General features: G+C 64.5%; 111 protein-coding genes, 1 tRNA gene and 1 other RNA gene (2 of these 113 running past the window's edge). 51 read left to right on the plus strand and 62 right to left on the minus strand.

The features are described 5' to 3' along the window. The 3 genes from G9Q80_RS07675 to G9Q80_RS07685 all read left to right on the plus strand — a co-directional run. On the plus strand, positions 1 to 2,128 hold the 3' portion of the coding sequence (locus G9Q80_RS07675) for a penicillin-binding protein 1A (protein WP_088713838.1). 401 nt of this gene lie to the left of the window's left edge; the window shows 2,128 of its 2,529 coding nt (coding positions 402-2,529); its start codon lies off the left edge, out of view; its stop codon occupies positions 2,126 to 2,128. Between the two features lie 134 nt (positions 2,129 to 2,262). Continuing rightward, positions 2,263 to 3,387: a peptide chain release factor 2 gene (gene prfB / locus G9Q80_RS07680; protein WP_043138724.1), complete on the plus strand. Its 1,125-nt coding sequence runs from the start codon at positions 2,263 to 2,265 to the stop codon at positions 3,385 to 3,387. A gap of 238 nt (positions 3,388 to 3,625) precedes the next feature. Then, on the plus strand, positions 3,626 to 4,429 hold the full coding sequence (locus G9Q80_RS07685; protein ID WP_088668534.1) for a DUF2189 domain-containing protein: 804 nt from the start codon (positions 3,626 to 3,628) through the stop codon (positions 4,427 to 4,429). A gap of 42 nt (positions 4,430 to 4,471) precedes the next feature. Here the strand turns inward: G9Q80_RS07685 and G9Q80_RS07690 are convergent, their stop codons facing one another. The 3 genes from G9Q80_RS07690 to G9Q80_RS07700 all read right to left on the minus strand — a co-directional run bounded on the left by G9Q80_RS07690 (position 4,472) and on the right by G9Q80_RS07700 (position 6,721). Then, positions 4,472 to 4,684 (minus strand): hypothetical protein, encoded by a 213-nt coding sequence (locus G9Q80_RS07690; RefSeq protein WP_172429916.1) that lies wholly within the window; start codon positions 4,682 to 4,684, stop codon positions 4,472 to 4,474. Continuing rightward, positions 4,681 to 5,841: an aromatic ring-hydroxylating oxygenase subunit alpha gene (locus tag G9Q80_RS07695; RefSeq protein WP_088713837.1), complete on the minus strand. Its 1,161-nt coding sequence runs from the start codon at positions 5,839 to 5,841 to the stop codon at positions 4,681 to 4,683. The genes G9Q80_RS07690 and G9Q80_RS07695 overlap by 4 nt, the downstream gene beginning before the upstream one ends. Positions 5,842 to 5,959: 118 nt before the next feature. Then, complete coding sequence (locus tag G9Q80_RS07700) at positions 5,960 to 6,721, minus strand: helix-turn-helix domain-containing protein (protein WP_043139126.1); 762 nt, start codon at positions 6,719 to 6,721, stop codon at positions 5,960 to 5,962. A gap of 286 nt (positions 6,722 to 7,007) precedes the next feature. Here G9Q80_RS07700 and G9Q80_RS07705 point away from each other — a divergent pair, with 286 nt between their 5' ends. Next, entirely contained in the window at positions 7,008 to 7,328 is a 321-nt protein-coding gene (locus G9Q80_RS07705; protein WP_069086674.1) for a hypothetical protein, read from the plus strand. A gap of 48 nt (positions 7,329 to 7,376) precedes the next feature. On the opposite strand, the gene ilvN is transcribed toward G9Q80_RS07705, so the two are convergent. After that, positions 7,377 to 7,937 carry an acetolactate synthase small subunit gene (ilvN, locus tag G9Q80_RS07710; protein WP_043138735.1) on the minus strand — a complete coding sequence of 187 codons (561 nt, stop codon included), beginning with the start codon at positions 7,935 to 7,937 and terminating at the stop codon, positions 7,377 to 7,379. 192 nt (positions 7,938 to 8,129) lie between these two features. Here ilvN and G9Q80_RS07715 point away from each other — a divergent pair, with 192 nt between their 5' ends. Next, complete coding sequence (locus G9Q80_RS07715; RefSeq protein ID WP_168246439.1) at positions 8,130 to 10,169, plus strand: hybrid sensor histidine kinase/response regulator; 2,040 nt, start codon at positions 8,130 to 8,132, stop codon at positions 10,167 to 10,169. Between the two features lie 12 nt (positions 10,170 to 10,181). On the opposite strand, the gene G9Q80_RS07720 is transcribed toward G9Q80_RS07715, so the two are convergent. Together G9Q80_RS07720 and G9Q80_RS07725 are read right to left on the minus strand one after the other, a co-directional pair. Next, the gene (locus tag G9Q80_RS07720) at positions 10,182 to 11,162 is read right to left on the minus strand and encodes an acyltransferase family protein (protein ID WP_088668531.1); all 981 of its coding nucleotides are present in this window, start codon (positions 11,160 to 11,162) and stop codon (positions 10,182 to 10,184) included. A 205-nt stretch (positions 11,163 to 11,367) separates the two neighbouring features. After that, positions 11,368 to 13,122, minus strand: a complete 1,755-nt coding sequence (locus tag G9Q80_RS07725; protein WP_043138742.1) for an acetolactate synthase 3 large subunit — start codon at positions 13,120 to 13,122, stop codon at positions 11,368 to 11,370. A 481-nt stretch (positions 13,123 to 13,603) separates the two neighbouring features. Between G9Q80_RS07725 and G9Q80_RS07730 the strand changes: the two genes are divergently transcribed. Continuing rightward, positions 13,604 to 13,813: a hypothetical protein gene (locus G9Q80_RS07730; RefSeq protein ID WP_043138747.1), complete on the plus strand. Its 210-nt coding sequence runs from the start codon at positions 13,604 to 13,606 to the stop codon at positions 13,811 to 13,813. Between the two features lie 18 nt (positions 13,814 to 13,831). Here G9Q80_RS07730 and G9Q80_RS07735 read toward each other — a convergent pair whose 3' ends face one another. Both G9Q80_RS07735 and G9Q80_RS07740 read right to left on the minus strand, forming a co-directional pair. Continuing rightward, positions 13,832 to 14,476: a response regulator transcription factor gene (locus G9Q80_RS07735; RefSeq protein ID WP_043138750.1), complete on the minus strand. Its 645-nt coding sequence runs from the start codon at positions 14,474 to 14,476 to the stop codon at positions 13,832 to 13,834. Beyond that, positions 14,473 to 15,882, minus strand: a complete 1,410-nt coding sequence (locus G9Q80_RS07740) for a cache domain-containing protein (protein ID WP_043138751.1) — start codon at positions 15,880 to 15,882, stop codon at positions 14,473 to 14,475. The genes G9Q80_RS07735 and G9Q80_RS07740 overlap by 4 nt, the downstream gene beginning before the upstream one ends. A gap of 241 nt (positions 15,883 to 16,123) precedes the next feature. On the opposite strand from G9Q80_RS07740, the gene G9Q80_RS07745 reads away from it, so the two are divergent. The 3 genes from G9Q80_RS07745 (at position 16,124) to G9Q80_RS07755 (ending at position 20,681) form a co-directional block, all read left to right on the plus strand. After that, complete coding sequence (locus tag G9Q80_RS07745; protein WP_043138754.1) at positions 16,124 to 17,206, plus strand: TRAP transporter substrate-binding protein; 1,083 nt, start codon at positions 16,124 to 16,126, stop codon at positions 17,204 to 17,206. 155 nt (positions 17,207 to 17,361) lie between these two features. Then, positions 17,362 to 18,315, plus strand: coding sequence for a TRAP transporter small permease subunit (locus tag G9Q80_RS07750; RefSeq protein WP_074620682.1), 954 nt, complete (start codon positions 17,362 to 17,364; stop codon positions 18,313 to 18,315). 11 nt (positions 18,316 to 18,326) lie between these two features. Continuing rightward, the gene (locus tag G9Q80_RS07755) at positions 18,327 to 20,681 is read left to right on the plus strand and encodes a TRAP transporter large permease subunit (RefSeq protein WP_088713835.1); all 2,355 of its coding nucleotides are present in this window, start codon (positions 18,327 to 18,329) and stop codon (positions 20,679 to 20,681) included. A 97-nt stretch (positions 20,682 to 20,778) separates the two neighbouring features. Here the strand turns inward: G9Q80_RS07755 and G9Q80_RS07760 are convergent, their stop codons facing one another. The 5 genes from G9Q80_RS07760 to G9Q80_RS07780 all read right to left on the minus strand — a co-directional run bounded on the left by G9Q80_RS07760 (position 20,779) and on the right by G9Q80_RS07780 (position 23,788). After that, a complete protein-coding gene (locus G9Q80_RS07760) occupies positions 20,779 to 21,012 on the minus strand; it encodes a hypothetical protein (RefSeq protein ID WP_088713834.1) in 234 nt (77 codons plus the stop codon). A 168-nt stretch (positions 21,013 to 21,180) separates the two neighbouring features. Further along, a complete protein-coding gene (locus G9Q80_RS07765; protein ID WP_088668530.1) occupies positions 21,181 to 21,993 on the minus strand; it encodes an arginyltransferase in 813 nt (270 codons plus the stop codon). Between the two features lie 163 nt (positions 21,994 to 22,156). Next, entirely contained in the window at positions 22,157 to 22,600 is a 444-nt protein-coding gene (locus G9Q80_RS07770; RefSeq protein ID WP_232788120.1) for an RDD family protein, read from the minus strand. 57 nt (positions 22,601 to 22,657) lie between these two features. Continuing rightward, on the minus strand, positions 22,658 to 23,095 hold the full coding sequence (locus tag G9Q80_RS07775) for a DUF2852 domain-containing protein (protein ID WP_043138764.1): 438 nt from the start codon (positions 23,093 to 23,095) through the stop codon (positions 22,658 to 22,660). Positions 23,096 to 23,320: 225 nt separating this feature from the next. Continuing rightward, positions 23,321 to 23,788 carry a YbaK/EbsC family protein gene (locus G9Q80_RS07780; RefSeq protein ID WP_043138766.1) on the minus strand — a complete coding sequence of 156 codons (468 nt, stop codon included), beginning with the start codon at positions 23,786 to 23,788 and terminating at the stop codon, positions 23,321 to 23,323. A 97-nt stretch (positions 23,789 to 23,885) separates the two neighbouring features. Between G9Q80_RS07780 and G9Q80_RS07785 the strand changes: the two genes are divergently transcribed. Beyond that, positions 23,886 to 26,663: a [protein-PII] uridylyltransferase family protein gene (locus G9Q80_RS07785; RefSeq protein WP_088713833.1), complete on the plus strand. Its 2,778-nt coding sequence runs from the start codon at positions 23,886 to 23,888 to the stop codon at positions 26,661 to 26,663. Continuing rightward, entirely contained in the window at positions 26,660 to 26,941 is a 282-nt protein-coding gene (locus tag G9Q80_RS07790) for a hypothetical protein (RefSeq protein ID WP_088713832.1), read from the plus strand. Before G9Q80_RS07785 ends, G9Q80_RS07790 begins: the two co-directional genes overlap by 4 nt. A gap of 7 nt (positions 26,942 to 26,948) precedes the next feature. On the opposite strand, the gene G9Q80_RS07795 is transcribed toward G9Q80_RS07790, so the two are convergent. Both G9Q80_RS07795 and edd read right to left on the minus strand, forming a co-directional pair. Then, on the minus strand, positions 26,949 to 27,593 hold the full coding sequence (locus G9Q80_RS07795) for a bifunctional 4-hydroxy-2-oxoglutarate aldolase/2-dehydro-3-deoxy-phosphogluconate aldolase (RefSeq protein ID WP_088713831.1): 645 nt from the start codon (positions 27,591 to 27,593) through the stop codon (positions 26,949 to 26,951). A gap of 56 nt (positions 27,594 to 27,649) precedes the next feature. Beyond that, a complete protein-coding gene (edd, locus tag G9Q80_RS07800; protein ID WP_088713830.1) occupies positions 27,650 to 29,455 on the minus strand; it encodes a phosphogluconate dehydratase in 1,806 nt (601 codons plus the stop codon). Between the two features lie 162 nt (positions 29,456 to 29,617). On the opposite strand from edd, the gene G9Q80_RS07805 reads away from it, so the two are divergent. The 3 genes from G9Q80_RS07805 (at position 29,618) to G9Q80_RS07815 (ending at position 32,520) form a co-directional block, all read left to right on the plus strand. After that, positions 29,618 to 30,826: an RSP_2647 family RNA methyltransferase gene (locus G9Q80_RS07805; protein WP_088713829.1), complete on the plus strand. Its 1,209-nt coding sequence runs from the start codon at positions 29,618 to 29,620 to the stop codon at positions 30,824 to 30,826. Then, on the plus strand, positions 30,823 to 31,365 hold the full coding sequence (locus tag G9Q80_RS07810; protein ID WP_088713828.1) for an RSP_2648 family PIN domain-containing protein: 543 nt from the start codon (positions 30,823 to 30,825) through the stop codon (positions 31,363 to 31,365). Before G9Q80_RS07805 ends, G9Q80_RS07810 begins: the two co-directional genes overlap by 4 nt. Positions 31,366 to 31,443: 78 nt before the next feature. After that, complete coding sequence (locus tag G9Q80_RS07815) at positions 31,444 to 32,520, plus strand: ABC transporter ATP-binding protein (protein ID WP_232788119.1); 1,077 nt, start codon at positions 31,444 to 31,446, stop codon at positions 32,518 to 32,520. Positions 32,521 to 32,549: 29 nt separating this feature from the next. Here the strand turns inward: G9Q80_RS07815 and G9Q80_RS07820 are convergent, their stop codons facing one another. From G9Q80_RS07820 to G9Q80_RS07870, 11 genes are all read right to left on the minus strand, one after another. Continuing rightward, positions 32,550 to 32,777 carry a ribbon-helix-helix domain-containing protein gene (locus G9Q80_RS07820; protein WP_088713826.1) on the minus strand — a complete coding sequence of 76 codons (228 nt, stop codon included), beginning with the start codon at positions 32,775 to 32,777 and terminating at the stop codon, positions 32,550 to 32,552. Further along, positions 32,774 to 32,947 carry a DUF4169 family protein gene (locus G9Q80_RS07825; RefSeq protein ID WP_043138788.1) on the minus strand — a complete coding sequence of 58 codons (174 nt, stop codon included), beginning with the start codon at positions 32,945 to 32,947 and terminating at the stop codon, positions 32,774 to 32,776. Before G9Q80_RS07825 ends, G9Q80_RS07820 begins: the two co-directional genes overlap by 4 nt. A 72-nt stretch (positions 32,948 to 33,019) precedes the next feature. Continuing rightward, entirely contained in the window at positions 33,020 to 33,622 is a 603-nt protein-coding gene (locus G9Q80_RS07830; RefSeq protein WP_088713825.1) for a protein-methionine-sulfoxide reductase heme-binding subunit MsrQ, read from the minus strand. Positions 33,623 to 33,799: 177 nt separating this feature from the next. Further along, positions 33,800 to 35,194, minus strand: coding sequence for a class II fumarate hydratase (gene fumC, locus G9Q80_RS07835; RefSeq protein WP_088713824.1), 1,395 nt, complete (start codon positions 35,192 to 35,194; stop codon positions 33,800 to 33,802). Between the two features lie 156 nt (positions 35,195 to 35,350). Continuing rightward, positions 35,351 to 35,821 carry an SspB family protein gene (locus tag G9Q80_RS07840; protein WP_043138791.1) on the minus strand — a complete coding sequence of 157 codons (471 nt, stop codon included), beginning with the start codon at positions 35,819 to 35,821 and terminating at the stop codon, positions 35,351 to 35,353. A gap of 64 nt (positions 35,822 to 35,885) precedes the next feature. Further along, positions 35,886 to 37,130, minus strand: a complete 1,245-nt coding sequence (chrA, locus tag G9Q80_RS07845) for a chromate efflux transporter (protein WP_074620603.1) — start codon at positions 37,128 to 37,130, stop codon at positions 35,886 to 35,888. 73 nt (positions 37,131 to 37,203) lie between these two features. Beyond that, on the minus strand, positions 37,204 to 37,392 hold the full coding sequence (locus G9Q80_RS07850; RefSeq protein WP_088713823.1) for a hypothetical protein: 189 nt from the start codon (positions 37,390 to 37,392) through the stop codon (positions 37,204 to 37,206). A gap of 346 nt (positions 37,393 to 37,738) precedes the next feature. Further along, positions 37,739 to 38,088, minus strand: a transfer-messenger RNA (tmRNA) gene (ssrA, locus tag G9Q80_RS07855). 64 nt (positions 38,089 to 38,152) lie between these two features. Further along, the gene (locus tag G9Q80_RS07860; RefSeq protein WP_088713821.1) at positions 38,153 to 40,768 is read right to left on the minus strand and encodes an AAA family ATPase; all 2,616 of its coding nucleotides are present in this window, start codon (positions 40,766 to 40,768) and stop codon (positions 38,153 to 38,155) included. Further along, positions 40,765 to 41,898, minus strand: a complete 1,134-nt coding sequence (locus tag G9Q80_RS07865) for a metallophosphoesterase family protein (protein ID WP_088713820.1) — start codon at positions 41,896 to 41,898, stop codon at positions 40,765 to 40,767. The genes G9Q80_RS07860 and G9Q80_RS07865 overlap by 4 nt, the downstream gene beginning before the upstream one ends. Positions 41,899 to 41,951: 53 nt before the next feature. Then, complete coding sequence (locus tag G9Q80_RS07870; protein WP_074620598.1) at positions 41,952 to 42,338, minus strand: RidA family protein; 387 nt, start codon at positions 42,336 to 42,338, stop codon at positions 41,952 to 41,954. Between the two features lie 236 nt (positions 42,339 to 42,574). Between G9Q80_RS07870 and G9Q80_RS07875 the strand changes: the two genes are divergently transcribed. The 9 genes from G9Q80_RS07875 (at position 42,575) to G9Q80_RS07915 (ending at position 50,898) form a co-directional block, all read left to right on the plus strand. Further along, positions 42,575 to 43,564: an ABC transporter substrate-binding protein gene (locus G9Q80_RS07875; protein WP_088713819.1), complete on the plus strand. Its 990-nt coding sequence runs from the start codon at positions 42,575 to 42,577 to the stop codon at positions 43,562 to 43,564. A gap of 47 nt (positions 43,565 to 43,611) precedes the next feature. Continuing rightward, a complete protein-coding gene (locus G9Q80_RS07880; RefSeq protein ID WP_232788118.1) occupies positions 43,612 to 44,412 on the plus strand; it encodes an ABC transporter ATP-binding protein in 801 nt (266 codons plus the stop codon). Next, a complete protein-coding gene (locus tag G9Q80_RS07885; RefSeq protein WP_043138805.1) occupies positions 44,409 to 45,260 on the plus strand; it encodes an ABC transporter permease in 852 nt (283 codons plus the stop codon). Before G9Q80_RS07880 ends, G9Q80_RS07885 begins: the two co-directional genes overlap by 4 nt. Then, positions 45,260 to 46,516 (plus strand): cytosine deaminase, encoded by a 1,257-nt coding sequence (locus G9Q80_RS07890; RefSeq protein ID WP_088713817.1) that lies wholly within the window; start codon positions 45,260 to 45,262, stop codon positions 46,514 to 46,516. Before G9Q80_RS07885 ends, G9Q80_RS07890 begins: the two co-directional genes overlap by 1 nt. Further along, positions 46,513 to 47,910, plus strand: coding sequence for an FAD-binding oxidoreductase (locus G9Q80_RS07895; protein ID WP_088713816.1), 1,398 nt, complete (start codon positions 46,513 to 46,515; stop codon positions 47,908 to 47,910). The genes G9Q80_RS07890 and G9Q80_RS07895 overlap by 4 nt, the downstream gene beginning before the upstream one ends. Before the next feature lie 99 nt (positions 47,911 to 48,009). Beyond that, entirely contained in the window at positions 48,010 to 48,588 is a 579-nt protein-coding gene (locus G9Q80_RS07900; protein ID WP_069208859.1) for an NAD(P)H-dependent oxidoreductase, read from the plus strand. A 1-nt stretch (position 48,589) separates the two neighbouring features. Continuing rightward, positions 48,590 to 49,186: an NAD(P)H-dependent oxidoreductase gene (locus tag G9Q80_RS07905; RefSeq protein WP_088713815.1), complete on the plus strand. Its 597-nt coding sequence runs from the start codon at positions 48,590 to 48,592 to the stop codon at positions 49,184 to 49,186. Continuing rightward, positions 49,183 to 50,112 carry an isopenicillin N synthase family dioxygenase gene (locus tag G9Q80_RS07910; protein ID WP_232788117.1) on the plus strand — a complete coding sequence of 310 codons (930 nt, stop codon included), beginning with the start codon at positions 49,183 to 49,185 and terminating at the stop codon, positions 50,110 to 50,112. The genes G9Q80_RS07905 and G9Q80_RS07910 overlap by 4 nt, the downstream gene beginning before the upstream one ends. Before the next feature lie 3 nt (positions 50,113 to 50,115). Further along, a complete protein-coding gene (locus G9Q80_RS07915) occupies positions 50,116 to 50,898 on the plus strand; it encodes a creatininase family protein (protein ID WP_269799288.1) in 783 nt (260 codons plus the stop codon). Positions 50,899 to 50,941: 43 nt separating this feature from the next. Here G9Q80_RS07915 and G9Q80_RS07920 read toward each other — a convergent pair whose 3' ends face one another. From G9Q80_RS07920 to G9Q80_RS07940, 5 genes are all read right to left on the minus strand, one after another. Then, on the minus strand, positions 50,942 to 51,778 hold the full coding sequence (locus G9Q80_RS07920) for an amidohydrolase family protein (protein WP_088713814.1): 837 nt from the start codon (positions 51,776 to 51,778) through the stop codon (positions 50,942 to 50,944). An 11-nt stretch (positions 51,779 to 51,789) separates the two neighbouring features. Continuing rightward, positions 51,790 to 52,869: a Gfo/Idh/MocA family protein gene (locus tag G9Q80_RS07925; RefSeq protein ID WP_088713813.1), complete on the minus strand. Its 1,080-nt coding sequence runs from the start codon at positions 52,867 to 52,869 to the stop codon at positions 51,790 to 51,792. Between the two features lie 84 nt (positions 52,870 to 52,953). Beyond that, positions 52,954 to 53,946, minus strand: coding sequence for a sugar-binding protein (locus tag G9Q80_RS07930; protein WP_043138820.1), 993 nt, complete (start codon positions 53,944 to 53,946; stop codon positions 52,954 to 52,956). Between the two features lie 36 nt (positions 53,947 to 53,982). After that, positions 53,983 to 55,038 carry an ABC transporter permease gene (locus tag G9Q80_RS07935; protein WP_083242172.1) on the minus strand — a complete coding sequence of 352 codons (1,056 nt, stop codon included), beginning with the start codon at positions 55,036 to 55,038 and terminating at the stop codon, positions 53,983 to 53,985. Then, positions 55,035 to 55,775 (minus strand): ATP-binding cassette domain-containing protein, encoded by a 741-nt coding sequence (locus tag G9Q80_RS07940; RefSeq protein WP_088713812.1) that lies wholly within the window; start codon positions 55,773 to 55,775, stop codon positions 55,035 to 55,037. The genes G9Q80_RS07935 and G9Q80_RS07940 overlap by 4 nt, the downstream gene beginning before the upstream one ends. Before the next feature lie 259 nt (positions 55,776 to 56,034). Here G9Q80_RS07940 and G9Q80_RS07945 point away from each other — a divergent pair, with 259 nt between their 5' ends. The 3 genes from G9Q80_RS07945 (at position 56,035) to G9Q80_RS07955 (ending at position 60,677) form a co-directional block, all read left to right on the plus strand. Then, entirely contained in the window at positions 56,035 to 57,081 is a 1,047-nt protein-coding gene (locus G9Q80_RS07945) for a LacI family DNA-binding transcriptional regulator (RefSeq protein ID WP_088713811.1), read from the plus strand. Positions 57,082 to 57,302: 221 nt separating this feature from the next. Next, complete coding sequence (locus G9Q80_RS07950; RefSeq protein ID WP_168246440.1) at positions 57,303 to 60,380, plus strand: DUF4214 domain-containing protein; 3,078 nt, start codon at positions 57,303 to 57,305, stop codon at positions 60,378 to 60,380. 135 nt (positions 60,381 to 60,515) lie between these two features. After that, positions 60,516 to 60,677, plus strand: a complete 162-nt coding sequence (locus G9Q80_RS07955) for a hypothetical protein (RefSeq protein ID WP_157903759.1) — start codon at positions 60,516 to 60,518, stop codon at positions 60,675 to 60,677. Here G9Q80_RS07955 and G9Q80_RS28405 read toward each other — a convergent pair. The 3 genes from G9Q80_RS28405 to G9Q80_RS07970 all read right to left on the minus strand — a co-directional run bounded on the left by G9Q80_RS28405 (position 60,674) and on the right by G9Q80_RS07970 (position 62,363). Beyond that, complete coding sequence (locus G9Q80_RS28405; RefSeq protein WP_088713809.1) at positions 60,674 to 61,417, minus strand: methyl-accepting chemotaxis protein; 744 nt, start codon at positions 61,415 to 61,417, stop codon at positions 60,674 to 60,676. The genes G9Q80_RS07955 and G9Q80_RS28405 overlap by 4 nt on opposite strands. A 5-nt stretch (positions 61,418 to 61,422) precedes the next feature. Next, complete coding sequence (locus tag G9Q80_RS07965; RefSeq protein WP_088713808.1) at positions 61,423 to 61,602, minus strand: hypothetical protein; 180 nt, start codon at positions 61,600 to 61,602, stop codon at positions 61,423 to 61,425. Positions 61,603 to 61,973: 371 nt separating this feature from the next. Further along, the gene (locus G9Q80_RS07970; protein WP_088713807.1) at positions 61,974 to 62,363 is read right to left on the minus strand and encodes a winged helix-turn-helix transcriptional regulator; all 390 of its coding nucleotides are present in this window, start codon (positions 62,361 to 62,363) and stop codon (positions 61,974 to 61,976) included. Between the two features lie 110 nt (positions 62,364 to 62,473). On the opposite strand from G9Q80_RS07970, the gene G9Q80_RS07975 reads away from it, so the two are divergent. Next, positions 62,474 to 63,331: an SDR family oxidoreductase gene (locus G9Q80_RS07975; RefSeq protein ID WP_088713806.1), complete on the plus strand. Its 858-nt coding sequence runs from the start codon at positions 62,474 to 62,476 to the stop codon at positions 63,329 to 63,331. 46 nt (positions 63,332 to 63,377) lie between these two features. Here G9Q80_RS07975 and G9Q80_RS07980 read toward each other — a convergent pair whose 3' ends face one another. Then, the gene (locus G9Q80_RS07980) at positions 63,378 to 64,274 is read right to left on the minus strand and encodes a LysR family transcriptional regulator (protein WP_088668505.1); all 897 of its coding nucleotides are present in this window, start codon (positions 64,272 to 64,274) and stop codon (positions 63,378 to 63,380) included. Between the two features lie 145 nt (positions 64,275 to 64,419). On the opposite strand from G9Q80_RS07980, the gene G9Q80_RS07985 reads away from it, so the two are divergent. From G9Q80_RS07985 to G9Q80_RS08000, 4 genes are all read left to right on the plus strand, one after another. Then, positions 64,420 to 64,836 carry a DoxX family protein gene (locus G9Q80_RS07985; protein ID WP_069208294.1) on the plus strand — a complete coding sequence of 139 codons (417 nt, stop codon included), beginning with the start codon at positions 64,420 to 64,422 and terminating at the stop codon, positions 64,834 to 64,836. Positions 64,837 to 64,867: 31 nt separating this feature from the next. After that, on the plus strand, positions 64,868 to 65,470 hold the full coding sequence (locus G9Q80_RS07990; protein ID WP_088713805.1) for a hypothetical protein: 603 nt from the start codon (positions 64,868 to 64,870) through the stop codon (positions 65,468 to 65,470). Between the two features lie 69 nt (positions 65,471 to 65,539). Further along, the gene (gene ygiD / locus G9Q80_RS07995; RefSeq protein WP_088713804.1) at positions 65,540 to 66,382 is read left to right on the plus strand and encodes a 4,5-DOPA-extradiol-dioxygenase; all 843 of its coding nucleotides are present in this window, start codon (positions 65,540 to 65,542) and stop codon (positions 66,380 to 66,382) included. Continuing rightward, on the plus strand, positions 66,382 to 67,338 hold the full coding sequence (locus G9Q80_RS08000; RefSeq protein ID WP_088713803.1) for a glutathione S-transferase family protein: 957 nt from the start codon (positions 66,382 to 66,384) through the stop codon (positions 67,336 to 67,338). Before ygiD ends, G9Q80_RS08000 begins: the two co-directional genes overlap by 1 nt. A 148-nt stretch (positions 67,339 to 67,486) precedes the next feature. Here G9Q80_RS08000 and G9Q80_RS08005 read toward each other — a convergent pair. Next, positions 67,487 to 67,561: transfer RNA gene (locus G9Q80_RS08005), tRNA-Asn, on the minus strand. A gap of 80 nt (positions 67,562 to 67,641) precedes the next feature. Next, a complete protein-coding gene (locus G9Q80_RS08010; protein WP_088713802.1) occupies positions 67,642 to 68,556 on the minus strand; it encodes an MBL fold metallo-hydrolase in 915 nt (304 codons plus the stop codon). A gap of 55 nt (positions 68,557 to 68,611) precedes the next feature. Here G9Q80_RS08010 and G9Q80_RS08015 point away from each other — a divergent pair, with 55 nt between their 5' ends. Beyond that, positions 68,612 to 69,901 (plus strand): ATP-binding protein, encoded by a 1,290-nt coding sequence (locus G9Q80_RS08015; protein WP_088713801.1) that lies wholly within the window; start codon positions 68,612 to 68,614, stop codon positions 69,899 to 69,901. Between the two features lie 139 nt (positions 69,902 to 70,040). Further along, entirely contained in the window at positions 70,041 to 70,319 is a 279-nt protein-coding gene (locus tag G9Q80_RS08020; RefSeq protein ID WP_088668498.1) for a hypothetical protein, read from the plus strand. A gap of 70 nt (positions 70,320 to 70,389) precedes the next feature. Here the strand turns inward: G9Q80_RS08020 and G9Q80_RS08025 are convergent, their stop codons facing one another. Further along, complete coding sequence (locus G9Q80_RS08025; protein ID WP_069208312.1) at positions 70,390 to 70,503, minus strand: entericidin EcnA/B family protein; 114 nt, start codon at positions 70,501 to 70,503, stop codon at positions 70,390 to 70,392. A gap of 45 nt (positions 70,504 to 70,548) precedes the next feature. Continuing rightward, a complete protein-coding gene (locus tag G9Q80_RS08030) occupies positions 70,549 to 72,372 on the minus strand; it encodes an extracellular solute-binding protein (RefSeq protein ID WP_088713800.1) in 1,824 nt (607 codons plus the stop codon). Between the two features lie 384 nt (positions 72,373 to 72,756). Here G9Q80_RS08030 and G9Q80_RS08035 point away from each other — a divergent pair, with 384 nt between their 5' ends. Together G9Q80_RS08035 and G9Q80_RS08040 are read left to right on the plus strand one after the other, a co-directional pair. Then, positions 72,757 to 73,530, plus strand: a complete 774-nt coding sequence (locus tag G9Q80_RS08035; RefSeq protein WP_043138881.1) for a 3-hydroxybutyrate dehydrogenase — start codon at positions 72,757 to 72,759, stop codon at positions 73,528 to 73,530. Between the two features lie 95 nt (positions 73,531 to 73,625). Then, complete coding sequence (locus G9Q80_RS08040) at positions 73,626 to 74,666, plus strand: patatin-like phospholipase family protein (protein WP_088713799.1); 1,041 nt, start codon at positions 73,626 to 73,628, stop codon at positions 74,664 to 74,666. Between the two features lie 7 nt (positions 74,667 to 74,673). Here the strand turns inward: G9Q80_RS08040 and G9Q80_RS08045 are convergent, their stop codons facing one another. The 4 genes from G9Q80_RS08045 to G9Q80_RS08060 form a co-directional block, all read right to left on the minus strand. Further along, positions 74,674 to 75,453: a DUF502 domain-containing protein gene (locus G9Q80_RS08045; RefSeq protein WP_043138886.1), complete on the minus strand. Its 780-nt coding sequence runs from the start codon at positions 75,451 to 75,453 to the stop codon at positions 74,674 to 74,676. Between the two features lie 77 nt (positions 75,454 to 75,530). Then, entirely contained in the window at positions 75,531 to 76,445 is a 915-nt protein-coding gene (locus tag G9Q80_RS08050) for a pseudouridine-5'-phosphate glycosidase (RefSeq protein ID WP_088713798.1), read from the minus strand. A 2-nt stretch (positions 76,446 to 76,447) separates the two neighbouring features. Next, positions 76,448 to 77,338, minus strand: a complete 891-nt coding sequence (locus tag G9Q80_RS08055; protein ID WP_088713797.1) for a PfkB family carbohydrate kinase — start codon at positions 77,336 to 77,338, stop codon at positions 76,448 to 76,450. A 50-nt stretch (positions 77,339 to 77,388) separates the two neighbouring features. Next, positions 77,389 to 78,279 carry a LysR substrate-binding domain-containing protein gene (locus tag G9Q80_RS08060; RefSeq protein WP_416045611.1) on the minus strand — a complete coding sequence of 297 codons (891 nt, stop codon included), beginning with the start codon at positions 78,277 to 78,279 and terminating at the stop codon, positions 77,389 to 77,391. A 90-nt stretch (positions 78,280 to 78,369) separates the two neighbouring features. On the opposite strand from G9Q80_RS08060, the gene G9Q80_RS08065 reads away from it, so the two are divergent. Further along, positions 78,370 to 79,596, plus strand: a complete 1,227-nt coding sequence (locus G9Q80_RS08065; RefSeq protein WP_373286045.1) for an acyl-CoA dehydrogenase — start codon at positions 78,370 to 78,372, stop codon at positions 79,594 to 79,596. A 156-nt stretch (positions 79,597 to 79,752) separates the two neighbouring features. Here the strand turns inward: G9Q80_RS08065 and G9Q80_RS08070 are convergent, their stop codons facing one another. After that, the gene (locus G9Q80_RS08070; RefSeq protein WP_210426167.1) at positions 79,753 to 80,949 is read right to left on the minus strand and encodes a hypothetical protein; all 1,197 of its coding nucleotides are present in this window, start codon (positions 80,947 to 80,949) and stop codon (positions 79,753 to 79,755) included. Positions 80,950 to 81,350: 401 nt separating this feature from the next. Between G9Q80_RS08070 and aroQ the strand changes: the two genes are divergently transcribed. Further along, positions 81,351 to 81,791 (plus strand): type II 3-dehydroquinate dehydratase, encoded by a 441-nt coding sequence (gene aroQ, locus G9Q80_RS08075; protein ID WP_069208320.1) that lies wholly within the window; start codon positions 81,351 to 81,353, stop codon positions 81,789 to 81,791. After that, positions 81,791 to 82,555: a helix-turn-helix transcriptional regulator gene (locus tag G9Q80_RS08080; protein ID WP_088713794.1), complete on the plus strand. Its 765-nt coding sequence runs from the start codon at positions 81,791 to 81,793 to the stop codon at positions 82,553 to 82,555. The genes aroQ and G9Q80_RS08080 overlap by 1 nt, the downstream gene beginning before the upstream one ends. 523 nt (positions 82,556 to 83,078) lie before the next feature. On the opposite strand, the gene tsf is transcribed toward G9Q80_RS08080, so the two are convergent. The 11 genes from tsf to G9Q80_RS08135 form a co-directional block, all read right to left on the minus strand. Then, positions 83,079 to 83,954, minus strand: coding sequence for a translation elongation factor Ts (gene tsf / locus G9Q80_RS08085; RefSeq protein ID WP_043138904.1), 876 nt, complete (start codon positions 83,952 to 83,954; stop codon positions 83,079 to 83,081). Between the two features lie 127 nt (positions 83,955 to 84,081). After that, positions 84,082 to 84,858, minus strand: coding sequence for a 30S ribosomal protein S2 (gene rpsB, locus G9Q80_RS08090; protein WP_043138907.1), 777 nt, complete (start codon positions 84,856 to 84,858; stop codon positions 84,082 to 84,084). A gap of 184 nt (positions 84,859 to 85,042) precedes the next feature. Further along, entirely contained in the window at positions 85,043 to 85,615 is a 573-nt protein-coding gene (locus tag G9Q80_RS08095) for a hypothetical protein (protein WP_133066348.1), read from the minus strand. 108 nt (positions 85,616 to 85,723) lie between these two features. Then, entirely contained in the window at positions 85,724 to 86,413 is a 690-nt protein-coding gene (gene phoB / locus G9Q80_RS08100; RefSeq protein WP_043138909.1) for a phosphate regulon transcriptional regulator PhoB, read from the minus strand. Positions 86,414 to 86,417: 4 nt separating this feature from the next. After that, positions 86,418 to 87,158, minus strand: coding sequence for a phosphate signaling complex protein PhoU (phoU, locus tag G9Q80_RS08105; RefSeq protein ID WP_043138912.1), 741 nt, complete (start codon positions 87,156 to 87,158; stop codon positions 86,418 to 86,420). Beyond that, positions 87,158 to 87,955, minus strand: coding sequence for a phosphate ABC transporter ATP-binding protein PstB (gene pstB / locus G9Q80_RS08110; protein WP_043138914.1), 798 nt, complete (start codon positions 87,953 to 87,955; stop codon positions 87,158 to 87,160). Before pstB ends, phoU begins: the two co-directional genes overlap by 1 nt. A 30-nt stretch (positions 87,956 to 87,985) precedes the next feature. Further along, positions 87,986 to 89,317, minus strand: coding sequence for a phosphate ABC transporter permease PstA (gene pstA / locus G9Q80_RS08115; protein ID WP_043138917.1), 1,332 nt, complete (start codon positions 89,315 to 89,317; stop codon positions 87,986 to 87,988). Further along, positions 89,317 to 90,780 (minus strand): phosphate ABC transporter permease subunit PstC, encoded by a 1,464-nt coding sequence (gene pstC, locus G9Q80_RS08120; RefSeq protein ID WP_043138919.1) that lies wholly within the window; start codon positions 90,778 to 90,780, stop codon positions 89,317 to 89,319. The genes pstA and pstC overlap by 1 nt, the downstream gene beginning before the upstream one ends. A gap of 106 nt (positions 90,781 to 90,886) precedes the next feature. Beyond that, complete coding sequence (locus G9Q80_RS08125) at positions 90,887 to 91,927, minus strand: substrate-binding domain-containing protein (protein WP_043138922.1); 1,041 nt, start codon at positions 91,925 to 91,927, stop codon at positions 90,887 to 90,889. A 302-nt stretch (positions 91,928 to 92,229) separates the two neighbouring features. Then, entirely contained in the window at positions 92,230 to 93,270 is a 1,041-nt protein-coding gene (locus G9Q80_RS08130; RefSeq protein ID WP_043138923.1) for an ATP-binding protein, read from the minus strand. Then, complete coding sequence (locus tag G9Q80_RS08135; protein WP_074620563.1) at positions 93,270 to 94,448, minus strand: trans-sulfuration enzyme family protein; 1,179 nt, start codon at positions 94,446 to 94,448, stop codon at positions 93,270 to 93,272. The genes G9Q80_RS08130 and G9Q80_RS08135 overlap by 1 nt, the downstream gene beginning before the upstream one ends. A 217-nt stretch (positions 94,449 to 94,665) precedes the next feature. Here G9Q80_RS08135 and G9Q80_RS08140 point away from each other — a divergent pair, with 217 nt between their 5' ends. Further along, complete coding sequence (locus tag G9Q80_RS08140; protein ID WP_069208325.1) at positions 94,666 to 95,157, plus strand: hypothetical protein; 492 nt, start codon at positions 94,666 to 94,668, stop codon at positions 95,155 to 95,157. A 7-nt stretch (positions 95,158 to 95,164) separates the two neighbouring features. On the opposite strand, the gene G9Q80_RS08145 is transcribed toward G9Q80_RS08140, so the two are convergent. From G9Q80_RS08145 to G9Q80_RS08155, 3 genes are read right to left on the minus strand one after another with little or no spacing between them, the layout of a single operon-like run. Next, positions 95,165 to 95,686: a gamma carbonic anhydrase family protein gene (locus G9Q80_RS08145; RefSeq protein WP_088713792.1), complete on the minus strand. Its 522-nt coding sequence runs from the start codon at positions 95,684 to 95,686 to the stop codon at positions 95,165 to 95,167. Further along, positions 95,683 to 96,333, minus strand: a complete 651-nt coding sequence (gene gmk, locus G9Q80_RS08150) for a guanylate kinase (RefSeq protein ID WP_416045616.1) — start codon at positions 96,331 to 96,333, stop codon at positions 95,683 to 95,685. The genes G9Q80_RS08145 and gmk overlap by 4 nt, the downstream gene beginning before the upstream one ends. Positions 96,334 to 96,341: 8 nt before the next feature. After that, on the minus strand, positions 96,342 to 97,232 hold the full coding sequence (locus G9Q80_RS08155) for a YicC/YloC family endoribonuclease (RefSeq protein ID WP_088713791.1): 891 nt from the start codon (positions 97,230 to 97,232) through the stop codon (positions 96,342 to 96,344). A 240-nt stretch (positions 97,233 to 97,472) separates the two neighbouring features. On the opposite strand from G9Q80_RS08155, the gene G9Q80_RS08160 reads away from it, so the two are divergent. Beyond that, positions 97,473 to 98,138 carry a PAS domain-containing protein gene (locus G9Q80_RS08160; RefSeq protein ID WP_232788115.1) on the plus strand — a complete coding sequence of 222 codons (666 nt, stop codon included), beginning with the start codon at positions 97,473 to 97,475 and terminating at the stop codon, positions 98,136 to 98,138. A gap of 106 nt (positions 98,139 to 98,244) precedes the next feature. On the opposite strand, the gene G9Q80_RS08165 is transcribed toward G9Q80_RS08160, so the two are convergent. After that, a complete protein-coding gene (locus tag G9Q80_RS08165) occupies positions 98,245 to 99,615 on the minus strand; it encodes a class II 3-deoxy-7-phosphoheptulonate synthase (protein WP_069208327.1) in 1,371 nt (456 codons plus the stop codon). A 177-nt stretch (positions 99,616 to 99,792) separates the two neighbouring features. Here G9Q80_RS08165 and G9Q80_RS08170 point away from each other — a divergent pair, with 177 nt between their 5' ends. Further along, the gene (locus tag G9Q80_RS08170; RefSeq protein WP_043138938.1) at positions 99,793 to 100,803 is read left to right on the plus strand and encodes a GlxA family transcriptional regulator; all 1,011 of its coding nucleotides are present in this window, start codon (positions 99,793 to 99,795) and stop codon (positions 100,801 to 100,803) included. Then, complete coding sequence (locus G9Q80_RS08175) at positions 100,800 to 101,294, plus strand: GNAT family N-acetyltransferase (RefSeq protein WP_069208329.1); 495 nt, start codon at positions 100,800 to 100,802, stop codon at positions 101,292 to 101,294. The genes G9Q80_RS08170 and G9Q80_RS08175 overlap by 4 nt, the downstream gene beginning before the upstream one ends. Positions 101,295 to 101,300: 6 nt before the next feature. On the opposite strand, the gene G9Q80_RS08180 is transcribed toward G9Q80_RS08175, so the two are convergent. Beyond that, positions 101,301 to 102,176 (minus strand): bifunctional helix-turn-helix transcriptional regulator/GNAT family N-acetyltransferase, encoded by an 876-nt coding sequence (locus G9Q80_RS08180; protein WP_088713788.1) that lies wholly within the window; start codon positions 102,174 to 102,176, stop codon positions 101,301 to 101,303. Between the two features lie 111 nt (positions 102,177 to 102,287). Then, positions 102,288 to 103,400 carry a PQQ-dependent sugar dehydrogenase gene (locus G9Q80_RS08185; RefSeq protein WP_088713787.1) on the minus strand — a complete coding sequence of 371 codons (1,113 nt, stop codon included), beginning with the start codon at positions 103,398 to 103,400 and terminating at the stop codon, positions 102,288 to 102,290. Between the two features lie 179 nt (positions 103,401 to 103,579). Between G9Q80_RS08185 and G9Q80_RS08190 the strand changes: the two genes are divergently transcribed. The 9 genes from G9Q80_RS08190 (at position 103,580) to G9Q80_RS08230 (ending at position 110,359) form a co-directional block, all read left to right on the plus strand. Then, on the plus strand, positions 103,580 to 104,764 hold the full coding sequence (locus G9Q80_RS08190) for an ABC transporter substrate-binding protein (RefSeq protein ID WP_043138944.1): 1,185 nt from the start codon (positions 103,580 to 103,582) through the stop codon (positions 104,762 to 104,764). A 96-nt stretch (positions 104,765 to 104,860) separates the two neighbouring features. Beyond that, positions 104,861 to 105,646, plus strand: coding sequence for an ABC transporter ATP-binding protein (locus G9Q80_RS08195; RefSeq protein ID WP_043138946.1), 786 nt, complete (start codon positions 104,861 to 104,863; stop codon positions 105,644 to 105,646). Next, a complete protein-coding gene (locus G9Q80_RS08200) occupies positions 105,643 to 106,470 on the plus strand; it encodes an ABC transporter ATP-binding protein (RefSeq protein ID WP_074620559.1) in 828 nt (275 codons plus the stop codon). Before G9Q80_RS08195 ends, G9Q80_RS08200 begins: the two co-directional genes overlap by 4 nt. Positions 106,471 to 106,474: 4 nt before the next feature. Then, positions 106,475 to 106,846 carry a hypothetical protein gene (locus G9Q80_RS08205; protein ID WP_088713786.1) on the plus strand — a complete coding sequence of 124 codons (372 nt, stop codon included), beginning with the start codon at positions 106,475 to 106,477 and terminating at the stop codon, positions 106,844 to 106,846. Next, complete coding sequence (locus G9Q80_RS08210; protein WP_088713785.1) at positions 106,846 to 107,229, plus strand: hypothetical protein; 384 nt, start codon at positions 106,846 to 106,848, stop codon at positions 107,227 to 107,229. Before G9Q80_RS08205 ends, G9Q80_RS08210 begins: the two co-directional genes overlap by 1 nt. Further along, positions 107,226 to 107,576, plus strand: a complete 351-nt coding sequence (locus G9Q80_RS08215) for a hypothetical protein (protein ID WP_074620556.1) — start codon at positions 107,226 to 107,228, stop codon at positions 107,574 to 107,576. The genes G9Q80_RS08210 and G9Q80_RS08215 overlap by 4 nt, the downstream gene beginning before the upstream one ends. A gap of 76 nt (positions 107,577 to 107,652) precedes the next feature. Continuing rightward, complete coding sequence (locus G9Q80_RS08220) at positions 107,653 to 108,663, plus strand: branched-chain amino acid ABC transporter permease (protein WP_043138956.1); 1,011 nt, start codon at positions 107,653 to 107,655, stop codon at positions 108,661 to 108,663. Continuing rightward, positions 108,660 to 109,952 (plus strand): branched-chain amino acid ABC transporter permease, encoded by a 1,293-nt coding sequence (locus G9Q80_RS08225; RefSeq protein ID WP_210426168.1) that lies wholly within the window; start codon positions 108,660 to 108,662, stop codon positions 109,950 to 109,952. The genes G9Q80_RS08220 and G9Q80_RS08225 overlap by 4 nt, the downstream gene beginning before the upstream one ends. 173 nt (positions 109,953 to 110,125) lie before the next feature. After that, complete coding sequence (locus G9Q80_RS08230) at positions 110,126 to 110,359, plus strand: hypothetical protein (protein WP_043138962.1); 234 nt, start codon at positions 110,126 to 110,128, stop codon at positions 110,357 to 110,359. Positions 110,360 to 110,365: 6 nt separating this feature from the next. Here G9Q80_RS08230 and G9Q80_RS08235 read toward each other — a convergent pair whose 3' ends face one another. Continuing rightward, positions 110,366 to 110,653 carry the end of a helix-turn-helix domain-containing protein gene (locus G9Q80_RS08235; RefSeq protein WP_043138964.1) on the minus strand. The gene runs 333 nt beyond the window's last position, so the window shows 288 of its 621 coding nt (coding positions 334-621); the start codon falls outside the window, past its right edge; it ends in the stop codon at positions 110,366 to 110,368.

The raw sequence follows: 110,653 nt of genomic DNA on the forward strand, positions 1-110,653 counted from the left end.
GTCGGGCGACCGTCGCGTTGAACGCAAGATCAAGGAGATCATCTTGGCCAGCCGCGTCGAAGGCGCGCTGGACAAGGAAAAGATCCTTGAACTGTACCTGAACGAGATCTTTCTGGGCCAGAACGCCTACGGCGTCACCGCCGCCGCACAGGTCTATTTCAACAAGACCCTGTCGGAACTCGCCCCGCATGAGGCGGCGACGCTCGCCTCGTTGCCCAAGGCGCCGTCGGATTACCATCCGGTGCGCCGCAAGGAGCGTCTCCGCGAACGGCGCGATTTCGTGCTGAAGGAAATGTTCGAGAACGGGTATATCGACGAGGCCACTTATGAGGCCGAGGTCGCGATGCCGCTGAAATCCGTTCAGAACGGTGATTTCGAACCTTACCAGCGGTCGCTGCCACCCCGTGACTATTTCACCGACGAGATCCGCCGCCAGTTGAGCCGCGACTTTGGCGAGGAACAGTTCTTTTCCGGCGGGTATTCCGTTCGCGCGACGCTGGACCCCGAGATGCAGGGGAAGGCAGCCCAGGCGCTGCGCAGCGCGCTGGAACAATACGACCGTTCGCGCGGTGCATGGCGCGGCACCGGCAAGACGATTCCGGCCGATACCCTGGGCGACGAGGCAAAGTGGCGCGAAGCCCTGGCAGACCTGCGCGTGGCCCGTGACATCGAGCTGGAACACCCCTGGCACGTGGCGGTGGTGCGCGAGGTGCGCGACAATTCTCTGCTCCTTGGGATCGAGGACGTGGCTCTGGACGATCCACGCGGCATGACCGTGCCCCGATCCGACACCGACTGGTTCAAGGGCAGTCTTTTCGACAATTTCGAACCCGGCGACGTGATCCATGTCCGCCAGATGACCCAGGACAGCGACGGCGCCTTTATTCGCTGGAGCCTGCGGCAGGTGCCCGAAGTGCAGGGCGGTTTCATGGCGATGGACGCCCACACGGGCCGCGTCATCGCCATGCAGGGCGGGTTCTCGTACCAGAACTCGGTCTTCAACCGGGCAACGCAGGCGATGCGCCAGCCGGGGTCGAGCTTCAAGCCCTTCGTCTATGCCTCGGCGCTGGATTCGGGCTATTCGCCCGCGACCATCGTTGTCGACGCCCCGATCGAGGTGGACACCGGTGCCGGCGTCTGGCGCCCCAAGAACGCCTCTCACCAGTATTACGGCCCGACACCGCTGCGCACCGGGATCGAACGGTCGCGGAACCTGATGACGATCCGCCTCGCGCAGGAAGTGGGCATGGACATCGTCGCCAGCTATGCCGAGAAATTCGGGGTCTACGACCGCATGGGCCTGTCCATCGCGAACTCGCTGGGCGCGGATGAGACGACCCTGTTCCGCATGGTCGCCGCCTACGCGATGTTCGCCAACGGCGGCGAGCGGGTCGAACCGACGCTGGTCGACCGGGTTCAGGACCGCTACGGCACCACCGTCTATTCGCATGAATCCGTCTTTGGCAACAAACGGGTCTGCGTCGATTGCGACAATCCTGACCTGCCGGAGGGACAGGCGCCGCGTATCGCCGACGAGCGTGAAAGGGTGATGAACGCCGTCACCGCCTATCAGCTGACCTCGATGATGCGCGGCGTCGTCGAGCGCGGCACCGCCGCGCGTACCGTCAACCTCAGCGTGCCGACCGCGGGCAAGACCGGCACCACGAACGACGCCAAGGATGTCTGGTTCGTCGGCTTCACCTCGAATATCGTGGCGGGCTGCTACATCGGCTACGACACGCCGCGGTCCCTGGGCCGCGGGGCCTCGGGGGGCGGCATGTGTGGCCCGGTGTTCAACGAATTCATGAAGGAAGCTGTCAAGAAATACGGGGGCGGCAACTTCAAGGTTCCCGAGGAATGCCAGTTCATCAAGATCGACCGTTTCTCTGGCGCGCGCCTGCCGGACGATGCCAGCGGCCCCAACGTCGTTTCCGAGTGCTTCCGCCTCGGCGAAGAGCCCATCTTCGGCGTGATGTTCGACGGCGGCTTTGCGATCTCGGGCACCTTTGACGTGATCCAGCCGGACGGATCGACCGTCGCGCAGGAGGTCACGACCTCGACCGGCGACAAGGCCATCGTGGGACCAAAGGCGGGCTTTGGCACGCTCAGCTCTGGCGGGCTGTACTGACATACTCGTCCGCGAGGACGGGCAGGGCGGGGCACCGGGCTCAATCGGTCCGCCCTGCTGTTCCCCGGCTTGCCCGTCCGCCTGCCCCTTGCTATCACGCATCACCCGAGAGGACCGAGACAGGACCATAAGACATGCGCGCAGAGACCCAGAACCACGTGGAAAAGATCGAGAAATCGCTCGACCTGCTGGCCCAGCGCATGGACTGGGGCACGGCCCAGCACCGGCTGGAGGAATTCAACGCTCGGGTCGAGGACCCGAACCTCTGGGATGACCCGGCGGCGGCGCAGAAACTGATGCGCGAACGTCAGCAGCTGGTCGACGCGATGGAAACCTACACGGCCATGAAACAGGATCTCGCCGACCAGATCGAATTGATCGAACTGGGCGAGATGGAGGACGACCAGGAGGTTGTCTCCGAGGCCGAGGCGGCGATTGCCGCGCTGGTCGACAAGGCCGCCAAGAAGGAACTCGAGGCGCTCTTGAACGGCGAGACGGACGGCAACGATGCCTTCCTGGAAATCAAGGCGGGTGCCGGCGGCACAGAGGCCTGCGACTGGGCACAGATGCTGGCCCGGATGTACGTCCGCTGGGCCGAAAAGCGCGGTTTCGAGGTCGACCTGCAGGAAGAGCAGGCCGGCGCCGAGGCGGGGATCAAGTCCGCCACCTACCAGATCAAGGGGCCGAACGCCTATGGCTGGCTGAAGTCCGAGAGCGGCACGCACCGGCTGGTCCGGATCTCGCCCTTTGGCAAGGGCACGCGCGAGACGTCGTTCGCCGCCGTGGGCGCCTATCCGGTGATCGACGACAATATCGAGATCGAAGTGAACCCGGCCGACATCCGCATCGACACCTTCCGGTCGTCGGGCGCCGGTGGTCAGCACGTCAACACCACCGACTCGGCGGTGCGGATCACGCACGCGCCCACGGGGATTGTCGTGACCTCGTCGGAAAAGTCGCAGCACCAGAACCGGGACATCGCCATGAAGGCGCTGAAATCGCGGCTCTACCAGCTGGAACTGGACAAGCGGAACGCCGAGGTCAACGCCCTGCACGAGGCCAAGGGGGATGCGGGCTGGGGCAACCAGATCCGGTCCTACGTGTTGCAGCCCTACCAGATGGTCAAGGACCTGCGCACCAACTACGAGACCGCCGACACCTCTGGCGTTCTGGACGGGGATCTTGACCCCTTCATGGCGGCGACCCTGGCGATGAACGTGGCAGGCAAGAGCCGCGCGGACGCCCAGGCCGAGGATTGATCCTCGGCGGTGGGAGGGGGCGCTGCCCCCGCGCCTTCGGCGCCCCCCGAGGTATTTTTCAAACCAAAGAAGCCGGGCCGCGCGCCTGGCACGGCGAGGGCGCAGCGCTGGAGTGTGGGGTCGTCCAATCGTCCGCCTGCGCGTGTGCCAATGGCGTCGGCGCCAAACCTGTTCTTGCCTGCGCGGGTCATATCTCCTTTACTGAATGCCGGAGGAAAGGCTCGGTAGGAGGAAAGCGATGCCCGATACCCCCAAGCCCGGTGTTCCGGATCTAGGCCCCGTCGACGCGGCAATGCTGCGCGAGGCGCTGCGGCGCGGGTGGAGCGACCTGCGTCGCGCGCCGGGCTTTGCCCTGCTCTTTGCCTCTGTCTACGTCCTGGGTGGCTGGTTCATGGCCTGGATCACCTGGATCACCGGGCAAAGCTATTGGCTGGTCTTCGCGGCCATCGGCTTTCCCCTGATTGCGCCCTTTGCGGCGGTAGGCTTTTACGATGTCAGCCGCAGGATCGAGCAGGACCGTCCCCTGGACTGGATGCAGATCCTGAGCGTGGTGAAACGTTCTGGCGGCGGGCAGTTGCCCTGGCTGGGGGCGGTGGTGCTGGTGATCTTCCTGTTCTGGTTCTTCCTTGCGCACATGATCTTTGCGCTGTTCCTTGGCCTGTCCACGATGACCAATGTCTCCAGCTCGCTGGACATCTATTTCACCGCCAACGGGCTGACGATGCTTGCGGTCGGCACCGGGGTCGGCGCGGTTTTTTCGGTTGTGCTCTACATGATCTCGGTGCTGTCGCTGCCCATGCTGCTGGACCGGGACATCGATTTCGTGACCGGGATGATCACCTCTTTCAGCTACGTCCAGAAGCACCCGGTGCCGATGTTCGCCTGGGCCGTCTTCGTGGCAGCGGTCACCTTGGTATCGATGCTGCCCGGGTTCCTGGGGCTGTTCGTCTCGCTGCCGCTGCTGGGGCATGCCACCTGGCACCTGTACGACATGATTGCCTATGGCACCCGGCACGAGGCCGAGGCGCATGCGGTGGCCTAATGGTGGCTGAGAGGCGCCTGGCAGCCCCTCTCAGCCATGTTGTCAGGCCTCGCGCCCCTCGGCCTTGAGACGCGCATGCAGGGCCGTGGCGCGCGTGTCACCCAGCTCCAGCGCAAAGACATAGGCATGGGTCAGGTAGAAACAGGCGGCATCCAGGTCGTTCACCGTCTCTGCCGCCTGCGCGTACAGGCCCACCAGCGCAGGGCGATCATCCGCCGCATGCGCTGCGAGCAGCATATCGTCCAGCGCCATCATTCGGCCGCGTCCGACAGGCTGCGGTGGGTCTGTATCTTGGCGGCGACCCAATCATGGAAACAGTGGGTGGGGCTGTCCATCGCCGGCGAGAACCGGCCGCCGTCAAAGCCCGAGGCGTAGCGCCCGCGCTGCATGCCCTCGACGACAAAGATGTCTTCCTCGAACACCGTCTTCCACAGCTGCGTGTTCCGCTGCCGCAGCCCGCTGTCGGTCTTGGGCTGGGAATAATAGAGATGGATGTTCTCGACCGTCTTGGCCGGCCCCTCTGGCAGGAGGACGATGGCAAAGGCGTGGTCGCGGTGCACGCCCAAGAGGACGTTGGGATAAACCGCGATGTATTCGGCGGCGGTGTCCCACTTGTCGCTGATCCCCTCGAAATCGGGGAAGGGTTCTCCGTTCTCGTTTGTGACCTGCCGGTAGACCAGCGTGCCCTGGCCGGAATAGGCGCCGGGCTGTTCGATGTTGTAGTGGTCTTCGAGCCTCGAATAGGAGTTCAGGCCGGGGTGGACCCAGGGCAGGTGGTAGCTCTCGCAGTAGTTCTCGACCGCAAGTTTCCAGTTGGTCTGGACTTCCAGCGTGATCGTGCTGTCGGCGCCGCCGTGATAGACCGGCTGTTCGAACTCCGCCCAGCGGGTCATGACGTCGCTCATCGCCTCTTCGAAGGCCGGCGCATCCCCCGTGACGTTGATCCAGACCACGTCGCGCCAGATGTGGCTGCGGACCTCGATCAGGCCAAGCGTCGCGCGGTCGATCGCCTCGTGAGTGTTGTGACCGGGGCCACCCACGTGCGGCGTGCTGACGAGGCGGCCATCGGAGCCGTAGCACCATGAGTGATAGGGGCAGCGGATCGCGCCCTCGATCTTGCGGGCTTCCTCGACCAGGATCATTCCGCGGTGGCGGCAGATGTTCTGGAACACGCGCACGGCGCCGTCGCGGCCCCGCAGCAGCAGGAGCGGCATGCCGAGGAAGGTGATCGGCTTTGCATCGCCGTTCTCCGGCACGTCCGCAGCCACGGCCAGTCCGGCCCACTGGGAAAAGAGCAGCGCGTCGCGCTCTTCGGCGAAGACGACCGGGTCGATGTAATGCGCATTCGGCAGGCCATTGGCCTGGGCGACGGGACGGCGGACGCTGTCAAGATCGGTCGGGGCAATGGTCATCGGGAAAGGCCTTCTGCTGACGTGGATTGGACTCCGCGTTAGTTGCAGAATGCGCTCTTGTCCCGAACAAACCCGACACGGATTGTATCAAAGCGACCTTGGATGGCGCCGGTGGGTTCTAGACGAAGGGTTCGCCGGGTTTCAGCAGGTTGCGCTGGTAGGTCAGCAAGTCGGATTCAAGGCAGAAGCCCGAGCTGCGCGCCGCGGGCAGGACATCCTTCATCCTGCTGCCGAGGTACTCGTAGACCAGGCGTTCAACCCGCCTTCCGGCGACGTTCTCGCGGACCGTGCGGGTCACGTAGCCGGCCCAGAAGTTGTTCTCGAAGGACGGGATGCGCGCAAGGTAGTTGAAGGAGGAGGTGATCGAGCCATGCCGGCTGACCAGGGCGGCAATGCCGTCTTCCTGGGGGATCACCGCGCCGCGGAATTCTCGTGTGGCGGGATCGGTGGGCAGACCCTGCTGGCGCATCGCATCCTTGGCTTCGAACCCCTTGAGAAAGGTGCCCTGGCGATTGCGGAACACGTAGATCAGGCCGCGCACGAACATGTTCTCGTCCAGGAAACTGCGCCGCGCGAAGCGATAGAACCCGCTGGGAAAGTCCTCTTCCCCGACAGGCCGGGTGGCACCGCCCAGGAAATCCGAGATCGCGGGGTTGTTGAAGATGCTGGCATTGCCGCCGCTGATGTCGCTGACGGGTTCCAGAAGGATGCGCGCGTCGACGTTGAAATAGGTACAGATCCTATGCAGCACGTCCGGCCGCGGGAAACTCTCGCCGGCCAGGTAGCGGTTGTACTGGGTCCGGTTGATCCCCAGCTCGCGGCAAAGGGCCGAAATCGATGGCGCGCGTTGTGACAGCTGTCTCAGGTTGGCGCCAAGCATGCTGCGGAGTTCGGACGGCGTCGGGCCTCGCTTGGTCGAATTTGTGGCAATTCTTTCCGCCATGTTGTCGCGATCCTGTCCCGTAGTGCCTTTGAAGTGCAGCATTTTTGCCTTTTGACCCGAACCTGTGGCGGCTCTTGATGCGAAGTAGCGTCAGTGTTGATGCTCATTGGCGCCAAAAGTGACGTCTTGCGCCACAAAAATCAAGGAGGCGACACGGAAAATAATCTGTCGGGTTGGAAAGGATTCCTTCACCCTGAACAGGCGACCATCAGTGGGTGTACTAATGCAAGATCAGATGTTTGGCGTTGTATTGTGGGCGGATGCCAGTGACAGCAAGGCTGTGATCTGGTGCGAGGACCACGGCAATCTCGCCTATTACACGGCAGCGGAGCAGAACCTGCACGACTGTTTGGACCTCGATGCAGGGGACCTGATCCAGTTCGACCTGCGTGAAGAGCGGGACGTTCGCAGGGCGCGCAACCTGCGTCGGGTCGATGCGGGCTTTGCCCCGGCCATCGTCCATGAACTGAAAACCCGCGGCCCGGCCAAAACCGCGCCCACGGGCAATGTTGTCAGCTTTCCGGAGGCGCGTCGCGCCAGCTGAAACGGCGGGCCGGGATCCAGCGGATCCAGGCCACGCTTCTGTGAACCTTCAGGCCCCGCGTGCCAGCGCAGCCACACCGGTTCTCGCGACCTCGGTCAGGCCCAGCGGGCGCATGAGGTCGGCAAAGGCGTCGATCTTGTCGGGCGTACCCGTCAGCTGAAAGACAAAGCTTTCCAGCGTCGAGTCGACGACATTGGCACGAAAGATGTCCGCCAGCCGCAGCGCCTCGACGCGTTTGTCCCCCGATCCCGCAACCTTCAGCAGGGCCAGTTCGCGCTCGACGGATTTGCCTTCTACCGTCAGGTCGTGCACGTCGCGCACGGACACGATGCGCCCCAGCTGTGCCTTTATCTGTTCGATCACTTGCGGAGTGCCGCTGGTGACGATGGTGATCCGGCTCAGGTGACCTTCATGGTCGACCTCTGCCACGGTCAGGCTGTCGATGTTGTAGCCACGCCCCGAGAACAGCCCGATCACGCGCGCCAGCACGCCCGGCTCGTTCTCTACAAGCACGGCGACGGTATGCGTCTCCTGCACGTCCGAGAAATTCGGGCGGAGGTTGTAGGCGGAGTGCTTGCTCGAGCCTTTCTTGATCTTGAGTGCTGACATCTCTGGGCCTTTCTGAGGAGTGCCGGCCCGCCGGGCGACGGGCCGCGGAAGGTTTAGCCAAGATCGAGGGCTTTGACCAGAAGAGAGCGGCGCAAAAGGCCGTTCCCACGGCATTTAATGGCCTGTCAATCGTTTCGCGCTACGCCGGTTCCGCCGCGCCCCGGGCGCGTTGCCCACTGGAAAGCCGCCTTGATGCCCGCCACGGACTCCGACACGGAAAAAGACGCCCGGATCTGGTCGGACGTGATCCACCTGATGCCGGCATGGACGTGGCAGGCGGATGCCGATTTCCGGCTGCGCTACGTGAACATCCGCCATTCGGGCCTGCGCATGACTGCTGACGAATTGATTGGCCTGCGTATCCTGTCGCCAGAGGGGCAGGGTCAGGACCAGGCCGGAATCGAGCGGTTGATGCAGGTGATGCGCGCGGGCCAGGAAATCCGCAGCCTCAGCTACGAACGCGTGCTGGTCAACGGCAGCCGGGCGGTCCTGATGGACAGTGCCGTGCCGCTGCACGACGCCGACGGGCGGTTCGCCGGCTATCACGGCATCACGCTCAACATCAGCGATGTGCTGCGCAAGGCCGAGGTTGCCGATTCCCTGATCGCAGGTCTGAACCGCCGCACCGCCGCGCTGGAACAGAGCCTTGTCGCCAAGGCCGCCGAGCTGACCGAAACAAATCGCCTGCTGACGGAAATCGTCGAGGGCATGGGCGAGGGGCTGCTTGTCACCAGCGGCACAAGGATCGATGATCCGGAAAACCGCATCCTGCGGGTCAACGCCGCGTACCTGCGCCTGCATGGGCTGGGCAACGGCGACGTTCCCGTGGGCATGCGGTTTCGCGATCACATCGACCAGCTGATCGGCTGGAACAAGGCGACCGGGGACGAACAGTTTCACGTCGAAGTGCAGGAGATGCTGAGCGCAGGGGAAAAGGTGATGCTGCGCATCCCGGATTCGGGGCGCAGTTTCTACCTGCAGGCCACGCCGCGCCCCTCGGGCGGGCATGTACTGGTCCACACCGACATCACCGACCTGCGCAACCAGAACGCCGCCTTGCGGGCGGCGCGGGATGCGGCGGATGTGGCGAACAAGGCCAAGTCCAGCTTTCTCGCCAACATGAGCCACGAGATCCGGACCCCGATGAATGGCATCGTCGGCATGGCGGACCTGCTCACCGAAACCGATCTCAGTGCCGAGCAGGCCGACTATGTCGCCACGATACGCAGTGCCGCGCTGGCCCTGACCTCGCTGATTTCGGACATCCTCGATTTCTCCAAGGTCGAGGCCGGCCGCCTGGAAATCGAACAGGCGCCATTTGCCCCGGCGTCGCTGGTCGAGGAGGTGCGGCACCTGTTGGTGCCATTGGCCGGGCAAAAGGGGCTGGGCCTGCGCTGCACCGTGGATGCGGATGTTCCCGGGGTCGTGGCTGGTGATGCGTTGCGCATCCGCCAGGTGCTGATGAACCTGATGGGCAATGCAATCAAGTTCACGGTCGCGGGCGAGGTGTCCCTGCACCTGTCACGGGTGGCGCCCTCGGGTGGCAATTTGCGCTTTGCGGTTGCCGACACGGGCATCGGCATCCCGGCGGATCGGCTGTCCGCGATATTCGACCCGTTCGAGCAGGTCCACCAGGGGCGCGACCGCGCCTTTGAGGGGACCGGGCTGGGGCTGACCATCTCCAAACGGTTGATCGACGCGATGGGCGGAGAAATTTCCGCCCGGTCCGATCCGGGGGTCGGGTCGGTCTTTGTTGTGGATCTACCCTTGCCTGCGGTTGCGTCGGGCAAACCGCTGTCGGAACCCCTGGTCCTGGCTCAGATGCGGCTGGACGGCATTCGCGTCCTCGTGGCCGAGGATAACCGCACCAATCAGGCAGTCGCTCAGAAGCTGCTGGAACGGCGGGGCGCCGCGGTCACGCTTGTCGACGATGGCCGCGCCGCGGTCGAGCTTTTTCATCCCGACCGTTTCGATCTTGTCCTCATGGATCTTTCGATGCCGGTGATGAACGGGCTGGATGCCACCCGCATGATCCGCGAGACCGCCCGGCTGCGGGGGTGGCCTCACCGGCCAATCATCGCGCTGACCGGCAACGCCTTCGAGAAGGACCGCGAAGAGGCCCGGGCGGTCGGCATGGATGGGTTCCTCTGCAAGCCTGTGCGCAGCTCGACCCTGATGCAGGCCATCGCCACGCAGCTGGAGGGCGGGGACGGGACAAGGGTTGCCGGCTGACGTCGATGACCCTCAGAACCCGAGGAGCCGTGGGGACGCAATGCGGCGCAAGGCATAATACAGCAGGACAGGGCCGATCAGACCGGCCAGGGTGCCCATCACCAGGTGCACCGTGGCATCGGTGGTGAACTTGAACAGGACGATCCGCGTGGCAGCCGTGAACAGCGTGTGTGCCAGGTAGATCGGCATTGAGAGTTGCCCCAACCGTTCCAGCACGCGGCCCAGACGCCCGCCATCGCCCTGCGGGGCATTCATCAAGACGACGAAACAGAGCGAAAGGAGCGCCGCGACAACCTGAAAGCCCAGCACGGTTTCGGGCAGGGCAAAGCTGACCAGTTGCACCACGACGAAAACCGTCATTGCCTTCAGCGCCACCGGCAGACCCGAGGGCAGAGGCGGTTGTCGTGCCAGCCAGATGCCCAGCAGAAAGATCCCCAGGTGCAGCGCGGCGTTCACCGTCAGCGGCCCCAGCGGCAAACCGGGAAGCGAGACCAGCCCGCCGGCACCCAGTGCGAGAACCAGCCAGAGCCAGGCCGGGCGCGGTGACTTTCCCGGCACCGCGACAAGCAGACCGAGCACCTGGATCAGGAACAGCGCCCAGAGGAACCACAGGTGATCGCGCGGCGGCAGGGGCCAAACCAGCAGGCCGGACAACCCCTCCGGATTGTTCGCCGCGCCACCGGCGAGAAAACGAAAACCGGCAAAGACATAGGTCCACAAGAGCAGGGGCCAGAGCAGGCGGATCGCCTTGTCCTTCATGCCCCGGACCAGCGGACGGCGGCGGGCCGAGGCCTCGAAGGTGACGCCGGACAGCAGAAAGAACAGGGGCATGTGGAAGTTGTAGATCACCGTCTCGACGGTGCGGAACAGCGTGCCCGGGGCCAGCACCCCCGCCGCTTGCGCGCCGAGCCAGGCATGGCCGAAAACCACGAGGATGATGCCCGCGCCCTTGGCCCGGTCCAGCCAGTGCAAGCGGCCTGCTGGGTCGCTCATCCTGTCACCTCCGCGCGGTATGAAGATCGGTTCGATGCCATGCTGGTCCGGTTATGCCGGGATGGTGGCGAAAATGCGCCGGGATAGCGGTCCGTCATGGATTTCAACAAGACGATGTCTCCGGCGCAACCGTAAGGCGGGCGGGCAAAGAAAAGCGCGCCGGCCCCGAGGCCGACGCGCTCCTGTTGGTTCAGCGTATACCGGATCAGACCAGCACGGCACCCTTGCCGGCGATGGCATTGGTGGCCTTGGCGTCGCCCAGCAGCATCTTGTTGTGCGGCTCGCCCGAGGGGATCATCGGGAAGCAGTTCTCATGCTTCTCGACAAGGCAATCCATGATCACCGGCCCGTCATACTCGATCATTTCCATGATCGCGTCGTCAAGGTCGGCGGGATCCTGGCAGTGAATGCCCTTGGCGCCAAAGGCTTCGGCCAGCTTGACGAAATCGGGCAGCGCCTCGCTCCAGGAATGGGAATAGCGTTCACCGTGCAGGAGTTGCTGCCACTGGCGCACCATGCCCAGGCGTTCATTGTTCAGGATGAACTGCTTGACCGGCAGGCGGTACTGAACCGCGGTGCCCATCTCCTGCATGTTCATCAACCAGGACGCCTCGCCCGCGACGTTGATCACCAGCGCATCGGGATGCGCCACCTGAACACCGACAGAGGCCGGGAAGCCGTAGCCCATCGTGCCCAGGCCGCCGGAGGTCATCCAGCGGTTGGGGTCCTCGAAGCCAAGGTACTGCGCGGCCCACATCTGGTGCTGACCGACCTCGGTGCAGATGTAGCGGTCATGGCCCTTGGTCAGCGCCTCCAGCCGGGCCAGCGCGTGCTGCGGCTTGATCGTGTTTTCCGAGGGCTTGAACTTGAGACAGTCGACCTTGCGCCATTCCTCGATCTGCGACCACCATTTCGACAGCGCCTCGCGGTTGACCTTGCGTCCGCGCGATTTCCAGACCTTCAGCACGTCTTCAAGGACATGGCCCACGTCACCGATGATCGGGATGTCGGTCTTGATCACCTTGTTGATCGACGAGGGGTCGATGTCGATATGCGCCTTGTGCGAATTCGGGCTGAAGGCGTCGATACGTCCGGTGATCCGGTCGTCGAACCGCGCGCCCACGTTGATCATCAGGTCGCAGCCATGCATCGCCAGGTTGGCCTCGTAGAGACCGTGCATCCCCAGCATCCCCAGCCAGTGACGGCCAGAGGCCGGGTAGGCGCCGAGGCCCATCAGCGTCGAGGTGATTGGAAAGCCGGTGGCATCCACCAGTTCCCGCAACAGCTGGCTGGCCGCGGGCCCCGAGTTGATGACGCCACCGCCAGTATAAAACACCGGGCGCTCGGCCATCTCGATCGCCTCGACCAGCGCCTCGATCATCTCCATGTCACCCTTGACCTGCGGCTGGTAGTGGCTGACCGAGGTTTTCGGGATCGGCTGGTACTGCGCGCTGGCGAACTGCACGTCCTTGGGAATGTCGATCAGCACCGGACCGGGGCGGCCCGAGGTGGCGACGTGAAAGGCCTCGTGGATGGTCGACGACAGCCGCGCGGTGTCCTTCACCAGCCAGTTGTGCTTGGTGCAGGGGCGGGTGATGCCGACGGTATCGGCCTCCTGGAAGGCGTCCGAGCCGATCATGAAGGTCGGCACCTGGCCCGTCAGGACGACGATCGGGATCGAATCCATCAAGGCATCGGTGAGCCCGGTGACGGCATTGGTCGCCCCGGGGCCGGAGGTGACGAGAACGACACCGGGCTTGCCGGTCGCGCGGGCATAACCTTCCGCGGCGTGGACCGCGCCCTGTTCGTGGCGAACAAGGATGTGTTGAATGTCGTTCTGCTGAAAGACCTCATCATAGATGGGTAGTACAGCGCCGCCGGGATAGCCGAATACCGTGTCCACACCCTGGTCCTTGAGGGCCTGAACCACCATTTTCGCTCCGGTCATCTGACGTGTCATCGCATTGTTCTCCGTTCACGACACTGTACGTTTGCGCACAAAAAAGCCCCCGAGGGTCAGGTCGGGGGCGCATGGGGTCCTGGAAGGGTTCCGGATTACCGGCCCATGCGCCTTGTTCCTACAATTACCACTAGCGTGGACATGCCCGAGGCTCCTTTGCATCGCGCGGGGACACTATGGCGCGAGGCAAGAGGCGTCAACCGTTGAAGTGGAAGAAAGCAAATTTCATTCCGGGCGGCATCGGCTTTGCGAAAATTGCCCGAAACGGAAAAGCGCACAAATGGCGGTCCATGCAAAAATGCTGTGCGGATATGCGCAAATCGGGAATTGTCGCCGGGATGAGACCTCTGGCAAACCCGAACGCATCGGTTCAGCGGTCCTGCTGAAGGAAATGCAACAATCGCGCGCGGCAACGTGAGTTGTGCGAAGCCGGGTCATCGGCGATGCTGGTGGCGCATCAGGAGGAGACGAGGGTCTCGACATGAAAAAGAACATTTTTTACCGCGATTTCACGATCTGCAAAGCCGTGGCGCTTGTGGTGCTGATGGGCCTTGCGGCGGCGCTAGGCGGCGTGCCCTCCAACCGCGTTGCGGAAACCCGGCCTGAGCTGTCGGAGGCACGGATCATTCCGGCGATGGTCTACCAGTTCTGGGACGAATGCGACCGCGAAAAGGTTGGCGTCGACCTCTGACCCGAAGGGGTGGCGCGTTCAGAGGTTCGCGCCAGTTCCCTGCAAGACCCCGTGTTCCAGTGCATAACGCATCAGAGCCGCGGTGCTGCTGACACCCAGCTTGCGCCGGATGTTCTTGCGGTGGGTTTCAACCGTACGCACGGAAATATCCAGCGCGCCCGCCACTTCCTTGTTCGATTTGCCCTGCGCCAGTTGCAGCAGCACCATCTGTTCGCGGTTGGTCAGCTGTTCGCGTTCCTGCCCGCGCGGCGCCAGCGCACCTTCGGCCCCGGGGCAGAGATATTTCTCTCCAACCATCACGACGTCTATGGCGCGCTTGATCTCTTCGGTCGGCACGTCCTTGAGGACATAGCCGCGCGCACCGTGGCTGAGCGCGGTCGAGATGTATTCGGGCGAGTCATGCATGGAGAGGATCAGGATGCGCGTCGCCGGGCGACGTTCCAGGATCATCTCGGTTGCCGACAGCCCGCCGAGGCCCGGCATGTTGAGATCCATCAGGATGACATCCGGAGAGAGGCTGTCCAGACGGTCGATCATGGTCTGACCATCCGAAAGCGTGGCGATCACGTCGACATCGTCGTAGCTTTCCAGGATCGCCTCGATCCCTTCGGCGACCATCGGGTGATCATCGACAACAACGACACGGGTGGGGGCAGGGGTCATGCGCGGGCTTTCGGTTGCGGGTCGGCGCTTTCTTCGGGCGGCAGCAGGTGGGTCAGCGGCACCTGTGCCTCGATAACCGTGCCGTCGCGGGACGACAAGACGCGCAGCGTTCCGTTCAGCTGGTCCATGCGTTCCTGCATGTTGCGAAGCCCGATCCCGCGCGCGGCGCCGGGCGTGTCGCGCATTCCGGTCCCGTTGTCGGCGACGCGCAGGGTGGCCCCGGCGCGATGGCCCCGAATGTCGATACTCACATGGCTGGCGCCGGAATGGCGTTCGATGTTCGTCAGCGCCTCCTGCGCGATGCGGAACAGGGCGATCTTGGCCTCCTGGTCCAGCCGGTTACGGAAGACAACGGTGGTGAACTCTGTCTCGATGCCGGTGCGCTGACGGAATTCCTCGGCCAGCGCCTTGATGGCCGGGCCAAGGCCCAGGTCGTCCAGCACGCCGGGCCGCAGGTCGCGGCTGATCCGGCGCACTTCGTTGATCGCCTGACCCAGGTGGTCGGCCCCCTTGGCGAGGGTTTCTTCGGCGCGGGGATCGCCGGACATGACCCTTCGCCGGGCGATGTCGAGCGCATATTTCACCCCGACGAGGATCTGGCTGATGCCGTCGTGCAATTCGCGCGCCACGCGCCCGCGTTCCTCTTCCTGCGCGTCCAATACCCTTTGGGTCAGCTGTTTCAGCTTGGCATCCGCCAGCCGCCTTTCGCGGAGGTTCAGCACCAGGCCCGAGACAAAGACCAGCAACAGTGCCCCCAGCGTGATCGCTCCGATATAGATGAAGTTGCGCTGCACGCGCGCCTCGACCTCGGCCCGCGAGGCGGCGACGCTGCCCAGCACGTCGTCGATAAAGACGCCCGTGCCCACAGCCCAACGCCAGTCCTGCAGGCCCAGCACATAAGTCACCATGCGGCCTTCCTCGCCGGTCGAGGGCTTGGGCCAGAGGTGATCGACATAGCCCGCCCCCTGGCGGGCCGTCTCGATGAATTCCTGAACGACAAAGGTGCCCTCGCTGTCGGTCAGGTTCCACTGGTTCGTGTTGATCAGGTCGGTCTGCCGGGGCGAGACGAGGTTCTGACCGTCGTAGTCGTAGACAAAGAAGAAGCCCTCTTCGCCATAGATCATTGCGGCCAGGATCTGCAGCACCTGTGTCTTGGCGATTTCGTCGTCCGGCGCGGCAGACCCGTAGACAAAGTAGAAGCCGTTGCGCGCCTGGGTGACGTAGTTGCGCAATTCCCGCTTCTTGGCGGCCAGCAACTGCGTCTCCAGTCCGTGGATCTCGCGTTCGGCCAGGCTGCGGGCCTGCTGGGCGACCAGCAGCGCAATGGCCGAGACCGCCAGCACCAGCGGCAGGCTGGCCAGCAGAAAGAGTTTTTGCCCGTAGGTAAGGCGGAAGCGCGCGAACATGACCTTAAGAAACCACAAGCGCGGGGCAATGGGAAAGCCCCGGTCACGCCTCCGGGGCAAAACCCGAGGAAAGGGCGGTCCGGAACCTGCCCGCATTCCGCAAGGGCAAGCCGTTTTTCCGGCCTCTCTCCGTAGCACTGGGTATTCCCAACTCCAGAATCAGACCCTAGGGTGCCCGCACTCAAACCGATCCGCGCGAGGTGGGGAGCCCCGTGCAGAAACAAAATCTGGGAGGATTTCAATGGATCGTCGTTCTTTCCTTCGCAACTCGACCCTCGGTGCCGGCGCTGCTGCCGCCTCGACGCTGGCCGCCCCGGCCTACGCACAGGGCAAGCGCACCCTGACAATGGTCACCACCTGGAGCCGTGGCCTGGCTGGTGTGCATGACGCCGCCGAGCGTGTTGCGACCATCATCACCGAGATGACCGACGGCCAGCTGACCGTCGACCTCAAGGCTGCAGGCGAACTGGTCGGCGCGTTCGAGGTCTTCGACGCCGTGACCGCCGGTCAGGCCGACATGTACCACGGTGCGGACTACTACTTTGTCGGTCAGCACCCGGGCTATGCCTTCTTCACCGCCGTGCCCTTCGGCCTGACCGCTCAGGAACAGGTGAACTGGTACTACTTCGACGGCGGCATGGAGCTGCACGACGAGCTGGGCCAGATCTTTGGCCTCAAGTCCTTCCTCGGCGGCAACACCGGCGCGCAGTCCGGCGGCTGGTTCCGCAACGAAATCACCGGGCCCGAGGACTTCAACGGCCTCAAGTTCCGGATGCCGGGCCTCGGCGGCCAGGCCCTGGGCAAGCTGGGCGCATCGGTCCAGAACATCCCCGGCGGCGAAGTCTACCAGGCGCTGTCCTCCGGCGCGATCGACGGCACCGAGTGGATCGGCCCCTGGGCGGACGAAAAGGCCGGTTTCCAGGAAATCACCAAGATCTACTACACCGCCGGTTTCCACGAGCCGGGCGCAAGCCTTTCGGTCGCCACCAACCGCGACGTCTTTGACAGCCTGTCGCCGGCGCACCAGAAGATCGTCGAGATCGCCTCTGCCGAAGCGCACCAGTGGAACCTGGGACAGTTCCTGTCCGCCAACGGTGCAGCCCTGCAGCGTCTGCAGTCCTCGGGCGTGACCATCCGCGAATTCCCCGACAGCGTCTGGGACGCCTTCGGCAAGGCCTCGGCGGAGGTCCACGCGGAGAACATGGGCGACGACCTGTACAAGCGCATCCACGACAGCGCGATGGCCTCGATGAAGTCGTCCTCGGCCTGGATCAAGACATCCTCGGGCACCTACGTCGCACAGCGCGACCGCGTGCTGGGCTGATCCCGCACCGATCACTGGAAAGGCCCTTGCAGCGCGGGGGCCTTTTCGGCATTGGCGGGCGGCGTTTTCGCCAACCCCGCCGTTGTGCCGCGCGGAACTGGCGTGGCGCCTGGTGATACCGGCCAGGGTGCCGGACCGATATTTTGGGGGACATGATGGAAGCAGAGGCCGCGACGGGCTCGTTCTTCGGCGCCATCGGCGGGTTCCTGGTCTGGGTGGTGGAAAACATCGCCCTGGCCTTTTGGAACCTTGGTTATGCGTTATCGCATCCGATGGCCTGGCTGGACTGGCTGAGCTGGGAGAACACGACCGAAGACAAGGAAGCGGTGATGCGCTTCGTCTACTACGGCGCCTCGGTCGAGTTCTTCTTTGTGGTTTTCACCTTCTTCCTGGCGATCTTCCTGGCCGGGCTCTACAGCAACCGGTTCCTCTGGGGCACCGTGCGGGTGCTGGAGGGCATGGCCAATACCGTCGGGCGCTTCTTTGCCTGGGCGGGCCTGATCATGGTGTTGCAGCAGGTGATGATCGTCTTCATGCAACGGATCTTTGCCCGGCCCGACATCTCGATCGGCTTCGGCATCCCGGTGCAGTTCGATGTGTCCTGGTTTGCCGAAGAGCTGAAGCTTTACAACGCGATGGTTGTCGCGCTGTGCCTGACCTACACCTTCGTGCAGGGCGGGCATGTCCGCGTCGATCTGGTCTATTCGGCGGTCAGCCACCGGGTCAAGCGGATGATCGACATGTTCGGCTCGCTTTTCTTCATGATCCCGGTCGCGACGCTGATCTGGATGTATGCCTGGTTCTTCATGTGGCGACACCTGATCGTGCCCAAACCCTCGGCCTCGGACGGGCTGGACCGTCTGCTGCTCAAGGCGCGCGCGGTGCGCTGGAACATCGAGACCATCGGTTTCAGCCCCAACGGCTTCAACGCCTACTTCCTGTTCAAGATCCTGGTCTCGGTCATGCTGGCGCTGATCTTCATCCAGGCCTGGGCCTTCTTCTACCGCTCGTTCCTCGAGTGGAAGGAGGGCGAGGAATCGGCGGGAAAATACCTCGACCAAGACCAGCTTGAAGCGGGCGAAGAGCCCTACGACCACGCGGAATTCTGAGAGGCAGGCGCATGTTGTTTGGATTGGATGGCGTCGAGATCGGCCTGATCATCGTCTTTCTGACGCTCTTTTCGGCGATCCTGTCGGGCTTTCCGGTGGCCTTTGCCATCGGCGGCGCGGGGATCATTTCCTTCGGGATCATCGCGGCCCTCGATAGCGCGGGTCTGCTGATACACCAGGCCATCGACACCGGGTCGGAAGCCTACAATGCCCTGCTTGCCAGCGGGGCCAACGAGAAGGCGATCTCGATCTTCCGATACCCGGAATTGCCAAGGGTCGAGGTTCCGGTGTTCCCGCAGGGGTGGGAAACCGCGATGGACCGCAACGTCTCGTTCATCGTCAACCGGATCAACGAACGGGTGATCGCAGGTCAGTCGATCGAGACGCTGCTGGCGGTCTTGATGTTCGTCCTGATGGGCATCGTGCTGGAACGCTCGAAGATCGCCAACGACCTACTGACCACGATGGCACGCGTCTTTGGCCCGTTGCCGGGCGGTCTGGCCGTCAGCATCGTCGTCGTCGGCGCCTTCCTGGCCGCCTCGACCGGGATCGTCGGCGCCACCGTGGTGACGATGGGCCTGCTGGCCCTGCCCACCATGCTGCGCAACAACTATGCGCCGGAACTGGCGACCGGGGTCATCGCGGCCTCCGGGACGCTGGGGCAGATCATCCCTCCCTCCATCGTGATCGTTCTCCTGGGCACGCTGGCGGGGGATCTCTATTCCGCGGCACAGGAAGACCGGGCACAACTGGCCGGCTGTTCCGACGCGCTGACCTTCCTTGGCGAACCGGCGGTGGTATCGGTCGGTACGCTGTTCCAGGCGGCCCTGCTGCCGGGCATCCTGCTGGCGCTGCTCTATGCGCTCTATGCCTTTGGCTACGCGATGCTGAACCCCTCCAAGGCGCCGGCGGTCACGTTGGACGGCGGCGAGGGCGAACCGGTCACCCGGGGTGAGGCCTTTACCTGGTATCTCGGTGTGCCCATCGCGCTCATCGCGGGCACGATCCTGCTGGCAGAGGTCGGCATGGTCGGCAGCCAGTCGGTCAAGGTCGACAGCTTCTCGGAAACCGGTGACGCCGCCTCGCTGCGCACCAATGTCTCGGAGCAGTGCAAGGCCTCGATGATCGACCTGCATGGTCAGGCGGCGTGGGACAGGGCGGTGGCCGAACAGGCCGAGATCGACGCCCAGGGCGGTGCTCAGCAAAGCACCCGTCTGAGCGACGATCGCATCGCCGAGCTGCAGGCCGAAAAGATCGCCAACGCGGCACCCATCGGCACCGGGATCGCGACTTTGGCGGTGATCTTTGGCCTGATCCTGGCCGTGGCGCGGGGCGTTTCGCCCTCGTCGAACCCGCTGCCACTGCAGATCGGGGCGGTGGGGATCATCCTGGGCCTGGTGGTGGACATCCTGCTGATCGGACCGACGAGTTCGGCGATGCTGACCGTCGTGCTGATGGTCCTGCCCTGGGCCATCACGATCTACGGCTGCGTCTACGCGATGAAGCTCTTGTCCAGGAACGAGCTGTTGCGCGTGGTCTTCCCGCCGCTGGTCCTGATCGTGGCGGTGCTGGGTTCGATCCTTGGCGGCATCACCAACCCGACGCCCGCCGCGGCGCTGGGGGCGGCAGGGGCCATCATGCTGGCCGCCTATCGCAAGCTGTCGGAAGAAGATCGCAGCCCGCGCATCATCATCTGGTCGACCCTCGCGGTGATCCTGATGATCCTGACCGGCGTCAACTTCGACCTGCGGATCAACGTCGAAGAGGTCAGTGGCGCGACCTGGCTTGCCTTCCTCTTTGCCTATGCCTGCTGGCTCTATGCCTTCTTCGGGCTGCTGTTCAGCTGCTGGGTGCTGTTCCGGTCCGGGGTTCTGACACCGGCGGTGCGTGAGACGGCCAAGGTGACGTCGATGGTCTTTACCATCCTCGTGGCCTCGCAGCTGCTGAACCTGGTGGTCATCTCCTTTGGGGGAGAGGAATACATCCAGGACTTCCTGCGCAGCTACGACGATCCGCGCACGGCCTTCATCATCGTGATGATCATCCTGTTCATCCTGGGCTTCGTGCTCGACTTCCTCGAGATCATCTACATCGTGATCCCGATCGTCGGGCCGGTGATCTACGGCGCGCATTTCGATCCGAAATGGGTGACGATCATGATCGCGGTGAACCTGCAGACCTCCTTCCTGACACCGCCGTTCGGCTTCGCGCTGTTCTACCTGCGCGGGGTCGCCCCCAAGGAGGTTACGACCGGCCATATCTATCGCGGGGTAATCCCCTTCGTGCTGATCCAGGTAGTCGGTCTGGCGATCCTGGCGCTGTTCCCGGGGATCGTGACCATCGTGCCGGCCATCCTGGGACACTGATCCGGGACACGGGCGCGAGAAATGCCGAAAACACAAAGAGCGGGCCGATTGGCCCGCCCTTTTGCTGTCCGAACGAATCCAAGGATGCGGCGCCGGTCTAGGCGTCGTCTTCCGAGATCATGGAGCCGATCTTGGCCAGCCGCTTTTCCAGGTCGGCTGCCAGGATGAAGGCCGAAGAAGCCGCCGTTGCCGCCGCATCGCGGGCCAGCGAATAGCCCAGGTGTTCCAGCAGCGGGACGGCCACCTCGCGGACGACGTCTATTCGGGTTTCCAGGTCGCAGGATTCCAGCGCGTTCAGGAGAGTGCGCAGCTGATCGTGGTGAGATGGCATCCGATCGGTCCTCTTGCGGCTTGTCCCGGTATGGGTTTTTACCGCTTGGTCAAATTTGAGGGGATGCACGCATTGATAGGTTAGCGCAACCAAGAATTGCGTCTATTGCCGACATTTCTTGTCCACCAGCGAAGCGGGCGGATCAGTTCACAAACCCTTGACCAGCTCTCAGCCGCGCGTGTCGGGGAAAGAGATGTTCGCGACCTGCTCGGCGATGGGATCGGTCGACAGCGGATGCGTATCCGAGGAGAAATCGCTGGCGTTCTCGAGCCGTTCCCAGACCCCGCGCCGGTAGATCTCCAGCGCGTCGAACTCGGCCTTGTAACCCATCTTGTCGCTGCCCGGCACCCAGTAGCCCAGGTAGACGTAGGGCAGCCCCGCCTCGCGCGCGATCTCGATATGATCGAGGATCATCCATTTTCCCAGCGACCGGCGTGCCATGTCCGGTTCGTAGAAGGAATAGACCATCGACAGACCGTCATCGAGCATATCGGTCAGGCAGGTCGCCACCAGCTTGTCGCTCTCGGGGTCGAAATACTCGATCACGCGGCTGCGGATCGGTGTTTCCTCGATCATGGCCGCGAACTCGAACACGTCCATGTCGGCCATGCCGCCATCGGCATGGCGCGCATCCAGGTAGCGGCGGAACAGGTCGTATTGCTCCTCCGTCGCCCAGGGGCTGGTGGCGCGGCGTTCGAGACCCGCGTTGCGCTTGATGACCTTGCGCTGGTTGCGCGTGGGCTCAAAGCGTGTGACGTCGATCCGTGCGGACAGGCAGGCCGCGCAATCGGCGCACGATGGCCGGTACAGGACGTTCTGTGACCGGCGGAAACCCTGCTTGGACAGGGAGTCATTCAGTTTTTGCGCGGCATCTCCTTGCAGGGCAGTAAACAGCTTCCGTTCCATCCTGTCCGCAAGGTACGGGCAAGGCTGGGGAGCAGTGACGTAGAACTGCGGTGCAAGCGGAAGCGAGTGACGCATCGAGCGGATACCTTCGTCAAATTTAACGAAACGGTAACAACGATCCCGCCGCGCGCCAAGCCTTTCGACACGGCAAGCCCCCGCAACGGCGGGGCCTTTCCGAATTCTTGGTAAACAGCGCTCATGGCGGGATAAATCCCGCGCCAGGGGCGCTTCTGTTGCCTCAGGCGCGACGGTTCAGGGCGACGGTGCCCAATACCATGTCGTGCAGGCCCTGGCCCCGCTCGCTGACGAACATCAGCACGATTGAGGCGATCTGCAGAATCACCGTGGTTGCGATCAACGTATAGCCCAGCGTGTGCAGGAAGGCCTCTCCGCCGTCAAAGCGTTCGCCCCAGGCATTGCGGAATTCGATGTTCATCAGCCGCATTCCGGGGGTAGAGGATTTTCCGGCGATGCTCATCCATCGATAGAGAAACCCGATCACCAGGAACATCAGCGGCAACATGAACAGGCCGACGATGGAAAAGACGGCGATGGGCAGGGTAATCAGAGAAATCAGCACGGTGTCCACCACCCAAGCCAAGCCGCGCTTGATTGTCACGCCATCGTAAAAGGCCGCCTGGCGGTCAGGGTCGGGCAGGTGGGACATGGTGTCGGAATACATCGTTGGCTCCAGCGAGGTAAAGGGCAGGGCGCCCCCGAAGCAGGGGCGCCCGGTCGATCAGGCGTTTTCGGATTCGTCGGCCTCGGCCTTGGCCCGGCGCTCGCGGTCGTCCATGAACTGGTCGAACTCGGACTTGTCCTTGGCTTCGCGGAGGCGTTCCAGGAACTGTTCAAAAGCCTCCTGTTCCGCTTCGAGGCGGCGCAGCGTATCGGCCTTGTAGGCGTCGAAGGCGCTGTTGCCCGAGGGTTTCATCGCGGCCCAGGCGGCCTTGCGGCCCTCATGGTGACGCGAGGCGGTGCGGCAGGACTTGCTGAACATGCGTTTGCTCCAGATCATGTAGGCGAGAAGGGCAAGGCCGACGGGCCAGAAGAAGATGAAGCCCAGGACCATTGCCGCGATCCATGCGCCTTTCCCCTTGTGATCCAGCCATGCCTCGGCCCGTGCGAACCAGCCGGCATTGGCGGGCAGGTGGCTCGTATAAGCGGCGGTGGTCATGTCTCTCTCCGTTTGTTCGTTATGTGAATGCCTTTCACATTACATCAGATCGGAGTTTGGTCCGGGGCTTTCAAGGGGCGATGTGAATGTTTTTTACATTATCCATAATCACAATTCATATCAGATACTTATTATGAAAATCGGCGGCCACCTGAATGCCCCCTGACCGTCTTCCCGACGGAAGTTTCCCGCACAAACGACGCAAGGCCGCGGTTCCGGCGCCGGTCAAAGCGTGAAATCGGCCTCGACTGCCCCGGTCAGGCGCGGCAGCTCTCGGGGATCCATTGCAACGACATGCCGGGGCGTTCCGGCGGCGGCCCAGACGTCTTCGAATTCCAGCAGCCGGGGATCAATCCAGGCGCGGATCGGATTCAGGTGACCGACCGGGGACACGCCGCCAATGGCAAAGCCGGTCTGGGCGCGGATCAGCGTGGCATCCGCCTTGCCCAGAGGTTCACCCGCCAGGGCCGTGGCCTTCTCGGCGCAGACCTTGTTGCCACCGGCGGTCAGGAAGAGCACCGCCTCGCCGCTGTCCTCGGCGCGAAAGATGATCGACTTGGCGATCTGGTCGAGGTGGCAGCCGACGCTGTCGGCGGCTTCCTGCGCGGTGCGCGCCTGGCCGACCTCGCGGATTTCATGGGCCAGCCCCGCATCCTCGAGCGCCTTGCGGACACGTTTCAAACTCTTGCTCATCACCCTGGTCCCTGCTGCTTCGGGGCGCAGACTGGGACAGGGGCGGAGCGGCTGCAAGGGAGTTGCGCTCGGTCGCGTTTGGTGGCCATCTGCCGCCATGACGCTGGAACGACGCATGACCCGCACGCCGCGTGCCTTCGAACCCGACCGGGGCACCGAGGCATTGGAAGACTGTCCCTGGGCCACGGGGGCAATGGCCGAACTCATCAAAGGTACGGGCGGATCAAGCCCCTATCTGCGGGGTCTCATCGGCAAGGAGGCGGGCTGGCTGGAAGGCGCGGTCATGGACCCGGAAGGCGCGGTAAGGGCCTTGTACGCCGACCTCGACGAAGTGACACCGGCCCAGATCGGCGTGGCATTGCGGCAGGCCAAGCGACGGATGGCGCTGCTGATCGCGCTGTGCGACCTGTCCGGCGCCTGGGAACTGGAACAGGTCACGGGGACACTCAGCGAGTTCGCGGACCTGTCGGTCTCGCTGGCGCTGCGTGCGGCGATCACGCCCGAGATCACGCGCGGCAAGCTGCCCGGCAAGACCGAGGATGACATCGCCACGGCGGGTGGCATGGTTGCGCTGGCGATGGGCAAGATGGGCGCCGGAGAGCTGAACTACTCCTCGGACATCGACCTGATCTGCCTTTTCGACGAACAGCAGTACGACCCGGACGACTACCACGAGGCGCGCGCCAGCCTTGTGCGGGCGACGCGCAGGATGGCCGCAACGCTGAACGACCTCACAGGCGAAGGCTATGTCTTTCGCACCGATCTGCGGCTGCGCCCCGATCCGGCGGTGACGCCGGTCTGCATGGCGATGGAGGCGGCGGAACGCTATTACGAAAGCGTCGGGCGCACCTGGGAGCGGGCCGCCTATATCAAGGCGCGCCCCTCGGCCGGTGATATGGATGCCGGCGCGCGGTTCCTGGAGGTGCTGACCCCTTTCGTCTGGCGCAAGCACCTGGATTTCGCGGCCATCCAGGACGCGCATGACATGCGCCTGCGCATCCGCGAGCACAAGGGCCTGGGCGGCGGCATCAGCCTTCCCGGCCATAACATGAAACTGGGGCGCGGCGGCATCCGCGAGATCGAGTTCTTTACCCAGACCCGGCAGCTGATCGCCGGCGGGCGCGACCCGGAGTTGCGCGCGCGTGGCACGGTCGAGGGGTTGGGACGTTTGGCGGACAAGGGCTGGATTCCGGGCGACGTCGCCAGGGTGCTGAGCGGGCATTACCGGGCCCACCGTGAAGTCGAACACCGCATCCAGATGATCGGGGATGCGCAGACCCACGACTTGCCGAAATCCCCCGAGGGGATGGAACGGCTGGCCTGCCTGATGGGGCGCGACCTTGCAGAGGTCAAGCGCGAACTGACCGATCGCCTGACCGAGGTCCACGACCTGACCGAGGGGTTCTTTGCCCCCGGCAGCGGCAAGGACCAGGAGGTGCCCGAGGTCTTTGCCGACAGCCCGGTGCCGGGGCGCTGGCTCAACTATCCTTGCCTGCGGTCGCAGCGGGCGGTCACCATCTTTGAACGCCTGCGCCCCGAGATCCTGCGTCGGCTGGGCCAGACCGACCGCCCCGAAGAGGCACTGAAGGCCTTTGACAGTTTCCTGGCTGGGTTGCCCGCCGGGGTGCAGCTGTTCTCGCTCTTCGAGGCCAATCACCAGTTGATCGACCTGCTTGTGGACATCGTCGGGACCTCGCCGGACCTGGCGCGCTACCTGTCGCGCAATGCCAGTGTTTTCGACGCGGTGATCGCGGGTGATTTCTTCAGCGACTGGCCGGGCCCGGATGCGTTGCGGGCGGCGCTGGTTGCGAAACTGCAAGAGGCCGGGGATTACGAGCGCAAGCTGGACGCCGCCCGCCGCTGGGCCAAGGACTGGCATTTCCGCATCGGCGTGCACCTCTTGCGCGGACTGATGGGGCCGGAAGAAGCGGGCAAGGCCTATGCGGACCTGGCGGGCGCCTCGCTGGCCGCCGTCTGGCCAGAGGTCCAGAAGATGTTCGCCGAAAAACACGGCACCCCGCCGGGGCGGGGCGCGGTTGTGCTGGGCATGGGCTCGCTGGGGGCGCGGCGCCAGCACGCGCGCTCCGACCTCGACGTGATCGTGATCTACGATGCCGAGGGCGTCGAGGCCTCGGAGGGCCGCAAGCCGCTGGCCAGCCGCACCTATTACGCCCGGCTGACGCAGGCGCTGATCACCGCGATGACCGCGGCCATGTCCGAGGGCAAGCTCTACGAGATCGACATGCGGCTGCGGCCCTCGGGCAACCAGGGGCCGGTGGCAACCTCCTGGGCCTCGTTCCAGAGCTACCAGCGCGAAGAGGCCTGGGTCTGGGAACACCTGGCGCTGACACGGGCACGGGTGGTCGCGGGGCCGGTGGAACTGGCCGAGGACGTCGAGGCGCTGCGCAAGGAGGTCATCGGCAAGGCCCGAGACGTGCAGGAGGTTCGGCGCGGCGTGGCCGAGATGCGGGCGCGGATCGCCGCGGCCAAGGGGCCGGGCGGACCGCTGGATGCCAAGATCGGCCCGGGGCGCCTGCAGGACATCGAGTTGTTCGCGCAGCTTTGCGCGCTCGAGGCGGGGCGCCCGGTGCGCGAGGCGCCCCGCGCGCTGCGGCTGGCCAAGTGGCTGGACGAGGCGGATCGCGCCGCTTTGATCGCCGCCTACGAGCTGTTCTGGTCCTTGCAGATCGGGGCAAGACTGGTCAGCGAAGAGGCGATCGACCCGGAGAAACTGGGCCTTGGCGGCTGCACCTTCCTGTTGCGCCTGGCAGAGGCCCCGGACATGGAGAGCATGCGGGCGGACCTCGAGAGACAGGCGGGCCGCGCGGCAGAAATCATCGGCAAAGTGCTGCCGGAACCGGAGAACGAGACATGAGCAAGGGTGATGCAAGCGACCCCAAGGGCCTGATGGTGGAAGCCTACGCGATGGAGGGGCTGACGGCAGAAGAATGCCGGTCGATCTTCCTGGACTGGGCGTTGTCGGCGCCGGATGGGGCCGACATGCAGGTGCTGATCGGCGGCATCTTGGCGCGTTACGGTGAACACGCCGACCACCCGATGACACAGGTACTGCGCGAGGGCCTTGAACAGGCGCAAAAGCCGCGACGCCGGGGCGGCTGGAAGTCACGGCCCCGCCCGTCGGGCGAGGCCTGAGCGGGGTTCAAACGCGGGGCAGGGCAGCCGCTTTGCGGGCCAGGTCCTCGATCCGGGCCCAGTCGCCCTTGGCCACCGCGTCCTTGGGGGCGACCCAGCTGCCACCGACGCAGAGCGTGTTGGACAGGGCCAGGTAGTCGGGCGCATTGGCCGGGCTGACGCCACCCGTGGGGCAGAACCGCACCTGCGGGATCGGCGCGCCGATGGATTTCAGCGCGGGCACGCCGCCATTGGCCTCGGCCGGAAAGAACTTTTGCACGGAATAGCCGCGTTCCAGCAGGCGCATCGCCTCGGACGAGGTGGCGGCGCCGGGAAGCAGCGGCAGGTCGGCGTCCTCGCAGGCCTGCAGCAGCCGGTCTGTCGCGCCGGGCGAGACACCGAATTTCGCACCGGCCTCCTTGGCGGCCGCCACGTCCTGCGGCGTCAGCAGGGTGCCCGCGCCGACGATCCCGCCCTCGACCTTTGCCATTTCGCGGATTGCGTCCAGCGCCACGGGCGTGCGCAGCGTCACCTCCAGCACCGGCAGACCACCGGCGACCAGCGCCTCGGCCAGGGGGCGGGCGGTTGCCACGTCATCGACCACCAGAACGGGGATCACGGGGGCAAGACGGCAGAGCGCCTCGTTGCTCTGGCTGGCGTCCTGGGGGGTCATGGGCATAGCTCCCTTGGGTCGTTGGGATTGGGGATTTTACAAAGATGGCGCCGCGGTCACACCACCACGGCGGCGCCATTGGAGGCAAGGCCGACGTTCTGGCGGAAGGCCTCGAACAGCTCGCGCCCGACACCGTGGCCATTGCCGGTCAGGTCCGCCTGCACCGGCTCGCGGCTGTCGAAATCCTCGGCCAGCGTCTCGATCGTGCCCTTGATGGCGTCCACGCGCACCACGTCGCCGTCACGCAGCCGCGCCAGCGGGCCACCGTTGGCCGCCTCGGGCGAGACATGGATCGCGGCGGGCACCTTGCCGGAGGCGCCGGACATGCGGCCATCGGTGACCAGAGCCACCTTCAAGCCCCGGTCCTGCAGCACCGCCAGCGTCGGCGTCAGCCCGTGCAGTTCCGGCATGCCGTTGGAGGACGGCCCCTGGAAGCGGACGACGACGACCGTGTCCGAGGTGAACTCACCGGCCTTGAAGGCGGTCTTGACGCTTTCCTGGTCGTGGAAGATGCGGCAGGGCGCCTCGATCACATGGCGTTCGGGCGCGACGGCAGAAACCTTGATCATGCCGTGGCCGAGGTTGCCATACAGTTGCTTCAACCCGCCGGTGGCCTGGAAGGGATCGCGCGCGGGACGCAGGATCTTGTCATTCTGGGTGTCGCGCGGGCCGTCGCGATACGAGATCGCGCCGTTTTCAAGGACCGGCTCGCGGGTGTAGAGCGACAGCCCGTCGCCCGCCACGGTCTTGACGTCGTCGTGCAGCAGGCCCGCGTCCAGCAGGTCGCCGATCATGTATTGCAGCCCGCCCGCCGCGTGGAAATGGTTCACGTCGGCAAGGCCGTTGGGATAGACCTTGGCCATCAGCGGCGTGACGGAACTGATCTCGTCGAAATCCTCCAGTTCCAGCGCGACGCCCGCGGCGCGCGCCATCGCAGGCAGGTGCAGGACAAGGTTTGTCGACCCGCCCGTCGCCATAAGCCCGACGATCCCGTTCACAAAGGCCTTGGCGTCCAGCACGTCACAGACGGGCCGGTAGGCATTGCCCAGGTTCGTGATCGACAGCGCATGTTTCGCGGCCTCGACGGTCAGCGCCTCGCGCAGCGGGGTGCCCGGGTTGATGAAACTGGTTCCCGGCAGGTGCAACCCCATGAACTCCATCAGCATTTGGTTGGAGTTCGCGGTGCCATAGAAGGTGCAGGTGCCCGGCCCGTGGTACGAGGCCATCTCGGCCTCCATCAGCTTGTCGCGGCCCACTTCGCCGGTGGCGAACTGCTGGCGCACCTTGGCCTTTTCGTCGTTGGGCAAGCCGCTGGTCATCGGACCGGCGGGAATGAACAGACCGGGGATATAGCCGAAGGTCGCGGCGGCGATCACCAGCCCCGGCACGATCTTGTCGCAGACCCCAAGGTAGACGGCCGCGTCAAAGGTGTTGTGGCTGAGCGCCACACCCGTCGCCAGCGCGATCACGTCGCGAGAGAACAGAGACAGCTCCATGCCGACCTGGCCCTGGGTGACGCCGTCGCACATGGCGGGCACGCCACCCGCGACCTGCGCGGTGCCGCCGGCCTCGCGTGCGGCGGCGCGGATCACCTGCGGATAGGTCTCGAACGGCTGGTGGGCCGAAAGCATGTCGTTATAGGCGGTCACGATCCCCAGGTTGGGCGCGCGCCCCTCGGCCAGCGTGTTCTTGTCGCCGGTCATGGCGGCATAGGCATGGGCCTGGTTGCCGCAGGTCAGATGCGCCCGGCGCGGGCCCTCGTCGGCGGCGCGGCGCATCCGGTCAAGATAAGTGCTGCGCATCTGCTCGGAACGGGCTTCGATACGGGCGGTGACACGCGCGATGGTGGCATCAAGCGGCATTCGGGTCTCCCTCCGGGGATCGTCTCTGGCTTGGCTATGCGCCTCACATACGACAGTTAGCGCTAACGGTAAAGGCCGGATCGTCCGCCGACCACGACGGATCGGGCATTTGCCTGCACGGCGGCGCTTTCCCGGGCACGCAAATACAGTTAAGCGAAGCGCATGACGGATTCCAAGACCATACCCGACCGCCCGGTTCTGCGGCTGAAACCCAAGGCCAATGCGCGCGCCATTCGACGTGGTGCGCCCTGGGTCTTTGACAACGAGCTGGTCATGGACCGGCGCAGCAAGGCACTTGCGCCGGGCAGCATCGCGACGCTGGAGGACGGCGAACGCAAGCCTCTGGCCACGGTCGCGGTCAACCCCGGCTCGCGTATCGTGGCGCGGGTGCTGGACCGCGACGCGACGGTGGTTGTCGATCGCGACTGGCTGGCCGCGCGGCTGCGCAAGGCGCTGTCGCTACGCGAAGCGGCCTATGACGCGCCGTTCTACCGGCTGGTCCATGCCGAGGGCGACGGGCTGCCCGGCCTGGTGATCGACCGCTTCGGCGACACCTGCGTGATGCAGCCCAACGCGGCCTGGGCCGAGGCGCATCTTGAGATACTCACCGACGCGCTGGTCGAGGTGACCGGCGTGACCAACGTGCTGAAGAACGCCGCCGGACGAGGCCGCACGCTGGAAGGGCTGGATGACGTCGACGCGGTCCTGCGCGGTGCTGCGCCAGAGGCGCCTGTGCCGGTGGAGATGAACGGCGCCACCTACATGGCCGACCTGACCGGCGGGCAGAAAACCGGCCTGTTCTATGATCAGCGCGAGAACCACGGGTTCGCGGCCCGGCTGGCGCGGGGGCATACGGTTCTGGATGTCTTTTCCCATGTCGGCGGGTTTGCCCTGGCGGCACTGGCAGGCGGCGCCACCAGCGCGCTTGCGGTCGACGGATCGGCGCCCGCGCTGACCCTGGCCGAAGAGGGCGCGCGGCGCATGGGGGCCTCTGACCGCTTCGCGACCCGGCAAGGCGATGCCTTCGACACGCTCGAGGCGCTGGCCGGCGAAGATACACGGTTTGACTTGGTGATCTGCGATCCGCCGGCCTTTGCCCCGAACAAGCCCGCGCTGGAAAAGGGCCTGCGCGCCTATGAGCGCGTGGCCCGCCTGGCCGCGCCTCTGGTGGCGGAAGACGGCTACCTGGTGCTCTGTTCCTGTTCGCATGCGGCGGATCTGAACGCCTTTACCGGCGCCTGCCTGCGGGGCATCGGCCGGTCCGGACGCCGCGCGCAGCTGCTGCACACGGGCTTTGCCGGGCCGGACCATCCATTGCTGCCGCAACTGGCGGAATCCGGCTATCTCAAGGCGCTGGTTTTCCGCCTGTGAAGGTCCTGCTGGACACCTGCGTTCTATATCCGACGGTGATGCGCGAGGTCCTGCTGGGCGCCGCGCGCGCCGGTCTCTACACGCCGCTCTGGTCCGAACGCATCCTCGAGGAATGGGCCCGTGCTGCGCGAAAGCTGGGCCCGGAGGGAGAGGCGCAGGCGCGGGCAGAGATCGCCCTTGTCCGTGCCGCATGGCCCAGGGCCGAGGTGACTTACCCGCCGTCGCTGGAAAAGCGCCTATGGCTGCCAGACGCCAATGACACGCATGTTCTGGCCGCCGCCATCGCGGGACATGCGGATGTCATCGTCACCATGAATGCCAGCGATTTTCCCCGCAACGTCCTCGCCGAAGAGGGGCTGAGCCGGGCCGATCCGGATGGTTTCCTACTGGGGTTTCACCAGGCTCAACCGGAGATCATGGCGCATGTCGGCGAAACCGTCCGGGCCGAGGCGGAACGGCTCTCGGGCGAGGCATGGACCATGCGGGCCTTGATGAAAAAGGCGCGGTTGCCGCGCCTGGGCAAGGCCCTGGGCTGCTGACCTTGCGGGGCGGGGCCGCGCGCTTTATCTGTCTGTGAAAACCCGATGCTTTCCGTCGGAGACGACAAAGGACACCCCGTGCAGGCACCCCGACTGGAGATCCGCGACATCATCCGCCGCTACGACGGCAAACCGGTGGTGAACAACGTTTCGCTGACGATTCAACCGGGCAAGGTGACCTGCCTGCTGGGTCCTTCCGGCTGCGGCAAGTCGACGACCTTGCGGATCATCGCCGGGGTCGAGATGCAGGATTCCGGTTCGATCTACATCGACGGCAACCTGATTTGCGACACGGTCGTCCGGGTGCCGCCGGAACGTCGCTCCGTCGGGTTGATGTTCCAGGATTTCGCGCTTTTCCCGCACCTTAGCGTGGGCGAGAACGTGGCCTTCGGGCTCAAAACCTCGGCCTCTGAAAAACGCGCGCGGGCCAAGGAATACCTCGAACGGGTCGGTCTGGCCGGCTACATCGACGACTACCCGCACCAATTGTCGGGCGGGGAACAACAGCGTGTGGCCCTGGCCCGCGCATTGGCACCCAAACCGCGGCTGATGCTGATGGATGAGCCGTTTTCGGGCCTCGACAACCGGCTGCGCGATGGCATCCGGGACGAGACGCTGGAACTGCTCAAGGAAGAAGGGACCTCGGTCCTCTTGGTCACGCATGAACCCGAAGAGGCGATGCGCATGGCCGACGAAATCGCGCTGATGCGGCAGGGGCATATAGTCCAGCAGGGTGCGCCCTACAATATCTACAATGCCCCGGCCGATCGCGAGGCGGTGGCATTTTTCAGCGATATCAACACGATCCGAGGTGAAGTCAAAGGCGCCCTTGTGGCCACGCCCTTTGGCCAGTTCCTGGCGCCCGGCTATGCCGATGGCAGCCGTGTCGATATCGTCTTTCGTCCCCAGCACGTCGGCATCGACTTCGACCGCGCAGGCAAGGGGCCCAGCCCTTCGGCCAAGACCGGCGCCCCGGCGCGCGGCGTGGTGCAGCGGGCGCGGTTCATGGGGTCGGAAAGCCTGGTGGAATTTCGCATGGACCACGATGGCGAAAAGCTGCGCGCCACGGTGCCCAATGTCTTCTTGCCGAAACCTGGCACACCCATGTGGCTGAGCATCCGCCGGGATCGTTGCTTTGTCTTTCCGGCATCCTGATTTATTCACAGGAGCTTGTGGATAAAACCTCAGGCATCGCGTGAGGCAAGCGCCCTTTGCAGGATATACACCCGGATCGAGGACGCGAGCCCGACGTCCGGATCCCTGTCGACATCAATATTGGCCGCCAAGGCATTGATCGTAAGCCCGTCTTCACGGGCGATGCGGCGAAACTCCCGCCAGAATTCCTCTTCCAGGGACACCGATGTTCGGTGCCCCTTGAGAGTCAGGGAATGCTTGACCGGCCGGCCGCTCATTCCTTTTCATGCCCGTCCAGATCGCGTTCGGCCTTGGCCCGCCGGGCCTCGGCCAGGTCCTTTTCCGACTTGCTCACCCCGTGGCGCGCGGCATTCCGATCGCCTGCGCGTCGCTTGTCGTCGCGCGCCTTCTGCTTCTTGAAGCGGTTGAGATTGACCAGTTTGGACATGACCTGCGCTCCGCCGACACATGTGCGTATTGTACAAAACCTACGCGGTTTCCGACGTTTTGTACAAGCCGCTCAGGCGCCGCTGGTCCGCATCGGACGCGGGCGCAGATACCAGTACCAGACGCGGTAGACCTCGAGCGCGACCAGCGGCCCGAAATGCACCAGCGCGGCCGCCGGGTGTCCCCAGTCATGCAGCGCCGCCCAATGCACCAGCGTCAGCGCGGCGGCGGGATAGGTCCAGCGTTGCAAGTGCTTCCAGCGCGGCCCCATGATCCGGACGAAATAGTCCATCGAGGTCACGGCCAGCGGCACGAAGATCGCAAAGGCCAGCCAACCGGTCCAGATGTATAGCCGGGGCAACTCGTCCACGATCCGTTCCAGCGTGGCCTTGTCGACCAGGTAGAACACCGTATGCGCCAGCGCGTAGGCAAAGGCCGCCACGCCGAAATAGCGGCGGTTCTTCCTGAGCCAACGCGGCCCGCGCCACCCCTTGAAGAGCAGCATCAGGGGCGTCGCCAGCATCGCAATGATCAGGAACCGCGCGGCGAATTCGCCGGTGGGATGCACGAGGATATGGGCAATGCGCGGGTTGGTCGACGTTGCGAGATCATAGGCCATGCCAAGACCGGGCAGGGACAGGGCCAGCCAAAGCCAATAGGGAGAAAAACGGGACATCGGGCCCTCCTTTCAATCGGGACAGGACTGATACGCCGCAGTGCGGCATTCCCGTCGCTCAAAAGGACCGCAACACGAAGAAAGGGCGCCTGACACTTGGCCCGGCGCCCCTGTTTCTTCTTGGTGGAAATACCCCGGGGAGCGCGAGGGGCTGGCCCCTCGCACCTGCCGTCGACATCAGGCCTTGGGGCCGATCATCTGCTCGGGCCGCACCACGGCGTCAAATGTGGCTTCGTCGACAAAGCCCAGCGCGATGGCCTCTTCCTTCAGCGTCGTGCCGTTCTTGTGCGCGGTCTTGGCAACCTTGGTGGCATTGTCATAGCCGATGGTCGGCGCCAGTGCCGTGACCAGCATCAGCGATTCCTTCATCAGCTTGTCGATGCGCGGCTCGTTCGCCTGGATGCCCATGAGCATCCGCTCGGTGAAGGAATCCGCCGCATCGCCCAAAAGCTGAATCGACTGCAGCAGGTTGTAGCTCATCATCGGGTTGTAGACGTTCAGCTCGAAATGGCCTTGCGACCCGGCGAACTTGATCGCGGCGTCGTTCCCCATGACGTGGGCGGCGACCTGGGTCAGCGCCTCGGCCTGGGTCGGGTTGACCTTGCCCGGCATGATCGACGAACCCGGCTCGTTTTCCGGCAGGATCAGCTCGCCGAGGCCGGACCGCGGGCCGGAGCCGAGGAACCGGATGTCGTTGGCGATCTTGTAGCAGCTGCCCGCAATTGTCGCCAAGGCGCCCGAGAGGAAGACCATCGCGTCATGCGCGGCCAGCGCCTCGAACTTGTTGGGGGCTGTGACGAAGGGCAGGCCGGTGATCTCTGCCATGTGGCTGGCGACGGCCTCCCCCCAGCCGGGGACAGTGTTCAGCCCGGTGCCGACCGCGGTGCCGCCCTGGGCGAGTTCATAGATGCCGGGCATCGCCGCCTCGACCCGTTTCAGGCCCTGGCGGATCTGGTGCGCGTAGCCCGAAAACTCCTGGCCCAGCGTCAGCGGTGTCGCATCCTGGGTGTGGGTGCGACCGATCTTGATGATGTCCTTGAATTCCTCGGCCTTCTGCTCCAGCCCCTCGGCCAGTTTCGTCAGGCCGGGGATCAGCACGTCACGCACGCTCATCGCGGTGGCGATATGCATGGCGGTGGGGAAGGTGTCGTTGGACGACTGGCCCATGTTGCAGTGATCGTTCGGGTGCACCGGGTCCTTGGTGCCGATGGTGCCGCCCAGGATCTCGATCGCGCGGTTGGCGATCACCTCGTTCGAGTTCATGTTCGACTGGGTGCCGGATCCGGTCTGCCAGACCACCAGCGGGAAGTTGTCGTCGAACTTGCCCTCGATGACCTCTCTGGCGGCCTGGATGATGGCATCGGCCAGTTTCGCATCCAGCTTGCCGGTGGCCTTGTTCTGCATCGCGCAGGCCTGCTTGATCACGCCCAGCGCGCGCACGATGGCCACGGGCTGCTTTTCCCAGCCGATGGGAAAATTCATGATCGAACGCTGGGTCTGTGCGCCCCAGTACTTGTCTGCGGGAACTTCGAGCGGGCCGAAGCTGTCGGATTCGGTGCGGGTCGCGGTCATGGACATGCCTCCTTGATGGGGTTGTCTTCCTCTTACCCCAGAAGCGGCGAAAGACAAGGCGGCATACCACGGGATACCGTTAACATGCGTCAGAATGCCGGTGCCACCTGACCCGTCAGGGCGCGGCACCGGGAAATCGTCAGGCTGTTCCGGGGATCACTTCCGAAAACGATCGAGGCTGACCACCTCCGCGTCGTGGTGTTCCTCTTTCGGCTCGCCACCGGGGCCGTCGTCATCGGGGGGCGTCGGATCGTCGTCGCCGTCTTCGTCGTCGTCCTGGCTTTCAAAGCGCAGGCCGAATTCGACCGAGGGGTCGACGAAGGTCTTGATCGCGTCATAGGGGATGTACAGTCGTTCGGGCGCATCGCCGAAGTTCAGCGTGACCGCGAATCCGTCATCGCCCACGTCCAGCCCGTCGTACCAGTGCTGCATCACCACGGTCATTTCCTCGGGATAACGGTCGGCCAGCCAGTCGGCCAGCTCGGCATCCGGGTGACCGGTGTCGAAGGTGATGAAGAAATGATGATCCCCGGGCAGTCCGTTTTCCTGAACATCCTCGAGAACCTGCTGAATCAACCCGCGCATGGCGCGGTGCATGAGTTTGCCGTAATCGATGCCTTCGGACATTTGGGGACCTTTCTGAGCGTGCCCTCACCATATTGTTTTTGACGTGGAGGAAAAGGGGCGATTGTCACACATTCACAAGCGCCCATCCCAGCGCCGCCGACAGGGCGAGTGTGACAGGAACACCGCGTTTTGCCCAGACAAGCAGCACCGTGGCAAGGGCTGTCAACGGCAGAACCTCCCAGCGGAGCGTGTCGGGCCGGGGCAGATCCAGCGTCACGGGTCCCAGGGCAACCGGCGTGAGCGTGGCAAAGACGACGTGCAGCGCGAACCAGAGGGAAAGGTTCAGGATCACGCCCACCACGGCGGCGGTGATGGCCGCCAGGGCGGATTGCAGCCGGGGCCTGGCCAGCAGGTTCTCGATGTAGGGGGCGCCCGCGAAGATCCAGAGGAAGCAGGGCACAAAGGTCATCCAGAGCGTCAGCCCCCCCGCCGCCAGTGCCAGCCAGGGTCCACCCTGCGCGTGGCCGGTCAGCTGGCCCACGAATTGCGTCACCAGGATCAGCGGGCCGGGCGTGGTCTCGGCCAGGCCCAGGGCGTCGACCATCTGGGTGGCGTCCAGCCAGGCGCGGGTCTCGACCACTTCCTGCGCCATGTAGGCCAGCACCGCGTAGGCGCCGCCAAAGGTGACGACCGCAAGCTTGGCAAAGAACAGTGCGAGGTCGAACAGCAGATCCTGCCCGGTCAGCCAGAGGACCGGCAGGGGCATGAGCCAGAGCGCGGCCCAGAGAGCGATCGTGGCAGGGCGGGTCTTGCGCGTTGCCGGTTCGGGCGGCGTTTCGACCGGCGCCGAGGCCCGGAAGGCACCCCAGAGCGCGGCCAGCGCGATGATCAGCGGAAAGGGCAGGCCAAGCAGGAAGATCGCAAGAAAGGACAGCGTCGCCACCAGGTAATCCGCAGTTCCCTTGAGCGCCTTTTGCGACAGCCGCACCAGCGCCTGCGCCACGATCACGACGACGCAGGCCTTGACGCCCAAAAGCAGCGCTTCCGTCTCGGGGCGCGCGCCGTATTGCGCATAAAGCAGCGCCAGCAGGGCGATCACAACGGCGCCGGGCAGTACGAATAGCCCGCCCGCGATCAGCCCGCCGGGAATGCCGCGCAGGCGCCAGCCGGCGTAGGTGGCCAGCTGCATCGCCTCCGGTCCGGGCAGCAACATGCAGAAACTCAAGGAGCGCAGGAATTGCTGTTCCGTCAGCCAGGGCCGCTCCTCGACCAGTTCGCGGTGCATCAGGGCGATCTGGGCGGCCGGGCCGCCAAAGGACAGGACCCCGATACGGCCAAAGACTTGGATCAACGTGGAATAGGCGGTCATGACCTCGGGGCCTAGCAGCGATGGACGACGCCGGTGTGACAGGTCGGCGCCTGGGGTCAAGCCCGCAGGGCCATCAGCAGCTGGCGATCCAGTATTCCACGTCCGGCCCGCGCAGGACCCGCACCGCCTCGACCCTCTCGAAAAAGTCGCCCTGGTCGCTGATGCCGTAGTCGCCCTTGACCCGCTTGCGCCCGCCGACCGTCTCGTAGAAGACATATAGCTTGGCATTGTCGCGGTGGCGCAGGCGTTTGCCCTCGCTCACCGGTTAACTGCGACTGTTCGGCTCCGTCTCCCACCAGACATTCTTGATCCACCTTGCTCGGTTTCGGCGTAGAGGATGAGACCGCTTTGGAAGACAAGCGGCTTGCCGTCATCGGTGACGAGGCCGCTTGCGCCGAACGGAACATGTTTGCGGGGAAATGGCGCCAGTCGCCGTCGACGGTCTTCGACTCGCCGTTTAGGGACATCCTGGCGTCACACTCGGTGCTGACGCGCAGTTTCGTGAGGCCGTCGGCAACTTGCTGAGCCCGCAGCGGGGCTGCGATGGCCCCAAGGACGAGAGAGAGAGACCGATGGCCAGTGCGAGCGGGACAGGAGTGGTCGGGGAAAGTGCAGGCTTCTGTTGCCAGGTGCCTGCGAACCCCGCCTTACGCGGCTAGGCGCAAGGGCTTAGATTTCGGTCTTTCGGACTGCTTACGCAGCCAGAGCAACCGGAGCACGATTGTTGTTGGCAATTGTACTTTGTGAACCGATAACGGTGGTATCTCACCGGGACAAAGCTACATCTTTACGCGTTCGTCGATCCTGTTTCGGCCCCATGATCCCCCAACAAAGGATATATGGTGGAGCCGCCGGGTACCGCCCCCGGGTCCGATCCGTTTATTACATGCGCGTTTATGCCCATAGTCCCCGAGGGGACAGAACGAATATAGGGATGCCCGATCCGCTTGCAAAGGGGGATTCGTCGGTGGCCGGGGGTGTTACGCCGAATTCTTGAAAAGATCTCGGCCCGGGGACTGCCCCTATTGCTCCAGCAGGCTGTCGGGCGCCGGATCCATCGCGCGGATCTGCAATTGCTGCCCCCCGAGGTCGCGGAAGGCGCGCTGGCGGCAGGTCAGGACGAGGATCTGCACGTCCGAGGCCTGGCGGTGCAGCGCGTCGAACATGCGTTCGATCCGGTCATCGTCGGTAAAGACCAGCGCGTCGTCCAGGATCACCGGCGCCGCGCGCCCGTCCCGGGCCAGAAGCCGGGCAAAGGCCAGCCGGACCAGCAGGGCCAACTGTTCCTGGGTGCCGCCGGAGAGAATGTCGATCGGTTCTTCGGTGCCGTTGCGGATCAGGTGCCGGGGCAACAGCTCGGTATCGTCCCAATCCAGTTGCGCCTCTGGCCAGAGGAGGTGAAGAAGTGGCCGCAAGGCATTGGCAACCGGTGTGAAATAGCGGTCCCGCGCGGCGATGCGCGCGGTTTCCAGCGCGGTTTCCAGGCGGCGCAGCACCGCCACGTCCCGGGTGATCCGGCCAAGGTCGGCCTGCGCCGTTTCCAGGTCCTGTGCCAGATCGGCCAGCCGTTCCTCGACCGCCCCCTCGGCGCTGCGGCGCACGCGTTCGTCCAGGCGGGCAAGATCGAGGTTCAGCCGTGCGATGGCCTCTTGTGCCGAGGTCTCGGCCGATTGCGCACGCGACAACGCGGCCCGCGTGCTTTCGATGTCGGGGGCCTCGGTGGCGGCCTTGGCGCGGGCCTCCTCGGCCTGCGCAAGGTGTTCCAGCGCGGCGCTGTGCTCTGCCTCGGGTGTTTCGGGCGCCTGCGCCAGGGCGGTTTCGGCCCGGGTCAGGCGGTCAGCGGCGGCCTGTGCGCCGGCAAGGGAGCGGGCGGTCTCGGTGCGCGCGGCTTCAAGCTGATCGCGCGCGGTTTCGGCCCGGATCTCGGCCTCTTGGCGGGCGGTTTCGGCCTGGCGCAGTGCGGTCTCTGCCACCTCCGGGCTCGGCGGCTGGGGCGCATCTTCTGGCAGCGGGGCGGGCAGGGCGGCCAACCGCTGGCGCAGCGCCTCGACACCATCGGGGGCAAGGGCGCGCAGGGTGGCGGTGATCTCGGACAGGCGGCGCTCTGCCTCGCTTCGCGCACGGGCGGCCTGGCGGGCGGCGTCGATGTCGGGCAGGTCAAGCTTGCGCAGGGCCGCGGACAAAGCCTCACCAGCACTGTCCACCGCCGTCTCGTCGCCGGTATCGCCGGGGGTGACGGTCAGCGTTCCGAGGCCGGGCAGGCCCAGCGCGGTGACCTGCAAAAGGGGCAGCGCCCTGTCACCGGGCAGTGGCTGGCCATCCAGGGTGATCGCGCCCTCACGCCCTGCCGCGTAGGAGATTTCCAGCCGCGCGGCACTGGCGGCCTGCAGGGCGCGGGCCTGGTCCAGCGCACGGGCGAGTCTTTCCAGCCGGTCGATAGCCTTGGCATCGGGGCCGTGGCTGGCTGCGCGGCGGGCGGTTTCGGCCTGCTGACGGAGATCCTCGGCCTCGGCGATGCGCTGGGTCAGTTCCTTGCGTTGATGTTCGGCCTCGTGGGCCTGCCGGGCGTGTTGCGCGGCGCGCAGATCTGTTTCGGCCGCGGCCAGGCGGTCGCGGGCGGCTTTCAGGATGTCTCGGGCCTGCACTGCCGCGCGCTCGGCCTCGGCCTGCGCTGTTTCCGCCTCTGCCTTCAGTGCTCCTGCGGCTTGCCTGGCCTGCGCCGCCTCGTCGCGTTCGGCCAGCGCGGCGGCACGCGCCTTGCGGCGGCTGTCCAGCGCGTCGAGCCGCAGGCGCGCGGTCTCGGCGGCCCGGGTGAGCGTATCGAGCTGCGCCGCGTGGCGTTCGGCATTGGCCTGCGCCTCTTGCGCCTCGGCCAGCCGGGACTTGCGGCGCGCGGCGGCCTCCGGCTCGGTCAGCTCTGCCAGTTCGCTGCGGGCGCGGGCCCGGGCTGTGAGATCGTGGCGTAGCTCGGCCACCAGCTGATCCAGCCTGTCATGTTCGGCCTGCAGCTCTTCGACCCTGTCGTGCGCCGCCTTCCAGGGGCCGGTCTTCAATGGCCGTCCGGTGGCGGTGGCATAGCGGCCCAGTTCCTCGCGGCAGCGTTTCAGCGCGGCGTCCATGCGCGCGCCGCCGGTCATGGTGTCGACCTCTCCGGCGATCGAGGACAGCAGGTCGCGCCGTGCCTCGCGCGCCGTGTCCTGCGCCTTTTTCCCGCTCTCATCAAAGCCGGTCAGCCCCTGCCGCACCCAGAGCAACCCGGCAGGCCCGCCTGCATCGGCAGCGGCCAGTTGCGCGATCCAGGCCTCGGCGGCATCGGCCTGGGCGATCAGGCGCCCGTCCTGCCAGACATGGGCACGGGGTTTCGACAGCCAGCGCTTGGCCAGGGTGAATCTCCCCTCGGGCGTCTCGATCTCGGCCAGCACCTCGGGCGCGCCCTTGGCATGGGGTTGAAGCGCCTTGATTTCCTTGCCACTGCCGCCGTGAGCGGTGAAGAACAGCGCCTGCAACCCGTCGAAGAGTGTCGACTTGCCCTGTTCGTTCGGGGCGCTGAGCACGTTCAACCCATCGGCCAGCCCCTCGATCTGGACGGGCGCGGTGAAGCGGCGCAGGTTCTGGACGGCGATACGGCGAAGTTTCACGCGGGCTGCTCCGTCACATAGGCGTAAAGCCGGGCCAGCGCCTCGGCGGCGATGCCGCGATCCTCGGCGGAGAGGTCGGGGTTCTCGGCCTCGGTCTTGAGCGTCTCGGCGGCCTGGCGCAGGGCGCCCGCGTGGTCGATCGTGTCGAGATCGACATCGTCCAGAAGCGCGCCCAGGCCTTCGGTGTTCAGCGTCAGCCAGGCGAAATCCGGCGCGGCGGCGCTGACGGCGCGTGAGAGGTCCGCCCGCTGCGCCAGGCTGGCCCAGCCGGTGGCCCGTACCCGCATCAGCACGTCGCGGCGTCCGGTGGCAGGCAAGAGCGCCTCCAGCGCCAGAGAGGTCTCCAGCCCGGCTTGCACCGGCAATTCCGTTTCGGTCCACCAGAACTGGCCGGTCTCGACCTCTTTGACCTGCGGCGTGGCGCCCGGGGCGTCGATGGTGACCGCCAGGCACAGCCCGCGCCGCCCGTGCTTGAACCTGTCCTGTTCGGGCGTGCCGGGATAGTGCGTGCGTGCGTCGATCTGCAACCGTCCGTGCCAGTCGCCCAGCGCGAGGTAATCCAGATTTGCACGCGCCGCACGGTCCGGCGGGATATGCGCGCCCGTATCCTCGAAATCGGTGACGCCGCCGTGGGCGAGGGCGATGCGCTGTGCGCCCTCGGGCGAAGGCATGGCGCCAAGCCCCTCTGTCAGGTCGCGCCCGGGGGCGCGGTGCGTGACCGGAACGGGCAGCAGGCAGGCCCCATCGGCCATCATCCGGGGGGTGGCATCCATCAGGGGCCGCACGTTCGTCGGCGCCTCGGCCAACATCCGTTCCCAGAGCGGTTCCGCATTGGCCAGGTTGTCATGGTTGCCGGGCAGCAGCCACCAGGTCAGGCCCGCATCCTCTGCCATCGCGGTCAGTGCCTGCCGCAGCACGGTCGGAGAGGGCGTGGCCGTGTCGAAGGTGTCGCCCGCCAGCAGGACATGCGCCGCGCCGGTATCGCGGGCGGCCTGCGCCAGCCGCGCGATGACGCCGTGGCGCGCCTCCATCAGGCGTCCGCGGATGTTGCCATCCTCGGGCTGTGGGATATTGGCGAACCGGCGTCCCAGGTGCAGGTCCGAGGCATGGATGAAACGGAAGGCGGTCATGGCACTCTCTTTGGCCGCCACTCTTTCAGGGCGGCCCGCAGAGTGCAATCGGATCAGGGGCGCAGGGCGGTGACTTCGACCTCGACCAGGAATTCGGGGCGGGTAAAGCCCGAGACGATCATCAGGGTCGACGCGGGCAACACGCGCGCATCCGCCAGCCAGGCGTCGCGGGCGGCCATGTAGCCCTGCATGTGATCGCGGTGCGTGACATAGGCATTGATGCGCAGGGCGTGATGTTTCGATGTGCCGCCCGCTGCCAGGATGGCGTCGATATTGGCGAAGCAGAGCGCGGCCTGCGCCTCGGGACCCTCGGGGACGCTGCCGTTCAGGGCCAGCGGCAACTGCCCCGATGTCAGGACGAGGGAATCGGTTGCGACGCCGTGGGCATAGCGCGCGAAGGGCGCGGCGATCGTGTCGGGGATCAGGCTGTCGATTGGCATCCCTGGCGCTCCGTTGTGCGGGGGCACATTGGCGCCTGTCGGCGGGATTGACCAGATCACCCGCAACAGGCGCTTTCCGGGCGCCGCATTATTCATCGCACGCCCCGCGTCTGCACGAATCCTGTGCGCGCCCGCCGAAAAACGGACCATCCGGTCAGAGATGCCGATTGCCCGGAACAAGGTGCGCTTTCAGGCTCTGCGCAAAGACGCCAGAAACCGCGACAGAGAGGTCCCCCATGAAGTTCACTGCCCTTGCATGTGCCGCGGCCGGCACCCTTGCCGCGCCCGCCTTTGCCGAAAGCCACATGACCGAGGTCGCCTTTGGCACCAACTGGCTGGCCCAGGCCGAGCACGGCGGGTTCTACCAGTCCGTGGCGGATGGCACCTACGAGGCCTGCGGGCTCAAGGTCTCGATCCTGCCGGGCGGTCCGCAGGTGAACAACCGCGCGCTTCTGCTGGCCGGGCGGATCGACTACCACATGGGCGGCGACCTGCTGCAGGCCTTCAACGCCGTGCAGGAGGGCATCCCGGTGGTTTCCGTCGCGGCGATCTTTCAGAAGCACCCGCAGGTCATCGTCACCCACCCGGGAAAGGCCGAGACCTTCGAGGATCTCAAGGCGCTGGACCTGCTGATCGGCGACAACGGCTATCAGTCCTACTACCAGTGGATGATGGCGGCCTATGGGTTCACCCCCGAACAGCGCCAGCCCTATACCTTCAACCCCGGGCCGTTCCTGGCCAATGAGAATGCCGGGATGCAGGGCTACCTGTCGTCGGAACCCTATCTGGTGGAAAAGGAAGGCGGCTTTACGCCGGATGTCTTCCTGATCGCCGATGCGGGCTATTCCACCTATGCCACCACGATCGAGGTCATGGCCGACACGATTGCCAAGAAACCGGACGAGGTGAGCTGTTTCGTCGATGCCTCGATCAAGGGATGGTACACCTATCTTTATGGCGACAACGCCGCGGCCAACGAACTGATCAAGGCCGACAACCCCGAGATGACCGACGACAAGATCGCCTTTGCCATCGAGAAGATGAAGGAAAACGGCATCGTCGATTCCGGTGACACGCTGGAGGCGGGGATCGGCGTCATCACCGACGAGAAGGTCGGTGACTTCTACGCCAAGATGGTCGAGGCCGGCGTGATCGGTGAGGTCGACTGGCAGTCCGCCTATACCACGGAGTTCGTGGGCAAGGGCGTGGGGATGGATCTGAAGTAAGGAAAGGCCCGGGCCGCGCCCCCACCGCGATCCGGGACAGCGATGCGATGACACCGTTCCGCCAACCCTCGGGCCAACGCCCTGAACTGCTCAGGATGGCGCAGGTGGAAAAGACATTCCACGGCGGCGTCATCGCCTTGCGCAACATGAACCTGACCGTCAACGAAGGCGATTTCGTCTCGTTGCTGGGGCCATCGGGCTGCGGCAAGTCGACGGCGCTGAAACTGGTGACGGGGCTGATGCAGCCGACGTCGGGGCGGATCGACTGGGCCGGAGAAGATGGCGCCGGGGAAAAAGGGGCAGGGGATCTGGGCGTGGTGTTCCAGGAACCGACGCTGATGCCCTGGGCGCGGGTCTTGGACAATGTCTATTTGCCGTTCCGTATCCGGGGCGTGCCCTTTGCCGAGGTCCGCGACGAGGTGCTGGAGGTGCTGCGCCTCGTCGGGCTGGAGAAATTCCAGCGCGCCTTTCCGCGCGAACTCTCCGGCGGCATGAAGATGCGCGTGTCCATCGCGCGGGCGCTGGTCACGAAACCCCGGCTGATCCTCATGGACGAACCCTTTGCCGCACTGGACGAGATCACGCGGTTCAAGTTGAACAACGACCTGTTGGCCTTGCGCGAAAAGATCGGTTGCACGGTGATCTTCGTCACCCATTCGGTCTTTGAAAGCGTCTTCCTGTCCGACCGCGTGGTGGTCATGGCGGCACGGCCCGGGCGCGTGATCGAGGAACTGACCGTGGACGCGCCCTATCCGCGCAGCGAGGCGTTCCGCACCTCGGCGGAATATGCCCGCTATTGCCGCCTGGCGTCCAACGCGCTGCACCGCGCCACGGGAGAAGCGGCATGAGCGTGACGGACAGCAGGACACCCCCGGTCGATCACGAGGAAGCCGCCCGCGCGCGCCGCGAACAGGTGCTGCGGATCGCCAAATGGACGCTGCCGTCGCTTGTCATGGTGCTGACGCTGCTGGGCTGGCATCTCTATGTCACGCTTTGGGAAGTGCCGCATTACATCCTGCCGGGGCCTTTGCTGGTGTTGGACAAGCTGATCGAGGACTGGGACCTCTTGTGGGCCGCCACGCTGACCACCGGGCGGCTGACGCTGCTGGCGCTGGTCTTCGCGATCCTGGGCGGGGCTCTGCTGGCGGTGGCCTTTACCCAGTCGAAATGGATCGAGATGTCCTTTTTTCCTTACGCGGTGATCCTGCAGGTGACGCCGGTGGTGGCGATAGCACCGCTGTTGCAGATCTACCTGGACAGTCCCTTTGTCGCGGCGCTGCTCTGTGCCTGGATCGTGGCCTTTTTCCCGATCCTGTCGAACACGACGGTCGGGTTGAAAAGCACCGACCGCAACCTCGAGGACCTGTACACCATCTACGGGGCCAGCCGCTGGCAGCGGCTGCGCTATCTCGCGGCGCCCTCGGCCTTGCCCTATTTCCTGTCGGGCCTCAAGATCGCGGGCGGGCTGGCGCTGATCGGGGCCGTGGTGGCGGAATTCGTGATCGGCCGGGCCGGGACCGGACTGGGCCTTGCCTCGACGCTTCTCGAGGCGTCCTACCGGTTCAACTTCGGCAGGCTCTACGCGGCGCTGATCCTGATTTCCCTGATGGGGGTGACGATCTTTGCGGTCATGAGCCTGATCAGTCACCTCGCGCTGTTCCGCTGGCACGAAAGCGCGCTGAAAAAGGACGGTTGATGGATTTCACCTCTCTGCCGCACGGGGCCTTCACCCTGGCCAATGTCACCGTGCCCGCCTGCCTTGTCGGGCAGGAGGGCGACCTGGTGCGGATCGACATGGGGATCGAGGCAGGCCGCATCGCCCCGCCGGGGGGCGTGGCCGTGGACATGCGCGGGGCGATGGTCCTGCCGTGTTTCACCGACATGCACACGCACCTGGACAAGGGGCACATCTGGCCCCGCGCGTCCAATCCCGACGGCACCTTCATGGGGGCGCTGACCACCGTGCGCGCCGATCACGTCAACTGGAGTGAGGACGACCTGAAGGCGCGCATGGGGTTCTCTTTGCAGTGTGCCTGGGCGCATGGCACCAAGCAGATCCGCACGCATCTGGATTCGGCGGACGGGCAATACCTGCGCAGCTGGCCAGTGTTTTCCGACCTGCGCGAGACATGGGCCGGTCGGATCGAGTTGCAGGCCGCCAGCCTGGTGTCCTGCGAGGCCTACGGCACCGAGGAATACCCCGAGATCGCGCGCACCGTGGCGGAACATCGCGGTGTGCTGGGCATGGTCACCTACCCTGTGCCGGACCTCAAGGAACGCCTGCTGGGTCATTTCGCAACCGCGGACGCGCACGGGCTGGACGTGGATTTCCACACCGACGAGACGATGGATGCCAGTTCCGAAACCCTGCGCATGATCGCCGAGACGGTGCTGGAAACCGGTTACCAGGGCCGCGTCGTGGTGGGGCATTGCTGTTCGCTGTCCACCCAGGAAGAGGCGCGTGCGCTGGACACGCTGGATCTGTGCGCCAGGGCCGGGCTGCATGTGGTCAGCCTGCCGATGTGCAACCTCTACCTGCAGGACCGGGGCACCGGAACGCCGCGCCGCCGGGGCGTGACGCTGGTCCACGAGATGCGGGCGCGGGGCATTCCGGTCAGCTTTGCATCCGACAACACGCGCGATCCGTTCTATGCCTATGGCGACATGGACATGGTCGAGGTCCTGCGCGAGGCCACCCGCATCGCCCACCTGGACCACTGCGAAACCGACTGGATCAAGAGCTTTACCCTGGCGCCCGAGGCGGCCTGCGGGTTTGGCGTCAGCTCGCTGGAAACGGGCGCACCCGCAGACCTGGTGATCTTTCGCGCCCGCGACTGGACCGAGTTCTTTGCCCGCCCGCAAAGCGACCGCATCGTGTTGCGCGGGGGCGAGGCCATCGACCGCAAGCTGCCCGACTATTCCGACCTCGACAACCTCTGGAAGACCTCATGACCGCAGACATCACCGCCGCCAAGGCCGCCCTGGCGCATCTGGACCTCGTCGATGCCGAAACCCCGGTGCGCGCCGCCTCGCGCGATTTCTTCTGGTACTCGCCGGTGCTGAAGGCGCGGCTGGATCATGTCACGGCGGATTTCGTTGTCCGCCCCCGGACCGAGACCGAGGTGATCGAGGTCTTGAAAACCTGCTATCAGCACGACGTGCCGGTGACGACGCGGGGCGCGGGCACGGGCAACTATGGCCAGGCCATGCCCTTCGAGGGCGGCTGCGTCCTGCACCTGAACCGGATGACCGAGGTCAGGGAGATCGCGCCGGGCCGCGTGGTGGTGGAGCCGGGCTGCCTGCTCAAGGACCTGGATGCGGCCTGCCGCGAAACCGGGCAGGAAATCCGCATGTTCTCCTCCACCTGGGCGACGGCGACAATCGGCGGCTTCATCGCGGGCGGCTCGGGCGGGGTGGGATCGGTCACATGGGGCTCCTTGCGCGACCTGGGCAACATCATCCGCCTGCGCGTCGTGACGATGGAGGCCGAGCCGAGAGTGCTAGAGTTTACCGGCGAGGAACTGGCCCGCGTCAGCCACGCCTATGGCACCAATGGCATCATCACGGAAATCGAAATGCCGCTGGCGTCGGCCTATGACTGGGTCGACATCTTTGTCGCCTCCGAGGACTTCGGCGCTGCGATGGCACTTGCCGACGATCTGGCGAACGAGGACGGCCTCCTGATCAAGCTGGCCAGCGTCTACGAGGCGCCCACGGCCCATGACTATTTCCAGCGCGTCCGCCCGCATGTGAGCGAAGATGATCACCTCGTCGGGCTGATGGTCGCACCGCACAGCATGGACGGGTTCCTGACCTTTCTCGCCCGGCGGCCCGGGGTGCGGATGATCTATCGCTCTGACGATCACGACTGGCCGCGCGGGCCGGGGCCGGTCTTTGAATACGGCTGGAACCACACGACGCTGCGCGCGCTGAAGGTGGACCCCTCGATCACCTATCTGCAGGTGCGCTATGGCTTTCCCGACCACCGCGCGCTGGTCGAGGAGATCCGGGACACCTTTCCGGGCGAATGCATCCAGCATCTCGAAGCGATCCGGGCACATGGCAAGGTCGGCTTTGCCGGGCTGACGCTGGTCAAGTTTTCGACCGAGGAGCGGCTGGACGAAATCATCCGCATCCACGAGGAAAAGGGCGCGCTGGTCTTCAACCCGCATCGTTACACGCTGGAAGAAGGCGGGCGGCAGACGGTGGACGACGTGCAGCTGGCCTTCAAGCGCGAGGCAGACCCCAAGGGCCTGCTGAACCCCGGCAAGATGATCGCCTGGGACGATCCGGACTGGGCCTACGAACGCATGTATGCCTATCCAAGGATGCAGGCGGCGGAATGAGACGGCACGGGAAAGGGGAGGGGCGCTGCCCCTCTGGCGCCTGCGGCGCCATTCACCCCGGGGGTATTTTGGCCAAGAAGAAGCAGGGGGCGCGGTGAGATGCGGGCGCTTGTGCTTTTTGCCCATCCCTGTCCGGAAAGCCTGTCCGCGGCGCTGCATGCGCGCGTCGTCGAGACGCTGACGGCCCGCGGCTGGGAGGTGGACGATTGCGACCTGAACGCCGAAGGCTTCGACCCGGTGTTGAGCGAGACCGAGCGGCGCGGCTATCACGAGGTGCCGGCGAACCTGGGGCCGGTGGCGGCGCATGTCGAGCGGTTGCGCGCGGCCCAGGCGCTGGTGTTGGTCTTTCCGGTCTGGAACTTCGGCTTTCCGGCCATTCTCAAGGGATATTTCGACCGGGTGTTCCTGCCCGGCGTCTCGTTCCGGCTGGAGGACGGGCGGGTGAAGCCGAACCTGACCCATATCAGGCGGCTGGCGGCGGTCACGACCTATGGCGGCACCCGCTGGCGGGCCTTCATGGCGGGCGACCCGCCGCGCAAGATCGTGCGCCGGGCGGTCTGGCATGTCACGCGGCCTGAAAAGACGCGCTATCTTGCTCTTTATGGCATGAACCGGGCCACGGAGACACAGCACGCGGGGTTCCTGGACCGCGTGGAACGCGAGATGGAGCGGTTCTGACGTGCGGGCCTTGGTGGTTTACTGTCATCCCTCGCCCGAAAGCTTTACCGCGGCGGTGCTGGACACGGTGCTGTCGCGGTTGGAGGCGCGAGGCGCCGAGGTGCGGGTGCAAGATCTTTATGCGCGGGGCTTCGACCCGGTGCTGGCCCCCGATGAATGGGCCGGCTACCTGGACGAACCGGGCAACCGGGCACCGGTGGCGGAAGAGGCGGCGGACCTGCGATGGTGCGACACACTGATCTTTGTCTACCCGACCTGGTGGTACGGTCTGCCGGCCTTGCTGAAAGGCTGGCTGGACCGGGTGATGCTGCCCGGCGTGGCCTTCGAGATGCCGAAAGCGCCGGGTGAGAACATCGCGCCCGGGCTGACGCAGGTCACGCGGCTGGGGGTCTTTACCACCTGCGGGGCAAGCTGGTGGCTAACGCGCTGGATCGGTGCGCCAGGTCGGCGGACGCTTTTGCGCGGTGTGCGCCTGCTCTGTGCGCCGCGTTGCCGTACCGCCTTTGCCGCGCATTACCTGATGGACAGTTCCACGCAGGCCAGCCGCGCCCGACACCTGGCCCGGCTGGACCGGGTGCTGGACAGGTTCCTTGCATGACGACGGAGGCAGGCATGATCCCGGTTCTGGACTGGTCACGGTATGAGGACGATCCCGAAGGCGTCAGCGCCCGTCTTGGCGCGGCCTGCCGCGACAGCGGGTTCTTTTGCCTGGCCGGGCACGGGGTGCCGGAAGATGCGATTGCAAGGGTCTTCGACCAGGCCAGCCGGTTCTTTGCCCTGCCGGAGGCGGAAAAGGCGGCGCTGGACATCGCGCTTACGCCGCACAACCGGGGCTGGGCAAGGATGGGCAGTGAACGCCTCGACGAGACCTCGGGGCAGGTGGACCGCAAGGAGGCCTTCAACGTCGGGCTGGACCTTGCGGCGGACGATCCCCGCGTGCTGCGTGAAGACCCCTTTCGGGGTGTGAACGTCTGGCCCGATCTGCCCGGGTTTCGTGAGACCCTCCTTAGCTACTATGACCATGCCTGGCAGCTTGGCGTGGCGCTGCACGGGGCTATCGCGCGGGATTTCGGACTGACCCCCGGCTATTTCGCGCCGCATTTCACCGCGCCGATGGCGACGCTGCGGCTGTTGTCCTATCCGCCCGGCAGCGGTGCGGAGGGAGAGATCGGCGCCGGGGCGCACAGCGACTACGGGTCGATCACCCTGCTCTTGACCAATGGCGAGCCGGGCCTGCAGGTGCAGGCCCTGTCCGGGGACTGGATCGACGTGCCGCATGTGCCGGGCGCCTTTTTCGTCAATATCGGCGATTGCCTGATGCGTTGGTCCAACGATCTGTACCGATCCACGCCGCATCGCGTGCTGCCCCCGGCGCGGGCGCGCAGGTCGGTGGCCTTTTTCCTGGACCCGAACCCGGACAGCGTGATCGCCGCCCTGCCGGGTACGGGCACGCCACGATACGCGCCGATCACCGGGGCCGCGTACCTCCGGTCGCGGCTGGACGCCACATACAAAGGAGATTGAGGCTTGAGACGACTGGACTGGACCGAACGGCGCGCACCGGAATTCGAGGCCGTGGACCCGATGAAGACCATCGCCGTGCTGCCCACGGCGGCGGTGGAACAACACGGGCCACATCTGCCCGTGGGGACCGACACGATGATCGCGGACTACATGCTGTCGTTGCTGCGCGAGACATGCCCCGAGGACCTGGACCTGGCGATCCTGCCGGTCATGGCGGTGGGCAAGTCGAACGAGCATCTCTGGGCGCGGGGCACCTTGACGCTGAGCGCGGCAACGGCCCTGGTCGCCTGGACGGAGATCGGCCTGTCCGTGGCGCGCGCGGGCGTGCGCAAGATCGTCATCGCCAATTCGCATGGTGGCAACCTGGACCTGATCTCTATCCTGTCGCGCGAGCTGCGCGTGCAGGCCGGGATGCTGGCGGTCAAATGCCAATGGGGGAATTTCGGCCACCCCGAGGGGATGTATTCCGATCATGAACGGCGCTTCGGTATTCATGGCGGCGATGTCGAGACCTCGATCATGCTGGCCTGCCAGCCGCAGTGCGTGGACATGAGCCGGGCCGAGAACTTCCCGTCGGCCGCAGAGGGCGCCGCGATCCCGCCTACGGGACCGATCAGCCGGGGGTGGATCGCCTCGGACCTGAATCCGGCGGGGACCGTGGGCGACGCCTCTGTCGCGACGGCGGAAAAGGGCGCGGCGACCGCACGGCACCAGGTGGAGGGGTTCATCGAGATGCTGCGAGAGGTGGAGGCGATGGCGCTGCCCTCAACGCCAGCGAGCCTCTGATGCGTTTCAAATCAGGGTATTGGGAGGAAAAGTTCACCTGCTGTCAAAGCCGGTAGAACCGTTTGGCAGTACCGCTGAACACCTGCGCGTGGTCCGCCTGTGACAAACCGGCGGTCAGCCGAAGTGCCTGCGCGTGCCAGTCGGCATAGTTGCAGCGCAGGCGGGCCACCGGCCAGTCCGATCCCCACATGACGCGCTGCGGCCCAAAGACCGACAGGATGTGACCGACGTAGGGCGCGAGCAGATCATCCGACGGCAGTTCATCGGCCTCGGTCACGAGGCCCGACAGCTTGCAGAAGGCGCCGGTTTCTTGGGCCAGGCGGGTCATGCCCTCCGCCCAGGCGTGGAAACTGTCGTCGGAATGGCTGCGCAGTTGCGGTTTCAGGCAATGATCCAGCACCACCCGCATGTCGGGATAGCGGTTCAGCAGCTCCAGAAAGGGCGCCTGGTGCCGGGGAAAGCCAAGCGCGTCGAACGTCAGGTCCATCTCGATCAGGGCGTCAAAGGCCCATTGCACCTCTGGCTTCAGCATCCAGAGGTCATCGGGAATGTCCTGGATCATGGGGCGCACACCGGCGAATTTCGGATGCCTGGCAAGGTGTTGCAGGGTGTTCCTCTGATCGGGATCCTCGAAGTCGATCCAGCCGACGACCTTGGCAACATGCGGCGTGCAATCGGCGATGCCCAGCAGGTACTCGGTTTCGGCCACCGTGGGCGCCGCCTGGACCAGGACCGTGCGCGTGACACCCGTCGCCTGCAGACCCGGGGCAAGGTCTGCCGGGTGATAGGGAACGCTCAGCACGGGGTCATCAGCGGGCATCCAGCCATAGTCGTCGCGCGCGGGATGCCAGAAATGATGATGGGAATCGATATGGTCCATGTCCGCCTCCGTCAGAGAACAAGCCGGTGGTCGGTGCGCGGCACCCGGCGCAGCGTGTCCGGGCCCGGGTGGACCGGGCGCGGGGGCAGGGTGACAGGCTGTGCCTGGCCCGTCCTCATGGCCTCTTCGATGGCGCGCATGATCGCCACGTCGGCCAGCCCTTCGGCGCCGTCATCCTCGGGCCGCTGCCCCCTCCGGATGCAGTCCGAGAAATAGGCGGTCTGCGCGCCGAAATGATCGCAGTCGGGCGCCACGACGCGGTCTTGCGGTGCACCGGCGGCGCGCTGGGTTAGCGCAAGGTCGGTTTCGAACCGGAACGCCGGAGAGACATCCAGCGCGCCTTTCGTACCCAGAACCGTATAGCTGTCCTGCTCATCCGTGCCGAAACTGGCGATGAACTGCGCCAGCCGTCCGCGCGGGAAACGCAGGGTGACGGCCACGCTTTCCTCGACCTCGGAAAACCGCGGGTCGCCGTCGCCATGCGAGCCCATCGCGGCAACCTCCGTCGGTTCATCGCCAAAGACATGGCGGGCGGCGTTCAGGCAATAGACGCCGATGTCCTGCAAGGGGCCGCCCCAGTGTTCCGCCCGCAAGCGGTGGTTGTCCGGTGCCGACTGGAACCCGAAGACAGAGGTAAAGACGCGCGGGTCGCCGATCTCTCCGCGCCGGATGCGCTCCAGCACCTCGATGGTGCCGGGTTCGTGGTGCAGGCGGTAGGCGGTCATCAGGTAGGCGCCCGAGGCCTCCGACGCGGCGATCATTGCCCGGCATTCGGCCACCGTGAGGGCCAGCGGCTTTTCCACCAGCGCATGTTTTCCGGCCTTCAGAGCGCGGATGGTGTAATCCGCATGCAGCGAGTTCGGCAACGCGATATAGACCGCGTCAATGCGATCCGAGGCCAGCAGAGCGTCGTATTCATCGTAGGGCAGCACCTCGGGGATGCCGTGGAAATCGGCCAGTTTCCGCGCCGCATCCGTGCTGCCGCTGACGATGGCCGCGACTTCGGAATTATCGGTCTGGGCCACTGCCGGAAGAAAGGCGATCTGAGAGATCCAGCCTGCGCCGACGACCGCGTAACGTACCCGTTCCAATCACTTTCTCCCATGTATACGGGGGGCACCCCGTGAAAACGGCGGCGCAGGGATGCGCCGCCGTCCTGTCACATCAACCGGCGATCACTTTACGCAGGTGTCGATGTTTTCGTTGTTGCAGACGTCCAGCCCGGTAAAGATCGGGTCGTCCACGTCCTTGCCCTCGGCGATGTCCTTGAGGATGTACATTGCCTTGTAGCCCATCTCGTAGGGGCGCTGACCGACCAGGCCATTGCCCAGCCCGTCCTTGGTCTGCGCGATCTGCATCGGCAGCGTGTCGGCCACGACGATGGTCAGGTCGCCGCTGTCCATCTCTGCCTTGTAGGGCTCGGCGGCGTTGCGATAGGCGTTGTCGAACCACTGGGTAAAGGCGCCGGTCGACAGGAAGGCCGTCAGGTCCGGGTTGGCCGCCAGGATGTCGGTCAGGCCCTGCACGGCGACGTTACCGTCGTCGTTGGTGATCAGCGGGCAGCCCGCGATCTCTGTCCAGCCGTTGTCACCGTCCAGCGGGCGGCCCGGAGGATCGCCCAGCTCGGCCCCGGCTAGGGTTTCCCGCGCGCCCAGCAGGCGCTCGTTGTGGTTTGCCGCGGCGGCGCCGCCGGTCTGCAGGCAGATGGTGCCGCCGTCGGGGTGACGCGCCATGACCAGTTCCGCCAGGTGCACGCCGATGTTGTAGTTGTTGGTGCCGACGTAGGTGGTGCGCAGGGCCTGGTCCTCGGGCAGCAGGTCCGAGTCCCAGGTCATCACGGGGATGCCCGCATCCGCCGCGGCGCGCAGAACCTTGGCCATCGCGGGCGCGTTGGAGGGCGCCACGGCGATCCCGTCGACACCCTTGGTGATGAGATCCTGCACGATCTGGATCTGCTCCAGCTCTGTGTGTTCGCCGGGGCCGATGTATTCGCAGGTCACGTCGTCCAGCTCTTCCTGCGCGGCGTAACAGCCGTCGCGGGCAAGGTCGAAGAACGGGTTGTTCATTGCCTTGGGTACGAGGGCAAAGGTGTAGCCCCCGTGGCTTTCTGCGAAGGCCGGTGCGGCAAGCGCCCCGATCAGCGCGGTCGCGGTCAGCAGTTTCTTCATGTCTTTCTCCTCCCTGAGTTTCATGAAGTGAGGGGCTTATTTGCCCCCTCGATTGCGGAGCTGTTCCAGCAGGACTGCAAGAATGAGGAACAACCCGACAAAGAATTGCTGCCAGAGCGCCGGGATCCCGGCGAGCAGCAGCGAATTGCGGATCAGTTCGACCAGCGCGGCCCCGATGGGCGCGCCAAGGGCGTAGACGATGCCGCCCATCAGGTTGGCGCCGCCGATCACGCTGGCCGCGATGACGTTGAGTTCATAGGTGGCGCCCATGCCGTTGGTGGCCGATCCGGTGTAGCCGATGAACATGAAGGCCGCGATGCCGGTACAGATCGAACAGACCATGTAGACCGAGACGATCACGCGTTCGACCGGGATGCCCGAGAGTTTCGCCGCATGGGCGTTGCCGCCGATGGCGATGACCCAGCGGCCCCATTCCGAGTAGCGCCAGACCCAGAGGAAAAACAGCGTCATCACGGTCAGCACCCAGACGACATTGGGCACGCCCAGCATGCTGCCGCCGCCGATCCATTCAAAGAGCTCCTGGTCGGGGCCGAATTCGTAGACCATCTTGTTGTTCGAGATCACCATGGCGATGGACCGGGCCATGGCCAGCATCCCCAGCGTCACCACGAAGGGCGCCAACCGGACATAGGCGATCAGCACGCCATTGATGAGCCCCACCAGCGCGGCGGTGCCGATGCAGGCGACAAAGCCGATCTCGACGCTCCACCCGGCCTGCAGCACCAGCGCCAAGTTGATCCCGCAAAGCCCCAGGAGCGAGCCGACCGAAAGGTCGATGCCCGCGGTGCAGATCACCGCCGACATGCCCAGCGCCATGATGCCGAAAAAGGCCATGTTGCGGGTGATGTTGAAGAGGTTGCGTTCGGTCAGGAAGGCGTCGGAGACGAAGGTCATGACAAACCCGATGGTGAGGATCGCCACGAAGACCCAGAAGGGCTGGGTGCGGATGATGGCGCCGATGCCCGAGACCTCGCGCCGAGAGGTGATGCTGTCGTCGATGGCGGCGTGATCCACCGGCGTCTGCGCGGTCTTGTCATGGGCGTCTTGCGGTGTGTTCGTGCTGTCGGTCATGCTGCCTCGATGGCTCCGATGATGAGGCCCGTGACTTCCTCGGGGCTGGTGTCGTCGATGCGCTTGTCGGCCACCTTGGTGCCCCGGCGCAGGACGGCGACCCGGTCGCAGACCTCGAAGACGTCGGGCATCCTGTGGCTGACCAGGATCACCGCGTGGCCGGTGGATTTCAGACGTTTGATGAGGTTGAGAACCTCGGCGACCTGGCGGACGGAAATTGCGGCGGTGGGTTCGTCCATCAAGACCAGTTTCGGATCGCTGAGGCGGGTGCGCGCGATGGCCACCGCCTGGCGCTGGCCGCCGGACATCTGTTTCACCAGATCGCGGGGGCGGGTTTCCGATTTCAGCTCGGAAAACAGTTCGCCAGCCTTCTGGTACATGGCGTTGTAGTTGAGACTGCGGAACGGCCAGACGCCCGACTTGATCTCGCGCCCGAGGAAGACATTGGCCGCCGCCGTCAGGTTGTCGCAAAGCGCGAGGTCCTGGTAGACGATCTCGATCCCGTTGTCGCGCGCATCGAGGGGGCGGGTGAAATGCACCGGGCTGCCATCGATGCGGATCTCGCCGGTGGTCGGAGGGAAGTTCCCCGCGATGATCTTCATCAGCGTGGATTTCCCGGCCCCGTTGTCGCCCATCAGGCCGATCGCCTCGCCGGGGGCAATGCTCAGATCGACCCCGTTCAGCGCGTGGATGGCGCCGAAACTCTTGGTGACCTGTCTGAGCTCCATCAGGCTCATGCGCAGCTTCCTCCCTTGTCCGCACGACGTTTGGTCCGCCATCAAGGATGGCCGGCAAAATCCTGTCAGGGCTGGGTAAACCGCCCCGTCAGGTGGCGCCCGGATGGGCGCGCCGATGTCTGTGCGTCTGTGCCGCCTTTGGGCGGCATCCTCCCATTTGTGTACGTGAGTATGCCCAGTTACCGCTAAAGCTAAAACCCTCTAGACAGGCAAAAAATGATGTGAAAACCATCAGTCATGCGGTGATCCAGCCCCTTGGATGCCGTCGGGAGGAGACCGGAAGATCACCGGACAGGATGCCAAAAGCGGATGGAAGGGACCGACGATCCAGCAGGTCGCCGAAGTCTCCGGCGTGGGCGTCGCCACCGTGGACCGGGTGCTGAACAACCGACCCGGCGTGCGGGAAAAGACGCGCCAGCGCGTGCGGGCGGCCTTTGACAAGCTGCGGCTGGAACGGCTGAACGCGCCTTCGCTGCGTATCGCCCTGCATTGCGAGTCCGGCGAAAGCTTCAACGCGGCGGTGGAAACGGCTGTCCAGAAACTGCACCGCAAGGAGCCGGGGATCACCCTGAGCAGCACCTATGCGGTGACCAATGACCTTGACGCCAATCTCTTTGCGGCCGACCTGCTGGACCAGGGCAAGGAGGCGGACGGCAGCATCGTGGTTGCCCGCGAACACCCGGCGATCAACAGCGCCATCCGCCAGTTGCGCCGCCTGGGCAAGCCGGTGGTTTGTCTGACCACGGACCTGCCCAGTTCCCGCCGCAGCGCCTATGTCGGCAATGACCAGTCAGAGGCGGGGGCCGTCGCCGCGCAAGTCATCGGACGCGCGCTGCCGCGCGTGCCCGGACAGATCCTGCTGATCATGAGCGTCGCCTACCGGTGCCAGAAAGAGCGCGAGATGGGTTTTCGCCGGGTCCTGCGCGCGGGCTTTCCCCACCTGAGGATCGAGGAACGCCTGTTCACGGACGAACGCCCCGAGACCATGCGCAGCCAACTGGTCAGCCACTTTGAAAGCAACGGTGTGCCGCCCGCGATCTACAACGTGGCCGGGGCCAACCGCGGCGTGGCGCAGGCGCTGGACGTGACCGGCGAGGCGCCCGCGACGCTTTTTGTCGGGCACGAGCTGACTCCGGTCACGCAGCGGCTCTTGCAGGCGGGGACGATGGATTTCGTGGTCTCCCACGACTTCGAGGCGGAACTGACCCAGGCGGTGCGCTGGATCACCGATTCCCGCAATGGCGTCGAAAGCGAGCCCGCGCCTTCGCAGATCATGCTGCACACCCGGTTCAACTGCTCTGTGTGACGTTTCGCATCTCACCGAATACAATCAAAGGGTGATCAATCTCTCATCATTTCAATCCATGTTCGCCATCGTTGCGCAAAAACATGCATGGATTGTCATTATTTGATTCATATCAATGCTACGTTCGAAATTTCCCGAAAATATCCCGAAACTATTATATGTAACCCGTGGCATATGTTCCGGTAGTTCCCGCCCCGAAACCGTATCAAGAGATAATGATCATGGCCGATACCCCGACCATCACGAACCCGACCTACACCACCACGCACGTCTTCAGCACCGATGACGTCACCGGCACGTTCGACGGTCTGACGCAGGGTGATGTCCTGCCCGGCGAAGCGCCGGTCGTTGATTTCACCGCCACGCCGATGGTGACCAAGGAAGGGGTCATGCTGTATCCCGTGGACAGCGAATTCGGCTTCTACGTAACCGATTTCGTCGGTGCCGAGGAAAAGATCCGTGACTACGATTATGCCGAAGGCTGGGTCGGCGACCTGACCGGCCCGGCGGGTGAACAGCTGGGCATCGTCGTCTCGGATGCTCCGACCGACAGTTTCCGCACACCCGCCGTACTGGGCACCTGGCTGTCCGGCCTTGGTTTCAACACCGTAAAAGCCTCGACCGAGCACTACTCGGTCATGCAGAACATCCTGTCCGATCAGAAATACCCGGACGATCCGGACGCGGTCTATCAACTGGACGACAATCTGATCCTGCTCAGCCAGAATCCCGACTGGGACGGGCAGTACGTGTCCGACCTTCTGGCGGATCCGGTGACCTACGGTGTGACCGACCGCAATGATGACGGCGTGCTGGACATCCGCGACCTGCTCAACCCCAATGAATCCACCATCGAATACGACATTGCCTATAGCAGCGACTACTCGGTGACGCTCAAGGACGACGGCAAGCTGCTGTATCGCTGGGGGAACACGGTCAAGCGCCCGAACGACATCCGCCTTGAGGCAACGATGGACCTGCCGGACGAGTGGAGCGACACCGATCCGGACAACGGCCTCATTCCGCTCTACAAGGTGACGGCCGCGGAACTGGTGACCAACCACACGATCACCAACAACCCCAACGACCAGATCCGGCCCGAGGACTTCGAGAACGAGGCGGCGATCGGTAAGCTGCCGACCTATACCATCATCACGGACTACAACCTTGACGGCAACGGTCCGCGCGAGGTCTGGGTGACGACCGACGACTATTATTCCGGCGACGGCACGCTGTACCCGGCAGGAACCATCCTCAAGGACGAATGGCTGGCCCAGCAGGCTGCGGTTTCTTCGCTTGCGGCGGGCGGTCTGGCCTCCGAGGACCTGTTGGAAGGCTATACCAACGCCTGGTACACGACGATGGACCGCGAACCCTTCGAGGCGGACTTCGACGCGAACGGCGACTACATCTCTGGCCCGCGCTGGCGCCTGCAGACCGACAAGTACGGCCAGGACCTGCCCGGCGTCGTGATCCCGATCGACCCCAGCGACCCGCTGCCCATCACCAGCGATGAGGTGAAATACGAGGTTGGCGCCGATGACACGACCGTCATCAACCTGCTCGATTGGGGCCTGCCCGTTTCGCCGCTGTCGATCAGCGCTGGCTGGCAGAACAACTCTGGCCTGGCCACCGCGAACGGTCTGAACATGACCGACGGGTTCGACGTGGCTTTCTACGTCAAGGGCGACATCAAGCCGGCCACCCTCTATGACACCACGCTGCTGATGGAATACGAGGAAATCCCGATCCACGACGAGGCCGTCGCAATCAACGGCACCGCCGAGGCGGATCACCTCGTGGGGCAGGGGGGCAACACCTTCACCGGCGGCGACGGCGAAGACCTCTTTGTCCTGTCCTATGGCAAGGACGGCGACACCGTCTTCGCCACCAGCACAATCAACGACTTCATCGACGGCGAGGACGTGATCGGCCTGATCGACCTGGGTGTGAACGACGTCAACTTCGACTCCAAGATCACCCAGACGGTCGTGGGCGGAAACCTCGAGATCTCGATCGACGGCAACCGCATCGCCGTGCTGGCGGGCGTCACCGAGGAACTGACGATCGAGGACTTCCTGCTGATCAACCGCGCGCCGGACGTGCCGGTGGACGGCACCAGCGGCGACGACCTTCTGGTCGGAACGCCGGGTGACAATGTCATCGACGGCATGGAAGGCAACGACACCATCCTGGGCCAGGGCGGAGAGGATGTCCTGCTGGGCGGGGCTGGTGATGACGAACTGCTGGCAGAGCCGGTCGATCCCGTCTTTGACGCCGCGGCCAACCAGGTGTTCCGCATGTACCAGACCGCCTTCGACCGCCTGCCGGATCGTCCGGGCCACTTTGGCTGGACCTCTGCCATGGTCGCGGGAACGCTTGACCTCACGGACATGGCGCAGGCTTTCCTCAACTCGGCAGAGGGCGTGTCGACTTACGGTGCGCTGACCAACACTGAGTTCGTGACCGCCATGTACGAAAACGCGCTGGATCGTACACCCGATGGCGGGCTGGCGGGCTGGGTCGCGCTGCTGGATGGCGGCACCTGGACCCGCGCGGATGTCATGGCCTTCTTCGCCGACAGCCCCGAGGCGATTGCCAAGACCAGCCCCGTGGCGCTGGAATATTCGCAGGCGGGTTATCAGCAGGACTACACCGACGAGGCCTATCGCCTCTATGTCGGGGTCACCGGCGAGGAACCCTCTGTTTCGGTCATCGAATCTCTGACGATGGACCTGGCCGAAGGCGCCACAATGCTGGACGTGGCGACCGAGCTCTTTGCATCGGACGCGGCGACGGCGCTTTACGGCGGCACCACGAACGTCGAGTTCGTCGAGCTGGTCTACCAGACCCTGCTGGAGCGGGGTGCCGATCCGGTGGCACTCAGCCTCTGGCCGGCGCAGCTGGACGCGGGCACCATGACTCGTCCGCAGGTGATCTCGATCCTTGCCAAGGGCGCGGGCGCGGTCAACGCACAGGCGGACGACCTCCTGGACCACATGCGCGCGCTTGGCCAGGACGACCTGCTGGTCGGCGGTGCGGACGACGACCTGCTGTTCGGCGGTGTTCTCTCCGACACCTTCCAGTTCGACGCCTCCGAGCCGGGCAATGATCAGGTGGTCGGTGTCGAGGCCTGGGACATGATCGAGTTCGTCGGCTTCGGTTACGGCACCGCTGCAGAAGCCCGCGCCAACATGAGCCAGGTGGGCAATGACGTCGTGTTCACCGACCAGGGTGAAACCATCGTCTACCTGAACACCGCCCTGGGCGAGATCACCGAGGACATGATCCTGGTCTGACTCGCATGACACTGGAAAAGCAAAGTGCCGCGCGTTTGCGCGGCACTTTTTTGTCTGCTCCGGGATCCGGTTCCGCAATGGCACGCCCAGTGGCGGCTGACCGCGCGGTTCAGGTCCTGGATCATCTCCGAGACGATGCAGGACACATTCTCCTGCGAGACGGCACATTCCGAGATCGCCTCGATCGAGCTGGACGTCCGATCCAAAGAGGATACGATTTCCTCGAAACTTTGCAGGGCGCTGCGCGTGCGTTCGGTGCCCTGGTTCACCCGCTCGCTGGACATGACGATCAACTAGCCAATCTCCCGCGCCGACTTCGAGCTGCGCTCGGCCAGCTTGCGCACCTCGTCGGCCACCAGGGAAAATCCCACGCCGAGTTTGCCGGCCCGCGCGGCCTCGATCGCGGCATTGAAGGCCAGAAGATTGGTTTGGTTGGCGATTTCGCCGATGACGCGCGTGATCTCGGTGATTTCGGAAGAGGATTCCTCGATCAGTTCGATGGCCTCGATCGCGGCGCCAAGGCATTCGAGGCTTTTGTTGGCGTTCAGCGAGGTGGCATTCCGGGATTCGCGCGAGTCGCGGGAGGAATCCGCTATCCGGTGGATCGTCCCCGAGAGTTCCGTGACCACCTCGTTCGCGGTCATGGCATGCCCGTCGAGGTCGAACGGGATGATCGACTGGCTGCGGTCGATGGCACGCAGAAGGTTCCCGGTGTCCAGCTCGTTGAGCTTGCGTTCGGTCACGTCCATAGCGAATTTCACCACCTTGACCGGATGGCCGGCGATATCGAGGATCGGGTTGTAGGTGGCCTGAATCCAGACCTCCTTTCCCTCCTTGGTGATGCGTTTGTATTCGCACTGGTGATAATCGCCCGCGCTGAACGCGCTCCAGATTTCGTGGTAATGGTTGGACTTGGCGTAGGCCGGTTCGCAGAAGATCCTGTGATGCTTGCCGGTCACCTCCTTCTCGGAATTGCCCGTCAACTCCAGGTAGGTGGCGTTTGCATATAGGACGGTGCCATCGGCGTCGAATTCCACCAGTCTCAGACCGTGTTCCGCCGCCTCCGCGATGCCCTGGCCCGCAGGGTGTCACTGCTGTCGGTGGCCGGGCGCGGCGCGGTTTCGCCGATCAGCAGAACCTCTGCCGGGACGGTGTCCGGCAGCGGCACAAGCCGACCTGACAGGGACTGTCCGCCCGGCAGGGCCAGCGTGATCTCCCGCACGTCCGATTTGGCGCCGAGCGCCGCGATCAGCGGCCCGGTCTCGGCAAAAAGCGTATCGGGGGGCAGGGCAGGCGTGTGCGGCGCGGCAGCAACTCACGCATCCGGGGCGAGACCGCACTGATGCGACCGTCTGCAACTCTCAGGCTCAGCGCGCAGCCGGATGTCACGATGTCCTGGCACAGGTCTGAAAGGGATAGTCCGTCCGTAAAATTGGTCATGCTTCGAATTCCTTCGATACCCGCGAGACGGGCCAAAACCCTTGGTCGATTGTGCCGGAGGCTAAGGCGAAAGGTCTTTCGAATTCATGAAGCCGGACATTTCTTGGCCTGGGTGGCATTGTGCCGGGGACCGCCCAAGCGGTCAGAAACCTGTCACACCGTGTCGAACCGTTGTCGCGCGGCGACGATTTCGGGCATGCCGGTTTCGGCCCAGTCCACCAGCGCAAGCAGGTGCGGCAGGAACCCCTCGCCAAGCGCAGAGAGACTGTAGGTCACGCTGGGCGGCTTTGTGTCGAAGACCTCGCGGCGCAGGATACCGTCACGTTCGAGATTGCGTAGGGACTGGGTCAGCATCCGCTTGGATATATCGGGCAGGGCGCGCAGTAACTCGTTGAACCGCATCGGTTTTCGACCAACCTCCAAAAGGATCAGGACGGGCCACTTGGCCGAGACATGGTCCAGCACCTGGCGCACGGGGCAATTGCCCGGTTCAAACCCCTGGTCCTTCCAGTCCTGCAATTTTCGCGCGCTCACCTGGGCCATCTCTAGGTTCCCTTTTTGTGACCTTGTTCCGAAAACCTGCCTCCTTACGCGGCGGCATATAAGTCTCTAAATGAGACCTATATTCGATTCGAGACCTGAAAGGAACGACAATGACGACTTACCTGGTTACCGGCGCATCGGGGCAGCTTGGGCAACGCGTGGTAGATCACCTGCGCAGCCTTGTCCCTGCCGAAGACATCATCGCGCTGGTGCGCTCCAACTCGGCCCAAGAGGCGTTCGGGGCCAAGGGGATCGCCACCCGCACGGGCGATTACGAGGACCTGGAAAGCCTGCGCCAGGCCTTCGACGGGGTGGACCGACTGTTGCTGATTTCCTCGTCGGAGGTCGGCAAGCGCGCGGATCAGCACCGCAACGTGCTGGAGGCGGCAAGGGATGCAGGCGTGGGGTTCGTGGCCTATACCTCTATCCTGAACGCGGATAGCGGCGGCATGGCGCTGGCGCAGGAACACAACGCCACTGAGGCCGCGCTGCGCGAGAGCGGTCTGCCGCATGCGATCCTGCGCAACGGCTGGTACTCCGAGAACCTCGCCGGGACCGCGCCGCAGGCATTGGAGATGGGACAGCATTTCGGGGCGGCGGGTGACGGGCGCTTTGCAACCGCGTCGCGGCAGGACTTCGCAGAGGCCGCGGCGGTTGTACTGGCCGGTGAGGGCCATGAGGGCAAGACCTATGAACTGGCGGGCGACACGGATTTCAGCCTGTCCGACTATGCCGCGCTGTTGAGCGATATGTCCGGCAAACCGGTGACCTATGTGAACCTCGACGAGGCCAGCTATACCGGCGCGCTTGTCGGCGCGGGTCTGCCCGAGGGATTTGCCGCGATCCTGGCCGACAGCGATGCGCGCGCCGCGTCCGGGGCGCTGACCACGCAGAGCCGCGACCTGTCCCGCCTGATCGGGCGTCCGACGACACCGATGCGCGAGACTCTGAAGGCCATGCTGGGCTGACGTCCGCTTGCACCGGGATGGCAGCGGTGCGCAGCCATCCCGGGCCTCACAGATTGCCGTTGCGGCGGATGTCCTCGGCGGCAAATTCGATCAATGCCCGGATCTTGCGCGGCAAGGCCCGGCCTTCGAGGTAGATGGCGCTGACGGGGACGGATTCGCTCGGCACGTCCTGCAGGATCGGCACGAGGCGGCCTGCCTCCAACGCATCTTCCAGCGCAAATCGCGGGCCATAGCAGACGCCCAGCCCCTCGGCGGCCAGTTGCATCGCCGCGCTGGCGGAATTCACCTGGAACCGCCCCTGCACCTCGACCACTTCCTCGACCCCATCGGGGCGGAACACCCAGCGGCGCGGCGCGCGCCGATTGGTGTCAAGGATGCAAGGGTGTTGCCTGAGATCTTCCAGCGTCTCGGGCCTGCCATGCCGGGTCAGGTAGTCCGGGCTGGCGGCGGCCACCGATCGTATCTCGCCCAACTTGCGGGACTTGAGCGACAGCATGTCCGACCGCCCGATCCGAAAGGCCAGGTCGATCCCCTCGCTGGCAAGGTCGACGTAGTCGTCGCGCAGGCGCAGGTCGAAACTCAGCCCCGGGTTGCCCTCTGCAAAGCGCGACAGCAGGCCGGCAACGTAAATCTCACCAAATGTCACGGGGGCCGAAATCCGGATCAAACCGGTAAACCCGCGCGACCCTTCGGAGACTTCGGCCAGCAGGTCGTCCAGATCATCCAGCAGAGCAGGCGCGCGCGCCAACAGGTCTTCGCCCGCTGGCGTCAGCCCGACTTTGCGGGTGGTCCGCTGAAGCAGCCGGACACCCAATCGGCTTTCCAGTTCGGCGACGTATTTGGAGGTCAGCCGGTTCGACACCCCGAGTTGATCGGCAGCGGCCGTGAACGAGCCGGTCTTGGCCGTGGCCACGAAAGCCCTGATTTCGTCAACAACGTCCATGCGCCACCCATTCGGAACATTTCGAGGATAGTCTTTCCATAATGTCGCCATTTTGTGGGAAAGCCGCAAGGTCTAGGTAGCGGTCAGAGCAACAGCCCGACCCGACAGCCTGACCCGGGGCAGGGCACCTGAATGGAGAGATGACATGACCACTTCGACCGACTATGCCGCCACGCTGCTGCGCGTTTCAAGCGGTGTTCTTTTTCTGGCCCACGGGCTGCTCAAGGTAAACGTCTTCACCATCGCGGGCACCGTCGGCTACTTCGAAAGCCTCGGCCTGCCGGGTTTCCTGGCCTACCTGACCATCGCCGCCGAACTGGGTGGCGGCCTGGCGCTGATCCTTGGCGTTGCCGTGCGGCTGGTGTCGCTGGCCCTGATCCCCGTCCTGCTGGGCGCGACCTGGGTGCACATCGGCAATGGCTGGCTGTTCTCGGGTGAAGGCGGCGGCTGGGAATTCCCGCTGTTCTGGACCGTTGCACAACTGGCCGTGGCCCTTCTTGGCGCTGGTGCCTTCGCCCTGCGCATCCCGGCACTGCAACGGACCCTCGGGCAATTCGCCTGATCACGGTACCCGCATATCAAGGCACGGACAGATGTACCGCACCGTCACGCTGACTTTGGCCCTCGCGCTTGGACTGGCGCTGGCCGCACCGGTTTCGGCGCAGGACATCCGTGAAAGTCCGTCGACTGTCGACGCCGTCCATGTCGATGAATCCGCTTCCCGGGCGTTGGCGCCCGGGAAGAAGATCTCGCACCTCTACACCCGGAACGTGACGCAGGAGTTCATCCCTCAGAAGCTGACCGACCGGGTGTATTTGTTCCAGAGCCAGTTCAACGGGACCATCTTCTGCGTAGGTGACGAGGGCGTGTTGATGTTCGACGCCCTGGACTGGGACTTCCTGTCGGGCGGTCACGGCAACGTCGGCTCTCGGGCGGATGTGGATTTCTACCGGCAGTTCCTCGACGACCTCGAGGCGGCGGTCGGCGAAGCCCTCGCCAATGTGCCCTGGGGAGCCGGAACCACCGACCCGGCGCAGCTGAACGCGCATACCGCCTACCTGTCCAACTGGATCGCGGAAGTCGGGAAATACGCAACAGAAAAACTGCGTCCGGTCTACGGTGACTACTCCGGCTTTGACCACGCAACGCCCAAGAATGCCGAGCTGGTGGGAATGTACTTCTATTCCTACCGCTGACCACATGGACGCGCCGCGAGACAATACCCGGCGCGTCCACACTTCCTTCTGCCGATGAAAGGCCACGAGATGCCCGCAACACGCACGCTTGACGACCTGAAGAACAGTTTGTTGCCCTCCGACCGGATGCCGCTGGTCTTTCTCGGCCACGGCAGCCCGATGAACGCCATCGAGGACAGTGCCTACAGCCGCGCCTGGACAGAGCTGGGCAAATCGCTGCCCCGTCCCAAGGCGATCCTCGTCGTGTCCGCCCACTGGATGACCCGGGGCACGACCCTGGTCGATGTCTCGGCCATGCCGAAGACGATCCACGATTTCTACGGCTTCCCGGACGAACTCTTTGCCCAACAGTACCCGGCGCAGGGGGCACCGGACCTCGCTCGCGAGGTGGCCAGCCTGCTGGCCAGCCACCATGCCGAGGAGGATGACACCTGGGGGCTGGATCACGGCGCCTGGACGGTACTGAAATTCCTCTATCCCGGGGCCGATGTCCCGGTTTTCCAGGTCTCCATCGACATGAGCCGCGGCCTTGACCATCAGCTTGAGATCGGGCGGACACTGTCGGCCCTGCGCGACCGAGGTGTGTTGATCCTTGGTTCCGGCAACGTGGTGCACAACCTGCGCGCCGTCGAATGGGGCAAGAACGTCAAACCCCATGACTTCGCGCTGGAGTTCGACCGGCTCTTTGCCGACAAGCTGACCGACCGCGACTTCACCGCACTGGCAGATCGCGCCGGCCTGGGGACGCTGTTGAAGATGGCCCACCCGTCGGTGGATCACTACCTGCCCGCGCTCACAGTCGCAGGCGCCTCGGATGCGCGCGACGACCTGACCTTCATGACGGATGCCATCGACCTCGCAGCGGTCTCGATGCGGTCCTTCGTGTTCCACGCAAGACAAGGAGCCGCCTGATGCTCGTAGATGGAAAATGGACCTCGGACTGGCAACCGGTTCAGAAGGCCGATGAAAAAGGGCGGTTCGTCCGCCAGGTCTCCAGTTTTCGCAACTGGATCACCCCGGATGGCAGTGCCGGACCGACCGGCGAGGGCGGCTTCAAGGCCGAAGCGGGGCGCTATCGGCTTTACGTTGCGCTGATCTGCCCCTGGGCCTCGCGCACGCTGATCGCACGCAAACTGAAGGGTCTCGAGGATCTGATCCCCGTGACCGTGGTCAACCCGGTCCTATCAGACCAGGGTTGGCAGTTCGGCGGCTATGACGGCGCGGATGCGGATCCGCTCTTCGATGCGACCTACATGCACGAACTCTACACCCGGGCGGATGAGTCCTTTACCGGTCGTGCGACGGTTCCGGTGCTCTGGGACATGCAGCAGGGCATCATGGTGAACAACGAAAGCGCCGACATCCTGCGGATGTTCGACACCGCCTTCGAAGGGTTGGTGCCTTCGGACCTGAGGCTGTACCCGCAGGATCTGGCGGCCGAGATCGACGCCCTGAACCCCGTGATCTACGACCGGCTCAACAACGGCGTCTACAAGGCCGGCTTCGCCTCGTCGCAAGAGGCCTATGACGAGGCCGTCACGGGCGTCTTCGACACGCTCGACATGCTCGAGGATCGCCTGACCGGTGACTACCTCTTCGGGGACCGCCTGACCGAAACCGACATCCGCGCTTTCGTCACCTTGATCCGGTTCGACGCGGCCTATCACGGACTGTTCAAGACTAACCTCCGCCAGATCGCCGACTATCCGCGCCTGTCCGCCTACATGCGGCGCATCCTGGATCTGTCCGGCGTCCGTGAGACCGTTAACATGGACCACATCACGCGGGGGTACTACTCGATCAAGGCACTGAACCCGACCGGTATTCGCCCCGTGGGCCCCGATCACGTCACGCGCGCGCTGATTTAACGGTCACGCATCGGGTAACCGACTGAATACCCTGTCCAGTTCGGGCAGGGTTACCGCGTTGACGAGACCTTGGTGGCATCGGAGGGGATATAGTTGGATCGCGACACTCATCACGATCTTCCAACCATCTCAAACAGTTAGAGGTGATTGGCTCCGGCGGTAGGGATCGAACCTACGACCAATTGATTAACAGTCAACTGCTCTACCGCTGAGCTACGCCGGAACATGCGGCGGTCTATAACAACGTGGAATCCGGGCGTCCAGAGGGTTTCGTCACAAAAATGAGGATTTTTGCTCGCCACATCAGATCGACCGAAAAACGGCCTCGGCAGACAGATCTCCGACCGGGGCAACACGGGATTTCGACGTCAGATCAATGAGGTGAGCCAGGACATTCCGGGTGGCCGCCGGCAGAAGGGCAGGCGGAACGTCTGTGTAGATCCTTTCGGCCAGGTCGCGCGCCGTGGCAGGGGTCTGTGTCAGTGCCTTGAGGATTGCGGTCTCGCGGCCACGGCGATGCGTCAGGAGTGCCTGCAGTCGTTCGGCGGGTGCGGTCACGGGCGCGCCGTGGCCGGCATGGAACAGGGACCACGGGCGTTCTTGCAGGCGTTCCAGCGAGGACATGAAGGCGGTCAGATCCCCGTCGGGCGGCGACACCAGCGAAGTTGCCCAGCCCATCACGAGGTCCCCGGAGAACAGGACATCGCCCCAGGCAAAGGACAGGTGGTTGGCCATGTGGCCGGGCGTGTGCAGGGCCTCGACGGTCCAGCCATCCCCGGCGACCGTGTCGCCATCGGCGAGCACAATGTCCGGAACAAAGCCCGAGTCGACGCCCTCACCGCCACCGACCAGTCCCTCGTCTGCAAGTTTCCGCATGATCGCGCTGCGCCCGGCCTGGGCCGGACCGAATCCCAGAACCGGTGCCCCGGTCCGGCACGACAGGTCGCGGGCGAGGGGGGAATGATCCAGATGTGCGTGGGTCACCAGGATATGGGTGATTTCCTGCCCTGGGGTCAGTGCATCCAACAGGGCCTGAAGGTGGGTCGGGTCATCCGGTCCCGGGTCAATCACCGCAACGCCGCCCGTGCCCAGTAAGTAAGTATTTGTCCCGCGAAAGGTCATCGGTGACGGGTTCGGTGCCAAGACACGGCGCAGGCCCGGGGCAAGCGTTTCGGCAATGCCCGTCCGGGGCTGGAAATCGGGCTGGGGATCCTGCATCGGATGGGTCCTTTTGGCGATGGCGGGTCGGGGCGGCGCGGGCTAGGCTTAGCGCATGTTCTTCCGCTGGCTCAAACGATATATGCCCCGCAGTCTCTATGGCCGTGCCGCACTGATCCTCGTGCTGCCGGTGGTGACACTGCAACTGGTCGTGTCGGTCGTCTTCATCCAGCGTCACTTCGAGGGCGTCACCGTCCAGATGAGCAAGGAACTGGCGCGTGAGGTCAACCTGGTGGTGGCAGACCTGCCGGACCGGTCAAATGGACTGCGGCTGAGCATTCGGCCCAAGGCCGTAGCGGAAGACGCACTGCCGGCGGTCAACCAGCGTCGCTGGTACGATTTCACCGGCCTTGTGGTGATACGCGAACTGGACATGCGAATCCCGGCGCTGGAACGCATATTGCTGCCCAGCGACCGCGAGGTGGTTCTGTTCCTGCGCCATGACGACCAGCTTTACCGGGCCAGTCTCGAGCGGTCCCGGGTTTCTGCCTCGAACCCGCACCAGCTGTTCGTGAACATGGTCTTCTTCGGCGCGCTGATGACGCTCATCGCCTTTCTCTACATGCGCAACCAGCTGCGGCCGATCACCCGGCTGGCGGCAGCGGCAGAGGCCTTTGGCAAGGGTCGCAACATGCGCTATTCGCCCGCCGGCGCCACGGAAGTGCGGGCCGCCGGCCATGCCTTTCTTGAAATGCGGGACCGGATCGAACGACATATCGAACAGCGCACCATGATGCTGTCGGGGGTCAGTCACGACCTGCGCACGCCCATGACACGGCTCCGGCTGGGGTTGTCGCTGCTGGATGACGAAGACCGCGAACCGCTGGAACGTGATGTCGAAGAGATGCAGCAGCTGATCGACGCCTTTCTGGATTTCGCGCGCGGGGATGCCGAAACCGCCGCCTCGGAGCGCACAGATCCCTTTACGCTGATCAAACGCGTCGTCGAGGACGCGCAGCGTGGCGGGCAGAAGGTCGAGCTTGGCGCGATGCAGGGCGAGGGGACGGCGATGCTGCGCCCGCGTGCCCTGCGCCGCGCGGTCGAGAACCTGATGGCCAACGCGCGCCGCTATGCCTCGGACTGTCGCGTGTCGGTGCAGCTGACCGGCGGGTCGCTGCGCATCCGGGTCGAGGATGACGGACCCGGTATCCCGGCCGACCGGCGCGAAGATGCCTTGCGTCCCTTCGTTCGGCTGGACCCGGCGCGCAACCAGGATCGCGGCTCTGGTGTCGGGCTGGGCCTGGCGATCGCGGCGGACATCGCACGGGCGCACGGCGGCGTGTTGCGCCTGGGAGAAAGCGAAAGCCTTGGCGGCCTGCGCGCCGACATCGTCATCGCGCTGTAATCCAGGGCTCCGCGGAACCTCTGCCAGCGGGCATTTTCCGAAAATCCGAAGAATGCGCCACTGTTTTGCCGTCTCGCAGTCACCTCGGTGAAAGACCTCTGCGTCAGCTTGCACGCAGACAAATCACAGGAGTTCCCAGATGGCCATCATGCCGCTTGTCACCGCCGCCACCATCGGGCTTGCCGCGTTCAGCGCCACCGACGCCGAAACGCCCAAGGACCTGGTCTTTGCACAGGCCCAGCCCTTTGTCGCCACGCAGGGTTACGCGGTGCCGCAGGGCGATTACATGACAACACCCGACGGATGCACCTATCGCCGGACGCAGGCGCCGGGCCAGCCCGTGCGTTGGATCATCGTTCTGAACCCGCATCACTTGGGCAAGGGAGGATCCCCCAGCAAGTGCAAGGGCATGTTGTAACCCGCTCCGACGGCAAAAGGCGCGCCGATGGTTACGGCGCGCCGTTACATTCCAAAGGACAGTCGCTGGTTCAGAACCAGCCCTGAACCGTCCGCGCGCCGGCGGAAATATCCTGTCCGATGCCGTCGACGGTGCCACATCCTGCCAGCCCCACGGCCAGCGCGATCACGAAAACCACTCTCATATCTGCCTCTTGTCCGGTCTTGTCGCCGTTAGGTGAGGGACGAGATCACTCGCCCTTCCACCACCATACATCAGGCTGAAAGCCCAGCCAATCACCATAGATCGGCAGGTTGTCCTTGGGGTAGGTCAGTTCCTTGACATGGGCGATGCGGCTGACGGCGTATTTGTCCTGCACCGGGATCACGTAGCGCCCGCTGATCAGGACGCGGTCCAGCGCGCGGGCGGCGGCCAGAAAGTCGTCCCTGCTTTGCGCACCGAGTAGCGCGTTGATCATGGCATCCGCCGCAGCCGATTTCATCCCCATCCAGTTGCGAGAGCCTTCCTGGTCGGCCCCCTCGGCGCCCCAGTAAAGGAACTGCTCATTGCCGGGGCTGAGAGAGAGCCCCCGACGGAAACTGGTCATGTCGAAATCGAACTGGTTGGTGCGTTCCTTGTATTGCGCCGGGTCGATCATCGTCACCTCGGCGGTGATGCCGATCCGTTCCAGCGCGCGGATAAAGATCTCTGCCATCGCGACGTTTTCGCCCTGGCCCTGTTGCAACAGGATCTCGAAGGTGAAAGGCACGCCCGTGGCGTTCTTCATCACGCCGTCCTGCACCGTCCAGCCGGCCTCGGCCATGAGGTCGATGGCCTTGGCCAGGTTTTCGCGGTTGCGGGGACTGCCGTCAGAGACGGGCAGGCTGTACCCCTCCAGCGCGCCGGGCAACAGGTCGTCGGCAAAGGGGGTCAGCAACTCCCTGACCCGCCCTTCGGCCGGGCCCTCGCGCATCCCCAACAAGGAGTTGCCGTAGTAAGAGGTGATGCGCGGCTGCGCCCCGCCGGTCAGCGTGTCGTTGATGTATTCAAAGTTGAAGGCATGGATCAGCGCATCCCGCACATGCCAGTCGGCGAACTTGGCGCGCCGCGTGTTCATCACGAATCCGGTGATGCCGGTAGGGCGCTGGTGCGCGATCTCGGATTTGACGATGTCTCCGTTGCGAACTGCGGGGAAATCGTACTGGGTCTTCCACTTCTCGGCGTTGGTCTCGCGGATCGTGTTGATGATCCCCGCCTTGAAGGCCTCAAACAGCGCGGTGTCGTCCGCGAAGAATTCCAGCCGGATGGTGTCGAGATTGTTGGTCCCGCGGCGAAAATTGATGTCCTTGCCCCAGTAGTCCGGGTTGCGGTTCAACTCGACATAGCGGCCCGCCTCGTAGTCGCCGATGACATAGGGCGCCGAGGTGATCGGAACGAGATCGAGGCTGGAGTTCTTGAAATCCAGCCCTTCCCACTGGGCCTTCTTCAGGATCGGGCGCATGCCGATGATCAGGGCCAGTTCAGGGTTTTCCTCGTTGAAGGTGAAGCGCACCGACCGGTCACCAGTCTTTTCCATGCTCTCAACCTTGCCCCAGAGACCCAGGTATCGGGGATGCCCCTTGGTGCCCAGGGTCTCGTAGGACCACATGACATCCTCGACCGTCACCGGGCTGCCATCCGAGAATTCGGCCTCTGGCCGGAGGGTGAATTCAACCCATTCACGATTCGGTCCGACCTCTATCGATTCGGCCAGCAGCCCGTACAGCGAGAAGGGTTCATCATAGTTCCGGCCCATCAGGCTTTCGTAGACGAGGAACCGCAACTGCCAGGGCGCAGAGCCTTTCAGGATGAGCGGATTGAGACTGTCGTAGCTGCCAAGCTCTCCGGTGACGATGCGGCCACCGGTCGGCGCGTCCGGGTTGGCGTAGGGGAGCGACACAAAATCGGGTGGAAGCTGCGGGTCGCCATACATAGCTATGCCATGCTGGGGATCGGCCCACAGGCTGCCTGCGGACAGAATCGCTCCGGCCGCGACGATTTTTGCGACCCGATTTCGGAAAAAATTTACGCACATTTCTGCAACGATCCCTGTCTGCCCTTGTTTTCTTGAAGGCGAGCGTATCGCTCCTTTTACGCCTTTTCAAACTTTTAGCTTGGACTCGGAAACCGTAACGCTTATAAAGGGGGCACTGCTCGATAGGTTTCTTGCCTGTATGAAACCTGCCTCAATGACTGAACCCCGGCCTTGTGCCGGGGTTTTTTTTTGCCCATTCGCCAGGCACCACCTACATCGCTTCCCAGCCCCAGACAGCAGCATCGGCACGCGGCATTTCGACCTGTGCGGGTTCCCGCCGAAACGTCCCTTGATTTCACCCTCAGCCCGGCGATTGAGCGGGTGCATACCGCCGCATCCAGGACTATGCTGCATCTGCAAACACAACCAGCATCGGGGAGCCTCATGTCGCTACAGGGAAAGACCGCCATCATCACCGGATCGAACTCGGGCATCGGCCTTGGCATCGCGCACGAGATGGCAAGGGCAGGGGCCTCGGTGGTGATCAACTCCTTCACCGATTCCGACGAGGATCACGCCCTGGCGAAATCCATCGCCGAGGAACACGGCGTCGAGGCGCGCTATATCAAGGCCGACATGTCCAAGCCGGACGAATGCCGCGCCCTGGTCGAGACGGCAGGCCGCTGCGATATCCTGATCAACAACGCCGGCATTCAACACGTTGCCCCGATCGACCAATTCCCGACGGAGAAGTGGGATGCGATCATCGCGATCAACCTGTCCTCGGCCTTTCACACCACCGCTGCCGCGCTGCCGAAGATGCGCGCCGCCGGCTGGGGACGTATCGTCAACATCGCCTCGGCGCATGGTCTGACCGCCTCGCCCTACAAAAGCGCCTATATCGCCGCCAAGCACGGCATCGTCGGCCTGACCAAAACCGCCGCGCTGGAGACCGCCCAAGAGCCGATCACCGCCAACGCGATCTGCCCGGGCTACGTGCTGACGCCCCTGGTCGAGGCACAGATTCCCGACACCATGAAGGAATACGACATGGACCGGGAAACGGTGATCAAGGAGGTCATGCTCAAGCGCCAGCCCTCCAAGGAATTCGCCACGGTCGAACAGCTGGGCGGCACGGCGGTTTTCCTGTGTTCGGATGCGGCGGCGCAGATCACCGGCACGACGATCAGCGTCGACGGCGGCTGGACCGCGCTGTGACGTGACGGGGCAGGCGGGGCCTCGCCCCGCCTGCATCTTCGGCACAATCACCTCCGCGGTATTGTCGGAACCAAGAAATCACGGGAGCGCGGCGCATGCCGAAATCCATTCGCATCAATCTGGCCCTGCAGGGCGGCGGCGCACATGGCGCCTTTACCTGGGGCGTGCTGGATCGGCTGCTGGAAGAACCCGAGATCGAGATCGCGGCCATCACCGGCACCTCCGCCGGGGCGCTGAACGGGGCCGCGTTGAAATCCGGGATGCTAGGTGGTGGCCACGAGGGCGCGCGCGAGACGCTGGACTGGCTGTGGTCGCAGATCGGCGCCCTGCGGGACGAGGCGCTGCCCGACTGGCTGCAGGGGTGGATGCCGCACCCCGAGGTGGTCAGCAAGAGCCTGGAATATTCTCTGCCCTACAGCTGGGGGGAGGCCGTGGGGCGCATGGTGTCGCCCTATGCCTGGGGGCCGCTCTATCGCAACCCGCTGGAAAAGATTGTCGAACGCTTCGATTTTGGACGGGTCTGCGCCGCGACCGGGCCAGAATTCTATGTCTGTGCAACGCAGGTGCGTGACGGCAAGATCCGGGTCTTTTCCGGCGATGCGATCAATGCGCAGGTCATCATGGCCTCGGCCTGCCTGCCGACGCTGTTCCAGGCCGTCGAGCTTGAAGACCCCCAGACCGGGACGATGGAACCCTTCTGGGACGGGGGCTATACCGGCAATCCGGCGCTGTTTCCCCTGTTCGAGGAACATCTGCCCGACGACGTGGTGGTGGTGAACATCAACCCGCTCTTGCGCGACAAGACCCCGGTCAGCCCGCCCGAGATCCAGAACCGGATCAACGAGATCAGCTTCAACGCCTCGCTGCTGCGCGAGCTGAGGGCCATAGATTTCGTGCAGCGCCTCCTGCAGAGCGGCGCGCTGACGCCGGGAACGATGAAGGACCTGCGCATTCACATGATCGCCGACGATGCGCTGATGAATGCCCTGTCGGTGGCCACCAAGATGGTCCCGGTGCCGACGGTGATCGCCCAGTTGAAAGAGGCCGGACGCCGCGCGGCGGGGCGGTTCCTGGACAGCCACAAGGATGACTTGGGCCACCGGCAGACGGCGGACCTGCGAGCGATGTTCAGCTGACGCGGGTTCAGGACGCCTTGCGGAACTGCGCCTCGAGCGCCTGCTTGGCGTCCTGCCCGTTGGGATAGACAAGCCCCGCCGAGATCACCAGCTTGGCCGCGTCCTCAAGGCTCATATCCAGCTCGATCACGTCTTCCTTGGGGAAGAACAGCAGGAATCCCGAGGTCGGGTTCGGCGTCGTCGGCACAAAGACCGACATCAGGTCCCCGCCGGTGACGGCACGGCGGGCCACCTCGCCCTTGGCCACGGTCGAAATGAACCCGATGGCCCAGATCCCCTTGCGCGGGTATTCGATCAGGCAGGCCTTTTCAAAACTGCGCTCGCTCTGGGCAAAGATGGTTTCCGCCAACTGCTTGATGCCGGAATAGATCGAGCGCACGACGGGTGTACGTTCCACCAGGCTTTCGGCGAAATTGATCATCGAGCGGCCGATCAGCCCCTTGGCGATCCAGCCGACAACAATGGTGAAGAACAAGAAGACAAAGACGCCAAGGCCGCGCACGTTGACCTCGATCCGTCCGTCGTCATCGGCGTCCAGCAGGTCGAACAGCCAGGGAATGCGTGGCCCGTCCGGCCCGGTCATCCAGCGATTGAGCAGCGCGTTGGGCTGGTAGGCATCGGGCACGAAGGGCCAGACGAACCCGTCGACCCAGCCGACAACGGTCCAGATCAGCCAGACGGTCAGGCCCACCGGGGCGATCACGACGATGCCGGTCAGGAATGACGTGCGCAGCCGCGTGAAAAGACCCGGCCGCTTGCGGGTGGTAGGCTCGAATGGTGTGGTCATCGCAGGTCCCGGGACGATCAAGACGAAAGTAGGTGCATCGCGCGGGCTCTACAATGGGCTTTGCATCGGAAAGACGATCAGGCGGGCAGGGCGCTCAATTCCTGCGCAATCCCGGCGGCGAGCCGGGCATTGTTGAGGACCAGCGCGATGTTCGCCTCCAACGACCGACCGCCCGACAGTTCGTAGATCCGTTGCAGCAGGTAGGGGGTCAGGTCCTTGCCCGCGATTCCGTGCGTTTCCGCATCGCGCGTGGCCTCGGCGATGATCGGGGCAAGTGTCTCGCGCGGGATCTCGGCCTCGGCGGGAATCGGGTTGGCGATGAGCTGACCGCCGGGCAGGCCCAGCCGTGCGCGCATCCGGTGGGCCGCGGCGATCTCTGCCGGGCTGTCGGCGCGTAGGGGCGCCCGCAGGCCCGCCTCGCGCGACCAGAAGGCCGGCAGTTGGTCCTGGCCAAAGGCCATGACGGGCACACCAAGGGTTTCCAGCCGTTCCAGCGTCTTGGGCAGGTCGAGGATGGCCTTGGCGCCAGCGGCCACCACCGTCACGCGGGTTTCGGCCAGTTCCTGAAGGTCGGCGGAAATGTCAAAGGTCGTCTCGGCACCGCGATGCACGCCGCCGATGCCGCCTGTAGCAAAGACCTCGATCCCGGCCAGTTGCGCGGCGATCATGGTTGCGGCGACGGTGGTCGCCCCTGTCCCGCCGCGTGCCATGCACACGGCCATGTCCGCGCGCGACAGCTTGGCCACCTTCTTGGACTGCGCAAGCGCCTCCAGCTGGACATCTTCCAACCCAACGTAAAGCGTGCCTTCGATCACCGCGATGGTGGCCGGCACGGCGCCATTGTCGCGCACCGTCGCCTCGACCCGGCGCGCCACTTCCAGGTTCTGGGGCCAGGGCATGCCGTGGGTGACGATGGTGCTTTCCAGCGCCACGACGGGGCGATGTTCGGCCAGGGCCTCGGCCACGGCATGAGAGCATTTGATCGGGCTCATCATCAGGTTCCTCCGGAAACATGGGTCGCGGCGGCGGCCAGCGCGCGGCGCAAGGCCTCGGGCCGGTCAAAACCGTCGCGTTCGGCGGCGATATGGGCCGCCATGAACGTGTCGCCCGCGCCGGTGACGCGGGTCACGGTGACAGGCGGCGGTGTTTCTGTATGGCTGGCATCGGCCGTCGCATCGCAACAGGGCGCGCCACCATGCGTGACCAGCGCCCGCGCGGCGCCACGCTCGACCAGGGCGCGCGCGGCCTCGGCGGCGCTGGTGAAGGGGGCTTCGCAGAGAAGGCAGGCCTCTTCGAGGTTGACGTAAAGAGTCCCGCGTCCCGCGCGCAGAAAGGCGGAGAGCCGCGTGGCCTTGCCCGGGCTGGCGGGGGCGATGCGCAGATCGGCTCGGGCAAAGGCCGGGTGCGCCGCGATCTCGGCCAGCAGGGCCTCTGTCAGGTTGCCGTCCAGCGCGATACGGCCCGCGTAGGGGGCCTGCGGCGTTCCCAGCGGTCCCTCGATCAGCGGCGACAGGATGCGCGCGCCGGCCTGTTCCAGGGAATGCGCATCGGCGATCGCGGCCAGCAGACCGTCCGGTGTCTCGATCGCCATGTAGCGATCCGTGGGCAGATCCGGCGCACGGGTCAGGTGGGTGGTATCCAGCCCCAACCGCCTGCATTCCGCCGCAAGTGCCGTGCCTTCGGCATCCTGTCCGACGACCGAAATCAGCGCCGGGCGCATCCCCAAACCCGCCAAGGTCATGGCGATGTTCAGTGCCACGCCACCGGGGATCAGCCGGATGCGGCCCGGCTTGTCATTGCCGGCCTGCATGGGCACATCGCAACGGCCGATCATGTCCCAGAGGACGGAGCCGATGCAGAGGATATCCGGGGCGTGTGTTGTCATTGCCGCGTTTGTGGCGCGAAGGGCAGGGCGGCGCAAGCCGCATCCGTGCCTTACCGCGGCAGCATGTCCTCTTCGTCGGCGCAAAGGGCCAGCCAGTCGCGAAAGGCAATGAGCGCGGGCGGCGCCGGGCGGTCGGCGGGCCAGACGAGGTAGTAGGCGCCAAGACTGACGGGCGCGGCCTCATGCGCCGGTCGCAACGTGCCCGCCGCACGTTCGGGCGTGCTGAGATAATCGGGCAAGAGCGCCACGCCCAGCCCGTGCAACGCCGCCTGCAGGATGGCCGTGAACTGGTCGAAGGTCGGTCCGGGCAAGGGTCCCGGCGGCAGGCCCTGTGTCGTGAACCACTCCGTCCAGGCATCCGGCCGGGTCTGGATATGCAAGAGCGGCAGGCGCCGCAGAGCCTCGAGCGGCAACGGCCCATCAGGCAGGAGCGAGGGCGCGGCGAGCGGCTGCACGGTCTCTGTCATCAACCGCAGGTGATGCGTGTCCGGCCAGTCCGGTGCGCCGAAATGCAGCGCTGCATCAAGGGGTTCCGCGGCAAAGCTGAACGGACGCAGCCGGGTCGTCAGGTTCACCGTCACTTCTGGATGACGACGCGTGAAATCCGGCAGCCGCGGCACCAGCCAACGCATCCCGAAACTGGGCAGGATCGCCAGGTTCAGCGCACCGCCCGAGGGATCAAGCCGCAGCGCCATTGCCGCTTCTGTCAGCCGATCCAGCGTCTCGCGCACCGTTCCGGCAAAACTGCGCGCCTGAGGAGTGAGGCGCAAAGCCCTGTTTCCACGCAGGAAAAGCGTGACGCCAAGCTGTTCCTCAAGGGTCTTGAGCTGGCGCGAGACGGCGCTTTGCGTCAGGTTCAGTTCCTGTGCCACGGCGGTGGCGCTGCCCAGACGATCCAGCGCCTCGAGCGCACGCAGTGCGGGCAGGGGTGGCAGATGCATTCCCATTCCTCATGAATACCTGCGATATTGTCGTTTTTCCATGCGACGGCTGCAAGCTATACTGCACCAAATCGAGGACAGGAGCCCGCCATGAACGAGATGACCAAACCGCATCTGAAAGCCAAGGACGCCCCGGACCTGGGTGGGTTCACCTGGGACGACCCGTTCCGCCTGGCCGACCAGTTGAGCGAGGAGGAACGCATGCTGGCCGAGGGTGCGCGCAGCTTTGCACAGGAGAAACTGGCCCCGCGCATCGTCGAAGCCTTCGAGGAAGAAACCGTGGAACCGGCGATCTTTGCCGAGATGGGTGAGATGGGCCTGCTGGGCATCACGGTGCCCGAGGAATATGGCGGCCTTGGCAGTTCCTATGTCTCTTACGGCCTTGTCGCGCGCGAGATCGAGCGCGTCGACTCGGGGTATCGGTCGATGATGTCGGTGCAGTCCAGCCTCGTGATGTACCCGATCTACGCCTATGGATCCGAGGAACAGCGCAAGAAATACCTGCCGAAACTCGCCAGCGGTGAATGGATCGGCTGTTTCGGCCTGACCGAGCCGGACGCGGGCAGTGATCCGGGCAGCATGAAGACGCGGGCGGAAAAGATCGACGGCGGCTATCGCTTGACCGGTTCGAAGATGTGGATTTCCAACGCACCGGTGGCGGATGTCTTTGTCATCTGGGCCAAGTCCGACGCCCATGATGGCAAGATCCGCGGCTTTGTCCTGGACAAGGGCACCAAAGGCTTGTCGGCACCCAAGGTGGCCAACAAGTTGAGCCTGCGCGCCAGCGTGACAGGTGAGGTCGTGCTGGAAGGCGTCGAGGTGGGCGAAGAGGCTTTGTTACCACATGTTCAGGGACTTAAAGGGCCTTTTGGATGTTTGAATCGCGCGCGCTACGGCATCGCCTGGGGCGCGCTTGGCGCCGCCGAGTTCTGCTGGCACGCAGCACGGCAGTACGGGCTGGACCGCAAGCAGTTCGGCAAACCCATCGCACAGACGCAGCTGTTCCAAAAGAAACTGGCCGACATGCAGACCGAGATTGCGCTGGGGCTGCAGGGTTGCCTGCGGGTCGGACGCTTGATGGACGAGGCGCAGGGCGCGCCCGAAATGATCTCGATCCTCAAGCGCAACAACTGCGGCAAGGCGCTGGAGATAGCGCGCATGGCCCGTGACATGCACGGCGGCAACGGGATCTCGGCAGAGTTCCAGGTGATCCGTCACATGCTGAACCTTGAGACGGTGAACACCTACGAGGGCACCCATGATGTGCATGCGCTGATCCTGGGCCGCGCACAGACCGGTTTGCAGGCATTTTTCTGATCCGAAACGACAAGAACCGGATGATCCATCCGGTTCTTGTCACCACAGGGGGCACGAGGTCTGGAGCAGGCGCGCTAGGTGAGCGTATTTCCGATAATCAGTATTATGTTAATATCGGATACGGGGCGAAACAGCCCCGCATCCGGTTTTCCAGCTTCATTCGTCCTTGTAGCCCGCGATCTTGCGCCAATCTCCGACGATCGGCCCTTCGGTCGATGCCGGGTTTTTCGGATCGAAGCCTCCGATCGCCTTCTTCGCCTCTACTCGACGTTTCTTGACGATCCCGTCCCGTTCCTTCTTGGCCCGGGTCCAGGGATCGCCATTCTTCTTGTCCCAGTAGTCGCCGCTCTTGTAGCCCGTCCAGTGATCAAAGACCTCGTACTGCGGCGTTGTGGTGCCCTTGGCCGTGTGACAACCGTTTGGCGTGCAGACGTCAGATCCCTGATTGTAGATCGTGTGATCGAGGACCTCGACCGAGTTCTCGATATCGCTCAGCATGTCGTGGTACGTCTTGGTCACATGATCCGCGAAACGCTCGGCATGGCTTTTGCGGGACACGGTGTAGCTGGATTTCAGGACGTCGCCATCCTCGCCCACGTCGACCTCGGCCTGGATCGTGTCGATCAGCAAGACCGTGCTTCCGGCCAGCTGGTAGACCGGCAAACCGGCCTTGCGGAACCGCTTTTCCTCGAGCGGGCCAATGACGTCCGCGGCGAACTTTTCCTGCCAATCGTCCAGGAGACCCAGAAGAGTTTCGCGGTCACGGCCGCTGTTCCGCATCGGAATGAATTCATCCTCCAGCCATCCCCGGAATCCGTTTACATGGCCGTTGATCTGGCTGATCACCGATGCGTCGATCTCCTGTTTGAACATGTCGTGAAGCTTCTTGTAGACCTCGCTGAAATAGGACGGCACGTCCTCGGGTCCAAAGATCGACTCGTATATCTTGTCACCGATCTTTTCGCCAATCTTCGCCGCGATCTTGGAGGCGATTGCGCTTGCTGCTTCGAGAGCAAGGTCGTCGATACCGGCGATCATGGGGCTGACGACAGCGCCGGTGTCGAGGCTGTCTTTCTGAAAATACTGCTCATCCCGCACCAGCCTGCCGTCGATAATCCGGACTTCGGGGAACAGAATGGTCAACTCGGCTTGGTTTGTTGTCCGCACCAGAGCCCCGGTGCCGGCGGCAATGTCGCCCAGTGGTGCTGTCAGGTAGGTGAACCGTTCGCTCTGGATGGTTTCTCCCGGCAGTCTCGGAATTTCCGCCGAAGCCTCGAAACGTGCGCAGCGCATCGCAGTCTCGAAATCCGCGGCCTGATCTTTGGGTATTTCCGGCAGCTCACTTTCGGACATCAGCGCCAAGTCCGGATGATCCTGATGTGCAAGCGCGGCCCGAGTACTGGGCGTAAGGACGGACTGTGCGTCGGCCTCCTTGTGGATTGCCGCAAGCTTGGCCGAAACATAGGTTTCCGGATCGTCTGCAAAAACTTTGGTAAACAAGAAACGCATAATACCCCCTTCCCTATAAGTTGAGTTTTCAGCCTAGACTGGTGTTTGAAAGGCTGACAAGCTTTTCAAGACGCGCATTCGGATACACTGACAGCGAGATCCTCTCACACGCGACCGCAATCAGGGATTGTTTGGTCTGAGGCGGTTTCGCAACTGCGCCCCGGCTTTGGCGGTTCGGTCCGGTCAGGCGACTGGACAGGTCGACCGGCATGCTCTTACCACCGGACCAAAGCCCGGAGACCGCAATGACATCTATCCTCGTCCTGAACGGACCTAACCTGAACCTGCTGGGCACCCGTCAGCCCGAAATCTACGGCCATACGACGTTGGCCGATGTCGAGGCGATGAGCATCGAACACGGCAAGGCGCGCGGGGTCGATGTGGTCTGCGCCCAGTCCAACCACGAAGGCGCGCTTGTGACCCACATCCAGGACGCCCGCGGCACACATGCCGGGATCGTGCTGAACGCGGGCGCCTATACCCACACCTCGATCGCCATGATGGACGCGATCAAAGGCGCCGAGATGCCGACCGTCGAACTGCACCTGTCGAACGTCCACGCGCGTGAGGAATTCCGCCACAAGTCCTTTATCGCGCCTGTCGCAATCGGAGTGATAGCAGGTTTCGGCGCAAACGGGTATAAACTGGCAATAGACGCACTGCTCGGCTTTCTGGAGACCCGGTGATGACACCTGAACTGAGAGATTACCTGATCAAGGTCACGAATGCCGAAGAGGTCCAGGACCTCTGGGAAAAGCACTGCGCCAAGATGGACAGTTACGGTTTTGACAGGCTGATCTACGGGTTCACGCGGTTCCTGACGGCGACCAGCTTTGGCGACCCGAACGATTTCATCGTGCTGACCAACCACACGCCCGCCTATCGCAAGGGTTTTGTCGAGGATGGCCTTTACCGCCATGCCCCGATGGTTCGCTGGGCGCTCGAGAACGAGGGTCACTGCAGCTGGCGCGTCATGGCCGATCAGATCAACAAGGGGACGCTGGACGACAAGGCCGCCAAGGTCGTGGCCTTCAACCTCCAGCACAAGGTGCACGCCGGCTACACGATCAGTTTCCAGTCGGTCTCGCACCGGGCCAAGGGCGCGATCTCGCTGACCACGCGTCCCGAGATGAACCAGGACGAGGCGGATGCGGTCTGGGCGGAACACGGTCAGGACATCGTACTGCTGAACAACCTCGTGCACCTCAAAATCCTCACCCTGCCCCTGCCCCTTTCCGGACAGAACCTGACACCGCGCCAGCGCGAGGCTCTGGAATGGGTTGGCGACGGCAAGACCATGCAGGACATTGCCCAGATCATGGGGCTGACGCAGGCCACGGTGGAAAAGCACCTGCGCCTGGCGCGTGAGACCCTGAACGTGGAAACAACGGCCCAGGCCGTCGCAAAGGCCGCGTTTCACAACCAGATGTACATCCTCGAAGCACAGTAACAGCGCACCTCGGGAAACCATGTAGTGGCAAGGCGTTAGTGTCTTCTCTCTGCGTGACTCCCGCGTGAATTTTTCCCTTTTACCCTTTGGTCAGGAAATCCGTACTTCCTTAACCTCGGGTAAATTGCGAATGTTCAAGCGTTCCGTGAGTGGTGGCTTTGGCCATGGAACGAAGGGGCCGCAACCCGCGTATTACCGGGCCCTGCGGAACCTCCGGTGCAAACCGGGCGCTGGTACGACGGGGGCAATTATCGCCTTCCGTCGGCCAGCATCCTTTCGGGGTCCCTGGATCTCATCCCCAATGTCTCAACCGGGGGCCCCGAATTTCCATTCAAATTGCAACCTATGCGGGATAATCGGCTGGCGCAAGCAAAGGTGCCGTCCTTTATCGAGCACCGGCAAGGCCCCGCCCATCCGCGCTGCATTCCCTGCAAAAGGCCAATGAAAAAGGCGCCGGACAGATGTCCGGCGCCTTTGGCGATTCGCAACGGGCAGGGATTCCCCCTGCCCTTTCAGGACAGTCTTAGCCCTGGGCGGCCTTGGCCACCTCGGCTGCGAAATCCTCTTCCTTCTTCTCGATGCCTTCGCCGACCTGCAGGCGGACAAAGCCGACGATCTCGGCGCCGGCGTCCTTGGCGGCCTGCTCGACGGTCTTGTCGGTGTCCAGGGCAAAGGCCTGACCCAGCAGCGTGACTTCGGCCATGAACTTCTTCATGCGGCCGACGATCATCTTCTCGATCACGGCGTCCGGCTTGCCCGATTCCTTGGCGATGTCGATCTGGACCTGCTTTTCCTTCTCGACCACGGCCGGATCCAGCGAGGCTTCGTTCAGGGCTGCGGGGTTCATGGCAGCGATGTGCATGCCGACCTGCTTGCCGAACTCTTCCGAACCGCCCTTCATGGCGACCAGGACGCCGATCTGGCCCATGCCGTCAGCGGCGGCGTTGTGGACGTAGGCCGCCACGACGTCACCTTCGACAGCAGCCATGCGGCGCAGCGACATGTTCTCACCGATCTTGGCAACGGCGTCGGTGATGCGCTCTTCGACGGGCTTACCGCCCATGTCAGCCGCTTTCAGCGCCTCGACGTCAGCCACGGTCAGCGCGGTTTCGGCGATGCCGGCAACCATCTGCTGGAACTCGGCGTTCTTGGCGACGAAGTCGGTTTCCGAGTTGACCTCGACGGCCACGCCCTTGCCACCGTCGACCTTGACGGCAACCAGGCCTTCTGCCGCGGTACGGCCGGATTTCTTGGCCGCCTTGGCCAGGCCCTTGGTGCGGAGCCAGTCGATGGCCGCGTCGAAGTCGCCGTCGGTTTCGGTCAGCGCCTTCTTGGCGTCCATCATGCCTGCGCCGGTCATTTCGCGCAGTTCTTTCACCTGTTTTGCAGTGATCGCCATGTCTTGGCTCTCCTCATCATCTTTTTGCAGGAGGTCGGGTGGCCCCGGCCGCCGGGACTACCTCCCGGGCCTTGGCCACCCCTCATGTCACGGACCTGTATCGTTTTTGCGACACGGGTCCCGGGGATCAGCCCTCGGCGTTCTCGCCCGCGTCGGCCAGCAGTTCCTCGGCCGGTGCGTCTTCGAGCGCGCCCAGGTCGACGCCTGCCGCTTCCATCTGGCCGGTCATGCCGTCCAGCGCCGCGCGGCTGACCAGATCGCAGTACAGCGCGATTGCGCGGGCCGCGTCGTCGTTGCCGGGGATGATGTAGTCAACGCCCTCGGGCGAGCAGTTGGTGTCGACCACGGCCACAACCGGGATGCCCAGCTTGTTGGCTTCGGCAACGGCCAGCTGCTCTTTCTTGACGTCGATGACGAACAGCATGTCCGGCACGCCGCCCATTTCACGGATCCCGCCCAGCGACGCCTGCAGCTTGGCCTGGTCACGCTCCATGTTGAGGCGCTCTTTCTTGGTGAGGCCTTCGGCGCCACCTTCCATCTGCTCGTCGATTTCGCGCAGGCGGTTGATCGACTGCGACACGGTCTGCCAGTTGGTCAGCGTGCCGCCCAGCCAGCGGTGGTTCATGTAGTACTGCGCGCATTTCTCGGCGGCTTCGGCGATCGGCTGGGCAGCCTGACGCTTGGTGCCGACGAACAGGACGCGGCCGTTCTTGGCCACGCATTCGCGGATGGCGTTCAGGGCAGCGTCCAGCATCGGGACAGTCTGCGTCAGGTCCATGATGTGGATGCCGTTGCGCGCACCGTAGATGAACTCGCCCATGCGGGGGTTCCAGCGCTGCGTCTGGTGGCCAAAGTGAACGCCAGCTTCCAGCAGCTGACGCATGGTGAACTCGGGAAGAGCCATGCCTTCTATCCTTTCCGGTTTATATCCTCGGCGGGGGAATCACCCCGGATCAAGTCCGGGGCAACCGGTGGACCTTTGGGGATGTCTGTCCAATAGGCCCGCCCCCGCCTGCGGGGTTCGTGCCGCGCGCATTACAGCGGTTTCACAAGAGGCGCAAGGGGCAAAGGGCCAGGCCACGCGGGGGTTAGCGAAAGATCCCGCCCAGGAAGCCCCAACCGCTGCTGTCCTCGATGGCTATGGGATCGGAATATCCGCCTGTCAGGTAGCCGGTGAACCCGTCGTCCACATCCATCTGGCGCAGGATCAAGGTGCCATATTCGGATGGCCAACCAACGCTCAGGGCCTGCGCTCCATCTGGCAAGGTGCCGGCGAGGAACAGCCGGGATTCGCGAGGGAGCGAGACATCGGGGATCTCGTCCACCTGGATCTCTGTCACGCGCAGCGGCACATCTGTGCCATCCACCCGGATCGTGACCCTGTCCAAAACATTGCCGGTTTCCGCCTCGATGCGTGACTTGAACGCATCGGCGGACAGCGCGCGCAACTGGTCGACGGCGTCCGAGCGATCGGTCTCGTTGGTGTCCTCGACACCTTCCAGGTCGATCCCGGCCAGCACCGGTTCCATGCTCATGCGCAGAACCAGAGATACACGTCCATCCGGTGTCGTCAGATCGGCGATTGCCGGACGCACCTCATGCGCCTGTACCGTCCCAAACGGGACCAGAAGGACCAGAACTGTCAGAAAACCGCGTATCACCGGAAGCGTCCTCACCTGCTGCACGGCAGACAAGATGACGCGTTCCTGCCGCAGATCAAGCGGTCAGTGGCAAGGGCGGTGAAAAGGGCACCGCCCTGCCCTTTTGAATCAGCCCAGCGCGTAGCCCGCGCCGCGCACCGTGCGCAGCGGATCGTTTCCGCCATGCTGGCACAGCGCCTTGCGCAGGCGCCCGATGTGGACATCCACGGTGCGGGTATCGACATAGATGTCGCGCCCCCAGACCCGGTCCAGCAATTGTTCGCGGGACCAGACCCGGCCGGGCTTTTCCATGAAGGTCGTCAACAGTCGGAATTCCGTCGGCCCCAGTTTCAGCGCCTTGCTGTTCCGGGTCACGCGGTGCGTCTCGCTGTCGAGAACGATATCCTCGTATTCCAGGCGCAGCCCGGCGGCGGCGGGACGCGCGCGGCGCAGTTGCGCGCGCACCCGGGCCATTAGCTCGATCACCGAGTAGGGTTTGACCACATAGTCATCCGCCCCGGTTTCAAGCCCGCGCACCCGGTCCACCTCTTCCGAGCGGGCCGACAGCATGATGATCGGCACGCTGCGCGTCTCGGGGCGGGTCTTGATCTGGCGACAGACCTCGATCCCCGAGACATTGGGCAACATCCAGTCCAGCACGATAATGTCCGGGCTTTCCTCGTCGATAAGCACCAGCGCCTCTTCGCCATTCTCGGCCCGCGTGACGCGGAACCCCTCGGCTTCGAGGTTGTAGGTCAGAACTTCCCGCTGCGCGGCTTCGTCCTCGACCACCAGAACAGTGGGCTGGTCTGCGGCCATGTGCTTAATCCCCGTCCTTGTCCATGTCCGGCGCCAGGTCGGCATCCGTCGAGGTGCGATCCGCCTTTTCACGCGGTTCATCCGGCTTGCGGCCGGTGGTCAGGAACACCACCTGCTCGGCGATCGAGGTCACGTGGTCACCCATGCGTTCGATGTTCTTGGCAATGAAATGCAGGTGCATGCAGGCGGTGATGTTGCGCGGATCTTCCAGCATGAAGGTCAGGAATTCGCGGAACAGCGTGTTGTACATCTGGTCCACGTCCCGGTCGCGCTCGATCACGTCCTCGGCCAGGGCCTCGTCGCGCTGGATATAGGCATCCAGCGCGTCCTTGAGCATCAGTTCGACCTCGCGGGCCATGCGGCGCAGCGAGGGTGCCGTGCCGCCGATGGCCTGCATCTGGACCAGCACGCCGGTCCGCTTGGCGATGTTCTTGCTGAGGTCGCCCATGCGTTCCAGGTTGGCCGACATGCGCATGACCGACAGGACGATGCGCAGGTCCGACGCGGTCGGCGCGCGCAGCGCGATCACCCGGGCCGCCTCTTCGTTCAGGCTTTCCTCCAGCGCGTCGATGGCGGCGTCGTTGCGGCGCACCAGTTCGGCCAGTTCCTCGTCGCGGGTTTCCAGCGATTTGGCCGATTGCATTATGGCGGCTTCGACAAGCCCGCCCATCTTCATGATCTGGGCCTGGATACCTTCCAGGTCGCGGTCGAAGGCGCTGGCGATATGTTGCTTGAGTTCAGACATTAGCCGATCCGTCCCGTGATGTAGCTTTCCGTCCGGCTGTCCACCGGGTTGGTGAAGATCTTGCCGGTGTCGCCGAATTCCACGAGGTTGCCCAGGTGGAAGAAGGCGGTTTTCTGGCTGACCCGCGCGGCCTGCTGCATCGAGTGGGTCACGATCACGACCGAGTAGTCCTGCCGCAACTCGTCGATCAGTTCCTCGACCTGGCTGGTCGCAATCGGATCCAGCGCCGAACAGGGTTCGTCCATCAAGAGCACCTCGGGTTCTGTGGCGATGGCGCGCGCAATGCACAGGCGCTGCTGCTGTCCGCCCGACAGGCCGGTGCCCGGCGCGTCCAGCCGGTCCTTGACCTCGTCCCAGATGGCGCCGCGGCGCAGGCTCTTTTCGACGATCTCGTCCAGGTCCGCCTTGGACTTGGCCAACCCGTGGATGCGCGGGCCATAGGCGATGTTGTCATAGATCGACTTGGGGAACGGGTTGGGCTTCTGGAAAACCATGCCGACCTTGGCGCGCAGCTGCACCGGGTCGACCCGCTTGTCGTAGATGTCCTCGCCATCGATCGAGATGTCGCCCTCGACGCGGCAGACGTCGATGGTGTCGTTCATCCGGTTCAGGCAGCGCAGGAAGGTCGACTTGCCACAGCCCGATGGACCGATAAAGGCCGTGACGGTCTTGTCCTCGATGTCACAGTCCACGTCCTTGATCGCGTGTGTGGTGCCATAATAGACCTGCACCTTGCGGGCGCTGATCTTGATGTCCTGCTGGTCCACGTCTCTCTCCGTATGCGGTGCGTCGTACATTGTTACTCTCCTAGATCCGCTGCCCGGGCCTTACCAGCGGCGCTCGAAACGGCGGCGCAGAATGATTGCGATGATGTTCATGGTCAGCAGGAAGATGAGCAGGATGATGATACCGCCCCAGGCCTTTTCGTAAAACGCCTGATCTGCGCGCGCGGCCCAGGTGTAGATCTGGGCAGGCATGGCCGAGTTCGGGTCGGTAAAGCCGCTGATGAACCCGTCCGGATAGCCACGCGCGACGAAGCCGACCATGCCGATCAGCAAGAGCGGCGCGGTTTCCCCCAGCGCCTGCGCCAGACCGATGATCGTGCCGGTCAGGATGCCGGGCATGGCCAGCGGCAGGACGTGGTGGAACACCGACTGCATCTTCGAGGCGCCAACCCCTAGCGCGGCATCGCGGATCGAGGGCGGCACTGCCTTGAGCGATGCACGCGTCGAGATGATGATCGTCGGCAGCGTCATCAGCGTCAGCACCAGGCCACCGACCAGAGGCGCGGATTGCGGCAGGTGCATGAACTGGATGAAGACGGCCAGGCCCAGGATGCCGAAGACGATCGAGGGCACGGCGGCAAGGTTCGAGATGTTCACCTCGATCATGTCGGTCCAGCGGTTCTGCGGCGCGAATTCCTCGAGGTAGATCGAGGCCGCGACACCGATGGGCAGCGACAGGAACAGCACCACCAGCATCATGAAGAACGACCCCACGACAGAGGCACCGATACCGGCACCACCCGGGTTGTCCACGCCCGAGTCCGCCCCGGTGATGAACCCCCAGTCAAAGGCCGAATGCACGATCCCGGCCTCGGCCAGGGCATCGACAAGGTCCAGGTCCGCCAACGTTAGAAAGCGGCTGTCCTGCAGGGTCTCTCGCTGAACGCGGCCCTTGAAATAACCGTCCACGCGCGAGGCGGCGTTCAGCTTGAAAGCAACCTCCTGGCCCAACTGATCGGGGTTGGCGGTGTAGTATTCCCGCAGCGTGCCGCCGATCTTGCCCATGATCCGTTCGATGGCCGCCTCGTCAAAGGCCACCTGGACGTTCTCGGCCTCCAGCTTCTGCTGCAGGGCGGTGATGAAGTAGCCGGAATAGGCCTTGGTCTTGAACAGCTGGCCCTCGGCCTCGTCGAACTGTTCCTGCGTCAGGGTAAAGTTGACGTCGACCACCGTGGTGGTGAAGGCTGGCAGGCCCGAACGGACAATCGAGAAGGCCAGGACGGCGAGAAAGAACAGGCCGGTGGCAATGGCGGCGATCCCGTAGGCCTGGAACCGTTTTTCCGCCGCGTTGCGCTTTTTCGTCCGCGCATCTTCGCTTACCAGCGAGGTCTTTGCCCGGCGCGGCCGGGGCGTATCCATGCTTGCGTCGGTCATTAGTCGTACTGCTCCCGGTATTTGCGCACGATGTAGAGGGCGAAGACGTTTAGCCCCAGCGTCATGATGAAGAGGGTCATGCCCAGGGCGAAGGCCACCAGCGCCTCGGGCGAGGCAAAGTCGCTGTCGCCGGTCAACTGGCTGACGATCTTGGCGGTCACGGTGGTCATGGCCTCGAAGGGATTGAGGCTGAGCCGGGCAGCGGCCCCTGCCCCCAGCACCACGATCATGGTTTCGCCGATGGCGCGCGAGGTCGCCAGAAGGACGGCGCCGACGATGCCTGGCAGGGCGGCAGGCAGGATCACCTGCTTGATGGTCTCGGACTTGGTCGCGCCCAGCCCGTACGAGCCGTCGCGCATCGCCTGGGGCACCGCGTTGATGATGTCATCCGACAGCGAGCTGACGAAGGGGATCAGCATGATGCCCATTGCCAGGCCCGCGGTGATGACCGCACGCTGGCCACCCATCCAGCCGGTTCCGTCGGGGCCGAAGACGCTCAGCAGCATCGGGCCGATGGTCAGCAGCGCAAAAAGACCGTAGACAATGGTCGGGATACCGGCCAGCACCTCCAGCATCGGCTTTGCAAAGCTGCGCACCGGCTTGGAGGCATATTCCGACAGGTAGACGGCGGCGAAAAGACCAATCGGAACCGCCACGATCAGCGCCACCAGCGAGATGTAGAACGTCCCCCAGAGCAGCGGCAGGACACCCAGCTCGGACCCGCCGCCAAAGGAAGGCGCCCAGGTCAGTGATCCAAAGAACTCGGAGGCCGGGTAAAGACGGAAGAACTCGATGGTGTTGAAGATCAACGACAGGACGATCCCGACCGTGGTCAGCACGGCGATGGAGGCCGCCGCGATCAGCAGCGCCATCACGCTTTTTTCGACGACGTTGCGGGCGCGAAAGTCCTTATTGGTTTCGCGCAGGCCCCAGAAGACCCCCAGCAGCGCGACCAGGATGACCACGCCCGACATGATCATGTTGCCGGTGGCGTTGATCACCCGGTATTCCTGCGCCGCGCGCAGCACCGGCTGGGTGATCTGGGTGGTCACGATCTGGCCAGCCTCCTTGAGGCGGGTGGTCACATCGGTGAAATCGGCGCGAGCGTTGCGGGCGAACTCTTCGGAGATCGCCCCTTGGGCAACCGCGTTGTCCAGCCCGTCTGCCGCGCGGCGCACCTCAGCCAGCACAAGGCCGCGGCTGGACCCGTCGGCAATCGCACTATCGGGGATCATGCCGGAAACGACGCCGTTCACGTAGAACGGCTGGGCCACGAGCCAGACGACCATCAGCAACATGGCCGGAACGACCGCCTTCAGCGCCACGTTCGACCCGTAATAGGTCGGAAGCGAGTGCAGGTGCCGGCTGTCGCCCCCGGCGCTTTGCATCGCGCGGGTCCGGCCGAGAATAAACCCGGCGGCCGCCAGCGCGAGCACGATCACGATGAGCCAGATAACAGGCATGTGCCCCCCGAAGTCAGGAATGGTGGAAAAGGTCCAAAAAGGAAGGGGGGCGGCGGAATATGCCGCCCCCGCAGGCGTCAGGTGCAAACACCCCCGGAGGGATGGATTACATGCCTTCGCCCATCACGACTTCGTCGGCGACCATCTGCTGGGTCTTGGCCAGCTCGGGGTCGGACACCAGGCCGTAGTTGGCGAGCGGGCCGGAGGGGCCTGCCAGCTCGTCGGCGACGAAGAACTGGGCGTACTCTTTCAGGCCGGGGATCACGCCGATGTGGGCTTTCTTGACGTAGAAGAACAGCGGACGCGACACCGGGTATTCACCCGAGGCGATGCTCTCGGTCGAGGGCATGACGCCCGACATAGTGGCGACCTTCAGCTTGTCGGTGTTGTTCTCGTAGAACGCCAGGCCGAACACGCCGATGCCGTGCGCGTTGGCGTCGATCGAGGCCAGGGTCTCGGTGTAGTCGCCGTCGATGTCGACCGAACGACCGTCGGTGCGGACCATCAGGCAGGCGTCCTCGGCGTCGTCCTCGGACATGCCGGCAGCGATCATCGCGTCGTGGGCGCCGGTGGCTTCACAGCCGGCCGCGATCACTTTTTCTTCGAACACTTCACGGGTGCCGTGCTTGGTGCCCGGGATGAAGGCGAGGATCTCGGCGTCCGGCAGGTCGGCGTTGAACTCGTTCCACTTGGTGTAGGGGTTGTCGACCAGCTCGCCGTCGACCACGACCTTCGGCGCCAATGCGTTGAAGATGTCGGAGGGCGTGAAGGCGGTGTAGGCCGGGCCATCTGCCTGCGAGGCGAAGACGATGCCGTCATAGCCGATGCGGACTTCGATGATGTCGGTCACGCCGTTTTCGGCACAGGCCTTGATCTCTTTTTCGCGGATGGCGCGCGATGCGTTGGCGACGTCGATGGTGTTCTCGCCCACGCCTTCGCAGAAACGCTTGAGGCCAGCGGAGGAGCCGCCCGATTCAACGACCGGCGTCGGGAAGTCGGTGTTGGCACCGAACGCTTCTGCAACGATCGAGGCATAGGGCAGAACGGTCGAGGAACCGGCAACCTGGATGTTGTCACGGGCAACGGCTGCGGTGGCCGAAACGGCTGCGATCGCCAGGGTCGAGGCGGTCAGTTTAGCGAATTTCATGGATAGCTCCCTGAACTTAGGAATCAGTCATCCCCACGATGACCTTGGCCCGGACCGCTAAAGGCCCCGCGCTATGGTTTTGTGACGCTTGGGTAACAGTTTTATGACACCAGCCATTTAGGGCCGATCAACCTCCTGTCAGGGCAGACGAATCAAACTCACCCGGCGGATCGTGACCGAAGGCAACAGGCCGGACCCGACGTCAGCAAGGACCAAGCGCCGCAAGGCCCTGTTACATCCGGGGCATGAAAAAGCCCCCCGAATCGAACGGAGGGCCGTTGGGGAGCTTCTGTCGGACCGGGTCAGCCCACGGGCAGGATGATCGTGAATCGGGTGCCCATCCCCTTTTCGCTCTCGATCCGCAGACGTCCGCGATGGCGGTTCACTATATGTTTGACGATCGCCAGGCCCAGACCCGTGCCCCCCATCTCGCGCGAGCGGTGGTTGTCGACCCGGTAGAACCGTTCGGTCAGGCGCGGCAGGTGGATCGGGTCGATCCCCGCGCCGCTGTCCTCGACGACCAGCGTCACCCCCTGGCCTTGCAGGCGCGGGACATAGTCCGGGGCCGTCAGGCGCACCGTGACCGTGGTGCCCTCACCGCTGTACTTGATGCCGTTCTCGATCAGGTTGGTCAGGACCTGGCGCAACTGGTCTTCGTCGCCGGGCACCATCACGCGGCGCCCTTCTGGCAGATCATGGGCCAGAGTTACGCTGTTGTCCGCCGCCATCGGTGTCAGCCCCTGGATCGTCGACAGCACCAGTTCCGCGAGGTCCAGCCGCGAGGTCGGGCGCACGCGCTCTTCGGCCTCGACCCGGCTCAGCGACAGCAGATCGCCGACAAGGCGGTTCATCCTGTGGGCCTCGGCCTCCATGATGCCCAGAAACCTCTGTTGCCCGGCAGGGTCGTTCCGGGCGGGCCCCCTCAGGGTTTCTATGAAACCGATCAGGGCGGTCAGCGGCGTGCGCAGTTCATGGCTGACATTGGCGACGAAATCGCGCCGCATCTGTACCAGCTGATGCGCATGGGTCACGTCCTCGAACGAGACCAGGACGCTGCCACCTGTGGGCAGGTCCACTGGCCGGACGGACACGCGAAAGGTGGTGTCCTGACGACCGTCGTTGCCAAGGTACTCGGTTGCGCGCGGCGCCCGGTCGCGCAGGCAGTTCTCGATCGCGTCCAGCAATTGCGGCTGGCGCAGCGCGGTCAGGAAATGCCGCCCCCCGATACCCGCCCCCAACAGGGCGCGGGCCGGTTCGTTTGCCGCCTCGATCCTCTCGTCGCTGCGGATCACCAGGGCGGGCATCGGCACCGCGTCGACGAAACCGGCGACGAAGTCGGACATCAGGCGGTGCCTCTTGCGGCGGCAAGCCCGTCGGCGAAACAGGCGATCAGCGCCTCGGGGTCTTCAAGGCCCACCGAGACGCGGAAGAACCCCTCGGACACACCCATCCTTGCCCGCGCTTCGGGCGTCAGGGCCCGGTGCGAGGACGAGGCGGGATGCGACAGCGTGGTGCCCACGTCACCCAGGGTGGGCGCAAAGGCGATGCCGCTCGCGGCCTCGGCAAAGGCATTGGCCGCCGCGCGCCCGCCCTCGATTTCAAAGCTGACCATGTGGCCGCCCTGCCCCTTCAGCAGCGATTGCGCGCGCGCTGCCTCGGGGTGATCGGGCCGCGTGGGATACAGCACGCGCTTCACCCCCTCGGCGCCCGAAAGGTAATCCGCCAGCCGTTGCGACGTGTCCTGCGCGCGCGCATAGCGCAGCGCAAAGGTCGCAAGGCCCCGTTCGGCCAGCCAGCAATCAAAGGGACTGGGTGTCATGCCCGTGGTGACGGCAAAGATGCGCATCCGCTCGGCCAGCGCCGGATCCTTGGCAGCGACCCAACCAAGGGTGGCGTCGGAATGGCCAGCCAGCAGCTTGGTCACCGAGTGGAGCACGATGTCGGCCCCGTGTTCGAAGGGCCGGATGCCCAGCGGCGTGGTAAAGGTGTTGTCCACCACCAGCAGCACGCCACGCTCTGCGCAGACCTCTGCCACGGCGTCCAGATCGGCAATGCGGATGGTTGGGTTCGAGACCACCTCGATCAGCACCAGCCGGGTTTCAGGGCGGATCGCCTCGGCCACTGCGGTCGCGTCCGTGGCATCCACCAAAGAGGTCGCGATCCCCAGGCGTGGCAGATCCTCGGCCATCATGCGCAGCGACCGACCGTACAGCTGGTCGGCGCCGATGACGTGATCGCCGGTCTTGCACAGCCCCAACAGGACCGCGCTCACCGCCGCCATGCCGGACCCCACCACCAGCCCGCCGGTGGCGCCTTCCAGCGCGTCGATACGCTGCGCCAGGACATCGGCGTTAGGATGCCCTTCACGGGCGTAGGTATAGCCGGTCTCTCGGCCCTCGTACTGCGAATCCAGTTCGTCCGGCGAGGTCGAGGCATAGACCACCGAAGGCGCAATCGGAGAAACCACAGGCGTGGACAGCGATGCGGGCCAACCGGCTGGACGTTGCAGGGTTTTCTTCATGTCTGATGGTTCCTTCTGTCTGCGCCGGCGATGCTTAGCCCATCGCCCCGGCGCCGTCGATAGCCCCGGAACGCCATCGCCCTCCGCGGCCCGTCCGCCAGGACATATTCCAAAATTCGTTCCCCCTATCCCAAAGCAGAATTGACGGGTACGTCGAAGGCTGTATCAGAACCGTTGGCCTCCAGGTGCGGGGGAGTTAGTAGCCAGGAATCAGGTCATGTGGACACCCAAGCCAGACGCAGCCGAACTCGTCTCGACCACGGACCCGCAGGCCGAAGCGATCTACCAGGCCGGACTGGACCGCATCACCAACCTGTTCTGGGCGCGCGACTGGGACCAGCTGGCCGATTGTATCGCTGTGCCAAACCGGATTGGCGCCCCGGACACGGAACGCGTCTTTGCCACGCTGGATGAATGGATCGTCACCGCAAAGGCCGCGCGCGAGACTTTTGCCCAGATCGGCGCCACGGAATATCACAGGCTGGGCCGGGCGGCCCGGTTCACCGATGAAGCACGCACCCGCATTATCGGCCTCCATGAAACCTATATCCTGCGCGGGTCGGCCTTTGCCATGCCCGCTTATCGCGCCTTTATGATGATGCGGCAGGAGGCGGACGGCAACTGGCGGTCGAACGGGCTTTATTCTGAACAGCGCGATACAACGCTGCCCACGATCCACGCCGAACGGCTCAAGCCGCTTTCGCGCTGAAACCGGCTCAGACCGGTTTCATGCCTGCGGCGAAACGGGCCGCGTTGGCCTGGTAGCCAAGGGCGGATTTCTTCAGGCCTTCTATAGCTGCCTCGTCCAGCTGGCGCACGACCTTGCCCGGCATCCCCATGACCAGGCTGCCGTCCGGGATTTCCTTGCCCTCGGTCACCAGCGCGCCGGCACCGATCAGGCAGTTCTTGCCGATCCTGGCCCCGTTGAGGATCGTCGCCCCCATGCCGATCAGCGTGTTGTCCCCGATGGTGCAACCGTGCAGCATGACCTTGTGGCCGATGGTACAGCCCTTGCCGATTTGCAGCGGATAGCCCATGTCGGTGTGGCAGACCGTGTTCTCCTGCAGGTTCGATCCCTCGCCGACACGGATTTCCTCGTTGTCGCCGCGCAGCGTGCAGCCGAACCAGACCGAGGATTTCGCCTCCATCACCACCTTGCCGATCAGGTTGGCATCCGGCGCCACCCAGGCATCCGCGGCCAGTTCCGGGGCGATCCCGTCCAGTGCATACAGGGTCATGACAGTTCCTCGAATTCGGTTTGCAGGTGCCGGACGTGCTCGACCAGCGCGGGCTGTTGCGATCGCCGCAGGCGGGTTGCGGTGACGATGGTCTTCAGCCGCTCAAAGGTGGCGTCCAGGTCATCGTTGACCAGAACGAAATCATAGCCATCCCAATGGCTGATCTCGTCCCAGCTTTTCTGCATCCGCTTGGCGATCACCTCGGGCGCATCCTGTCCCCGGCTGACCAGCCGGCGGTGCAGTTCCTCGATCGACGGCGGCAGGATGAAGACTGACAGTGTATGCTGCCCAAGCGCGGAGTTGCGGATCTGTTGCGCGCCCTGCCAGTCGATGTCGAAGAGCACGTCACAGCCCCGTCCGATGGCCTCTTCGACCGGCGCGCGCGGACTGCCGTAGAAATTGCCGAACACATGCGCGTGTTCCAGCATCCCCTGCTCGGCAACCGACCGCTTGAAGCTTTCCTCGGTCATGAAGTGGTAATGCTCGCCGTCCACCTCGCCCGGGCGCGGCTTGCGAGTCGTGGCCGAGACCGAAAAGCGCAAGGACGGATCCCAGTCCAGCAGGCGCCGCGACAGGGTGGATTTGCCCGCGCCCGAGGGCGAGGACAGGATGATGAGCAACCCGCGGCGGGTCATGTCGGGCGTCATGGTCAGGGTCACTCCACGTTCTGGACCTGCTCGCGCATCTGGTCGATCACGGTTTTCAGCGCCAGGCCCGCGCGGGTCAGGCGCGTGTCGCCGGATTTCGAACAGAGCGTGTTGGCCTCGCGGTTGAACTCCTGCATCAGGAAATCGAACTTGCGGCCCACCGCGCCCTTGACCTCCAGCAGCTCGTGCGCGGCGGCGATATGGGCGCGCAGCCGGTCGATTTCCTCAGTGATGTCGGATTTCACCGCGATCAGCGCCAGTTCCTGCGCCAGTCGCGCCTCGTCGACACCGTCGGCATTCTCGGTCACGCGGCGCAACTGATCGCGCAGGCGCTCGGCCTGATGCGGTTGTCGCTCGGCCACGGCGGCCCCGGCCTCGTCCACGAGGCCGGTGATCTCGTCCAGTTGCTGGGTCAGGATACGGGCGAGTGCAGTGCCTTCGGACCGGCGCATGGCGACAAAGCTGTTCAGGGCCATGTCGAAATCCGCCAGAAGCGCGGTGCACAGCGCCTTGGGATCGGCCTCCGGAACCTCGGCGGTCAGAACACCGCGCAGGGCCACGATCTCGGCCGCGGTCGAGGGCGCCAGCGACAGGCCCTTGTCCATCGCGTCGTTCTCGATCCGCTGCATCGCGGCCAGAACGGCGGCCAGCTGCGCCTCGTCGATCCGCAGACCGCCCCCTGTCTCTTCCGCCGCCAGCTTCAGCGAGATCTGCACGTTACCGCGCTTCAGGCGCTCGGCACAGCGCGACCGAACACCCGCTTCCAGCCCGTCGATCCCATCCGGCATGCGCAGGCGCAGGTCCAGCCCCTTGCCGTTGACCCCGCGCAATTCCCAGGTCCAGCTTCGGCCAAGACCCTGGCCGTTCTGGCTGGCGAACCCCGTCATGGATTGCCGCATCTCGCCTCTCCCCTCGTGTTGACAAAGGGGGTATCGGCAGACGCGTCCGGGCGCAAGCACCCTGCCCGTTCGTTAACCTTCGGTTCAGAATTGGGACGAATTTGAAGCGAACCTCTGATAGTAATGTTTTCGTAACCTTGATTAAGCAGGCTTGGTGGCAGGGGGCCCCGCCATGCTGCACCGGACGACAGGAGCATTGGCATGTTGGGCAAAGGCGGTAGCGGCGAGGACGTCGTTTCAATGACGGATCGGGAAAAGATGCGGCGGCTGGCGCCGCTGCGGCAGGTCGAGGCGTATTGGCATGGCCTATGCGCCCGGGATGCCGTGCCGCTACGCAGCCAGATCGATCCGCGCGGCATGGAAGACGCGCTGGAAAACGCCTTTCTCATGGAACGCATCGCGCCGACGATGGCCAAGATCCGCGTAGCGGGCACGCATCTCAACGACCTGATGGGCATGCAGATCGCCGGGATGCCCCTGTCCAGCCTGATCGCACCCGCCGACCGCGAGCGGTTTGGCCAGGCGGTGGCAGAGCTATTCGCCGGCCCCTGCATCGTCCGCATAGACCTGACCGCCGAGGGCGGTTTCGGCAAGCCGGACATGGAGGCCAACATGGTGCTCCTACCGCTGCGTTCGGATTTCGGCGACCAGACCCGCGCGCTGGGCGCCCTGGTCAGCCACGGACGGATCGGCCGCACGCCGCGTCGCTTCGTGTTGCGCAATGTCGAGGTGACACCAGCCCTGTCCGGACAGGACATCGTCCCGGCGGATCGCCCCGAGGACATGGCCCCGGCGTTGCGCGAGGACCCGGAACGCTTTGCCCCCCGCACCAGTGCGCCTGCCGACAGCCTGCGCGCGCCGATCACGGAACGCGGCCACCTCAAGCTGATCGTCAGCAACGACTGAGGCATTCCCTCAACGCCTTTCGGGCGCAAAGATTCCAACCGCTCCAAAGGAAACGCCCCCGCAGTCTCCTGCGGGGGCGTTCCTCATTTCGGGGCTGTCAGCCGCCTCACGCGCTGGCAGCTTCCTTTGCCTTCTCGCGGCGCGCCACCAGTTCCTCGGCCACGAGGAAGGCCAGTTCAAGCGACTGCGACGCGTTGAGGCGCGGATCGCAGGCGGTGTGGTAGCGATCCGACAGATCCTCTTCAGTCACTTCGCGGACGCCGCCGGTGCATTCCGTCACGTCGAGGCCGGTCATCTCGAAATGCACGCCGCCCGGGGTCGTGCCCTCGGCCTCGTGGATCGAGAAGAACTCGCGCACTTCGCGCAAGATCGAGTCGAAGGGACGCGTCTTGTAGCCGGTGGCCGACTTGATAACGTTGCCGTGCATCGGGTCGCAGACCCAGGTCACGTTGGCGCCCTCTTCCTGGACGGCCTTGATGAGACGCGGCAGGTTCTCGCCCACCTTACCGGCGCCGAACCGCGCGATCAGGGTCAGCTTGCCTTCCTCGTTCTTCGGGTTCAGACGCTGCATCAGCACCTTGAGGTCCTCGGCCGTGGTCGTCGGCCCGCACTTGAGCCCCACGGGGTTCAGCACACCCCGCGCGAATTCCACATGCGCGCCGTCCGGCTGCCGCGTGCGGTCGCCGATCCAGATCATGTGACCCGACCCCGCCAGCCAGTTGCCAGAGGTCGAATCCCGGCGGCAAAGTGCCTCTTCGTATTCCAGCAACAGCGCCTCGTGCGAGGTGTAGAACTCCACCGTCGACAGGCTGTGCGCCTGGGCGCCGGTCACGCCAGCCGCCTTGATGAAATCCAGCGTGTCGGAAATCCGGCCGGCCATCTCGCGGTACTTCGACGCCTTCTCACCCTCGGTAAAGCCCAGCGTCCACTGGTGCACCTGGTGTACGTCGGCATAGCCCCCGGTCGAAAAGGCCCGCAGCAGGTTCAGCGTGGCGGCTGCCTGGGTGTAGGCGCGCAGCATCTTCGACGGGTCCGGAATGCGCGACTCGGGGGTGAAGGCCAGCTCGTTGATGATGTCGCCACGGTAGCTGGGCAGCTCGACGCCATCCTTCACCTCGGTGGGCGCAGAGCGCGGCTTGGCGAACTGGCCCGCCATGCGGCCCACCTTCACCACCGGCACCTTGGCGCCGTATGTCAGCACCATCGCCATCTGCAGCATCACTTTGAAGGTGTCGCGGATCGCATCGGCAGAGAACTGGTCAAAGCTCTCGGCGCAGTCGCCGCCCTGCAGCAGGAAGGCCTCACCGCGTCCGGCGGCGGCCAGGTGGTTCTTGAGCGTGCGCGCCTCACCGGCAAAGACCAGCGGCGGATACTTGGCCAGCTGCGCCTCGACGGCATGCAGGGCCTCGGCGTCCGTATACTCGGGCATCTGAACCCGCGGCTTGGCACGCCAGTTCGATTTCTGCCACTCGGTCATCTGTTCTCTCCGGTTGATCGTTTCGAGCGCTAACGGAAAGGCTGTATACTCTGCGCCAGTTCGCGTGACCAGCCGTGTTTTTCGCGACATGTCTTGACGCTGCTGGCCACATCTGCCCATGTGCTTCGACACATCTGCGGTCCGGCAACCGCAGCACGATCAGGAAGGTGACATCTCATGTTTCCCCCGCCTCAGCGCCAGGTCATCGAACTCGACTCCGTTCCGGCCAAGCCCCGCCGCTTCGTCTTTGTCCTTCTCGACAATTTCACGCTGCTGTCCTTTGCGGCGGCACTGGATTGCCTGCGACTGGCCAACCGCATGTCCCAGAAGAAGCTGTATGAATGGCGGATCGTCGGCGAAGGCGGCGTAACGGCCAGATGTTCCACCGACACGGTCTTTCAGCTCGACGGCGACCTGGACGAATTGCACCGCGAGGACACCATCGTGATCTGCGGCGGATCCGACGTGCAGAAGGCGACTTCGAAACGCCTGGTCAGCTGGCTGCGCCGCGAGGCGCGCAAGGGGCTGGTGATCGGCGGGCTCTGCACCGCGGCCTACAGCCTGGCCAAGGCCGGACTGCTGGATGGCAAGCGGGCGACGATCCACTGGGAAAACCAGGACAGTTTCTCGGAGGAATTCGACGAGGTGGACCTGACCAAGTCGGTCTTTACCATCGACGGCAACCGGCTGACCACGGCGGGCGGCACCTCGTCCATCGACCTCTTCCTGCAGATCATCGCCAATGACCACGGCGAGGAACTCGCCACGGCAGTGGCCGACCAGCAGATCTATTCCTCGATCCGCACCGACCAGGACACCCAGCGCCTGAGCGTGCCAACCCGCATCGGCGTGCGCCACCCCAAGCTGAGCCAGGTCATCCAGATGATGGAAAGCAACATCGAGGAACCGATCAGCCCGGCGGTACTGGCCAAGGAGGTGGGCATGTCCACCCGCCAGCTCGAGCGTCTGTTCCGGCGTTACCTCAACCGCTCGCCCAAGCGCTATTACATGGAACTGCGCCTGCAGAAGGCCCGCAACCTGCTGATGCAGACGGAAATGAGCGTGATCAACGTGGCTCTGGCCTGTGGCTTTGCCTCGCCCTCGCATTTCTCGAAATGCTACCGCGCGCATTACAAGACCACCCCCTACCGGGAACGCGGGGCCCAATCCTCGCGCCTGTCGGTGTGATCCGGACCGCGCGCCTGCTGTTGCGGCGGGCGCGGCCCACGGACCTGGAACCGCTGCACGCGGTACTGTCGCACCCGGGGGCCATGCGCTACTGGTCACACCCCGCACATGACGACATCACGCAGTCGCTTGGCTACCTGCAGGGTCTCATGGAGGACCGTCCCGACAGCTTTGACCTGGTGATCGAGCATCAGGGCCGCTGCATCGGCAAGGCGGGAATGTGGCGGGCGCCGGACTTCGGCTATATCCTGCATCCCGATCACTGGGGCAAAGGGCTCGCCTTTGAGGCGCTGTCGGCGATCCTACCGGAACTGGCCCGGCACCGGCCACACCTGCCAAAGCTGACCGCCGAGATCGACCCGCGCAACCTGGCCTCTGGCCGGCTGCTGGAGAAACTGGGATTTACCCACCTGCGGACCGAGGAGAAGAACTTTCTCTATGGCGGCTGGGAATGGTGCGACAGCGCCTACTACGAACGCGACCTGCCCTGACCTCACCTATAGGTGTTTTTCAAAGAAAACATCCGGATATGGGTCATCGTTGAAGCGCGGAATCTCGGTCCAGCCGGACTTGCGGTAAAAACGGACGGCCTCTGGCAGGGCGCTGTTGGTGTCCAGCCGCAGGGTCCCGATCCCCAACCCTCGCGCCTCGTCCTCGATCGCACGCATCAGGAGACCCGCCAGCCCCATGCGCCGGGCCGAAGGGGCAACCCAGACCCGTTTGACCTCGGCATAGCCCTTGTCCGTGCCCTTCAGCCCGGCGCAACCGATGGCCATGCCGTCCAGCACCGCCAGCAGGAAGGCGCCTCGCGGCGGCTCCATGTCCCGCGCTTCGGGATCGGCGGACAAAGCAACGTCGAACCCGCCGGAAAACCGTTGCGCCAATTCTCCGTAGTAGGTCGCAAGACACTGCTGCGCGCGCGGGTCCGACGCGGGCACGCGCTGGATCGCCGTGCGGTCGAACCCCAGCGCGGTGGCGACAAGATCCATCGCCTGCAACAGCGCCTCGGGATGAGGATGGCGGGACAGGATTGCGCCCGCCTGTTGATCCGAGAGCGCCTCGTATTCTGCGAACTCCACCTCGCCGGCGGGGGTCAGGGCGGCGCTTCGGCGGCGCGCATCGTTCTCCGATGCCGTGACCGTGACCAGCCCTTCGTCCTCAAGCCCCCGCAGGAGGCGGCTCATCAGACCGGAGTCCAACTTGAGATGCGCCCGGATCTCGGCCACGTCCGACACCCCGTTGCCGATCGCATGCAGGACACGCGCAGGGCCAAGCGGGCGTCCACGGCCCAGGAAAGAGGAATCGAGTGCACCGACCTCGGAGGTGACGGCGCGATGGAAACGGCGGGTTCGGGCAATGGCGTCGATGGTCATTCCGGCCTCGGAGGAGTTGTTTTCCTGACTTTTGTCAGATACCGTCCCGGACGTCCACAGGAAAACGGCCCCGAAGCCTGTTCGGGACCGTCACCCCTGTCCAGAACGACCTCAACCGCCGGGCGAGGGCACGATCCGGTAAAGCGCGCCGTTGCCGACGCTGAGGAACCACAATGCGCCGTCCGGCCCCTGGTCGAGGTCACGGACCCGCAGGGTCTCGTCGCTTTCGATCCGTTCGACCTCGGCCAGCGGATCACCGGACAGGCGCGAGATGTAGTTGAATTTCAACGACCCGATAAATGCATTGCCGGCCCAATCAGACACGCTGCCATCATAGAATGTCATGCCAGAAGGCGCGATCGAGGGGTCCCAGTAGTAGACAGGCTGCGCCATCCCTTCTTTCTGCGTGCCCTCGCCGATCGTGCTGCCGTTGTAATTGACACCGTAAGAGATCACCGGCCAGCCGTAGTTCGTGCCTGCCGCAATGCGGTTCACCTCGTCGCCGCCACGGGCCCCATGTTCCACGGCCCAGAGCTGTCCCGTTCCGTCCAGTGCGGCGCCCTGCGGGTTGCGGTGCCCATAGGACCAGATCTCGGGCTGCGCGCCTTCGGCGTCGACAAAAGGATTGCCCGGCGCGGGGGCGCCGTCGCGGGTGATGCGCAGGACAGAGCCATTGTGCATCGAGAGATCCTGCGCCTTGGGCCCATCGCCCCTGTCGCCCACGGTGACAAAGAGATACCCGTCTTCGGCTTCGACAAGGCGTGAACCGAAATGCCGTCCGCCGCGCGTGCCCTCGGCGATTTCGAATATGGTTTCGCCATCCTCCAGCCGGGTGCCATCCTCGGACAGGCGCGCCTTGAACACGGCGGTTCCGGCGCCCCGGCCCTGCTGACGGGCGTAGGTAAAGAACAGCTCTCGGCTGGTTTCGAAATCACGCGGCACCATGACGTCCAGCAGCCCGCCCTGCCCGCTGTCCACCACGTCCGGCGTGCCCTCGATCACCTCCGAGCCGCCGTCGCGGATCAGCAAGAGCCGTCCGGCGCGCTCGGTCACCAGGATGCCCCCGTCCGGCAGGAAGTCGAAGGCCCAGGGGATGTCCAGACCCTCGACCACTGGCAGGATGTCCATTGGCCCCGCCTCTGTCTGGATCGGCGATGCCTGCAGGGCGCCCCCCAGCCCGATCACGCCACCCGCCAGGATTGCCACCAGTGAATTCCGTCTCATCGCGCTACTCCTATTGCCTAAGGCGGGAACATCCGGAAAACGAATTGGTTCCGTGACAGCGCGTTGCCAGACTGACTTGGCGTCCGCCGCCCCGAGTTCCGCGCGTGGGGCCTTTTCTTTTCGGAAAACGATGCTTAGGCTTCCGCCAGGACATCAAGATCCAACATGGGAGTTATCAAATGAAGAAATTGCTGATGGCCACGACGGCTGCCGCTCTGACCGCTTCGGCTGCTTACGCCGAAAGCCACGCGAGCGAAGCCAAGATCGGTATCATCCTCGGTTTCACTGGTCCGATTGAATCCATCACACCGGCAATGGCCGATGCCGCCGAACTGGCGATTTCCGAAATCAACGAGTCGGGCAAGTTCCTGGACGGCGTCACGCTGGCCCCGGCCCGTGCGGACTCGACCTGCATCGACGCAGCCGCGGCCACTGCTGCGGCGGAACGCCTGGTTTCCGAAGGCGTCGTTGGCATCATGGGTGCCGACTGTTCCGGCGTGACCGGCGCGATCCTGTCGAACGTGGCCCTGCCGAACGGCATCCCGATGGTTTCGCCCTCGGCGACCTCGCCGGCGCTGTCGACCGCCGAAGACAACGGCCTGTTCTTCCGCACCGCCCCGTCGGATGCGCGCCAGGGCGCCGTCATCGCGGAAATCCTTGCCGAGAAGGGCATCACCGAAGTCGCGGTGACCTACACCAACAACGACTACGGCAAGGGCCTGGCAGACGCCTTCGCCTCGGCTTTCGACGGCACCGTGACCCTGTCGGCACCGCATGACGACGGCAAGGCCGACTACTCGGCCGAGATCGGCGCGCTGGCCTCGGCCGGTGGCCAGGCCCTCATGGTCTTCGGCTACACCGACCAGGGTGGCAAGGGCATCATCCAGGCCTCCTACGACACCGGTGCATTCGACACCTACGTGATGGCGGACGGCATGTTCGGCTCCAACCTGTTCTCGGAACTCTCCGACGCGCTTGAAGGCTCCTACGGCACCGTGCCCTGGGCGACCGGCGCAGGCGCAGAAGCCTTCGAGACGATCACCGCCGCCGCTGGTGTCGATCCGACCAGCTCGTTCACCCGCGAGTCCTATGACGGCGCGGCGCTGATGGCGCTGGCGATGATGAAGGGCGGCGCTGCCACCCCCGACGCCATCGCAGCCAACCTGATGGACGTGGCCAACGCCCCCGGCGAGCCGATCCTGCCGGGTGAACTGGCCAAGGCGCTGGAAATCCTCGCAAACGGCGGCGACATCGACTACGTCGGCGCCTCGGGCGTGGAACTGATCGGCCCGGGTGAAGCCGCCGGCACCTACCGCCACTACACCATCACCGATGGCGCGGCGGAAACCGTCGAGTTCAAGTAACCGACACGATGCAAAAGAGCAGCAGGGCCAGGCCCCGCTGCTCTTCCTGCTTTACGGGGGTGCCGTTCGCGGCACCGCCATTCGGGGGCTATCCAATTGATAAAGGTGGACAACCTGCACCGTCATTTCGGTGCCTTCCGGGCCGTTGACGGCGCCTCGCTAGAGATTGCCACGGGATCAATCACCGGGCTGGTGGGGCCGAACGGCGCGGGCAAGACGACGCTGTTCAACGTGATCGCGGGCGCCCTGCCGCCGACCAGCGGCACCGTCACGATGGACGGTGAGGACATCACCGGCCTGCCGCCGCACGAACTGTTCCACAAGGGCCTGCTGCGCACCTTCCAGATCGCGCATGAATTCCACTCGATGACCTGCCGCGAGAACCTGATGATGGTGCCGGGCGGACAATCGGGCGAGACGCTGTGGAACACCTGGTTCGGGCGCAAGCGCATCGCCGACGAGGAACGCGCCCTGCGGGCCAAGGCCGACGAAGTGCTCGACTTCCTGACCATCTCTCACCTGGCCGATCACCCGGCGGGCGCGGTGTCCGGCGGACAGAAAAAACTGCTGGAACTGGGCCGAACCATGATGGTGGACGCCAAGATCGTCTTCCTCGACGAGGTCGGCGCCGGGGTGAACCGGACCCTGCTGAACACCATCGCGGACACCATCGTGCGGCTCAACCAGGAGCGCGATTACACCTTCTGCGTGATCGAGCACGACATGGATTTCATCGGCCGCATCTGCGACCCTGTCATCGTGATGGCAGAGGGCAAGAAGCTGGCCGAGGGCACGCTGGACGAGATCAAGGCCAACGAACAGGTCATCGAGGCCTATCTGGGCACCGGGCTCAAGAACAAGGACCAGGTGGCAACCGTATGAGCGACAACCCATACCAGAACGACCGCGGCAACAAGGACGCCTCGATCACCAAGCCGGGCCAGCGTAGCGAGATCGACCCGACCCGCCGGTCCGGCCCAATGACCGATGCCCCGGGCGGGCCTTTCCTGATCGGCGACACGATGACCGGCGGCTATGGCAAGGGGCCGGACATCCTGCACGACTGCACCATCGCGGTGGACAAGGGTGAAATCGCGGTGATCGTCGGCCCCAATGGCGCCGGCAAATCCACGGCGATGAAGGCGGTCTTCGGCATGCTCGACGTCCGCTCGGGCGCGGTGCGGCTGGACGGGCACGACATCACCCAGCTGACACCGCAGGACCGGGTGGCACAGGGCATGGGGTTCGTGCCGCAGACCTCGAACATCTTCACCTCGATGACCGTCGAGGAAAACCTGGAGATGGGCGCCTTCATCCGTCTGGACGATTTCTCGGGCACGATGGAACAGGTCTACGAGCTGTTCCCGATCCTCAAGGAAAAGCGCCGCCAGCCGGCGGGTGAACTCTCGGGCGGTCAGCGTCAGCAGGTGGCCGTGGGCCGTGCGCTGATGACCCAGCCCAAGGTGCTGATGCTGGACGAACCCACCGCCGGCGTCAGCCCCATCGTGATGGATGAGTTGTTCGACCGGATCATCGAGGTGGCCCGCACCGGCATTTCGATCCTGATGGTGGAACAGAACGCACGCCAGGCGCTCGAGATCGCCGACAAGGGTTATGTCCTCGTGCAAGGGCGGAACGCCTATACCGGGACGGGCAAGGAGTTGCTGGCCGACCCCGAGGTGCGCAAGAGCTTTCTGGGGGGCTGAGGCGATGCGGCCCGTCACCCAGGCGGCCTTGTGGTCACTGGCCTTGCCGGCGGTCCACGGACCGGCCTACGCGGCGGTGGACACCTTCGACTGCGCGCTCAGCCGGGACGGGGCACGCATGAACCTGCGGTTCGACCTCGACCCGGCGAGCTTTTCGCCGCCAGTCGATCCGGCTGATCCTCCGCGCCGGCGCATCAGCCGGGTCCGTATGGCGGATGCCGCATTCGAGGCCGAGGCGATCCTGGGTCAGGACGGCTCTCACGGGTTCTGGGCCGCGACGCAGGGCATGTTGATGACGGTGGCGCCGGACGGCACGGCCCGCATAAGCGATCACGGGGACCGCCCCTGGCAGGGGCAATGCAGGGAGATCGGGTAATGCAGAAACTGTTACTGGCCTTCGGGCTGGCAGGATGCGGGGGCGCTGCCCTGGCCGATATCATCGAAACCCCGGGTGCCGCGCTGATGTCCTGCAACTACACCGTCGAATGCCTCGACGAAGAGGCCTGCACCTTTGCGCAGTTCGGACATGACGTCGACCTGCCCAAGCAGATGCCCGGCGAAGCCGACTTGGTTCTGGGCACAGGCCCGGCGACGGGTACGGCCCAGGTGGTGAACGGCGTTCTGGTGATCGTTGCGCATGACGGCAACGGCAGCTACCTGCTGAGCCAGACCCCCGACGGGCTTGCCAAGCTGAGCGTGCAATTCGCCGATCCGCTGACCGTCGTCACCTATCACGGCGAATGCGTGGTGACCGGGTGAGCGGCAAGCACCCGGCATACCTGGCGGCGGCGGCGATCCTGCTGCCGCTGATGGCACAGGCGGACACCGTCCGCTGTACCGCCACGACCCAGTGCCGGGGCGACGCGCTAAACATGTGTGCGCCCTCTGCCCTGCGGATCGACCTGGCCCGAGGCCCGGGCGACGCGCGGCTCTGGATCAACGGACAGGGCCCCTACCCGGCGACGCGCGCGGACCTTGCGGCAGAGGTCTGGCGCATCGACCTCTGGGGCGGGGATCACCGGATCGAACTGGGCCCCGGAGAGGCGTTTCTCTACCGCGGCAACAGGGGCAAGCGGTTCACCGGCACCTGCGAGGTGACGGGATGACCCGGCAAGCAAGACGCAAGAACATGACAAGAGCCGCCGGGCCAACCGCGCGGCCGACCAACGAGGGCAACGACTGATGGATTTTCTCAACGCCATCGTGGCGCTATCCAACTTCGTGATCATCCCGGCGATGGCCTATGGCAGCCAGCTGGCGCTTGGTGCGCTGGGGGTCACGCTGATCTATGGCATCCTGCGATTTTCGAACTTCGCGCATGGCGACACGATGGCCTTTGGCACGATGGTGGTGATCCTCTTCACCTGGCTGTTCCAGTCCTGGGGCATCAGCCTGGGGCCGCTGCCGACCGCGCTATTGGCCATCCCCTTCGGCATCGCGGGCACCGCCGCGCTGGTCCTGATCACCGATCGGGGCATCTATCGCTTCTACCGGGGGCAAAAGGCGAAACCGGTGGTTTTTGTCATCGTTTCGATCGGGGTGATGTTCATCTACAACGGGTTGACCCGGTTTATCCTGGGCGCCGATGACCAGCGCTTTGCCGATGGCGAGCGGTTCATCATCAATGCCCGCGAATTCAAGGAGATGACCGGGCTGGACGAGGGGCTGGGGATCAAGACCACGCAGGGTCTGACCGTGGTGACGGCGGTGATCGTCGTGGCGCTGCTGTTCTGGTTCCTCAACCGCACCCGTACCGGCAAGTCGATGCGCGCCTATTCCGACAACGAGGACCTGGCGCTGCTGTCAGGCATCAACCCGGAACGGGTCGTCATGGTGACATGGCTGATCGTGGCCGCACTGATCACCGTGGCGGGCACACTTTACGGGCTGGACAAGTCTTACAAGCCCTTCACCTATTTCCAGCTGCTGCTGCCGATCTTCGCCTCGGCCATCGTCGGCGGCCTTGGCAGCCCGCTGGGCGCAATCGCGGGCGGGTTCGTCATCGCCTTTTCCGAGGTGGCGATTACCTACGCCTGGAAAAAGGTGCTGGTCTACCTGATGCCCGAGGCGCTGGAGCCTTCCGGCCTCGTCCAACTCATGGCCACGGAATACAAGTTCGCGGTCAGCTTCATGATCCTCGTGGTGGTGCTGCTCTTCAAGCCCACGGGCCTGTTCAAGGGGAAATCGGTATGAGCCAGTCGATCCGCACATACGCGCTGTTCGCGCTCGTCGCCCTGCTGATCATCGGTACGGGTCTGCTGCAGGGCTGGGACCTTGCGCTGGTGATCCTGAACATGGGGCTGGTCAGCGCGATCATGTCCCTTGGGGTGAACCTGCAATGGGGCATCGCCGGGCTGTTCAACGTCGGTGTCATGGGCTTTGTCGCGCTTGGCGGCATGGCGGTGGTCCTGGCCTCCGTCGATCCGGTCGAAGAGGCCTGGGCTGCGGGCGGCGCCCGCGCGATCCTGGCATTGGTGCTGGGCGCGGCGACCATCGTCGCCACCGTCCTGGCCTGGAAGAAAACAAAGAACCGCTGGCTGACCGCGGCCATCCTGATCGCGGGATTCGTGGTGTACCGGATGGTGCGCGATCCGGGCGTTGACGCCATCGAGGCGGTCAACCCGGCGGGCACCGGCTTTCTCGGCGGTCTGGGCCTACCGGTGGTGATCGGCTGGATGGTCGGCGGCCTTCTGGCGGCGGGCGCGGCCTGGATCATCGGCAAGACGGCGCTGGGCCTGCGCTCGGACTACCTGGCCATTGCGACCCTGGGCATCTCCGAGATCATCATCGCTATCATGAAGAACGAGGAATGGCTGAAACGGGGCGTCAAAAACGTCACCGGCCTGCCGCGCCCGGTGCCCGATGCCATCGACCTGCAGAACGACCCGGGCTTTGTCGAACGCGCCGCAAGCATAGGGATGGACCCGACCGCCGCCTCCACGCTCTATATCAAGATCGGCTATGGACTGATGTTCGCCGCCGTTCTGATCATCCTTCTGGTGTTGGCACAACTTGCGCTGAACTCGCCCTGGGGACGGATGATGCGGGCGATCCGCGACAACGAGACCTCGGCCCGCGCGATGGGCAAGGATGTCACCTTCCGCCACTTGCAGGTCTTTATCCTCGGGTCTGCCATCTGCGGCATCGCCGGCGCCATGATGACCACTCTGGACGGCCAGTTGATCCCGACCTCGTACCAACCGCTGCGCTATACCTTCCTGATCTGGGTGATGGTGATCGTCGGTGGGTCCGGCAACAACCTGGGCGCGGTTCTGGGCGGTTTCCTGATCTGGTTCCTCTGGGTCCAGGTCGAGGTGCTGGGTCCCGGTTTCATGACCTGGATCACCGGCGCGCTGCCGGACGACTCCGGCCTCAAGGAACACCTGCTGGACAGCGTGCAGCACATGCGCCTGCTGACGATGGGGGTGATCCTGCTGTTGGTGCTGCGCTTCTCTCCGCGTGGCTTGCTGCCGGAACGCTGAGGCGCCTTATTCGTCGGAAAAGGGCCCGTGCCGGCTGGCGCGGGCCTTTCCTTTTGCCGCAACGCCAAAAGGCCCCAATGCTAAAGTCGTAGGACCTGCGGCAGCCTGACCACTTCCGCACCGTCACGAAAAAGATACATTTCATATTTGGCGGACACGAAGGAGTGACCAAGATGGACTGGCACGAACTTTCAGCCAACTGGGACAGCATGTTTGGCAAACTCAAACGCCGCTTTCCCGCGATCGACCGGAACCGCCTGTCAGAGGCGCCCCGGGATCGACGGGTGCTGACCCATCATATCGCGGACATGCATGAACTGACCCTGCACGAGGCGCGCGACGCCCTGGAGGAATTCATGGATCGCGAGGATCTGGCCCGGCGGGCGAGCGAACTCGAAAGCCGCTGAGGCCGGTCAGGCCAGCGAGGTCACCCAGAGGATCGTCGCATCCTCGGGCGAAACCGAAACGACGTTATGTCCCATCGTGGCGTCGTAATAGGCGCTGTCGCCGCGCTTCATCTCGATGGGTTCGTAGAACTCGGTGTACAGCGTCACGACCCCGGTCAGGACAAAGAGGAACTCCTCTCCGTCGTGGCGCACCCAGCCGTCGAATTCCTCCATGCTGCGCGCGCGGACGCGGGCACGGTAGGGCAGCATCTTTTTCCGGGTCAGCGTCTCGGCCAGCAGGTCATGTTCATAGGT

It is taken from the genome of Mameliella sp. LZ-28 (genome assembly GCF_012274245.1).
GTDB classification, from domain to species: Bacteria; Pseudomonadota; Alphaproteobacteria; order Rhodobacterales; family Rhodobacteraceae; genus Antarctobacter; species Antarctobacter albus.

What these genes read in the sequence shown, in the direction of transcription:
- G9Q80_RS07695 (WP_088713837.1), bottom strand. Translation starts at nt 5,841, where the DNA reads ATGACCATTGCCCCGACCGATCTTGACAGCGTCCGCCGTCCCGTCGCC.
- G9Q80_RS07765 (WP_088668530.1), bottom strand. Translation starts at nt 21,993, where the DNA reads ATGCGTCACTCGCTTCCGCTTGCACCGCAGTTCTACGTCACTGCTCCC.
- G9Q80_RS07750 (WP_074620682.1), top strand. Translation starts at nt 17,362, where the DNA reads ATGGAAGCAGAGGCCGCGACGGGCTCGTTCTTCGGCGCCATCGGCGGG.
- G9Q80_RS07715 (WP_168246439.1), top strand. Translation starts at nt 8,130, where the DNA reads ATGCCCGCCACGGACTCCGACACGGAAAAAGACGCCCGGATCTGGTCG.
- G9Q80_RS07730 (WP_043138747.1), top strand. Translation starts at nt 13,604, where the DNA reads ATGAAAAAGAACATTTTTTACCGCGATTTCACGATCTGCAAAGCCGTG.
- aroQ (WP_069208320.1), top strand. Translation starts at nt 81,351, where the DNA reads ATGACATCTATCCTCGTCCTGAACGGACCTAACCTGAACCTGCTGGGC.
- G9Q80_RS07980 (WP_088668505.1), bottom strand. Translation starts at nt 64,274, where the DNA reads ATGGACGTTGTTGACGAAATCAGGGCTTTCGTGGCCACGGCCAAGACC.
- tsf (WP_043138904.1), bottom strand. Translation starts at nt 83,954, where the DNA reads ATGGCGATCACTGCAAAACAGGTGAAAGAACTGCGCGAAATGACCGGC.
- G9Q80_RS07720 (WP_088668531.1), bottom strand. Translation starts at nt 11,162, where the DNA reads ATGAGCGACCCAGCAGGCCGCTTGCACTGGCTGGACCGGGCCAAGGGC.
- G9Q80_RS07870 (WP_074620598.1), bottom strand. Translation starts at nt 42,338, where the DNA reads ATGCCAATCGACAGCCTGATCCCCGACACGATCGCCGCGCCCTTCGCG.
- G9Q80_RS07900 (WP_069208859.1), top strand. Translation starts at nt 48,010, where the DNA reads ATGCGGGCGCTTGTGCTTTTTGCCCATCCCTGTCCGGAAAGCCTGTCC.
- G9Q80_RS08030 (WP_088713800.1), bottom strand. Translation starts at nt 72,372, where the DNA reads ATGTGCGTAAATTTTTTCCGAAATCGGGTCGCAAAAATCGTCGCGGCC.
- G9Q80_RS08000 (WP_088713803.1), top strand. Translation starts at nt 66,382, where the DNA reads ATGCTCGTAGATGGAAAATGGACCTCGGACTGGCAACCGGTTCAGAAG.
- pstA (WP_043138917.1), bottom strand. Translation starts at nt 89,317, where the DNA reads ATGACCGACGCAAGCATGGATACGCCCCGGCCGCGCCGGGCAAAGACC.
- G9Q80_RS07935 (WP_083242172.1), bottom strand. Translation starts at nt 55,038, where the DNA reads ATGACCGACAGCACGAACACACCGCAAGACGCCCATGACAAGACCGCG.
- gmk (WP_416045616.1), bottom strand. Translation starts at nt 96,333, where the DNA reads ATGACGCCCGACATGACCCGCCGCGGGTTGCTCATCATCCTGTCCTCG.
- edd (WP_088713830.1), bottom strand. Translation starts at nt 29,455, where the DNA reads ATGCCGCTTGATGCCACCATCGCGCGTGTCACCGCCCGTATCGAAGCC.
- G9Q80_RS08045 (WP_043138886.1), bottom strand. Translation starts at nt 75,453, where the DNA reads ATGACCACACCATTCGAGCCTACCACCCGCAAGCGGCCGGGTCTTTTC.
- G9Q80_RS08230 (WP_043138962.1), top strand. Translation starts at nt 110,126, where the DNA reads ATGGACTGGCACGAACTTTCAGCCAACTGGGACAGCATGTTTGGCAAA.
- G9Q80_RS07865 (WP_088713820.1), bottom strand. Translation starts at nt 41,898, where the DNA reads ATGACCGCCTTCCGTTTCATCCATGCCTCGGACCTGCACCTGGGACGC.
- G9Q80_RS07940 (WP_088713812.1), bottom strand. Translation starts at nt 55,775, where the DNA reads ATGAGCCTGATGGAGCTCAGACAGGTCACCAAGAGTTTCGGCGCCATC.
- pstB (WP_043138914.1), bottom strand. Translation starts at nt 87,955, where the DNA reads ATGTACGACGCACCGCATACGGAGAGAGACGTGGACCAGCAGGACATC.
- G9Q80_RS08025 (WP_069208312.1), bottom strand. Translation starts at nt 70,503, where the DNA reads ATGAGAGTGGTTTTCGTGATCGCGCTGGCCGTGGGGCTGGCAGGATGT.
- G9Q80_RS08210 (WP_088713785.1), top strand. Translation starts at nt 106,846, where the DNA reads ATGCAGAAACTGTTACTGGCCTTCGGGCTGGCAGGATGCGGGGGCGCT.
- G9Q80_RS08040 (WP_088713799.1), top strand. Translation starts at nt 73,626, where the DNA reads ATGCCGAAATCCATTCGCATCAATCTGGCCCTGCAGGGCGGCGGCGCA.
- phoB (WP_043138909.1), bottom strand. Translation starts at nt 86,413, where the DNA reads ATGGCCGCAGACCAGCCCACTGTTCTGGTGGTCGAGGACGAAGCCGCG.
- G9Q80_RS08065 (WP_373286045.1), top strand. Translation starts at nt 78,370, where the DNA reads ATGAACGAGATGACCAAACCGCATCTGAAAGCCAAGGACGCCCCGGAC.
- G9Q80_RS07755 (WP_088713835.1), top strand. Translation starts at nt 18,327, where the DNA reads ATGTTGTTTGGATTGGATGGCGTCGAGATCGGCCTGATCATCGTCTTT.
- G9Q80_RS08050 (WP_088713798.1), bottom strand. Translation starts at nt 76,445, where the DNA reads ATGAGCCCGATCAAATGCTCTCATGCCGTGGCCGAGGCCCTGGCCGAA.
- G9Q80_RS07895 (WP_088713816.1), top strand. Translation starts at nt 46,513, where the DNA reads ATGACCGCAGACATCACCGCCGCCAAGGCCGCCCTGGCGCATCTGGAC.
- G9Q80_RS07775 (WP_043138764.1), bottom strand. Translation starts at nt 23,095, where the DNA reads ATGACCACCGCCGCTTATACGAGCCACCTGCCCGCCAATGCCGGCTGG.
- G9Q80_RS08220 (WP_043138956.1), top strand. Translation starts at nt 107,653, where the DNA reads ATGGATTTTCTCAACGCCATCGTGGCGCTATCCAACTTCGTGATCATC.
- G9Q80_RS07825 (WP_043138788.1), bottom strand. Translation starts at nt 32,947, where the DNA reads ATGTCCAAACTGGTCAATCTCAACCGCTTCAAGAAGCAGAAGGCGCGC.
- G9Q80_RS08055 (WP_088713797.1), bottom strand. Translation starts at nt 77,338, where the DNA reads ATGACAACACACGCCCCGGATATCCTCTGCATCGGCTCCGTCCTCTGG.
- G9Q80_RS07685 (WP_088668534.1), top strand. Translation starts at nt 3,626, where the DNA reads ATGCCCGATACCCCCAAGCCCGGTGTTCCGGATCTAGGCCCCGTCGAC.
- G9Q80_RS07890 (WP_088713817.1), top strand. Translation starts at nt 45,260, where the DNA reads ATGGATTTCACCTCTCTGCCGCACGGGGCCTTCACCCTGGCCAATGTC.
- G9Q80_RS07830 (WP_088713825.1), bottom strand. Translation starts at nt 33,622, where the DNA reads ATGTCCCGTTTTTCTCCCTATTGGCTTTGGCTGGCCCTGTCCCTGCCC.
- G9Q80_RS08125 (WP_043138922.1), bottom strand. Translation starts at nt 91,927, where the DNA reads ATGAAATTCGCTAAACTGACCGCCTCGACCCTGGCGATCGCAGCCGTT.
- G9Q80_RS08190 (WP_043138944.1), top strand. Translation starts at nt 103,580, where the DNA reads ATGAAGAAATTGCTGATGGCCACGACGGCTGCCGCTCTGACCGCTTCG.
- phoU (WP_043138912.1), bottom strand. Translation starts at nt 87,158, where the DNA reads ATGTCTGAACTCAAGCAACATATCGCCAGCGCCTTCGACCGCGACCTG.
- G9Q80_RS07880 (WP_232788118.1), top strand. Translation starts at nt 43,612, where the DNA reads ATGACACCGTTCCGCCAACCCTCGGGCCAACGCCCTGAACTGCTCAGG.
- G9Q80_RS08155 (WP_088713791.1), bottom strand. Translation starts at nt 97,232, where the DNA reads ATGCGGCAATCCATGACGGGGTTCGCCAGCCAGAACGGCCAGGGTCTT.
- G9Q80_RS08130 (WP_043138923.1), bottom strand. Translation starts at nt 93,270, where the DNA reads ATGTCCGACTTCGTCGCCGGTTTCGTCGACGCGGTGCCGATGCCCGCC.
- G9Q80_RS08185 (WP_088713787.1), bottom strand. Translation starts at nt 103,400, where the DNA reads ATGAGACGGAATTCACTGGTGGCAATCCTGGCGGGTGGCGTGATCGGG.
- G9Q80_RS07735 (WP_043138750.1), bottom strand. Translation starts at nt 14,476, where the DNA reads ATGACCCCTGCCCCCACCCGTGTCGTTGTTGTCGATGATCACCCGATG.
- G9Q80_RS07930 (WP_043138820.1), bottom strand. Translation starts at nt 53,946, where the DNA reads ATGAAGAAACTGCTGACCGCGACCGCGCTGATCGGGGCGCTTGCCGCA.
- G9Q80_RS07690 (WP_172429916.1), bottom strand. Translation starts at nt 4,684, where the DNA reads ATGATGGCGCTGGACGATATGCTGCTCGCAGCGCATGCGGCGGATGAT.
- pstC (WP_043138919.1), bottom strand. Translation starts at nt 90,780, where the DNA reads ATGCCTGTTATCTGGCTCATCGTGATCGTGCTCGCGCTGGCGGCCGCC.
- G9Q80_RS08160 (WP_232788115.1), top strand. Translation starts at nt 97,473, where the DNA reads ATGACGGATCGGGAAAAGATGCGGCGGCTGGCGCCGCTGCGGCAGGTC.
- G9Q80_RS07795 (WP_088713831.1), bottom strand. Translation starts at nt 27,593, where the DNA reads ATGACCCCCCAGGACGCCAGCCAGAGCAACGAGGCGCTCTGCCGTCTT.
- prfB (WP_043138724.1), top strand. Translation starts at nt 2,263, where the DNA reads ATGCGCGCAGAGACCCAGAACCACGTGGAAAAGATCGAGAAATCGCTC.
- G9Q80_RS07840 (WP_043138791.1), bottom strand. Translation starts at nt 35,821, where the DNA reads ATGTCCGAAGGCATCGATTACGGCAAACTCATGCACCGCGCCATGCGC.
- G9Q80_RS07780 (WP_043138766.1), bottom strand. Translation starts at nt 23,788, where the DNA reads ATGAGCAAGAGTTTGAAACGTGTCCGCAAGGCGCTCGAGGATGCGGGG.
- fumC (WP_088713824.1), bottom strand. Translation starts at nt 35,194, where the DNA reads ATGACCGCGACCCGCACCGAATCCGACAGCTTCGGCCCGCTCGAAGTT.
- G9Q80_RS07790 (WP_088713832.1), top strand. Translation starts at nt 26,660, where the DNA reads ATGAGCAAGGGTGATGCAAGCGACCCCAAGGGCCTGATGGTGGAAGCC.
- G9Q80_RS07950 (WP_168246440.1), top strand. Translation starts at nt 57,303, where the DNA reads ATGGCCGATACCCCGACCATCACGAACCCGACCTACACCACCACGCAC.
- G9Q80_RS08200 (WP_074620559.1), top strand. Translation starts at nt 105,643, where the DNA reads ATGAGCGACAACCCATACCAGAACGACCGCGGCAACAAGGACGCCTCG.
- G9Q80_RS07945 (WP_088713811.1), top strand. Translation starts at nt 56,035, where the DNA reads ATGCCGTCGGGAGGAGACCGGAAGATCACCGGACAGGATGCCAAAAGC.
- G9Q80_RS07760 (WP_088713834.1), bottom strand. Translation starts at nt 21,012, where the DNA reads ATGCCATCTCACCACGATCAGCTGCGCACTCTCCTGAACGCGCTGGAA.
- G9Q80_RS08165 (WP_069208327.1), bottom strand. Translation starts at nt 99,615, where the DNA reads ATGACCGAGTGGCAGAAATCGAACTGGCGTGCCAAGCCGCGGGTTCAG.
- G9Q80_RS08145 (WP_088713792.1), bottom strand. Translation starts at nt 95,686, where the DNA reads ATGACCCTGTATGCACTGGACGGGATCGCCCCGGAACTGGCCGCGGAT.
- G9Q80_RS07910 (WP_232788117.1), top strand. Translation starts at nt 49,183, where the DNA reads ATGACGACGGAGGCAGGCATGATCCCGGTTCTGGACTGGTCACGGTAT.
- G9Q80_RS08070 (WP_210426167.1), bottom strand. Translation starts at nt 80,949, where the DNA reads ATGTCCGAAAGTGAGCTGCCGGAAATACCCAAAGATCAGGCCGCGGAT.
- G9Q80_RS08060 (WP_416045611.1), bottom strand. Translation starts at nt 78,279, where the DNA reads ATGCATCTGCCACCCCTGCCCGCACTGCGTGCGCTCGAGGCGCTGGAT.
- G9Q80_RS07955 (WP_157903759.1), top strand. Translation starts at nt 60,516, where the DNA reads ATGCAGGACACATTCTCCTGCGAGACGGCACATTCCGAGATCGCCTCG.
- ilvN (WP_043138735.1), bottom strand. Translation starts at nt 7,937, where the DNA reads ATGTCAGCACTCAAGATCAAGAAAGGCTCGAGCAAGCACTCCGCCTAC.
- G9Q80_RS08170 (WP_043138938.1), top strand. Translation starts at nt 99,793, where the DNA reads ATGTTTCCCCCGCCTCAGCGCCAGGTCATCGAACTCGACTCCGTTCCG.
- G9Q80_RS07705 (WP_069086674.1), top strand. Translation starts at nt 7,008, where the DNA reads ATGCAAGATCAGATGTTTGGCGTTGTATTGTGGGCGGATGCCAGTGAC.
- chrA (WP_074620603.1), bottom strand. Translation starts at nt 37,130, where the DNA reads ATGACCGCCTATTCCACGTTGATCCAAGTCTTTGGCCGTATCGGGGTC.
- G9Q80_RS08020 (WP_088668498.1), top strand. Translation starts at nt 70,041, where the DNA reads ATGGCCATCATGCCGCTTGTCACCGCCGCCACCATCGGGCTTGCCGCG.
- G9Q80_RS08180 (WP_088713788.1), bottom strand. Translation starts at nt 102,176, where the DNA reads ATGACCATCGACGCCATTGCCCGAACCCGCCGTTTCCATCGCGCCGTC.
- G9Q80_RS08080 (WP_088713794.1), top strand. Translation starts at nt 81,791, where the DNA reads ATGACACCTGAACTGAGAGATTACCTGATCAAGGTCACGAATGCCGAA.
- ygiD (WP_088713804.1), top strand. Translation starts at nt 65,540, where the DNA reads ATGCCCGCAACACGCACGCTTGACGACCTGAAGAACAGTTTGTTGCCC.
- G9Q80_RS08225 (WP_210426168.1), top strand. Translation starts at nt 108,660, where the DNA reads ATGAGCCAGTCGATCCGCACATACGCGCTGTTCGCGCTCGTCGCCCTG.
- G9Q80_RS07975 (WP_088713806.1), top strand. Translation starts at nt 62,474, where the DNA reads ATGACGACTTACCTGGTTACCGGCGCATCGGGGCAGCTTGGGCAACGC.
- G9Q80_RS07745 (WP_043138754.1), top strand. Translation starts at nt 16,124, where the DNA reads ATGGATCGTCGTTCTTTCCTTCGCAACTCGACCCTCGGTGCCGGCGCT.
- G9Q80_RS08015 (WP_088713801.1), top strand. Translation starts at nt 68,612, where the DNA reads ATGTTCTTCCGCTGGCTCAAACGATATATGCCCCGCAGTCTCTATGGC.
- G9Q80_RS07875 (WP_088713819.1), top strand. Translation starts at nt 42,575, where the DNA reads ATGAAGTTCACTGCCCTTGCATGTGCCGCGGCCGGCACCCTTGCCGCG.
- rpsB (WP_043138907.1), bottom strand. Translation starts at nt 84,858, where the DNA reads ATGGCTCTTCCCGAGTTCACCATGCGTCAGCTGCTGGAAGCTGGCGTT.
- G9Q80_RS07785 (WP_088713833.1), top strand. Translation starts at nt 23,886, where the DNA reads ATGACGCTGGAACGACGCATGACCCGCACGCCGCGTGCCTTCGAACCC.
- G9Q80_RS07985 (WP_069208294.1), top strand. Translation starts at nt 64,420, where the DNA reads ATGACCACTTCGACCGACTATGCCGCCACGCTGCTGCGCGTTTCAAGC.
- G9Q80_RS07700 (WP_043139126.1), bottom strand. Translation starts at nt 6,721, where the DNA reads ATGCTTGGCGCCAACCTGAGACAGCTGTCACAACGCGCGCCATCGATT.
- G9Q80_RS07805 (WP_088713829.1), top strand. Translation starts at nt 29,618, where the DNA reads ATGACGGATTCCAAGACCATACCCGACCGCCCGGTTCTGCGGCTGAAA.
- G9Q80_RS08010 (WP_088713802.1), bottom strand. Translation starts at nt 68,556, where the DNA reads ATGCAGGATCCCCAGCCCGATTTCCAGCCCCGGACGGGCATTGCCGAA.
- G9Q80_RS07770 (WP_232788120.1), bottom strand. Translation starts at nt 22,600, where the DNA reads ATGTATTCCGACACCATGTCCCACCTGCCCGACCCTGACCGCCAGGCG.
- G9Q80_RS07740 (WP_043138751.1), bottom strand. Translation starts at nt 15,882, where the DNA reads ATGTTCGCGCGCTTCCGCCTTACCTACGGGCAAAAACTCTTTCTGCTG.
- G9Q80_RS07920 (WP_088713814.1), bottom strand. Translation starts at nt 51,778, where the DNA reads ATGGACCATATCGATTCCCATCATCATTTCTGGCATCCCGCGCGCGAC.
- G9Q80_RS07725 (WP_043138742.1), bottom strand. Translation starts at nt 13,122, where the DNA reads ATGACACGTCAGATGACCGGAGCGAAAATGGTGGTTCAGGCCCTCAAG.
- G9Q80_RS08140 (WP_069208325.1), top strand. Translation starts at nt 94,666, where the DNA reads ATGTGGACACCCAAGCCAGACGCAGCCGAACTCGTCTCGACCACGGAC.
- G9Q80_RS07970 (WP_088713807.1), bottom strand. Translation starts at nt 62,363, where the DNA reads ATGGCCCAGGTGAGCGCGCGAAAATTGCAGGACTGGAAGGACCAGGGG.
- G9Q80_RS08205 (WP_088713786.1), top strand. Translation starts at nt 106,475, where the DNA reads ATGCGGCCCGTCACCCAGGCGGCCTTGTGGTCACTGGCCTTGCCGGCG.
- G9Q80_RS08135 (WP_074620563.1), bottom strand. Translation starts at nt 94,448, where the DNA reads ATGAAGAAAACCCTGCAACGTCCAGCCGGTTGGCCCGCATCGCTGTCC.
- G9Q80_RS08035 (WP_043138881.1), top strand. Translation starts at nt 72,757, where the DNA reads ATGTCGCTACAGGGAAAGACCGCCATCATCACCGGATCGAACTCGGGC.
- G9Q80_RS07885 (WP_043138805.1), top strand. Translation starts at nt 44,409, where the DNA reads ATGAGCGTGACGGACAGCAGGACACCCCCGGTCGATCACGAGGAAGCC.
- G9Q80_RS07990 (WP_088713805.1), top strand. Translation starts at nt 64,868, where the DNA reads ATGTACCGCACCGTCACGCTGACTTTGGCCCTCGCGCTTGGACTGGCG.
- G9Q80_RS07820 (WP_088713826.1), bottom strand. Translation starts at nt 32,777, where the DNA reads ATGAGCGGCCGGCCGGTCAAGCATTCCCTGACTCTCAAGGGGCACCGA.